The organism is Ruegeria halocynthiae, from assembly GCF_000743705.1.
Lineage (GTDB): Bacteria > Pseudomonadota > Alphaproteobacteria > Rhodobacterales > Rhodobacteraceae > Ruegeria > Ruegeria halocynthiae_B.
Map to the genome: position 1 here is coordinate 115,344 of NZ_JQEZ01000002.1, position 112,931 is coordinate 228,274.

Genomic DNA, 112,931 nt, shown 5'->3' on the forward strand with positions numbered 1-112,931 from the left:
GTAGCAGATCAACGCTTGGTTTCCCATCCGCGCCGGGCATTCCCGCCCCTATTTGCAGCCGACGCTTGACATTTCTTCTCTGAAAGATCATCTGACCCCCAACACAGCGCTGATGCGTGAGCAACAGCGGGCTTTCTTACGGCCCCCACAGCGCCCCATCAATCTCCAGTTCCCATTCACGCAGGGTTCTTGACGCGACGGCCGGATGGCGCAGGATTCGCCTGTGCGTCCCGAGGCCTCGCAAAAACCCTGCCGGTCGCGCGCTTTGCGCGACCAGTCACTATTGTCCGTGGCGTTTAATTCGTCGCGGATTGCAAAGGAATGTTATTTGTTCGACTTCGATATGCTGGGTCTTGCCCCGGCCCTGAATGATGCGCTGAAACGCGCCAACTTCACTCAACCTACCCCTATCCAAAATCAGGCCATTCCCATTGCGCTGCAAGGCCAGGATATCCTTGGTCTCGCGCAGACGGGTACAGGCAAGACGCTGGCCTTTGGCCTGCCGTTGATTGATCACCTGCTGGCGCAATCCGGAAAGCCTGCTCCGAAAACGGCAAAGGCGCTGATCCTTGCCCCCACGCGCGAATTGGTAAATCAGATCGCCGAGAGCTTGCGCAACCTCACCAAGGACACCAAGCTGCGTGTTGCGACCGTTGTTGGCGGCCAGTCCATCAACAGACAAATCTCGTTCTTGTCACGCGGTACGGACATTTTGGTTGCAACGCCGGGGCGGTTGATCGACCTGATGGAACGCCGGGCAGTCGATCTTGGCTCAGTCCGTCACCTTGTTCTGGACGAAGCGGATCAGATGCTGGATATGGGCTTTATTCATGCCCTGCGCCAAATTGCGCCCAAACTGGGCACACCGCGCCAGACCATGCTGTTTTCGGCCACGATGCCCAAGCAAATGGAAGAGCTCAGCCAGTCTTATCTGACCAATCCGCAGCGCGTGCAGGTCTCTCCTCCGGGTAAGGCCGCAGACAAGGTCACACAATCCGTACACTTCGTCAGCCGGGCTGGAAAACCGGCAAAACTGCGTGAAATCCTGTCCAAAGACAGGGATGCGCTGACCCTGGTCTTTTCGCGCACCAAACATGGTGCCGAAAGGCTGATGAAAGACCTTGTTTCGGATGGCTATAACGCCGCCTCCATTCATGGCAACAAAAGCCAGGGTCAACGTGATCGCGCCATCAAGGCGTTTCGTGCAGGCGAGATCAACGTGCTGGTGGCGACTGACGTCGCCGCGCGCGGCATTGATATTCCAGGGGTGGCTTACGTGATCAACTATGACCTGCCCGAGGTTCCCGACAACTATGTCCACCGCATTGGCCGAACAGCCCGTGCCGGACGCGAGGGCGAAGCCATCGCCTTTTGCGCACCCGATGAACTGGATCAGCTGCGGCAGATTCAAAAGCTGATGAAGATCGAAATTCCAGTCGCAAGCGGCACGATGCCCGAAGTGGCCGAACCCAAGAAGCCGCGCAAGCAAGGTGGTAACCGTCGGCGCAGCGTGAAACCTCAGGCAGCGAACGCCGGGGCAAAACCCGCACCGTCCAAGCGCCGCCGTCCCCGCAGGCGCCCTGCGGCATAAACAATAAAAAAAGGGCCGCGCTTTTCAACGCGGCCCTTTTTTTGTTAGTTGCCCGAACTTTTCTGCTCGGCTTCGATCTCGCGCCATTTGGCAACATTGCGGTTATGCTCTTGCAAGGTTTCCGCAAAGGCGTGCCCGCCCGTTCCATCCGCAACGAAAAACACAAAGCTGGTGTCTTCGGGGGCAACTGCGGCTTCAAGGCTTGCCAACCCCGGATTGGCGATCGGCGTCGGTGGCAACCCGTCAATAACATATGTGTTCCACGGGGTTGCCCGGCGCAACTCACTGCGTCGCAACCCACGCCCCAGAACACCTTGCCCCTTGGTGACACCGTAAATTACGGTCGGGTCCGTTTGCAACTTCATCCCCCGCTCCAACCGGTTCACAAAGACGCTGGCAACCTGCCCGCGCTCTTGCGGAACACCGGTTTCCTTTTCGATGATCGACGCCAGGATCAACATCTCTTCCGGACTGCTGATCGGTAGGCCGTCCTGGCGGCCTTCCCATACGGCATTGATGCGCAGCTGCTGCTTGTCCTGCATCTTCTGCAAAATGGCATTTCGATCATCGCCCGGGATCACATCGTAGCTGTCCGGCGCCAGCAGGCCCTCGGCCGGAATTTCTGTCACGTCACCCTTTAACGCATCAATCCCTTTCAAGGCTTCAACCACCTGCCAGGACGTCACACCTTCGGCAACGGACAAGCGATATCGGGTATCTGCATTATTGCGCTTTTCGGTATAAGCGGCGGGAACTTCTTCTGCCGAAGCCTCAAAAGATGCGATCTCATTGAAGTCGAGCGTCGCAGGGTCCAGTTCGCGTACACGGGTCTGGATACGAGTCACACCGACACGATATTCGATTTCCGACCCACAGGTGCTGGCACCGCTGCTGGTGATCTCGTCGATGATATGCTCCATCGACGCTTTTTCCCGCACCAGAAAGCTACCTGCCTTCAGTTTTTGGGCTTTATCTGTGTAATCAGCAGCCATCCGGAAAATTATCGAACTGCTGATGGCACCCTGATCTTCAAGCTGCTGGCTGACTTTTGTCATGTTCGAGCCGCCTTTTACCTGCAGGCAAATGGCAGTTTCCAACGGACCAGCGCTTGTATAGCGGGATTGCCCCCAAAGGATCAGGCCGCCCATCAAGAACAGGCCGACCACCAGAACAGTCAGCGCGTTCGATGCCAGCGCCCGCCACATTTAACTGACCTTCCCGAAGATCACGCTGGCGTTGGTGCCACCAAACCCGAACGAGTTTGAAAGCGCCACGTTGATCTCACGCTCACGCTTGGCATTCGGGGCCAGGTCAATCTTGGTTTCGACGGCCGGATTATCCAGGTTGATCGTCGGCGGGGCAACCTGATCGCGAATGGCAAGGATTGAAAAGATCGCTTCAATCGCGCCAGCCGCGCCCAAAAGGTGTCCGGTTGCGGATTTGGTCGAAGACATCGTCGCGTCGCCTGCATGATCGCCCAGCAAGCGCTCAACTGCGCCCAACTCGATTGTGTCGGCCATTGTCGATGTGCCGTGCGCGTTGATGTAGTCCAGATCCTTCGGCTCCAGCCCAGCGCTGCGCAGCGCGGCTTTCATCGAACGTTCCGCGCCATCGCCATCCTCGCTGGGGGCAGTGATGTGATAGGCGTCACCGGACATACCATAGCCCAGAACCTCGGCGTAGATCTTCGCACCGCGCGCCTTGGCGTGTTCATAATCCTCAAGCACAACGATGCCGGACCCTTCGCCCATGACGAAACCGTCGCGGTCAACATCATAGGGGCGGCTGGCCGCCTTGGGATTGTCGGCGTATTTGGTGGACAGCGCTTTGCACGCGTTGAAGCCCGCGATGCCGATCTCACAGATGCAGCCCTCGCCACCACCCGCAATCATGACATCAGCGTCACCTGCGCGGATAATACGGCTGGCGTCACCAATGGCGTGCGCACCGGTCGAACAGGCCGTTACAACCGAATGGTTCGGCCCTTTGAAGCCGTGGCGGATCGACACCTGACCAGACGCCAGATTGATCAGAGCTCCGGGAATAAAGAACGGGGATACCCGACGCGGGCCCTTGTCGCGGATCAGGTTCGCGGTATCTGCGATGGACCCCAGCCCACCGATGCCGGACCCAATCAGAACACCAGTACGCAGGCGCGCCTCTTCATCCTCGGGCAGCCAATCCGCATCCTTGCAGGCCATCTCGGCGGCCGCGATGGAATACAGGATAAAATCTTCGATCTTGCGCTGCTCTTTCGGCGGCAGCCAGTCGTTGGGGTTGAATGTCCCGTTGGTCCCGTCTCCGCGCGGCACCTCGCAGGCATAGGTCGTGGTGACCCCACTTGCCACGGCATCGAATTGAGTGATCGGGCCCGCGCCCGACTCTCCATCCAGCAGCCGTGACCAGGTTTCTTCGACTCCACTGGCCAAAGGAGTGACCAATCCCAGACCGGTTACAACGACTCTGCGCATGAAATGCCTCTTGCCTGCTTCCTATTTGAGAAACGCTCATACCCCGGCCCGGGGTCCGGGGGCAAGAGCAACAGCACATTCCGCATAGGCACTGATCCGCTGGAAATTGCGCGCCAACGCCCATCGGCGGAAGAAAACGCCACTAACACCAAAAAACTCTGCCCCTTTCTTACACTTGAAAGAGGCAGAGCACTGTCACGCAGCCCGGTGTTACTGAAACTCAGCTACGGGTTCATGTGCAGTCCGGGCAACTTCCAACGCGTCAGACAGGTCAATCGTCTTGCGGAACAAGGCCCGACTGACCAGCGCACCGGCAATGTTGTGAATGTAGGCCAAGCGGGAAATGTCATCCGTTGTACGCACCACACCACTGGCGATGACCGGGGTGCGGGATTTCTCTGCCAAGCCCGAAATCAGCCCCAACTGAGCCTCTATGTCTTCCATGTCGCTGTCGATATCCGTTGCCAAGATCGCGGCGAATGGGGTGCCTTCAAAGGCTTCGATGAATGTGTCCGGCGTAAAGGCACTTTGACTGCGCCAGCCTTCTGTCATGACATGCCCCTGCCAAACGTCCACGGCCAGAACGATCTGATCGGGGTACAGTTTGGCCAGTTCCTTCACCAGGTTCGGATCCCAGGCGGCAAGCGTTCCGATTACGATCCGCCCTGCGCCTTTGTCGATCCAATGCTCAACCTGTTCACGGGTGCGCATACCGCCGGCAAGCTGCACGGGAAGCTCGGCCGTACGAATGATCTCTTCTACAAGTTCGGAATTGGTGTCACGCCCTTCGATTGCATCGAAGTCCGTCAAGTGCATCCACTCGGCACCGTCCGCAGCCCAACTGCGCGCCGTGTCGACGGGATTCACGTGCCAGATCATGGCTTCGTCCAAACGGCCTTTGTCCAGTGTCACACACCGGCCGTTTTGCAGTTCCATCGTGGGGTAAATCCTCATGAGCCTGTTCCTCCGCTCAATCGCTTTGCAAATCCACTATACTATATACCCTCAAGCGCCCCACGTTTTATCAGTTTCGGCAAAGTACGGGCATTTTGCGGCATCAAGGAAAAGAACAGAAATCAGTTACGCGCGGGCGGACCGTTCCGACGCAGCAATTGAACCGGCGTGCCCTGGTATTCACACTCGCGCATCGGAAGGTAACCCAGCTTTTCCGCCAGCTTCTGCGAGGCTTGGTTCCCAGAGTTCACCATGGCAACCAATGGTCCCGGCATGATCCTGTCAAACCAGTCATGCGCCGCCTGAGCGGCCTCAAGCCCCAGCCCCTGCCCCTGCGCTTCGGGCACCAACACCCATCCGGCTTCGGGGAAATTATCGAAATCCTCGCCCAGTGAGCGGTTGCCGTAGAAAAATCCAGCCTGACCGATCAATTGCCGATTCGATTGCTGCAATACGCCCCATTGCCCGAACCCGGTCATCTGCCAGTGCCCCGCGTTGCGCAGGAACGAGTCCCATGCTTCACCACGCGAACGCGGCCTGCCGCCGATATGCCGCACGATGCACGGGTTACGCCAGATATCGGCGAACCGGTTGAAATCCTCGGGCCGCATCCCGCAAAGCGTCAGGCGTGCCGTGTTTATCATTGGGGTGGATCGTATCATGCCCTGCCCGCCTGGAATTGTTTTTGTGCCTCACCCTGAAGGTTGGAAACGAATTCCGCACCTGGCAAGCCTGAATTCCGAACAGACAAAAAAAACGGCGCCTCCGTTGCCCGGAAGCGCCGCTTTTAACTGATGTCGAAGCTCTTAGGATGCTTCGTTGATGAATTTGACGGCGTCGCCAAAAGTTTGGATGGTTTCGGCTGCATCATCGGGGATCTCGATGCCGAACTCTTCTTCGAAGGCCATAACCAGCTCAACAGTGTCCAGGCTGTCTGCGCCAAGATCGTCGATGAAGGACGCGTTTTCGGTCACTTTATCTTCTTCAACACCCAGGTGCTCAACAACGATCTTTTTAACGCGATCTGCGACGTCGCTCATGTCTATTCCTCATTCCATTTCGGGGCTTAGCGCCCGGTTCTGCCCTTGCCCGCTCAGGCTGGCCTTGATTTGCCCAGTCTGGGCGGTTTAGGTCCCGGGTTACCGGGAAATTAGAAGGTCGACCAATTCGGCCGACCCCTGCATTTATGCGCCGCCTATAGCACAGACAACGCGCAAGGCAAACGCTTTCGAACCTGCCTTGATCCGCGCTCACAACATGGCCATACCGCCGTTCACATGCAAGGTGGTTCCGGTAACATATCCGGCTTCCGGGCTGGCAAGGTACAAAACTGCCGCTGCAATTTCCGACGCATCGCCCATACGTCCGGCCGGAACCTGACCCAGAATACCGGCTCTTTGGTCATCTGTCAGCTTGTCGGTCATCGCCGTTGTAATGAAACCCGGCGCAACTGCGTTGGCCGTAATGCCACGGCTTGCGACCTCGTAAGCCAGTGATTTGGTCATGCCGACCATACCCGCCTTGGACGCGGCATAGTTGGCCTGCCCCGGATTGCCGGTAGAGCCGACAACCGACGAGACATTGATGATCCGGCCCCAACGCGCCTTCATCATACCGCGCAACACGCCTTTGCACAGCTTGGCGGTCGAGGTCAGGTTTACGTCGATCACGCTCTGCCATTCTTCGTCCGACATGCGCATGAACAGGTTGTCGCGGGTAATTCCCGCGTTGTTGACCAGAATGTCGACCGATCCCATCGCCTCAGCCGCCTGCTTGGGCAATGCGGCCACGGCCTCGGGATCGCTCAGGTTACAGAGGACAATGTGGGCACGCTCTCCCAGTTCATCCGCCAATGCTTGCAATGGCTCGACCCGCGTACCCGACAAGGCGACTGTTGCCCCGGCTGCGTGCAGCGTGCGCGCGGTTTCACCGCCGATACCGCCTGATGCGCCGGTGATCAGTGCATTCTTACCTGTCAAATCAAACATTGGGATTCCCTCTTGGTGCCTATTTTCAGGCCCACGTTATTTTTACGATTCGGCCTGAACGACATTCTGCACGTCATCCGGTGTCCCGACAGCCTTACCGGCAATCGTACGGTCGATTTTGCGGATCATGCCTGACAAAGCCTTGCCAGCTCCGATCTCCCATGTCTCGGTCACGCCCTGCGCTGCCATGTATTGGACGCTTTCACGCCAGCGGACCGAACCTGTGACCTGCTCGACCAGCAATTGACGGATCAGATCAGGATCGCTCACGGCTTCGGCGCGCACATTGGCCACCAGCGGTACGGCGGGGGCTTTGAATTCAACCGCGGCCAACGCTTCGGCCATCACATCCGCGGCGGGCTGCATCAGGGCACAATGGAACGGCGCGCTGACCGGCAACATTACGGCCCGCTTTGCACCCTTTTCCTTGGCGATTACGGCGGCGCGCTCGACAGCGGCCTTGGTGCCTGAAACCACCACCTGCGTCGAATCATTGTCATTCGCCGCCTGACAAACCTCGCCCTGCGCGGCCTCTTCAGCAACGGCGCGCACGGCGTCAAGATCTAGCCCCAGAATGGCGGCCATGGCGCCCTGACCGACCGGTACGGCGCTTTGCATGGCTTGCCCGCGCGTCCGCAGCAGACGGGCCGTATCCGCGATGGACAGCGTTCCCGCCGCCGCCAACGCCGAGTATTCGCCCAGCGAATGCCCTGCGACAAAGGTCGCATCCGTCACGGAAACGCCCTCGGCCTCCAGCGCGCGCATCGCGGCCATCGAGGTCGCCATCAACGCGGGCTGGGCGTTTTGCGTCAGCGTCAGATCCGCAATCTCGCCTTCCCAGATCAACGTGCTCAGCTTTTCGCCCAAGGCTTCATCGACCTCGTCGAAAACAGCCTGAGAGGCTGGATAAGCCTCGGCCAGAGCTTTGCCCATTCCGATGGTTTGGGCACCCTGCCCCGGGAAAACAAATGCGCGTGTCATTGCAACCTCTTGGATGACGTTAGGTTGCGGCGGGGTGTAAACCGAGTGAGAGCGCGGCACAAGCATTGCCTGAGGTCTGCACTTCGGCACCCCTGTTGTGCGCTCGGCGCTATTGTGTCCTGCCTCTATGGCTTTAGGTTGATCACAACCACCCATCCCGGAGCATTCGATGTCCACGTCCAATACGTTTTCAAGCTACGGCAGCGTGACCAAGGCCTTTCATTGGCTAACAGCGCTGCTGATTTTCACCGCTTTGCCGCTGGGCCTGATCGCTAACGATCTTGCCCATGCGATCTATGACCCGGCCATCGCGACGACCGAGGATGACATTGCGTGGGCTGCACGTCTGTTTTCGATACACAAGACCGTGGGCGTCACCGTCTTTTTCGTCGCCCTGGCGCGCATCCTTTGGGCGCTTACCCAGCCAAAACCCGGCCTGCTGAACGCCGAGAATAAGCCTGAAGCCTTTGCCGCGGAAACAGTGCATTGGCTGTTGTACGGGTCGCTGGTTCTGGTGCCGTTAACGGGTTGGCTTCACCACGCGGCGGCCGAAGGGTTCGCCCCGATCTTGTGGCCCTTTGGCCAGAACCTGCCCTTTGTCCCAAAGTCCGCCCATTTGGCCGAACTCACTGCGGGGTTGCACTGGCTGTTCATCTGGGTGCTGGCCGGATCGCTGGTTCTACACATCGCTGGCGCCCTCAAGCATCACGTCGTGGATAAAGACAGCACATTGCGTCGAATGCTGCCCGGCCACTCAGATGCCCCGGAACCACCCGCACAACGCCATTCGCCGGTTCCCGCCATTGCCGCACTGGCCGTCTGGGGCATGGTTTTGGCTGGCGGCTGGTTCATTGGCGTTTTTGCCGATCATTCCGCAGCCAACACAGACAAGGCCGAACTGGTCGCGGTGCAGTCGGACTGGCAGGTACAGGACGGCACGCTGTCCATTACCATTACCCAATTGGGCAGCCCTGTAACGGGCACTTTCTCCGATTGGACTGCTGCGATTGCGTTTGAAGACCCGTCCGAACCGGGGCTTGCCGGCACCGTGGACGTGACCGTCTCCATCCCTTCGCTGGGGCTGGGAACAGTCACCGATCAGGCCATGGGGGCAGATTTCTTTGACAGCGCCCAATTCCCCACCGCCCAATTCAAAGCTGACCTGTTCAAAACCGACACAGGGTACGAGGCGCGCGGCCCTCTGACGATCCGCGACCGATCTGTCGATGTCGTCCTTCCCTTTGACCTTGAAATACAGGGGGACGACGCATCCATGTCCGGAGAATTGGAATTGAACCGTCTGGACTTTGACGTTGGCAAATCCATGCCAGCCGAGGATTCACTGGCTTTTGCAGTGCTTGTTTCGGTAGAACTGACAGCAAATCGAGGCGAATAAAAAAATACGCCGGGGCAAGTCGCCCCGGCGTATTCATTTCAAATCGTCGAAAATGGCTTATTCAGCTTTCTGCGCTTCGACCGAGATCCGAATTTCAACCTCGTCGCTGACGAAGGGCGCAAACTGGCCCAGATCGAAATCGCTGCGCACCAGCGTGGTGGTTGCGTCGAAACCAGCCCACGGTTTGCCTGCCATCGGGTGCTCGCCCACCTGGTTCAGCTTGGCGTCCAGAACAACCGACTTGGTCACGCCGTTCATGGTCAGATCACCGGTAATGTTCGCCGTGTCGTCGCCGGTGAGTTCGATACCGGTCGACGTAAACGTCACCAGGTCACCTTCGGCCACACCGAAAAAGTCCTCGGTCATAAAGTGGTCTTCGCGCGGCTTCCAACCGGTGATCATCTCAACCACGGGCATCGAAACGCTGACGCTGGATGCAGCGGGGTCTTCCTGATCAAAGGTGATCTCACCTTCAAAGCCCGAGAACATGCCAGTCGTGGTCGAAAATCCCAGGTGGTTATAGGTGAAAACAACCTGACTGTGGCTGGGGTCCAAAACGTATTTCTCGGCGCTGGCAAACGCCGAGGTCGCCGATACGGCCAGTGCAGCAGCAAGAAGGATGGGTTTCATGACAATCTCCGCATTTTTGTGGATGCAATCCCATTGGGTTGCTCAATAACGAAAATGTGCCGCCCAAGGGCGGCACACAAGTCCTATTCTCTCACAACTTCTGTTCTTTTTTGAACAGAACAAATTTCAGGCAAATATTGTTACACTTCCGCTCAGTTGCCCCTTCAGCGCTCGGCCGACATCCGCCGATTGCAGCGGCAGTTTCATCAACAGGCTGCCATCCACGTCGAACAGCTCAACCTGATCGTCTGCGAAACGGGCACCGCCCAATGTGTCATAGCTGCGGCGAAGAACAGTCTGCGGACGTCCGTTTTCGTTCTTTTGCAGCACCCGGACCTCGCGGCGGATAGGGTCGAAATAGGCATCGGGACGCGCATCCAAAACCTGAATTGTCAGCAGGCTGACCCCGACCATCAGGAACAGCATGGACGCCGCCAGTTTGATCGGCCACACCTCGGCCGACATCACCGAACTGGGCATCAGCCACATTGAAAAGGCCATGACGATCAAAAAGGCCCCAAGAACCCTGGCCAGTACCATCCGAACCTTCCAGTTTGGCGCGAATGCGATCAGGACTGGTACAGACTTTTCAAGCTCTGCGGCTTTCGCAGACTGTTCGAATGTATTCGTATTAATCGCGGTCATTTCTCTCACCCTGTGTTCAGGTTACCGTACTGGTCTCTGTCTGTCCGGATGTTCCCCGGTATGAAAACAACCTTGAGCCGAAAAGCGTCAGGAATTGGGCAGTGCAAAGGAAATAGAGCGGCTTCACAAAGGCAACGATGACGGGGCTTGCCCCCCACGCTCAGACGTGTATATGGGGCCATCCTTCGCAAATCACGTGAATCGCGCAGCCTCTCGTGGCAGGGTCGCGAAGGATGGTCTGGCCCCGCCTATGAAATGCGCCTTGATAGAAACAGGAGTGCACATGCCACTGTATGAGCATGTAATGATCGCGCGTCAGGATCTGTCCAACGCGCAGGCAGAAAGCCTCGTCGAACATTTCGGCACCGTTCTGGCTGACAACGGCGGCAACGTCGTCGAAAGCGAGTACTGGGGCGTCAAGACGATGGCCTACAAGATCAACAAGAACCGCAAGGGTCACTATTCCTTCCTGAAGACTGACGCCTCCGCTGGCGCCATTCAGGAAATGGAACGCCTGATGCGCCTGCATGATGACGTCATGCGCGTTCTGACCATCAAGGTCGACGAGCATAACGAGGGCCCCTCGGTCCAGATGCAGAAGCGCGACGAGCGCGAAGGCCGCCGCGAGCGCCGCTGATCAACGCCTGACGAAAGGACACCAAACCATGGCCGCAAAACCATTTTTCCGCCGCCGCAAGGTCTGCCCGTTCTCGGGCGACAACGCGCCGAAGATCGACTACAAAGACACCCGTCTGCTGCAGCGCTACATCTCTGAGCGTGGCAAGATCGTTCCCTCGCGTATCACCGCCGTTTCGGCGAAAAAGCAGCGTGAACTGGCCCGTGCTATCAAGCGCGCCCGCTTCCTCGCCCTGCTGCCCTACGCCGTGAAGTAAGGAGAGACTGACATGCAAGTTATCCTTCTGGAACGTGTTGCGAAACTGGGTCAAATGGGCGACGTCGTTGACGTAAGGCCCGGCTTTGCCCGCAACTTCCTGCTGCCCCAAGGCAAAGCGCTGAGCGCGTCCGAGGCCAACATCGCCTCGTTCGAAGCCCAGAAAGCACAGCTTGAGGCCCGCAACCTGGAAACCAAGCAAGAAGCTGAAGCGCTGGCTGAAAAGCTGGACGGTCAGCAGTTCATCGTGATTCGCTCGGCATCGGATGCCGGCGCTCTGTACGGTTCGGTCACCCCGCGTGACGCCGCAGACGCCGCGACCGAGGCTGGTTTCACCGTCGACAAGAAACAGGTCATCCTGATCGCACCGATCAAGGATCTGGGTCTGCACTCGGTCGCAGTCAAACTGCACCCCGAGGTCGAAGTTCAGATCAAGATGAACGTCGCCCGTTCGGCAGAAGAAGCCGAACTGCAGGCGTCGGGCAAATCGATCCAGGAACTGGCCGCCGAAGAAGAAGCAGCCGCTGAATTCGAAATCGCCGAACTGTTCGACGATATCGGTTCCGCCGCTTCCGACGACGATCTGGGTGCCGAAGAAGCTCCGGCTGAAGAAGACGAAGCCAAAGCCTGATCTGGCAAAACTGAATTGGAAAAGGCCGCACACCACGTGCGGCCTTTTTTCATGCACACGGCAAACGGGCAAAAATCAGCCCGATTTTTCACCTACGCTTGCAGTCGGACGGGTGATCCATATCATCGCCCTGAAATTCGGAGACCACCAATGAAATACTTCCTGCGCCGCAGTGTCCTTGCCCTTTTGATTGCCGCCCCTCTTACCGCGTGCGGCGGACCGCACACCTCGACCAATGTCGCATTCGATCCCCCGCTTTACCCCAACGAAACCCCCGAGCTGCGCGCGTCGATCAACAAATGGGCGGATCACTACGAGCTTCCACGGGAACTGGTGCACAAGCTGGCCATCCGCGAAAGCACGCACCGCCCCTGGGCTGTGAACAGTCCCTACTATGGCCTGCTGCAGATCCTTCCGGCCACGGCCCGATCCATGGGTTACACAGGGAACGCGCAGGGGTTGCTGGACGCGGATACGAACCTTGAATTCGCGGGCAAATACCTTCGCGGCGCATGGCTGCTGTCTGACGGTGACCAAAAGCGCGCAATCTTCCTGTACGCAAAGGGATACTACCCCGAAGCCAAGGCGCGGGGCATGTTGGTTGAGACCGGCCTAAGAAGCGAATAACCTGCAAATTGTCTGAAACTTGACATTCTGATGCATAAATTCGCCATTTTGCAGATGTCATGGTCAGCTCTGTTGCTATTACCACGCAATATGCCTACCTACTTTGCGCAAATAACTTGCGCAAAGCACCCAAGTTGACGCAACGTGAGCAGTGAATGGACAGATTTGGCAGTACTTTGGGGAAAAAGCTGCCACCGCAAAGGTTGGACAGGTGAAACTTATCGACTTGGCCGCGATCGATCATGAGGAGAGATCGGCCGCTGATATTATAAACGCCGTCTGTGAAGAACTTGGCTTTGACTATGCGTCTTACGCCACCTTCAACCCTGTGAAGGGCGATGTCCAAGGATACGCGAACTATCCTGACGAATGGAAAATCCATTATGGCAGTCAGGGTTTTCATCACTTCGACCCCACTTTGTATCAATCTGTTCTCAGCATCGCCCCTGTCGACTGGGGTCGTTTCAACCACGATGAGAAATTCAACACGGTGTTCCGGGATGCGCATGATTTCGGCATTACACCCCGTGGGCTAACGGTTCCGGTGCGCGGCCCCTACGGGGAATGCGGCCTGCTGAATGTGACCCGCGACTGTTCGGATGCGGAATGGGACAAGCTGAAGAAACACGTCATGGGTGATCTTCAGATGGCCGCTGTGCAGGCGCACGACACAGTGATGCAGTCGGGCCTGTTGGCCAAAGCGCTTTACCTTCCTGCCCTGTCGACCCGGGAACAGGAAATTCTGCAATGGGTGGCAGACGGTAAATCCCAGCAAGACATTGGCGATATTTTATCAATTTCGCACCGCACTGTCGAAGTGCACATGCGATCTGGTCGCGAAAAGCTGGGGGCACTAACCACACCTCAGGCCATAGGGCGGGCCATTGGTTTAGGCATAATTGCCCCTGGTTAATCAAAAAAGTACACTTCTACGGGATAACCCCAATAGTCTCAGATTATATCTTGGTTAACTTCATCCTTACGGTAACCAGACTGTAGGGGGATGGAAATGATCATCGTTATTGATGGTATTAACCAGCACAAATTCACAGATGTACTTAATGACATGTTCAAACTGCGCGCACGCGTTTTCGGCGATCGCCTGGGGTGGGACGTGAATATCAAAGACGGGCATGAGCGAGACCATTTTGACGACCTGCATCCTGCACACGTGGTCAGCATCGATGACGATGGGGACGTCGTCGGTTGCATGAGACTGTTGCAGACCACAGGGCCGCATATGTTGGCTGATGTCTTTCACTCGATCCTGGATGGTGAGGCACCGATCCGCAGCACGCAGGTATGGGAAGCGACGCGATTCTGCGTGGACACCAAGAAACTTGGACGCGGACGCGGCGAAAACTCGGTCTCTTACGTGACAAGTGAAGTCATGATCGGTTCATTCGAATACGCCAAGGCAGCCGGGGTTCTAGACTCGATTGCTGTGATTGATCCGGTCATGAACCGGGTTCTGCAACGGTCGGGCAATGCGCCTTACGATTATCTCGGCAGTGCAAAGCCGATGGGCAAAGTGGTCGCCATGGCCGCGCTCATGGATTGCTCGGACGAACGGATTTCTGGAATTCGCGACTATGCGAACATCAACCACGACGTATTTCTGACGGAAGAACAGGCGCTGGATCTGTTTGCTGGCACCAAGGTTGAACCGCAGAACAATGTCGCGAACCTTGACCACCAACCGCTTACACAGTTGGAAAAGTATTTTGTCGAACAGATGAACTCGGCAACGAACAAGGCCGAAGTTGAATCAGTTCTGAAGCTGATCGAAGAACTTTCAGATCGGTTTACCCCAGAGCAAAAGAGCGCTCTGTTAAGTACCCCCCGTGCTTTTGCTTATGAGGCCTGACCCCCTCACCTCATAAAATCAAAAGCCACCCTCACGGAGCCGTCTGCACTCAGACGGCTCCGTTTTTCTTGACCCATGGGGATGGGTGGAAAAGGATTACTCCTCTTCCAGTGCCTCAACGGCTTTTTGCAAGTCGTCCTTGCTGACTTCTTTGTCGGCAACCTGGGCCAGCTCGAACACATAATCGATGACCTTGTCTTCGAAGATCGGCGCGCGCAGCTGCTGCTGCATCTGCGCATTCTGCTGCACGAACTCAAAGAACTGACGTTCCTGACCCGGGTACTGACGCGCCTGGTTCATGATCGCCTGCGTCATCTCGGCATCCGAAACCTCGACCTCGGCCTTTTGGCCCAGTTCAGCCAACAGCAAGCCCAGACGCACACGGCGTTCCGCCAGTTTGTTGTGCTCGTCGGTGGGGTCGATCTCGGCGTGATCGTGGCCTTCGACCTCGGGGTTTTCTTCGTGCCACAGCTGATGTGCAATCTGCTTGGCCTCGGCTTCAACCAGCGACGGCGGCAGGTCGAACGATACCTTCTCGTCCAATGCGTCCAGCAGAGCACGCTTCATCACCGCGCGCGAGGCACCGGCGTATTCGGCTTCAAGACGCTCAGCGATCTGACCTTTCAGGCCCGCCAGGTCTTCGGCACCGAACTTGGTTGCCAGCTCGTCGTTGATTTCAGCTGCGACGGGCTCTTTCACCTCTTTCACGGTGCAGGTGAACACGGCGTCTTTACCGGCCAGATGCTCGGCACCGTATTCCTCGGGGAAAGAGACGTTGACGTCTTTTTCTTCTTCGGCTTTGACACCGACCAGCTGCTCTTCGAAACCGGGGATAAAGCTGTTCGATCCCAGAACCAACGGATAATCCTCGGCCGAGCCGCCTTCGAACTCTTCGCCGTCAACCTTACCGACAAAGTCGATCACAACCTGATCGCCATCTTTCGCCTTGGAACCCTTACGGCGCGCTTTGAAATCCTGGGCGGTTTCGGCCAGGTTGTTCAGCGCTTCTTCGACGGCGGCGTCATCAGCCTTGACAACCAGCTTTTCCAGCTCGACCGATTTCAGGTCAACCTCGGGGATCGCAGGCAGTGCCTCATAGGACATTGCGACCTCGACGTCGTCGCCTTCTTTCCAGTCCTCGTTGGTCATCTTGACCTCGGGCTGCAGCGCAGGGCGCTCGCCGCTGTCTTCAAAGTGCTGGTTCATCGCACCGTCGATGCTTTCCTGCATCGCTTCGCCCATCAGGCGCTGACCAAACTGCTTTTTCAGCAGCGCCATCGGCACTTTGCCTTTGCGGAAACCCTTCATCTCGACTTCGGGCTGCGCTTCGACCAGTTTTTCGTTGACCTTTTCGTCCAGCTCGGCTGCGGATACGACGATATTATAGCCGCGCTTCAGACCTTCGTTCAGCGTCTCGGTAACCTGCATTATGGTAGTCCCCATAGGATTCGGGGCGCGCAAAACGGCGCGCCGGGCAAATTTGACGCCTTCTATTTGCCCAGCCGCCCACACGCAAGAGGCAATGCCCCAATCGGCCTTGTTTTGCCGCCGATTTGACCAAAAAAAACGCCCCGGACCAGACCGGGGCGCCATCCGATTACAAGGGTCGCGGATCAGAACCGCCAGCGCGCGCCCAGAACCCAAGCTTCGTTCTTGTCGAAATCGACCATGTCATCAAAATCGTGGTTGCGGTACTTCAGGTAGGCATCCGTATTGATGCTGTCGATCCGCTGAACAACCGCGATCCCCCAGGACTTGGTGCTGGAGCCGTCGTTCTCGAAATCCGATCCGTCGAAATAATCGACCCCAACGCCGGTCTTGCCCCAGGCGATCCAATCCCCTTCATAGGCGATCTTGGTATACCAATAGTTCGGATCGCTTGCGCCGCTGCTTGTGTCATCACGGTTGCCAAGTGCGGCGGTAAAACTGAACCCGCTGGGCAGCAGCACCGAGGCCGAGCCGATGGTATCTTTCCGCTTGCCCGATCCGTTGTCAAAATCCCGTACGGCGTATGCGACTCCGGCGGCAAATTCCACGCCACCGGCAAACGTATTGTTATACGAGACAGCCAGATCATAGTAATCGTCGTCATCGCTGCTGGACAGGATGTTCTTTCCGTATGCGATCGCGCCCGAGAACCCGTTGAAATCAGGCGTGTCATAGCGGACACGCCCCCGGCGCGAACCATCGAAGTTATCGCTCGAGTCGCCAACCGTGATATCGCTCAGAACGCCGTCGGGGGCCCGATAGAAAAACGCGCCGTTTTCGTCGTTCGTGAACGAGTAGAGCGCCGTTCCCACATACGACAGATCGACTTCGGCAGCCCCGTCCGAGGCCATGCTGCCCTGCCCCGCCGAGAACTTGCCATAGCCGCCTTTAAGCGCGAAATCCACATGGCGAATGTCAGCGCGCGTCCAGCCGTTGGTGTTGGTGCCGTTTTGGTTGGCCGTTCCGGTGCCGGGCAAGCCCAGCCCGCTTTCAAAACGGAACGTGAATTCATTGCTTCCAAAAGGCTGCATCAGGCGCAGACCAACGCGGCTGTTGGACAAGTCATTGTCCAGCAAGCGGGTTTCGGTCTCTTCGCCGTCATCCACCGATACGATGACCGGGTTCAGCTGCCCGTACAACAGCACATAACCGCCAGTCTTGTTTTCATACTTAAGTTCTGCCGCTGCAGGAATTGCCGTTGTTGCGGCCAAAACCGCAGCTATCGAAGACAGTTTAAGTTTCTGGGTCATTTCACTCACCATGGAAAATTCCGGTTTCGGATACTGCTCCTTTGCCCATCAAGCACCCTCGCGCCAGAGGCCGCGGCCCGTTCTTTTCGAATATAGCACCACGGTCACAACCGAATTGGGAAAGAACTGAAAACATTATTATTATCAATTTGTTATATTCGGTTGATCCACAATCAGGGGTACCTCCAAATGAATTCTGCCCCGCGACCATGCGTCTGGCAAACACTCGCTTTGACCGCACACCAAACCGGTCGGCCAATTGCTGCCGAGGGCGCGGCGGATCGGCCAGATCCCGCTCAAACAATCAAATATTCAGGTATCTAAAAACCTTAGGTAATTGATCAGGCAGATCTTCTGCAATCAATCCCGGGCCAAATGCGCGCGCGCATTCCACATGCAGCCACGCCGCGGTTTCGGCGGCCTGCATGGGGTCATACCCGCGCGCCAACAGGCCAGTAATGAACCCGGCCAGAACATCACCTGATCCGGCCGTCGCCAACCATGGGGCCGCACGCTCGTAATGGGCCGCATTGATCGAACACCGCCCGTCCGGCGCGGCGATTACGGTATCGGGGCCCTTGAACAATACCACGCACCCGGCCCGCCTGGCCGCCGCACGCGTTGCATCCACCTTGGAATAGGCCGGGCCTTGTGTCGCAACAGCATTCAGCTTTTCATAGATATCCGGAAACAGCCGTGCAAACTCTCCCCCATGCGGGGTTAGAACACAGGTTTCATGCAGCATTTCGAACAGGGTCGAAGGGTCGTCCGCAAAAGCCGTCAGCGCCTCCGCATCCAGCACGGTTGACCGCCCAGCCGCCAAAGCGGCGGGCACCAGATCACGTGCGCGCTCCACCCCCAATCCGGGGCCAAGGCACAGGGCATTCAACCGCGCGTCCCGCAACACATCGGTCAGGCCATCAGCCCCCTCAACCCGCTGCAACATGATGGCCGTAACCTGATTGGCGACTTCCATCTGTGCAGCCAGAGGTACGCCCAACGTCACCAGCCCCGCCCCAATTCGAAGCGCCCCCCGCGCCGCCAGCCGCGCCGCGCCGGTTCTGCCGCTCCCCCCGGTCAGGACAAAAGCATGCCCATGCGCGTATTTATGGGCCTTTCCACCCTTGCCAAGAACGGTATCCGATGGCCTGCCAACAGCGGCGGCAATCCCGACGCTACCGACCTCATGGCTCAGCCCGATATCCTTGACAACCAGCCGCCCGCACATATCCGGGGCCTCGTCCAGAACATGCCCAAGCTTTCCAGAATGAAACGAAACTGTAAGCGCCGACCGCGCACAACGGCGGCCATGGTCAGGGAAAATGCCGCCCAGCACTTTGCCGGAATCCGAACATAGGCCCGATGGCATATCTATCGCGACAGTCCGAGGTGGAACGATATCCGTTCCCGCACCATGCCTTCGCATCTCCCATGCATCTTCAGCATCATCATGTGCCCACAGCAATTCCCAAACAGCTGGATCTTCAATGGCTCGTGTCAGACCGGTGCCAAAAAGCGCGTCGATGGAAACATCCGGGTGGCGGATATCGGCGTCAGCCGCGTTTCGCGCATCAATTGTCCGACCTTCCCACCGTTCATAATTCACCCGCGCATCCGGCGGCAGCTTATCAACGTCCCCAAACAGAAATACCTCCACCTCCCAGCCCAGCGCCCGCAAAAGCCGTGCCACGACAAACCCGTCACCACCATTGTTCCCTGGCCCGCACAGCACCGCGGCGCGCAAGGCCGCCCCTTCATCTGGCCCCAAATATCCCGGGGAGCGCGAGGGGCTGGCCCCTCGCCTGTCCAACTCAGGCCACTCTTCGAACATCGCCTCGATGACGCCCTGACCCGCCCGTTCCATCAAGTCCAGCCCGGTCACCTGCCCGGTATCAATCGCCGCCTGTTCAATGGCCCGCATTTGTGCCGCCGTCAGCAATTCTGTCATCTCAAACCCTCAAGCGATTCAGTTTTGATTATTTTTTGTGCAACTCGGTCAAAATTTCATCTCGCACCTAAAAACCGCCAGCCGGTCACCCGCAAGTTTCGCAATCACATTGCCCACCGATCTTAGACGTGATCACTCCCATTCTGACAAGCAGATTAGGAGGCCGGGATGAAGAAGATCGAAGCGATCATCAAGCCGTTCAAACTGGACGAAGTGAAAGAAGCGTTGCAGGACGTGGGCGTCCAGGGCCTGAGCGTCATCGAGGTCAAAGGCTTCGGCCGCCAGAAAGGGCACACCGAACTTTATCGCGGTGCGGAATATGTCGTGGACTTTCTGCCCAAGGTTAAGATCGAAGTGGTCTTGGACGACGATCAGGTCGACGCCGCCATCGAGGCCATCGTCGACGCCGCCAAAACCGACAAGATCGGCGACGGCAAGATTTTTGTCTCGCCCGTCGAACAAGCCATCCGTATCCGTACCGGCGAAACCGGTTCGGACGCGCTGTAATTCAACCAATCACCTGACACATCAATCAGAAGGACCAAGGGAATGAGCGTAGACGCAGTTCTCCAGACACTCCGCGAAGAAGACGTCGCTTATGTCGACATCCGTTTCACTGACGTTCGCGGCAAGCTTCAGCACGTGACTGTCGACGTCGATCTGGTCGACGAAGACTTTCTGGAAGAAGGCTTCATGTTTGACGGCTCGTCCATCGCGGGCTGGAAGTCGATCGAAAACTCGGACATGAAACTGATCGCCGACACCACCTCGGCCTATATTGATCCGTTCTATGCTGAAAAGACACTGTGCCTGCACTGCTCTATCGTCGAACCGGACACCGGCGAAGCCTACAGTCGCGACCCGCGCGGCACAGCGCAAAAGGCCGAAGCTTACCTGAAATCCTCGGGCATCGGCGATGTGGCCTATATGGGCCCCGAGGCTGAGTTCTTTCTGTTTGATGATGTTCGTTTCTCGAACACTATCAATAAGGTATCGTTCGAAGTTGATGCAACCGACGCATCCTGGAACAGCGACACCGAATACGAAATGGGCAACATGGGTCATCGTCCGGGCATCAAGGGCGGTTACTTCCCTGTGAACCCGATTGACGAGGCGCAAGACCTGCGTTCGGAAATGCTCTCGACCATGAAACGTCTGGGCATGAAGGTGGACAAGCACCACCACGAGGTCGCCTCGTGCCAGCACGAGCTGGGCCTGATCTTTGACAGCCTGACCAAGCAGGCCGACGAGCTGCAGAAATACAAGTATGTCATCCACAACGTGGCGCACGCCTACGGCAAGTCGGCCACGTTCATGCCCAAGCCGATCTATGGTGACAACGGCACCGGCATGCATGTGAACATGTCGATCTGGAAAGATGGCAAGCCGCTGTTTGCCGGCGACAAATATGCCGATCTGTCGGATGAGGCGCTGTATTTCATTGGCGGCATCCTCAAGCACGCCAAGACGCTGAACGCCTTCACTAACCCCGCGACCAACAGCTACAAGCGCCTGATCCCGGGCTTCGAAGCGCCCGTTCTGCGCGCCTACTCGGCCCGCAACCGCTCGGGTTGTGTTCGTATTCCGTGGACCGAAAGCCCGAAAGCCAAGCGCGTCGAGGCTCGTTTCCCCGATCCGGCTGCAAACCCCTATCTGTGCTTTGCCGCGCTGCTGATGGCCGGTCTGGACGGCATCAAGAACAAGATCGACCCGGGCGAAGCCATGGACAAGAACCTGTACGATCTGCCCGCCGAAGAACTGGCCGATATCCCGACCGTCTGCGGCAGCCTGCGCGAAGCGCTGGAAGCGCTGGCATCGGATCACGACTTCCTGCTGCAGGGCGATGTGTTCACCAAAGACCAGATCGACGGCTACATCGCGCTGAAGATGGAAGAGGTCGAAACCTATGAGCACACACCGCACCCGGTTGAATACGGTATGTACTATAGCTGCTGATCCGGCTGACATTCTCAAACAAAAGGGCGCCTACCGGGCGCCCTTTTGTCGTTCAGCCCCCCCCCATCTGCAATCACCTTGACTGACGCCCGTGAACGTCAGAACCTTTCCTGACAGTGCGATTTTAGGACCGAGGGAGAAAACAATGCGCCTTATGCTGAAATTCACAATTCCCGTTGAAAAAGGCAATCAGGCCGAGCGGGACGGTACACTTGGACAAGCAATCGAAGCTCTGGTGAAAGAGGTCAACGCCGAGGCCTCGTATTTTGCGCTGGAGCACGGCAAGCGCATGGGCATCGTCATTTTCGAAGAAAACGATCAGGCCCGAATGCCCGTCATCAATGAACCTTTGTTTGCCGCATTGGATGCCTCAATCGAAATTCAACCGGTTTTGACAGCAGCTGACCTGCAACGCGGTCTGTAGACCGCCCCGTCAATGCCACGTTGATTTAAAGGAGTATTATTCGTGCGGCGCTTTTCTTTGGTTTTTGCTTTATCTCTTTTATCGGCCTCTGCGGCGCTGTCTGCGCCCTGCGGCAACGCCAGCAGCGGGTTTGAGGTCTGGAAAAAGGACTTTGCCAAACAAGCGCGCAAAGCCGGGGTCAAAAAGAAGGGGCTTCAGGCGTTGGCGCAAACTCAATACGCCACCCGCACCATTGCTGCAGATCGCAATCAAAAAAGCTTCAAGTACTCGCTGGATAAATTCATGCGGGTGCGCGGTGCCGATACCATTGTGGCGCAAGGGCGCAAACGCAAGGCACGAAACCCGCAGTTCTACGCCGCGCTTGAACGTCAATACGGCGTCCCAAGCGGCGTGTTGATTGCGATACACGGAATGGAAACCGGCTTTGGCAATTTCATGGGTGACAGTCAGGTTGTTTCCGCAATCACCACACTGGCGTATGATTGTCGCCGGTCAGAGTTCTTTATCCCCCACGCCATCGGCGCGCTGAAACTGATTGATCAAGGCAGCATTACGACCGCCACCCAAGGGGCCAAACATGGCGAATTGGGGCACACTCAGTTCCTGCCGGGCAACGCGATGGTTTATGGGGTCGATGCAACCGGTGATGGCCGGGTGGATTTCTACAATATGACCGATGCTTTGGCGTCTACCGCTAATTTCTTACGCAAGAAGGGATGGAAACCCGGTCGCGGGTATCAGCCGGGGCAGCCGAATTTTGCGATCATTCAGCAATGGAACGCGGCCTCGGTCTATCAGCAATCCATCGCGATCATGGCCGCACGAATCGATGGCTAGGGTCACCATGGGTCACACACCGACGCACCCCAATTCAGACACATTGTTGCCATAGACTTTAAGTCGCCGTCAAAATGTCTAGGTTTCCAAAGCGTAATCAATAATGGGAAAAATTGATTTTTTTCCATTTTCGCCAAATTTTGCCCAATATCCGTTGTTAGCTTGGTTGCCAAGACAGAACGCGACAAAGGACAGCGCAGTGACCCCGCAACACAACTATCATGGTGGTTTGCAATTCGACGGTGACACCGAAGGCGCAATTGATCGTTTCGGAACGATCGTTGCCGCGACCCTGGAAGATTACGGTCACTTGGTCGAGCGTAAGACTGTGCTGAACACCACCGAGGCCAGCATCGTTTCCAGCCAGTATCTGGTGCGCCTGACGCTGGACACACATCGCGCAGAAATCACTGATCGGCATCAGCGTCTGGACCGGGCCGCCGGTCTGAAGACGGTTCAAAAGCCGCAGGTTTCCCTGCCGAAGAACCGGCTGACCATCACAATCTCACCAGTGTCCGCCCTGCTGGACGACCGAGAGATTTCGGAACTTTTGCTGGTGGTCATCCTGTACCGCATGGTCGACATCTGCGCGATGCAACGCGTCGAATGGTTGTCGCCCAAAACAGTCCTGACGATGGAACAGTTCATGAGTGCATTCAACACTCTGACCCCCTCCAAACCAAGAGGCAGAAAACAGATATTCGAGGCAGTAACAGGCCGGTTCGCAGGCCTGGACATTCCGGAAGAAGAAGGCCTGGATGAGCCACAAGAAAAGGCGCTGAAACCAGCAGCCCGGCCGATCCAGTTGTCCGATGAACAATTGCTTAGCATTGCTTTTCGGACAGAACCAATCGAGCAACCTGTGGATCGGGACGACACGCGCCCCCTCGAACACGAGCAACCTAGCGATATCCTGCGACTGACAAGTTGGGGATTGACGGGTGCCGTGGCCAGTGTGTCGGTTCCGATTGCGGTTTCAATGGCCGCCGTAAACCTGATCAGAGGTGAAGATTTTCGTCTGAATACTCAGGTACTTGCCTACTCCGTCGCAATCTCCGCTCTCAGCACAAGCGGGGCAATCGCCGGGGTCGCCAACGCGTTGGGCATGTAGCACTAAACCAGAAGACCCTCCTTGGAGGCCCCGCCGTCAGGCGGGGTTTTCCATTTTCAGCAGACGCTCTGCCGCCAAAACATAAGTGTGGATCGAAAAGATGACCGCCTTCGTTTCAGGCAGGCGCAAAATCGTTTGCCGTTCGCTGCGCATATAGGACGCGGTTCCTGGGTCTTTGCCTTCACGAGGCTCGCTGGCGCTGCGCGGCTGATGCAGCTCGGCATCTTCGTACCATAGGGCGTTGAACCGCCACAGGGGACGCCCGGGCTGGATGCCATCAAACAACCGCTGCACGCGGCGGGCGATATTCTCGTCGTAGCTGTCCACGGGGATGTGAATATCCACCAAAGGGCGCATGAATTTCTCGGCCAACCGCCAACTGGCCGGAAAACACAAAACGGCCCCCGTCAGCACATGTTCATCGCCACGTTTTTGCAGAATGCAGATATCTTCCTGCACCAGCCGGCAAAGCGTATCCATTGGTCTGGCGCGGTCGATCTGAACCTCGCGCCCATCCGGGCGGGTCACGCTGGCAGAACATCCCGGATAGGCATGGTGCAACACAAGGTCCAACACCTCTTGCGCGGCGGGTTCGGCGCTTGGGTGCAATGCCAGAACATCGGCACGCCGCTCTGTCAGCAAGTCCTCGCGGCGCTGCATTTGGGCCGCAAACGCATCATCGCGATGCAGCCAGACATCCATGCTGGTGGGTTGTATTCCCGGCAACGGGCGAGGGTTTAGCGGATCATAGGGGATCGCGTTCTGAAGAATAGCCGTCATAATTCCGACCTAGCACCTAAGCATCGGATTGTCGGTCAAAAAGCGACGGTCTGACTGTCGCAAACCTTCAAGACGCCGCAAGGGTGATTGTTCACGCTGATAAAACAGCCAGGGAGACCAAGCATGAATCAGCACTATCGGGATGGCCGCAAAATCGACCCGACCAAAGGCGCAACGCTTGGAGACGGAACGCCAAACCAGAATGACCGGATTGAGATCGGCCCCACGCAGCTGGCCTTTGCCGAATGGGAAAAGGCCGGGCTGATCCTGCCCGATCTCGCGCGGATGCGGGAACACAGGTGGAAACAGCTGACACAGGCGATCGTCGACCGGGGTTATGGCGGGCTTTTGATGTTTGATCCGTTGAACATCCGATACGCCACCGACAGCACCAACATGCAGCTTTGGAACACCCATAACCCGTTTCGCGCGGTGCTGCTGTGCCCGGATGGGTACATGGTGATCTGGGACTATAAGAACTCTCCCTTCCTGTCCAAATTCAACCCGCTGGTGCGGGAACAACGCTCGGGCGCGGACCTGTTTTACTTCGACCGGGGCGACAAGGTGGATGTGGCCGCCGATGTGTTCTCGAACGAGGTGCGGGTGCTGATCGACGAGCACGGCGGCGGCAACAACCGGCTGGCCGTCGACAAAATCATGCTGCACGGTCTGCGCGCGCTTGAGGCGCAGGGGTTCGAGATCATGGAAGGCGAAGAGGCCACCGAAAAGACCCGCGCGATCAAAGGCCCGGACGAGATTCTGGCCATGCGCTGCGCCAGCCACGCCTGCGAAACCGCCGTGGCTGAAATGGAGAATTTCGCCCGCGCCAATGTGGGTGATGGTAAGACGTCCGAAGATGACATCTGGGCCGTTCTTCATGCGGAAAACATCCGTCGTGGTGGCGAATGGATCGAAACCCGTCTGTTGGCTTCGGGGCAGCGCACCAATCCGTGGTTTCAGGAATGCGGCCCCCGGATCACGCAGCAGAACGAAATCGTTGCCTTTGACACGGATCTGATCGGGTCCTACGGAATCTGCATCGACATTTCGCGCACCTGGTGGATCGGTGACGAGAAACCCCGCCCGGACATGATCTATGCCATGCAGCACGCGCACGAACATATCATGACCAACATGGAAATGCTGAAGCCCGGCGTGATGATCCCCGAGCTGACAGCCAACGCGCATAAGCTGGACGACAAGTTCATGGCGCAAAAATACGGCTGCCTGATGCACGGCGTGGGCCTGTGCGATGAATGGCCTCTTGTCGCCCATCCGGACAAGGCGGTTGCCGGGGCGCATGATTACCCGCTTGAACCCGGCATGGTCCTGTGCGTCGAGGCCTGCGTCGGCGAAGTCGGTGGCGATTTTTCAATCAAACTCGAAGATCAGGTGCTGATCACCGAGGACGGCTATGAAAACCTCACCACCTATTCGTTCGATCCGCAGTTGATGGGGATGGCCTAAAAGCTCAATTCGCCCAGTGCGACCGTCGGACATTGCCGTGCCAGTCTTCGGACGCGGCTACGCTTGCGTCCGGCGGGGTCACGCCCTGCGATGGCCAGTTCTGTCCTAGTGCAAAGCCGATAACTCCGGTCAGTAGGATTGCGGCCAGAAATTCCGGACGAATAATCGCGATGCGGGGCGCTGAAGTCAGATGTGCCATGAAACCCTCCGAGGTTGAAAGTTACGCTGGCCTATAGATGAGGGCGCTCATTAAATTAGTAAAACGAATATTTATTTGAATACTTATCACAAAAAATGAACCGTCAAAAATTGCGACCCGCACGTTTATTCATTTGGGATGGCTATCCTTTTCTCACCTTCCCGTGACGCTTCTTACATTGGGGTTGAGCAACCTGCCGGATGCACTCAGTATTAGTCTCAATCCCAGATATAAGGAACTGCCATGCCCACGGAACGCATTACCTTTGCCGGTCATGACGGCAACCAATTGGCCGCGCGCCTTGATCTTCCGGATGGGCCAGTGCTGGCGACCGCGTTGTTTGCGCATTGCTTTACCTGTTCCAAGGACATTCCGGCCGCGCGCCGCATCGCGGCGCGGCTGGCGGCGATGGGTATTGCCGTTCTGCGGTTTGATTTCACCGGGTTGGGCCATTCCGGCGGCGAGTTCGCCAATACGACCTTTACCTCGAATGTCGAGGATCTGATCGCCGCATCACATTATCTTGCCGGGCGGAAAATGGCCCCGGCCCTGCTGATCGGGCATTCGCTTGGCGGGGCGGCAGTTCTGCGCGCACGCGCGGGCATTCCCAGCGTCAAGGCCGTCGTTACTCTGGGTGCGCCGTCCGATCCGGGGCATGTCTCGCACCACTTTGAGGACGCCCTGCCCGAGATCGAACAGGAAGGCTCGGCCGAGGTCACACTGGGCGGCCGTCCCTTTCGGATTGGCAAGGCATTTGTGGATGACATTTCGGAATCCGCGCTGGCCCCGGCGATTGCCGATCTAAAGGCCGCGCTGCTGATCCTGCATGCGCCGCTGGATGAAACCGTCAGTATCGACAACGCCAGCACGATCTTTCTGGCTGCCAAACACCCCAAAAGCTTTGTGACGCTGGACGATGCCGATCACCTGATCACACGCGCGCAAGACGCTGAATACGCTGCGGATGTGATCTCGGCCTGGGTTACCAGATACGTCACTCTTTGCCCGCCTGCCCCGCCCCCCGGCGCGCCCGAAGGCGTGGTGCGTGTGACAGAGGCCGATCAGGCTGGCTTTCTTCAGGACATACAGTCAGGCCCCCGGCATCATGCAGTTGCTGATGAACCGGCCTCATACGGGGGCACGGACAGGGGGATGTCGCCTTATGGGTTTGTGTCGTCCGGTCTGGGGGCGTGCACGTCGATGACGATCCGCATGTATGCGCGGCGGAAAAGATGGCCCCTGACCGGCATCACCGTTGATGTGTGCCACAACAAGGTCCACGCACAGGACGCAGGGCTGGTCAGTGACGGCAAAGTCGATCTGTTCCGGCGCAAGATCCGGCTGGAGGGCCCACTGGATCAGGAACAACGCGACCGGCTGCTGGAAATAGCCGACAAGTGCCCCGTGCACCGAACCCTGGAAGGGTCAGCCCAGATCACAACGGAACTGCTGGCCTGACCCTCAAGTCGTTCGAATCCCCTCAACGCCGACGCGGCGCTGGACGGTGGATCGGCGGTCTGGCAGCAGGCGGGCGCGCAACGGGTGGGCGCGGACGTGCCGGTGGCTTGGCCACTGGCGGTCTGGGCCGAGCCGGTGGCTTGGCTATGGGCGGATTGGGCCGGATTGGCCTGTCCACATCAATGTCGACGTCGACATCATGGTAGTAATCGTTCCACAGCATCGAGTCATAGAACGGGTCATACCCGTACCCAACGCCAACGGTCACACCGTCACAAGCGGGCAGGGTCAGCCCAGCCGCGCCAAGCCCCAGCGCCAGAACCGTTCGTTTTGCAAATTTCCGGGTCATCCGCGCCTCCTTACTGTGCGGATCGGAACGACGCGAATACGGCGTTCAGATCGGCCACATAGGCAGGGTCCGCGCCGTTGCGCAGGATCGCAACCGCGACAGCAACACGATTGCGCGGCAAGTCAATCACCGTTGCGGTAAAATTCACGCCGCGCCCGTCCCGATTGCCGGTCCCGCGAATGACACGCGCGGGCAATCCACCAATACGCGTGTCGGTTGTTCCGGTAACCGTCGGGTCCTGGACCAGAAACTTGTCTAGGTCCCGAAGGTAATTCAGCCCGCCTTCGATCGAAGCCACCCCCGCAGGCGATACAAACCCGATCCAGACATTGTCATCGGTCACAGGCCGCACGCCCATGACACGGGCGACCGCGCGGGCGTCGCCCAGTTCCGTATCCTCAATCTCGCGCGGGCCACCCGTGCGCAAGGCCCAGAAGTCGGGCACCGAAAAGCTGAACAGCGCGCGCCCCGCGTCCGTATATGTGACCGGCGTTTCGGCCGAGGCCGAAGCGGCCCCCATCCACAACGCCACACAAAAGGGCAGCGCAGAACCTATTGAAATACGCATATCTTAATAACCTGTTGTTTCTGTGGCTACAGATTGAACCGTGCTGGCGGGATTTGTCCAGTATCTCGCGGTGGCGGCCACAAAAAACCCGCGCCTGGATCTCTCCGGGCGCGGGCGGGTAATTTCGGAATTTCTGGAAATCAGGTGCGGGCGTCGCCCACCAGTTTCCACAGCGCGGGGATCAGCAAAGCAGCCAGAGCCAGCTTGATCGCATCACCAACCAGAAACGGTGTCAAACCCCATTCCAGGATCGGCTTGTCCCAGCCGAACAACTGGCCCAGCCACAGCAGGCCCGGCACATAGATCAGGACGTTCGCCAGAACCAATGCCAGCGCCATCTTACCGACCGAGCGGTCCCAGCCGCGCGCAGCCAACGTCCCCAGCGTGATTGTGGCCAGAACATAGCCAACCAGATAGCCACCGGTGCCACCCATCATATATGTCAGGCCGAATTTTTCGGCTGAAGAACCGGCAAACACGTCAAAGCCCAACGCCCCAACCAGCAGATAGCCCAGCATCGTGACCAGACCCAGACGCGCACCATATGCGGTGCCGATGGTCAGAACGGCAAAGGTGCCCATGGTGATCGGAACCGGCCACATCGGCACTTTGATTTTTGCGGCAATTGCCAGCGCGACGATACCCAGCGCCACCAGAACCACCTGCTTGACGCGCAGCGCTGTTCCCTCACGCGGGCCAAAGGCATTGGCCAAAACACTTGCATTCATTTTAACTTCTCCCAAATCGGATCGAGACTTTGCATCAGCAATGCCCTGTCCCGTCTAACGCTGCAAGATGATTACGCTATCGAAGGGCGTATTCCGTGTCCATTTCGTACGATTTTCGGGGTCCTGCCACGGTCCAGCGGACACTCCAGCGCGGCCAGCCCGAAAAATCGTAGGCCGCGTCATAGCTGTCAGGCGGGCAATCGTGATGATCGGATGCCTGCGGCAAACCCAGTTTCAACGCATGAAAATATTTGCCGTCCTCAAAGTGAACCGCCACGAAATCCCCGCCATCGCGCCAAATATACCTGCGCGTCCCTTTCATCGCTGGCTGGTCAGGAATGCGCAGCGTGACCTGTTCATCATAGATCAGACCGTCCTTGGCCCGGTGCAACTGCGCCTCGCCATCGGCCTGAACGACCCGCCCGGCGTGTGCATCCCGGATGGTGCGGCGCAGGCTCCAGCGGCCTTCAAAATCGGCAAGGCAGTGGGGGAGGTTCATTCGGCGTAGGTTCCCTCGGTGATCCCGCCGTTGTCATCGACAAACCGGATCACCCTGCCCTCTTGCATCACGTCGTAACACGCCCACAGATCGGACGGCGGCCAAAGCGAGCAATACCGGTCCTCGCGCACGCTCCAGCGGCCTGAACTGGGGCGCCCTGAAAAATACTGCGTCAGCATGGTATCGTCGAAGGTCTGCCAGACGCCCTTGCCATAGTCGAGCTTTTGACCTGACAAAGCAGTCAGAATCTGATCGCCGGTCAGTTGGCGGAACTCTTCTGCCGCCAGAAATCCGGGCCAGAGGGTTAAAATCAGGGCAAACCGTCTCATTCCTGCACTCGTGCCTTGTTCCCTTGTGCGGGTGGGTTTAAACCCCGCGCCAACGCCTCATCCCAACCATAAAAAGGTGCCGCTGCCAATGATTCCACGTTACTCCCGCCCCGACATGGTCGCCATCTGGTCGCCCGAGACCAAGTTCCGCATCTGGTACGAGATCGAGGCCCATGCCTGTGACGCCATGGCCGATCTGGGCGTGATCCCGCGTGAAAACGCCGATGCCGTTTGGAAAGCCAAGGATGTCGAGTTTGACGTGGCCCGCATTGACGAGATCGAAGCCGTCACCAAGCACGACGTCATCGCCTTTCTGACCCATCTGGCGGAACACATCGGCAGCGACGAGGCCCGGTTCGTGCATCAGGGCATGACCAGCTCGGACGTTCTGGACACTTGCTTTAACGTGCAGCTGACGCGTGCCGCCGACATCCTGATTGCCGACCTCGAAGGTCTGCTGGCCGCCCTCAAGCGCCGCGCCATCGAACATAAGGACACCGTCCGCATCGGCCGCAGCCACGGCATCCATGCCGAGCCCACAACCATGGGGCTGACATTCGCGCGCTTCTATGCCGAGATGGACCGCAATCTGTCCCGGATGCGCGACGCCCGGGCCGAGATTGCAACTGGCGCGATCAGCGGCGCAGTCGGCACCTTTGCAAATATCGACCCGCAGATCGAAGAACATGTCTGCGACAAGCTGGGTCTGGTCCCCGAACCGATCAGCACGCAGGTCATCCCTCGTGACCGCCACGCGGCGTTTTTCGCAACGTTGGGCGTTATTTCCAGCAGCATCGAAAACATCGCCATCGAAATCCGCCACATGCAGCGGACCGAGGTTCTGGAGGCCGAAGAGTTCTTTTCAAAAGGTCAAAAAGGCTCGTCGGCAATGCCGCACAAACGCAACCCGGTTCTGACCGAAAACCTGACCGGTCTGGCCCGTCTGGTGCGTATGGCCGTTGTACCCGCGCTAGAGAACGTGGCCCTGTGGCACGAGCGTGACATCTCGCATTCATCCGTTGAACGCAACATCGGCCCCGACGCCACCATAACGCTGGACTTTGCCCTGTCTCGCCTGACCAGCGTGATCGACAAGCTGGTCGTCTACCCCGACAACATGCTGGCCAACATGAACAAGTTCCGCGGTCTGGTCATGAGCCAGCGCGTGCTGCTAGCCCTGACGCAGGCCGGTGTCAGCCGCGAAGACGCGTACCGTCTGGTACAGCGCAACGCGATGAAAGTTTGGGAAGAAGGCAAGGACTTTAAGACCGAACTGCTGGGCGATGCCGATGTGACTGCCGCGCTGAGCGCGGAAGAGATCGAAGAGAAATTCGACCTCGGCTATCACACCAAACATGTCGACACCATTTTTGCACGCGTGTTTGGCGAGTAATCTGCCCATCCGCAAATGATTGCCGATGCCCGGGCTGCCACGTGCAGTCCGGGCATTGTTCTTTTGCCACAACGACTGAAACGGGCTATGCTGCCGGGGCATTTTCCGCAAAGGAGAGACGCAATGATCCGGACAATTCTATGCACAGCAGCACTTGTCTGCGCGGCTACAGCAGGCTTGGCATGTAATGGACATTCCAAGCAAACCCAATCCTGCGCCGAAGGCACGGTTTGGGACGCCGAGGCCCAAAGCTGTATGAAAATCACCAACAGCTAACGATTTTCTTTCCTACTTGTGAATAAAAGCGACGGCACGGTTGTTAGCTTTTTTGAAGATCACGCTTAGCTTTCCCAAAGCAGTCCAGAAAACGGAGTAGGAAAATGCGCCTCGTACTAGCTTCAGCTATCGCCATTCAGGCAATTGCATTCGCACCGGCCGTGCACGCCGCAGGTGGCGGCAGCAGCAGCCCGCCAAAGACGACGAACACGACCAAGAAATGCCTGTTTGGCCGCGTCTATGACAAAGAGGCCAAGCGGTGCGTCAAGCCGAACAAATCCAACTTCACCGAAGACGAACTGTATGATGCGGTGCGCGAACTGGCCTATGACGGGCAGCTTGAAAACGCGCAGGATATTCTGCGCGTCATGGATCAGAACGATGACCGCGTGCAGACATACTGGGGATTCACCTATCGCAAAATGGGTGAGCTTGAGCTGGCGAATGTCTTTTACAACAACGCCATCGCAAACAACCCCGACAACATTCTGGCCCGCAGCTATATGGGACAAGGCTTTGTTTCCGCGGGTCGTACCGATCTGGCTATCGAGCAGTGGCGCGAGATCAAGGCGCGCGGCGGCGAAGGCACCTGGGCCGAGGCATCCCTGCGCGAAGCCATCCGTACGGGTCTGACCTATAGCTATTAAGCTTCAGTCTTTCTTTACCCGACTCTCCTTAAACTGCCTGTGGTAGACAACTTTTGACACCGCAGGCAGATGCAGGATACAAACACTTTGGTACAGGTGGCACCGGGGGCAACAGCCCCAGTTGCCGATGGAATGGATGACGCCCCGCGTGTCGTCCCACGATCGCTCAGCAACCGGCAGAAGGCCGCCGTTGTCGTGCGCTTGTTGCTGAATGAGGGCGCAGATATCCCGCTTGAGGAGCTTCCCGATGAGCTGCAGGAAAAGCTGACTCATCAACTGGGGTGCATGGGTCTCGTCGACCGCGTAACGCTGGAGGCTGTCGCGCAGGAGTTTGCCGAGGCGCTGGACAGCGTCGGCCTGTCCTTCCCGCACGGATTGGCGGGCGCACTGGATGCGGTGAACGGTAAGATCGCCCCGGCGACGGCAGCACGGTTGCGCAAGGTGGCCGGGGTTCGCCAGATCGGCGACCCATGGCAGCGGCTGCGCGAAATCCCGACCGAAGATCTGGCCGCCATGGCACAGGCCGAAAGCACCGAAATTGCTGCGGTGATGCTGTCCAAACTGGAAACGGCGAAAGCCGCGCAGTTATTGGGGCACCTGCCCGGCCCGATTGCACGCCAGATCACCTATGCGGTCTCAAAAACCAGCAGCGTCACCCCCGAGGCGGTCGAACGCATCGGATGGTCCCTGGCCGCGCAGCTGGATCAGCGGCCATCACAGGCTTTTGCCGAAGGCCCCGATGCCAGAGTGGGCGCGATCCTGAACCAATCGGCCGCTTCGACGCGCGATGGGCTTTTGTCCGCACTAGACGAAGAGGATTCGGATTTCGCCAGCCTCGTGCGCAAATCAATCTTTACCTTCGCGCATATCCCGGCCCGCGTTATCCCCCGCGATGTGCCCGTCATTCTGCGCGGTGTCGAGCAGCCGGTTCTTGTTTCGGCCATGGCGGGGGCTACCTCTGACGATGACAAGGCTTCGGTCGAGTTTCTGTTGTCGAACATGTCATCACGGATGGCTGAAAACCTGCGCGAAGAAATAGGCGAACGTGGCAAGGTCAAACAATCCGACGCCGAAGAGGCCATGACACAAGTCGTTGGCGCCATTCGCGCTCTGGTCGACGATGGCGCAATTACTCTCGCAGAAGAAGAGAACGAAGAATGATCTGTCAGCCAACTGGCCAGTACCGCGTATTGGAGCGCTTGTGATCACGGGTTGCGCCTTGTATGTCTGACCCGACAGATCGTAACAGCCGGTGAGACCCACTTATGCCCGTCGAAAAGTCGGAACTAAGCCGTTTAGAGCTTGGTAAATATTATGTCACTGGCCTGTTCCTGAAGGGTGTGATCGGCGCTATGCGCCTGTTGCCTTATGAACGGCGCATTGCAACGATGGGTGCCATTGTGCGTGGTCTGGCCCCGGTGGTCGGGTTTACCAAGCGGGTGCGCAACAACCTGAAACTCACCTGCCCCGATCTGCCCAAAGCCGAGGTTCAGCGCATCTGCCGCGCAGTTCCTGACAATGCCGGGCGCGCGATCATGGAGCACTTCTCGCCCGAGGGGTTCACGGAACGCCAGCGCACCGCCAAGATTACCGGCCCGGGCGTGGCCGCATTTGACGCAGCCGTTGCCGAAGGGCGACCTGTCATGATGATCACGGCGCATTTCGGGCACTACCTTGCCGCACGCATTGCTTTGCAAACACGCAGTGAAAAGCCCATCGGATGCCTGTACCGCCGCATGGCCAATCCGTATTTCAACGAAATGTATGTCGACGCGTTTCACAAAACCGGCAAGCCCATGTTCGAACAGGGTCGCCGCGGAATGGTCGAAATGGTGCGCTCGCTCAAGCAAGGCGGCATTATCGCAATCGTCTCGGACCTGCACGCGCACGGCGGTGAAGAACTGATGTTCTTCGGCAAACCAGCCGTCACCTCGGTGCTGAACGCGGAACTGGCGATGAAGTACAAGGCCGTCCTGATCCCGTGTTATGCCGTGCGCCAGCCCAACGGCATCGACTTTGAAATCGTGCTGCATGATCCGGTACCGCATACCGACCCCAAAACCATGACCCAATACACCAACGATAATCTAGAGGCTGTGGTCCAACAGCATATGGGTCAGTGGTTCTGGATTCACCGCCGTTGGAAAACCTGGAACGGGCTGGGTGTTCAGCCCGAGGATATGCCCTGATTACTTGACCTTCGTTGCCGCCACGATCGGGCCGTGACCAGTTCGTTGAACCAAAACAACAGCGGGCAAATCCGAGGTCAAGGAAACCGAATATTGTTGCGGCGCGACGCCGTCCCATTGCCCGGCCATCTGCCAGCTTTCAACAACGTTTGCGTAATCCAATTCGTGACCCGCCAATTCACCCCGCCGGATCGACGCGTGGCGCATCGGTGAATATTGCACCACCCGCACGTCATATGATTCTCCGTCCGGCAACTCGACCGGCTCGACCGTTACGGTTACATCGTTACCCGACCGCGTTGCCTGTACCGATGCCTCGGCGGCGGCCGTTAGATGGGCGTCGATCAAGCGATCCAGCTCGCGTGATTGCGCGCCAACCACATCATGTTGGCCGTTGATGACCATCTGCGGCGTGTAGATCATCGACCGCCCGCCCTCACGCGCATATGCGCGCTGACGCAATGTGTGATTGGGATCGGCGTATTCGTCTTTCCAGCCGATGTAGTCCCAGTAATCAACATGCAATGCCAGGCCGATAACATCCGTACGTTTGGCCAGATCTTGCATGATTTGATCCGCAGGCGGGCACGAAGAGCACCCTTGAGAGGTGAAAAGCTCGACCACAACCGGGTCATTATCGGCCACGGCAGCGGTGGTCAGAAACAAGGAAACAAGCGTGGTCGCGGAAATAGATCTGAACATAATAGGTCTCGGGTCATGTGGGGTGTCCATCCGGTTTAGACGGATTGGCGTTCAACCACCAATCAAGGTTTCTTGAAACACGTGACACAGCCAGCGCGACAAGTGTGTGCAATGGTATACAAAAATGCCTCACTTGGCGTCTTGAACCTTGAACCAAGCGCTTGTGTGATGCAGATAACCTTTAGCGAATCCCATTTTCCAAGCCATTTGAGAGGGAGGCCAAGAGATGCCCATCAAAGTCGGACAGGATACCGCCAAGACACGCCGCAGCCTGAGCGTGAATGGCAAATCCATTTCCTATTATTCGATTCCCGCCGCGCAGGAGGCCGGTCTGGGCGATTTCTCGCGCCTGCCTGCCGCGCTCAAAGTGGTGCTGGAAAATATGCTGCGGTTCGAGGATGACGGGTTCTCGGTCTCGGTCGATGATATCAAGGCCTTTGCCGAATGGGGTGCCAATGGCGGCCAGAACCCGCGTGAGATCGCCTATCGCCCTGCCCGCGTGCTGATGCAGGATTTCACCGGCGTTCCGGCGGTGGTTGATCTGGCCGCGATGCGTGATGGCATCAAGGCACTGGGTGGCGGCGCGCAAAAGATCAACCCGCTGAATCCGGTTGATCTGGTCATCGACCATTCGGTCATGATTGACGAATTTGGCAACCCGCGCGCCTTCCAGATGAACGTGGACCGCGAATATGAACGCAACATGGAGCGGTATCAATTCCTGAAATGGGGTCAGGGCGCATTCAACAATTTCCGCGTTGTGCCCCCCGGCACCGGCATCTGCCACCAGGTGAACCTGGAGTATCTGGCCCAGACCGTCTGGACCGACACGGACCAGAACGGGGATGAGGTCGCCTATCCCGACACGCTGGTCGGCACCGACAGCCACACCACCATGGTTAACGGTATGGCCGTTCTGGGTTGGGGCGTCGGCGGGATCGAGGCCGAGGCCGCGATGCTGGGTCAGCCGATTTCCATGCTGATCCCCGAGGTTGTTGGCTTTGAACTGACCGGCGCAATGGTCGAGGGCACCACCGGCACCGATCTGGTTCTGAAAGTGGTTGAGATGCTGCGCGCAAAAGGCGTGGTGGGCAAATTCGTCGAATTCTTCGGAAGCGGTCTGGACCGCCTGCCGCTGGCCGACAGGGCAACAATTGCCAACATGGCCCCCGAATACGGCGCGACCTGCGGCTTCTTCCCCATCGACGGCGAAACGCTGCGCTATATGCGCAATACCGGCCGGGATGAGGACCGTCTGGCACTGGTCGAAGCCTATGCCAAGGAAAACGGTTTCTGGCGGGATGAGAACTATGCCCCCATCTACACTGACACTCTGTCGCTGGACATGGGCACGATCGTCCCCGCGATCTCAGGCCCCAAACGCCCGCAGGACTATGTGGCGCTGACCGGTGCCAAGGCAGCCTTCACCAAAGAGATGGCCGAGACGTTCAAGCGCCCGATGGGCAAAGAGGTTACCGTCAAAGGCGAAGACTACACGATGGAGTCGGGCAAGGTTGTGATCGCCTCGATCACATCCTGCACCAACACCTCGAACCCTTATGTGATGATCGGGGCCGGTCTGGTGGCGCGTAAGGCCGCCGCGCTGGGACTGGACCGCCAGCCGTGGGTAAAAACCTCGCTGGCGCCGGGCTCGCAGGTTGTATCAGCTTATCTTGAGGCCGCAGGGCTTCAGGAGGATCTGGACAAGATCGGCTTTAACCTTGTGGGCTATGGCTGCACCACCTGTATCGGCAACTCGGGTCCGATCCAGAACGAACTGTCCGAGGCGATTGCCGAAGGCGATCTGGTCGCCACCTCGGTCCTGTCAGGTAACCGGAATTTCGAAGGCCGCATCAGCCCGGATGTGCGCGCCAACTATCTGGCCTCGCCGCCGCTGGTCGTGGTTTATGCGCTGGCCGGAACCATGGATATCGACCTGACGTCCGAGCCGATCGGTCAGGACAAGGACGGCAACGATGTCTACATGAAAGACATCTGGCCCACCCAGAAGGAAATTTCCGATCTGGTCGAGGCCACCGTGACCCGCGAGGCGTTCCTGTCGAAATATGCCGACGTCTTCAAGGGCGACGAGAAATGGCAGGCGGTGGAAACCACCGATGCTGAAACCTATGACTGGCCGCCGGCCTCGACCTATATCCAGAACCCGCCTTATTTTCAGGGCATGGGTCCGCAGCCCGGCACAATTTCGAACATCGAAGGGGCCAAGGTTCTGGCCGTTCTGGGCGACATGGTCACCACTGACCATATCTCACCCGCCGGTTCGTTCGCGACAACCACGCCCGCGGGCAAGTATCTGATCGAACGTCAGGTACAACCGCGCGAGTTCAACTCGTACGGGTCGCGCCGAGGCAACCACGAGGTCATGATGCGCGGCACCTTCGCCAATATCCGCATCAAGAACGAAATGCTGGATGCGGTCGAAGGCGGCTATACCAAGGGCCCCGACGGTCAGCAGACCTCGATCTACGATGCGTCGATGGCCTATCAGGCACAGGGCACCCCGTTGGTGGTGTTCGGGGGCGAGCAATACGGTGCGGGTTCTTCGCGCGACTGGGCGGCCAAGGGTACGGCCCTGCTGGGCGTCAAGGCCGTGATCGCTGAAAGCTTTGAGCGTATTCACCGCTCGAACCTGGTTGGCATGGGGGTGATCCCGTTCGAATTCACCGGCGGCGACACGCGCAAATCGCTGGGTCTGACCGGGGATGAGACCGTCTCGATCAGCGGTCTGGACACGATTGAACCGCTGCAAGAGGTGCCCTGCACAATCACCTTCGCGGACGGATCGGAAAAGACCATCACCCTGAAGTGCCGCATCGATACCGCGCCCGAGATCGAATACATCGAAAACGGCGGCGTGCTGCAATACGTACTGCGCAACCTTGCCAAAGCGAGCTAAAGCCGCGCAACAAAACACAAAGGGCGTCCAATCGGGCGCCCTTTTTCATTTACATGTACATCACGTTTCGGACCAAAGACGCCCGGAAAATCTATGTTCGGCAAACAGATCTAGTTGCCAGCCGCTTTTTCCAATGCCGGACGGATCGTGCTTTTGATCACGCGTTGGGTGATCGGGCCCGCAAAGCGCAAGATGATCGTTCCTTCACCGTCAATCACATAGGTCTCAGGTACGCCATAGACACCCCAGTCCAACCCCATACGCCCCTGCTCGTCCCGTCCGATCCCAGCATAGGGATCGCCCAGTTCCGACAGGAAAGCCTCGGCGTTATCCAGCTTGTCCTTGTAATTGATGCCATAGACGGGAATGCCTTCGTCTGCCAGCGCTTGCAGATTGGGGTGTTCCACCCGGCAAGGCGCGCACCAGCTGGCCCAATAGTTGACCAGCTTGACCTCTCCGTCGCGCAGGGTGGCGTCGTCAAAGTTCGGTTTGCCTGCGAACTCGGTCAACACAACCGGCGGCGCGGGCTGCCCCTCGCGCGCCGAAGGCAACGCGTTGGGATCGTCACGGAACATGCCGATGCCCGCCAGAACGGCGAAGGCGCCGAAAATCAAAGGCGGGGCAATCATCAGCGGCGAAATTTTAGCCATTGCGCGACATCCTTTGTTCGATCTTTTCCATCTCGGCCCGTGTTTTGCGCCCTCGCATCACGCTGAACACGATCAGCGCGGCCAGCAATCCGATTGAGGCCGCGTAGGACCACAGAACTGTATCAGTGTATTTTCCAAGATCAGGGATCATCCGCTTACCCTTTCCCGCGCCAGCAACGCCTTGATCCGCCGCGCCCGAATCTCTGTTCCGGTGCGGTACAGGACCAGCGCGATAAACAGAAAAACAAATCCGATGATGCACACAAGCAAAGGGAAGAAATAGACATTGCTAACCTTCTCTTCGGTGTCGGCCCCGGTCACGGCGGCGGCGCGCATCACCGATGCACCCTGATGCAGCCCCTGATTCCAGAAGTTCACCGCATAACGGCTGAGGAGCGCAAAGACCGACCCCACCAGACACAGGACCGATGTCAGGTCGGCCGCTGTGTCAGAATCCTCGATCGCCTCCCACAGGGCGATATAGCCCAGGTAGAACAGGAACAGGATCAGGAAAGACGTCAGGCGCGGATCCCATTCCCACCAGGTGCCCCACATCGGCTGACCCCAGATCGCGCCGGTGATCAGCGCGATCAGCGTCATGACGACCCCCACAGGGGCCGCGGCGCGGGCGGCCAACGCGCTGACATGGTGACGCCGCACCAGCCAGACCAGCGAGGTCGCCAGCATCATCAGCCAGCAATTGATCGCCATCAGGGCCGCAGGCACGTGCAGATAGATGATCTTGACGGTCGATCCCTGCCGGAAATCATCCGGCGTAAAGAAAAACCCCCACACCAGCCCCACAACGATGCAGGTGATGGAGGTGACCCAGAAGAACGGCATGACCCGCTCACTGGTGGCAAGAAACTTGCGCGGGTTGGCGTATTCCCAGAGGGCGTTGGCTTTGGCTGCGATTGACATGGGTCTTATCTAGTCCGAGTCGGCAGGGTTCTCAATTGACCTTGGTCAATGTTCGATCCCGTCACCGAAGATTGATACGCAGAACCGCGGCGCTGGCAAACGGCAAAAGCGCGACGGTGGCCGCTGTGATACCCGCCAGCATCAGCAGCGGTGTCTGAGTCTCCATCCCCGTGGCCCCGCGCCGTGCGACCTCGGCCCCGAAAATCAGGGTGGGCACGTAAAGCGGCAGCACCAGCAACGAAAGCAACAGCCCGCCGCGCTTTAGGCCGACGGTCAGGGCCGCGCCGAATGTGCCGATGACGCTCATGGCTGGGGTGCCAAGCAGCAACGAAACGACCAGCCAAAGAAACCCCGGCACCGGCAGGTTCAGCAGCACACCCAGAAACGGCGCGGCCAGAACCAGCGGCAGGCCCGTGGTCAGCCAATGCGCCAGCGCCTTGACCGTCACCACCGTTTCAAGGGGCAGCGGCGCGGTGGCCAGCAGATCCAGCGAGCCGTCCTCCCAATCCAGCGCCAGCAGGCGGTCCAGCGACAGCAGGCAGGCCAGCAGCGCCCCCAACCACAGCACCCCCGGCGCGATGGTCGACAACAAGGATGATTGCGGGCCGACGGAAAACGGCACCAGAACGGTTACGATCAAAAAGAACGCCAACCCAAGGCCAAAGCCGCCGCCCGCGCGTAAGGCCAGTTTCAGGTCGCGCAACAACAGTGCGATCACAGGAAGCCTCCGTCGAAATCGTCGATGGGTTTGGGTTTGGCCTTGTTGGGGCCGACGTCCAGAACCTCTCCGTTCAGTCCAAGGTCGATATGGGTGGCGATCAGGGCGGAACCGCCCTGCCCCAGATGGGCCCGCACAGCGTCGGCAAACATCTGCACGGCGTTTTTATCCAACGACACCGTCGGTTCGTCCAGCATCCAGATTGGCCGTTCGGTGACCAGCATTCGCGCCAACCCAAGCCGCCGTTTCTGGCCCGCCGACAGGTTGCCCGCGTGCCGGTCCGACAGTTCATTCAGCGCAAAAGCGTCCAGCGCCGGCTGGATATCCCGCGTGCCAAACACTGACGCCCAAAAGGACAGGTTTTCAATAACCGTCAATGTCGGCTTCAACCCGTCGGAGTGCGAGGCATAGGCGATCTGATCCTCGGCCCCTTCGATGCGTCCGGCCAAAGGCCGTTGCAACCCGGCCAGCGTCCGCAGCAGCGTCGTCTTGCCGATGCCGTTCGGGCCACGCAGGATCAGCGCCTTGCCGGGCTGCAAAGCAAAGCTTAGCCCTTCAAGCACGGGAACACCGCCACGGGCGATGGCCAAATCGGTCACTGTCAGTGTCATGAAACCCGCTTATCTTATTGCCGTCAGTGGCAAAAGGTCGGATTTGCCGCAGGGTCTGTCGCGACGTCAGACCGGCAGCAAAGCCAGAGCGATCCGGCGACCTTCGGACAAAAGCACGTTATAGGTACGGCAGGCGGCGGGCGAATTCATGCTCTCGACCCCGATACCGGCCTGTTCCAACACATAACGCAGGCCAGTAGGCAAATGGGCAATATCCGGCCCGGTGCCAACAAAAAGCACATCAATCTGATCGGCCAATGCCAACAACGGCGCGGTATCTTCATACCCGCCCCAGCCCTGTGTTCCGCCCGGACCTGTCAGCACTGCGCCCTTATAAGGCTGCCCACCGATGCGAAAGAATCCCGGGCCGTACCCGTCAATTGGTTGGGCATCGCTATAGTCGATTTCATTGAGACGCATGATTTCCCACCTTAATCCAGCAACGGCAAACCCGATATCACCGCCAGAAACACAACCCCGTATGCAACCCGACGATACAGGATATCATAGGCCGGGTCGAACAGCGCCTGTCCGATCAGCGCAGTCGCCAGATAAGGCACGGACAGGATCGGCGTCAGCCAGAGCGCACGTTCGACAATCTGCCCACTTATGGCAAGGCTGGAAATAATGACGATATCACTGGCCGCCAAAAACAGAATGGTGTTCGCCCGCACGGCCTGCGCGCTGCGGGCATTGGCGAGGTAAAAGATAATGACCACCGGACCGGTCAAACCGGTGGTGCCACCGATGACCCCCGACGCGCCGCCAATGGCCAGGCGGCCAACCCAGCCCAATCGCCCATGCCAGCGCCAGCCAGTCACCACTGCGACAAGGGTCAACAAGACAACGCCGGTGACGATCCAGCGCAGCGTCAGCACCTCTGTCACTGACATCAGCCACAGCCCAAAAGGGGCCGTGACCGCAACGGCCGCCACCAGAACGCCGACCTCGGGCTTATCGGCCACACGCCATGCAGTTGGCATCAGCGCTGTGGCCGTGACCGTTCCGGTCAGCATGATGATCAGGATCACCTCGACCATCGGCAAGTACTGCGCGGCAACAGGCACAAAGATCAGCGCCGTGCCAAAGCCCGTGAACCCCCGGACAATTCCAGCGCAAAAGATGGTGAAGGCCATCCAACCCAACCCCGGCGTTGCCAGGGCCAGAGTCAGGCCCTCAGGCATCAATATTGGCAAACTGGTTGCCAGAGGTGTTCGACGGCTTGGACCAGTCGCGTTTGACCCCCAGCCACAGCAGGATGGTCGAGGCCACGAAGACCGAGGAATAAGTCCCCACAATTACGCCCCAGATCATCGCAAAAACAAAACCCCGGATCACATCCCCGCCCAGTACATAAAGCGAGATCAGCGCCAACAAGGTGGTGACCGAGGTCATAACCGTCCGGCTAAGCGTTTCATTGATCGAGATGTTCAGAACCTCTTTCAGGTCCTTCTTCTTGTATTTCCGCAGGTTCTCGCGCACCCGGTCGAACACGACCACAGTGTCGTTCAGCGAATAGCCAACGATGGTCAGCAGTGCGGCAATGATCGCCAGATCAAAGCGGATCTGCAGTTCCGAGAAGATGCCGATGGTCAGGATCACGTCATGCACCAAGGCTGCGACAGCCCCGAGCGCAAACTGCCATTCGAACCGCAGCCAGATATAGACCAGCACCGCGCCAATCGCCAACACCACCGCAATCACGGCGGTCTGGATCAACTCACCCGAGACTTTGGGACCAACGGATTCGACGCTTTCGAACGGCAGGTTCAGCCCGGGGTCGGCGACTGCAAGCACTTCGCCCACCCGGTCAATTACCTCCGAGGTGACAGCCTCGGCGTCTTCCTGGGCCTGAATGCGGATCATCGCGACGTTTTCATCCGGTCCAAAACTGGGATCGAAAATCTCGGTTATGGTCACGTCGCCCAATTCAAGCGGGGCAAGGGCATCGCGATAGACACCCACGTCAATCTCTTGCGTGGACTGTGTTCGGATTGTTGTGCCGCCCCGAAAGTCGATGCCGAAATTCAGCCCCTGCAACATGAAGGACGTAAACGCCACGACCATCATCAGGGCCGAGATACCCAGCCAGATTTTCCAGCGGCTGAAGAAATCGAACGAGGTGTTCTGGGGAACCAGTTTCAGTCTCATGTCAAACCTCGATCATTTTCGGGCGGCGGCGTTCGAACCAAAGGACGATCATCAGGCGCGTCACGAAGATCGCGGTGAAGACCGAGGTCAGAATGCCCAGACCCAGAGTGATGGCAAAGCCGCGCACCGGGCCGCTGCCCATGGCAAACAGGATGACGGCGGTGATGAATGTGGTGACGTTGGCGTCCAGAATGGCCGACAGCGCCTTTTCATAACCCAGCTCAATCGCGCGCGCCGGGCCTTTGGCGGATTTCAGTTCTTCGCGGATACGTTCAAAGATCAGCACGTTGGCGTCCACCGCCATACCGACCGTCAGCACGATCCCCGCGATACCCGGCAAGGTCAGCGTCGCCCCGATCAGCGACAGCAGGCCAAAGATCAGGCCCACGTTGATGATTAGCGCAACATTGGCGAATATCCCGAACAGGCCATAGCTGAGCGCCATGAAAATCAGCACAGCGGCAAAGGCGATGATGGTCGCCACCTTACCGGCGTCGATACTGTCCTGCCCCAACTCGGGGCCGATGGTGCGCTCCTCAAGGAATTCCAGCCCCGCAGGCAGTGCCCCCGCGCGCAGCAGGACGGCCAGATTGGTGCTTTCCTCGACCGTGAAGTCGCCGGTGATGATGCCGGACCCACCGGGAATATGGCTTTGGATCACGGGGGCCGATATCACCTCGTCATCCAGAACGATGGCAAAGGGCGCGCCGATGTTTTCCAGAGTGTAATCGCCGAACTTGCGCGCACCGGACGTGTTGAACCGGAAACTGACCGCAGGGCGGCCGTTCTGGTCGAATGATGGCTGCGCGTCGACCAGTTCTTCGCCAGTGACCACCGGGGCCGCGTCAATGACATACAGCCTCCCCCCCTCATCCAGTGAGGGCACCACTTTCTGTCCGGGGCGAACTACGTCTTCAAGACTATTTGCAGGTCCGTTCACCGGATTGAACGTCAGCTGCGCCGTAGTGCCAATGATCTCTTTCAACTCACCCGCGCTGCCGATCCCCGGAACCTGAATCAGAATGCGATCCGCGCCCTGACGCTGAATGGTGGGTTCGCGCGTGCCGACCTCGTCGATCCGGCGGCGGATGATTTCCAGCGCTTGACGCACTGTTCGATCATCCGAGGCCAGCTTTTCAGCCTCGGACAGCTGCACGATGATTGTGTCACCTTCGGCGCGGGCTTCGATATCGGTTGCGCCAACGCCGGTCAGGGTTTGCACCTGACGCGCCAGACCGCGCACAACCTCCAGCGCGCGGGTCATCCCCTCGGGCTGGCTGATGAGGACGCGAATCTCATCCGGGCTGGATTGTTGCTTGCGGATCGTGCCCACAGTCGCACGTTCATCTCGCAGGGCCTCGCGGATTTCCGGCCACATCGCCTCCATCCGGGATTCGTAGACATCTTCGACTTTAACCTCGGCCAGCAGATGTGCGCCGCCGCGCAGATCAAGGCCCAGATTGACCAGCAATGATGGCAGCCAGCTTGGCCATTGCCCGGCCTTGGCCTGTATTTCGGGTGTGTCGATGCCAAGTTCGATCTCGGTCTTGGCATCGTTCGATTGCTCGACGCGTGTGTAAAACGCATTCGGCAGGGCCATCAGCAAGCCGATCACGCAGACCGACCAGATCAGAACCCGCTTCCAGGTATTAATTTGCAGCATTACCCTGCCTTTTCAAGGAATTATCGCGCGAACTTACTTCGCTGGCTCGGTCTTGTTCAAAACCTGCGCAATGGTCGATTTAACCACACGGACCTTGACGCCCTCGGCAATCTCGACCTCAACTTCGTTGTCGCCTTCCTTGACCTTGGACACTTTGCCGATCAGACCACCCTGGGTGACAACCTGATCGCCCCGGCGCACGGCCTCGACCATGGCCTGATGCTCCTTCATCTTTTTCTGCTGCGGACGGATCAACAGGAAATACATGATCGCAAAGATCAGGACGAGCGGGAGAAACTGGGCGATTGCGCCACCTTCCATAGGATATTCCTTTTTATTGGTATCGCGGAAAGGCTCCGCAAATTTGGCGAGAACCTATTCTCAGAAATGCCTGTTTGCAAGGAAAGGCGGCACAGGTTTTTTCGCAGGTTGCCCCATAATGATCAAAGAATCGGTCAGACGTTGCAGTTATGCCCTAGGAACATGGGCTTGCTTGGATATAGTTGTGCATCAGGAGGCCCAATGACGAAACTATATCAGACCCTTGGCACGATTATGCGCGTGTTGGTTGCAGCGATTTGGGTCACCCTGATTTCGCCCCCCCTGCTGGCGCAAGAGACACCTGCGAACACCAGCGAAACCGAAGAACAGTCGGAGACCTTCAAGGCACCGGTGATCGTGGATGGCGACACCCTGTTCTTTCTGCGCGGCTCAAGCGCCCTGCCCGCGCCCGAACGCGCCGAGCGGGTTCAAAACAGTATTGTCGAAGTCGCGGAAGCATCCGAAGACGCGGACGTACGGGTCACCTTTGAGGAAACCGATCTGGGCATCCGCATTCTGGCTGATGGGGTCGTGGTTTCAATCGTGACCGTCGCAGATGCCGAACTGGACCAGATGGAGCTTGACGTCCTCAGCTTCCTGCATGGTGAGGCTATTGAGCAGGCCATCCTCTCTTACCGCGCCAACCGCACCGAACAGGCGCGCGTGTCCGGCGCGATCGAAGCCGCTGCATGGACCGTCGGGTTTGTCGTATTTATCGTCGTGATTTTTTGGCTGCACCGACGGATACGGCGGCGCACCCTGATAATCGTGCAGCGCTATTTGAAGGATGTGGAAACGGCCACAGCCAAAAGCGTTCAGGCCGAAGCCATCGCCGGGCTGGTCAGATATGGCCTGAATTTCATCCTGCTGATCCTCTTCTTTCTGGGGTTCTACTATTACCTGTCGTTCGTCCTGCTTGCCTTTGCCGAAACGCGGTACTTTGCACAGTTACTGCTGACCTACCTGACACAGCCGGTCCTGCTGATCTTCAAGGGCATCATCAGCTATATCCCCAATCTGATCATGCTGGGCCTGATTGCCTGGCTGGCGACTTACATCATCAAAGGTATGCGCGTGTTCTTCGACGCCGTCGAGGCAGGCACATTCGACATGGGCGACTTCGAAAAACACTGGGTCAACCCGACCTTCAACATCGCCCGTGTGGTCGTGATCCTGATCTCGCTGGTCTTTGCGGTGCCCTATATCCCCGGATCAGATTCGGCAGCCTTCCAAGGGCTGACCATTCTGGTCGGAGCCATGCTGTCGCTGGGCGCGAATTCGGTGGTCAGCAACATGCTGGCCGGGCTGTTTGTGATCTATCGCCGCTCAACCTCGATTGGCGACCGCATCCAGATCGGGGAACATATCGGCGATGTGGTTCAGATCAAGCTGATGGAAACGCATCTGAAATCCATCAAGAATGAGCTGATCTCGATCCCGAATGCGCAGCTGATGAATTCGGATGTGGTGAATTTCTCAAAGAAAACAGACGGCAGCGGGCTGTTGCTGCACACCACCGTCGGCATCGGCTATGAGGAGCCCTCGGAGAAGATCGAGGCGATGCTGATCGAGGCCGCGAACCGCACCAAGGGGATCAAGGCCAAACCCGAGCCGTTCGTGCTGTGGACCGCGCTGGCCGATTACGCGATCAACTATCAGATCAACGGGTATACGACCCGTGGCAGCATCATCCCGAAAATCCGCTCGGACCTGCATCGCAACATCGTGGCTGTGTTCAATGAAAACAATGTGCAGATCATGACCCCGTCCTACATCGCCGATACACCGGAACCGAAAATCCCGACCGAGGAATGGGATGGCCATCTGGCACATGAAGGTGCAGAAGATGCGGACAAGTAGGCGCATTTTCTACGGCGGTGCTACACCCTGCCATTCAGATGGTGCATAAGCGGCTTTAGTGATTCACCCATTTAGGACCTGACCCATGCACGACATCCGCGCCATTCGCGAAAACCCTGCCGCCTTTGACGCCGCCCTTGCGCGCCGTGGGGATGCGCCGGTGTCGTCAGATCTGCTGCGGCTAGACGAAAGCCGCCGGTCCAAGATTCTGGCCGCGGAAACGGCGCAGGCCGAACAGAACAAAGCCAGCAAAGAAGTGGGTGCCGCCAAAGCGCGTGGCGACGAGGATGAATTCCAGCGCCTGCGCGCCCTGGTCGCCGAGAAAAAGGCCGAGATCGCCCGAATGCAGACCGAGGCGAAAGATCTGGACGCGCTGCTGACCGATCAGTTGGCACGCATCGCTAACTTGCCCGCCGATGATGTGCCTGATGGTGCCGATGAAGACGACAATGTTGAGGTCAACCGGTGGGGGGCGCCGCGCAACCTCGAATTTGATCCCAAGGAGCACTACGAGATCCCCGCCGTCGCCGCTGCAATGGACTTTGAGACCGCTGCCAAAACCAGCGGCAGCCGGTTTGTGAACCTGTCGAAAGGCGTCGCCCGCATTCATCGCGCCCTGGCTCAGTTCATGTTGGACACGCATAGCGACAAAAACGGCCTGACCGAGATGCAGACTCCGGTTTTGGTGCGCGATGAGGCCATGTATGGCACGGACAAGCTGCCGAAATTCGGCGAGGACAGCTATCAGACGACCAATGGCTGGTGGTTGATTCCAACGTCCGAGGTCACGCTGACCTATTCGGTGTCCGGTGACATTCTTGACGAAAGCGCCTTGCCCATCCGCATGACCGCCCACACGACTTGTTTTCGGTCCGAGGCTGGCAGTGCTGGCAAAGATACCTCTGGGATGCTTCGACAGCACCAGTTTGAAAAGGTCGAGATGGTCTCGATCACGCACCCGGACAAGTCGGATGATGAGCAAAAACGGATGCTGCGCTGTGCCGAGGACCTGCTGGAGCAGCTGGGTGTCCCCTACCGTACCGTCGCCCTGTGCACGGGCGACATGGGGTTCGGCGCGCGCCGGACATATGACATCGAAGCTTGGTTGCCCGGGCAGGATGCCTATCGTGAGATCAGCTCGGTCTCGACCACAGGTGCGTTTCAGGCCCGCCGCATGAACGCCCGCTTCCGCCCCGAGGGCGGGGGCAAGCCAGAGTACGTTCACACCCTGAACGGTTCGGGCCTGGCTGTCGGACGCTGCCTGATCGCGGTGCTGGAAAACGGCCAGAACGCCGATGGCACCGTAACCCTGCCCGAGGTCCTGAGCCCTTATCTGCGTGGCAAGCTGACCCTGCAAGCGGACGGCACGCTGGCCTGACGAAAAAACCGGCAGCCGTTCAACACGGCGCCGGCCTATGACATTGGAAGGCGGAGAAGGCTTACTTCTTCGCCTTTTTCTTGTCCTTCTTCTTATCTTTTTTCTTGTCGTCTTTCTTTTTGTCGTCCTTCTTGGGCTTTTTGCTCTTCTTGGCCTTGGCCTTCACTTTGTCCTTGGCCTTAGAAAACGCAGCCTCCATTTCTTTGCGCTTTTTGGCGGCCTTTTCGGCCTTTGCTTTGGCCTTGGCCTTTTTCTTGGCCTTGGCCGCAGCCAGATCTGCGGCGGCTTTTTCCTCGGCCGCCTTGCGTGCCGCCTCTGCCGCGCGCTTTTCGGCGGCAGCAGCCGCGACTGTCTTCCGGGCCGCGGGTTTGCGGGCCGGGGTGCTGCGTTTCGAAACAGACTGCTTTCCCGACACGGCATCTTGCGCAGCCGCGATCAACAAGGGCGCGCGGGCCGCGCCGATGCGAGGGACCTTGACCAGATCGGCGGGGGTGGCCTTGGCCAGCGCTTCGGCAGTCTTGAAGCCGTTGGCAATCAGGGATTGGCCAAGTACCTCACCTACGCCTTTGATTTTGGTCACTGCAGTCATCTTCGATCCTTTCATTATCCCCCCGCTCATACCGTATATACACAAGATATACACGTCCGCAAGTCTGTGTACGGGCGGGGAAATTCTTTAACATCAACGGTTATGGGCAAAATACCCTGGGTTGTCCTTTTTGGGAAATGGCACAAGACGTTTGGCATCTTCATCCCAGAGTTTCAGATTAAGCGCCGCCACCGCCTCGGGGAACTTGATCCGGCGCGGCGTATATTCAGGCGGCAGGTTATAGTGGCAGGCCCGCAGCCTGTAAGACGGAATGCGGGCATTGAAGTGATGGATGTCATGCAAGGTAATGCAGGCCACCGCATTATCAAACCACCACCCGAAATCCAGCGCCGACGACCCGTGCAACGCGGCCAGTTTCGGATCAAGATCGGGGCGGCGATCCCAATAGGTGTCTTCAAAGTTATGCTGCAGATAGACCAGAAACACACCAAGCATTCCGCCCAGCAATGAAAACACCAGCCAGACCAGAATACCCGTGCTTCCGGCGATCAGAAAAAGAAGGCCCAGGAAAATCACGATCGACAGGTTGTGCAGCAACACGCCGACCACCCCAAAGCGCACCGTGTTCTTGGGCCAGCGATAGCGGATGAAATAGGTGAACAACGCGCCGACAGGAACCAGAATGAACGGATTGCGATAAAGGCGATAGAACAAACGGGATTTCCAGTCTGCCACGCTCCACTCACGCAGAGTCATAGTGTGTATCTCGCCGGTTTCGCGATGTTCAAGATTGCCGATCCCGTTGTGATGCAGGTTGTGGTTCTGCTTCATGACTTCGAACGGTGCGAAGGTGAAAGGCGACAGCCCGTGCCCGGCCCATTCGTTCTGTTGACGCGTTTTAAACAGCGAATGGTGCCCGCAATCATGTTGAAGCACGTACAGACGCACCGCCGCAAAGGCGAAAACGATCCCTGCGGGGATCATGACGTACCACCGATCGACATAGATAACAGCCAAAGACAGCGATGCGAAATACACCGCAAATGTTCCAAAATAGCTGAGCGCGGCCAATCTGTTGTCCTGAACCGCGTATTGTCTTGTATATTCCCTCAGATCCATCCCGTCCGCCCCCTAACGATGGCCCGGTCAAACCGTCTCAAAAATCAAAATGCGGTCAATCTGCCCACACGCAGCGCGCGAAACAAATGCACGCTAGCGAATGCTAGCGCGGGGAATGGGGGCTGTCACGCCCCTCAGCCAAAAATGCTGAAAATTGGCGCAGTTACGCCTTGCCCTTGAGATGTTTTGCCAGCGCGCCGGCGTTTTTCTTGCGCCGCCCCTTGTAGGGGTTCTTGTCACCCTGCCCGCGCAATGTCAGGCGGATCGGCGTTCCGGGCATGTCAAAATCTTCGCGCAGGCCGTTGACAAGATAGCGCTTGTAACTTTCGGGCATCTTATCGGGATGCGAGCACATGACAACAAACCCCGGCGGGCGGGTTTTGGCCTGTGTCATATAGCGCAACTTGATCCGGCGTCCCTGCGGGGCTGGCGGTGGGTGCTGTTCCAGCATAATAGCCAGCCAGCGGTTCAACGCCGCCGTGGGAATGCGGCGGTTCCAGACATCATGGGCGCGCATAATGGCGTCGCGAAGACGTTCAAGGCCCCTGCCCGTCTTGGCCGAAACCGTAATCAGCGGCGCGCCGCGCAATTGCGGTAGCAAACGCTCAAAGGATTCTTTCAGGTCGCGCAGCTTTTCCTGCTTTTCCTCTTCGATGTCCCACTTGTTGACGGCAACAACCACGGCGCGGCCTTCGCGCTCGGCCAGATCGGCAATGCGCAGATCTTGCTGTTCAAACGGGATGGCAGCGTCCAGAAGGACCACCACGACCTCGGCAAATTTGACAGCGCGCAACCCGTCGGACACGGACAGCTTTTCCAGCTTTTCCTGCACCTTGGCCTTTTTGCGCATCCCCGCTGTGTCGAAAATCCGCATCGGGGTGCTTTCGCCATCGGGGTCTGCCCAATCAATCCGCAAGCTGATCGCATCACGGGTGATCCCGGCCTCAGGGCCGGTCAGCAGGCGATCTTCGCCCACGATCTGGTTGATCAGCGTGGATTTCCCGGCATTCGGGCGGCCGACAACTGCCACCTGCAAAGGTCTGGCGGCGGTGATAAGACGGGCTTCGCCTTCGCCATCCTCGTTCAGCTCGATATTCGTTACAGGAGTATCATCAATTGCCTGTTCTTCTGCCGCATCGGCCAATGGCATGAGGTGTGAATAAAGGTCGGTCATCCCCTCGCCATGCTCGCCTGACAGGCGCACCGGTTCGCCCAGACCCAGGTTATATGCCTCAAGCACCCCAGCATCTGCCGCGTTACCTTCGGCCTTGTTGGCGGCCAGAATCACATGTTTTGATCGTTTGCGCAGGATCTCGGCGAACATCTCGTCGGTGGGCGTCAGCCCCACACGCGCGTCGATCATGAACAGGCAGACGTCGGCCATATCGACCGCACGTTCGGTCAGGCGGCGCATACGCCCCTGAAGGCTGTCGTCGGTGGCGTCTTCAAGCCCTGCTGTGTCGATCACGGTAAAGCGCAGATCACCCAGACGCCCTTCGCCTTCGCGCAGATCACGCGTTACGCCGGGCTGGTCGTCGACCAATGCCAGACGTTTGCCCACAAGGCGGTTGAACAGGGTGGATTTGCCCACATTCGGGCGCCCCACAATGGCGAGGGTCAGCGACATGATACTCAACTTTCAAGACTCAGACGCGCCCTTTAGCGCATCTTGCGGTCAACGGAAAGCGTGCAGTTCACCTTTTGTCGACACAACGTACAACGTTTGCCCTGCCACAACCGGTGCCGTGGTGGCGCCACCGGGCACCTCGACACGGTGAACCAGCGCACCATCGACCGGGTTGAAGAACCGCAAGTATCCGTCATTCGAGGCAATAACGATGCGTCCACCCGCGAGGATCGGACCGTAGTGGGCGAAGATAGGGCCGCGCCGTTTGGGCTTGTCCTTGACAAAGCCCGGCAGGTCCTGCGCCCAGACAACCGACCCGTCAGCGGCGTTCAGCCGAACCAGCTGACTGCGGTCGCTGATCAGGAAAACACTGTTGCCCGCAGGCCAAACAGTATCAACCGCGCCTTCGTCTGCCGTCCATTTCCGTTCACCCGACCCGGAATCGAACGCCACCGTCCGGCCCGAGTGGTTGCCAATGTAAATCGTATCGCCCGCGACCATCGGTCCACCGGTTACGTCCACGATCTGAGCGGCAGCGCGTCCCCTGCGGCCACCCGCGACCGAGGCGTTCCAACGGCGGATACCGCCACGGCGGAAGGTCGCCGCGATATCACCCGATCCAAAGGCAAAGACCGACAGGTCCGACGCAATAACCGGGGCCGGAGCGCCCAAAACATTGCCGACACTGGGTGTGCCCTGAATTTGCCAGGCGACGCGCCCATCTTTTGTATTCACGGTCCAGCCGGTTTCGTCACCCGCGACCAGATACAACAGGCCGCCGTTGACCAAAGGTGCGCCGCTGCCGGTTGCATTCAGCCGCTTTTGCCATTTGAGTGCGCCTGTCTTCGCGTTCAGCGCCGTCAGCCGACCATAGCCAGAGGAGACGTAGAGTACCCCGTTGTCATAGGCCATCCCGCCGCCCGTGGCGTCCGAGTCGCCGTCATTGGGGGGAACCAGGCTCATGCTCCAGGCCACCTGCCCCTGTGCCGTGACCGCAGATACGGTGGCACCGGAATCCAGGGTATAGATCAACCCGCCCGCCACAACCGGCTCGGCCGTGATGCGTTGCTTGCGTGAATCACCATCACCGATGGAGGTCGACCAGATTTGTTGCGGCGTGCTGCGCAGCGCGGCATTTGTCGTCCGGTAAGCAGGGGTGCCCGCGCTTTGGGGCCAGCTGGCGTTTTTGCTTTGCCCCGGAAGGCTGATCGGTTTGGCACCGCGTTTTTCAACGGTTTCCGTGTCCGAGGCCGGTCGGATATCTTCACGCGTACCGGGAAGAATGACTTCGGCTTCCTCACACGCGGCCAGCACAGTCAACGATACTGCGACAACCGACAACCCAATGCGGGAGAATAGACTTGTCACCATGATACTCCGAACTCGCCTGTCATAATTTCTGCGCCCACTCAGCCTTGCCGGGCCGCCAGCGGCTCTGGCTCGCCGCCCAAGGCAACGATCAACTGAGCTGCACGTTGTTGAAGGTCAACACCGATCTCTGCATCCTGGCGCATGGCTTGGAGTCTTTCGATCGCCGCATCGACATTCCCTTCCGAGATGTCGATCAGGGCCAGTTGCTCTTGGGCCAGCAACCGCAGCGGGGCACCCGGTGCGGCCAAAACCTCGAACTGCTGACGACGATCGGCAACGGGCATCGTTTCACTTTGCAGCAACAGCGCCTTGAAACCTGCTATTGCGCGATAGATCTCTGGCAGGTCGCCCTGAACGGCAATAGCGTTCAGGCTGTCCACGGCGTCCTGCCGCGAACCGGCTTCGACCTGCGACGCGGAAAGAAGCATTTTCAGAACGGCGTCGCCACCGGGGGCCTCTGACGCGATACCCTCCAGGCTGCTTGCCCGTTCCGCCGAGTCGTTCTGTGCAAGCGCCTGTAGAATCGCATCGCCCAAATCCTCGGCCTGACCGGTGGTGCGCGCCTTGCGGAATTCATTGAACGCTGCGCCGCCGACGATCAGGATCACGGTCAGAACGCCAACCCAGCCCCACCGACGCAGCAGCAGGAACATGCGGTCGCGGCGTACCTCTTCGGTCACCTCTTCAATAAAACTGTCGACGTCGCTCATCCCTGCTCCCCGGGCTGTGTCTTGCTGTATAGCGCCATGTCATACTCCGGTGCCTTTGCCAAGCCAAGGGTCCGATTTCGCACATTTTCGCGGGTAGATACTGTCCTTGCGAAAAAAAATAAACCGAACTATTCAGTTCAGTGTAGAAAAGATGCATACTTGACCCCATTTTCAAGCATGCGCGCCGAAGGACAATCGGCGAAGAATTCTGGGAGAAGTTCTGTATGCGTTTGATTTCATTCGTGAACGCGTTTTTGGTGATTGTCGCCTTGTTCTTTTTGGTATTCGAGCGGGACGCATTATTTGCCTTTGCCGGGCGGGGCGAAGCGGACGACAGCACCGCGCCCGAGGCAGAATCAATCGATGATGCGGCCTCGGATCAGGCTGAAATTGGCGTGGTCGCTTTCCGCTCTGTGGCGCAGGAAGTCGATAGCGCCGTGTTGTTGCGGGGCCAGACCAAGGCCAATCGGCAGGTCGAAGTGTTGGCGGAAACCACCTCGCCCGTAATCTCGGAACCCAAGCGCAAGGGCACTTTTGTCGAGGCGGGCGATTTGCTGTGCGAACTCGACCCTGGCACCCGCCCGGCCAGCCTGGCCGAGGCAATGGCCAACAAGCTGGAGGCCGAAAGCCGCGTGCCCGAGGCCGAAGCCCGCCTCGAAGAAGCTCATGCGCTTGTTGCTGAAGCGGACAACAACCTGACGGCGGCACGAAAGCTGTCGGAAACCGGTTTTGGGTCAGAGACCCGCAGAATTTCAAGCGAAGCCGCGATGAGCACCGCCGAAGCCGGTGTGAAATCCGCCGAGGCTGGGCTTGAAGCCACCCGCGCCGGGATCGAAGCCGCGTCCGCTGCAGTCGAAGCGGCGCAGCGCGAAATCGAACGCCAGACCATAGAAGCCCCCTTCAAGGGCTTGCTGGAAAGCGATACCGCCGAACTGGGCAGCCTGATGCAGCCCGGGTCGCTATGCGCAACCGTTATTCAGCTTAATCCAATAAAGCTGGTCGGCTTTGTACCCGAGGCCGAGGTAAATCGGATCACCGTCGGTTCGGAAGCGTCTGCACAACTGGTTACCGGCCTTCAGGTCGCGGGCCGCGTGACTTTCCTGAGCCGGTCGGCGGATGAGATCACCCGCACCTTCGAGGTCGAGATCACCGTTCCCAACCCTGAACTTTCCATTCGCGACGGCCAGACCGCCGATATCCGCATTTCAGCCGAAGGTGCCAAGGCGCATCTGTTGCCGCAATCGGCGCTGACGCTGAACAAAGAAGGCCAAGTTGGTATCCGCACCGTCAGCCTGGGCAATGCCGTCGATTTCATGCCCATCCGCCTGTTGCGCGACACCGCGCAGGGCGTCTGGGTCGGAGGGTTGCCTGAAACCGTGGACGTCATTGTCGTCGGACAAGAGTTCGTAACCAAGGGCGTTGTGGTCAAACCCACATATCGGGAAGCAACAGAATGACCGGGATCGTCAGTTGGGCCGCAGGCCGGGCCAGAATGGTCATGGCCTTTATCGCAATCTCGCTGCTGGTCGGCGGGTATGCGTATGTTGGGCTGCCGAAAGAGGGTGAGCCCGATATCGAAATTCCGGCTCTGTTCGTCTCTGTCCAATTCCCCGGCATTTCTGCGGAAGATTCGGAAAACCTGCTGATCAAGCCAATGGAAACCGAACTGGCGGATCTGGATAATCTCAAGGAAATGACCTCGACCGCCGCCGAAGGTTATGCCGGTGTTGTGCTTGAATTCGATTTCGGCTGGGACAAGACCGCGATCATGGCCGATGTGCGCGATGCCATGAACAGCGCGCAGGCTGACTTCCCCGAAGGGGCCGAGCAGTATTCCCTGAATGAAATCAACTTCTCGGAATTCCCCATCGTCATCGTCAATCTGACGGGCGCGGTTCCGGAACGCACAATGGCGCGTGTTGCCAAGGATTTGCAGGACGAACTGGAAGCGATGGATTCGGTGCTGGAAGCAGGCATCGCGGGCAACCGGGATGAGCTGCTTGAGGTTGTCATCGACCCCCTGCGGCTGGAAGCTTACAACGTCACAGCAGCCGAGCTGATCAATGTTGTGCGGAACAACAACCAACTGATTGCCGCCGGTGAAGTCGAAACCGAACAGGGCACCTTCTCGGTCAAGATCCCCTCGTCCTTCAAAACGGCGCAGGACGTGTACGCCTTGCCGGTCAAGGTCAATGGCGACCGGGTTGTCACTTTGGGTGAGTTGGCCCAGATCAACTATACCTTCGAAGACCGCGAGGGCACCGCGCGCTTCAACGGAGAGGCCACGGTCGCCCTGCAAGTGGTCAAGCGCAAAGGATACAACCTGATCGACACGGTCGAAGATGTCAAAAAGACCATCGCCGCCGCTCAGGAAAAATGGCCTTCGGACTTGCAGGCTGCCGTTGAACTGGGGACATCGAATGACCAAAGCCGCATCGTCGGTTCCATGGTCAGCCAACTGGAAGGCTCTGTTCTGACGGCCATCGCGCTGGTGATGATCGTCGTTCTGGCCTCACTTGGGACGCGCGCAGCGCTGTTGGTGGGCTTTGCCATCCCGACCTCATTCCTGTTGTGCTTTGCCTTCCTTGCGGTGATGGGGGTCAGCATCTCGAATATCGTGATGTTTGGCTTGATCCTTGCGGTCGGGATGCTGGTCGACGGGGCCATTGTGGTCGTCGAATACGCGGACAAGCGCATCAGCGAGGGCGTTGGCCCGATGCACGCCTATGTCGAGGCGGCACAGCGGATGTTCTGGCCCATCGTGTCGTCCACGGCGACGACGCTATGCGCCTTTCTGCCCATGCTGTTCTGGCCCGGCGTTCCCGGCGAATTCATGGGAATGCTGCCCGTCACGCTGATCTTTGTGCTGTCGGCCTCGCTGATCGTGGCGCTGATCTACCTGCCGGTTATGGGCGGTGTTTCTGGCCGCATGAGCCGCTTTTTCGACCGCACAGCAGATTGGCTGCGGGGCCGCACGTCGTGGTGGGTTCGGGCTGCGATGGTTCCCCCGTCGCTGGTCCTGATTTTCCTGGGCGCGATGCAGGTCCTGAACCCCGCCTATCTGTTGCCAGCGGATACTTGGGGGGCTTTGCCTTTCGGGGCCGTTGTATTCCTGCTGGGTGCCTTTGCCGGGTCCGTGACCCTTAGCGCGGTCAAGATAGAACGCGCCCCTGATCCGCATGTTCACACAGTGCGTGAGCACACGCCATTCGGCCATGTCATCAAGTTTCTGGTTGGCAATCCGATCATGCCGATCGTTTCCATCGTTGTCGTCGGCCTGTTGGTGGCGACGGTGATAACGACCTTCGCAAGCAACAATCGCGGCGTGGAATTCTTTGTCGAAAGCGAGCCGGAACAGGCCACCGCCTATGTCCGTGCCCGCGGTAACATTTCGCTGGCCGAGAAAGACGCGATGGTTCTGGCCGCCGAGGACATCATCCGCGCGCATCCCGCTGTCATCAACGTATTCTCCTTTGCCGGAGAAGGCGGCCTGAACCAGAACAACGGTGGCGCAGAAGCGCCCAAAGATACGATCGGTCGGGTTCAGTTCGAAATCATCCCCTGGGAAGACCGCCCGAACGTGTCAGAGCCCATCCTGGGCGGCCTGATCGACCGGCATACAGTGGCGCCGGAATATGACGGCGACTTTGTTCTGGAGGAGCTGACCGAAGAGCTGGCGCAAATTCCCGGCATCAAGGTCGAAATCCTGGCGCTTGCAGGTGGTCCGGCCTCGGCGAAACCTGTTCATCTGCGTATCAAGGGCGACGCTTGGGAAGACCTGACCGCGGCCACCCTGTCCGCGCGTGAGGTCTTCAACACGACCCCCGGCCTGATCAAGGTCGAAGACACCCTGCCCCTGCCCGGCATCGACTGGCAGATCGACGTGGATGTGGCCAAAGCGGGCCGGTTTGGCGCGGATGTCGCCACCGTTGGCGCAATGGTGCAATTGGTTACGCGCGGCCTTCTGCTGGGTGAAATGCGCCCGGACGGCGTGGATGATGAGATCGAAATCCGCGTCCGCCTGCCGAATGAGGACCGGGTCCTGTCCACCCTCGATACGCTCAAGGTGCGCACGGCGGACGGATTGGTGCCGCTGTCAAACTTTGTCACGCGCAAGCCGGTGGCCAAGCTGGCCGAGATCAACCGGATTGATCAGCAGCGTTATTATGATGTCAAAGCGGATGTTGAACCCGGGCTGATCCAAGTCGCAGCCGTCGTCCCTGGCGCTGGGGCGGAACAGGGTGCGGACAAGCAACGTCTGGCCATCGTTCGACCAATGCAGGAAGGCGTTACGCCAGCAGGTCAGACAATAGAAAAAGGCGACGGTACGACCTATGAACTGGTTGCACTGATGGGGGCTGAAAATGTCGGTGCGCTGCGCTCTAAAATCGCATCTGGTGATGTCATTTTCTCACCGATCAACCCCAACGAGAGAATTGCGTTCCTGACTGAATGGCTGGAGACCGCCCCCTTCGGCAGCGCCATCAGCTGGGAATGGACGGGCGATCAGGAAGATCAGGCTGAATCCGGGGCCTTCTTGTTGAATGCGTTTGCAGGTGCCCTTGGGCTGATGTTCGTGATCCTGCTGGCGCAGTTCAACTCGTTCTACAACTCGGTTCTGGTCCTGCTGGCCGTAGTTTTGTCGACCGTCGGTGTTTTGATCGGGATGATGGTGATGCAACAGCCGTTCTCGATCATCATGACGGGCACGGGCATCGTGGCGCTGGCTGGGATCGTGGTGAACAACAACATCGTTCTGATCGACACCTATCAGGAATACAGCCGTTACATGCCCCGGATCGAGGCCATCATCCGCACGGCCGAGGCGCGTATCCGTCCGGTTCTGTTGACCACGCTGACCACGATGGCGGGCCTGACCCCGATGATGTTCGGACTGTCGCTGGACTTTATCAATGGCGGCTATTCCATCAACAGCCCAACCGCGCTGTGGTGGACCCAACTGGCCACTGCCGTGGTGTTCGGGCTGGGCATCGCCACGGTTCTGACCCTTATCGTGACCCCATCGCTTTTGGCGCTGCGGGTATGGGTCATGACCTTCGTGGTATGGCTGTTCAAGGTTATCACCCGTGCGGCGGCAGGCCATTCCAGTCAGGTGGCGCAGGACATGGCCATAGGCAAAGAAGCGCTTCAGGCGCAGGCGACTGAGGTTGTCTGGGGCGACAGCACGTCCCCTTCAGAACCCGAACTGACAAACGAACAGGAACCGGATCACCCATCCGGTCCGCCGCTGAAGGCCGCTGAGTAAACCCCAATCGGGGCTGGTTCTTCCAGCCCCGCTTTGCGTTACAGGCGTGTCCAGGACTGGTGCGCGCAGATGTGATGCTCGCACCCTTTGACCTTGAGGGTGTCGCCCTGAAGGGTCATCTGGGGAACCGCGTCCACGTTGATAAGCGGCACCCAGAACTCTCCCCCGCCGTATTTGCCGGCCCCCTGACTTGCGACATCCCAGAACAGTTTCTTGCCAATGTTGGGGGTCTGCACTTCTTTGCCGGACTTGTCATAAGCGGACAGTATCTTGCCGCAGAATTTATCACCGCAGGCCGTGATCTGAATATGAGAAGTCAGTTCTTTGCGATCCGGCTCGGTTTTCCAGACGCCCTCGATGGGGTCACCCGCAGCCAGGCCCGGGGAGAGAAATACACCAGCGCAAAGCGTGGATATTACAGTTTTTCGGATGAGATTTCGCATAACAACACCTCTGACTTGGGGCCAAGATTGTATCATAGTTTTCCGCCGAGCGGCCGTGCCCTAGGCGGCTTGCGTGTCCGATTGCTGACGGTTCCAAAGTTGCGCATAGCGGCCTTCGTGTCGCAGCAACGCGTCATGCGTGCCCTGTTCCAGAATTTCGCCACGTTCCAGCACAACAATTTGGTCCGCTTCAGCAATGGTGCTTAGACGGTGGGCGATGGTCAGAACCGTCCGCCCCTCGCCCGCACGTGCCAGGGCGTCCTTTATGTCCCGCTCGGTATCCGTATCCAACGCCGATGTCGCCTCATCCAACAACAGGATCGGAGGGTTCTTCAGCAGGGTCCGCGCAATACCAACACGTTGCTTTTCGCCGCCCGACAGCTTCAGGCCACGTTCACCAACCTTGGTGTCATAACCTTCGGGCAAGGTGACGATGAAATCGTGAATCTGTGCCGCCCTTGCGGCGGCTTCGACGTCTTCCTGCGTTGCACCGTTGCGGCCATAAGCAATGTTGTACCGGATGGTGTCATTGAACAACACCGTGTCCTGCGGCACCACACCGATAGCGGCGTGCAGGCTGGACTGCGTTACATCGCGCACATCCTGCCCGTCGATCTTCAAGGCGCCGCCGGTCACGTCATAGAACCGGAACAGCAGCCGCCCGATGGTCGACTTGCCCGACCCCGTGGCACCGACAATGGCCACCGTCTGCCCTGCAGGAACCGTCAGCGAAATACCCCTGAGGATTTCACGGTCGGCGTCATAGCCAAAGCGCACATTGTCCAACGTGACCTCGCCCCCCGAAACGACAAGATCGCGCGCGCCGGGTTTGTCGGTGACTTCGGCGGGTTGCCCTAGCAGGTCGAACATCTGCCCCATATCCACCAGCGACTGACGGATTTCGCGATAGACCGTGCCCAGAAAGTTCAACGGTACGGTAATCTGGATCATATACGCATTGACCATGACGAAATCGCCCACCGTCAGCCCGCCATTCTGCACGCCGATCGCCGCCAGAACCATCACGCCGATCAGGCCACAGGTGATCAGGAAGGATTGCCCAAAATTCAGAAATGCCAGCGAATACGCAGTCTTGAGCGCGGCCCCCGCATACGCCTTCATCGAGACGTCATACCGTTCAGCTTCGCGGGTTTCCGCGTTGAAATACTTGACCGTTTCAAAGTTCAGCAGGCTGTCGATTGCGCGTTGGTTGGCCTCGGTGTCCTGATCGTTCATCTCGCGCCGCAGCTTCACCCGCCATTCGGTCACCGCGAAGGTGAACCAGATGTACAGCGCGATGGTCACAGCGACCACGACCAGATACCACACGTCGAACAGCCACATCAGGATGATCGCAACCAGAAGCAGCTCCAGGATCAGCGGCCCGATAGAGAACAGCAAGAACCGCAGCAGGAATTCCACACCCTTCACGCCGCGCTCGATAATGCGGCTCAGACCTCCGGTGCGGCGGGTTACGTGATAGCGCATGGAAAGCTGGTGAATATGCTGGAACGTCTCAAGCGCAAGGGCCCGCAGCGCCCGCTGCCCCACAGGCGCAAAGGCCGCGTCGCGCAACTGTTGAAAGCCGACGGTCATCATTCGTGCGACACCGTAAGCCACGGTCAACCCCACAGCGCCCAGCGCCAGCGGCGGAACGCCTTCATTCGCCAGCCCATCGACCGCGCCTTTGTACAGGATCGGGGTATAGACCGCGATCAGCTTGGCGATCACCAACATGCCCATGGCCAGCGCAACGCGGCGTTTTACCCACGGCTCGTCTTCGGGCCACAAGTAGGGCGTGACTTTCCGGATCGTGCGCCAGCCAGAACGGCGCTCGTCGGTTTCTGGCATGTCGTCAGAGTTCATTGGGGCTGTCCGTCTCATCACGTACCTGAACTTCGGTCAGAGATAGCCCCTGCCCCAGCATGGGCCAGGAGCAGGGGTTTATTCGGGTATCGTAAAGACCTGCCCCGGGTAGATCAGGTCAGGGTCCCGGATCGCGCCCCGGTTGGCTTCGAACAGCTTCACATACAGAACGCCGTCTCCGAATCTTTCACGCGACAATGCCCAAAGGGTATCGCCCTCTTGGACGGTCACGGAACGGATGGCGGGTGTTCCCGCTTCGGTCGCGGGCGTGTCAGAGACGTCGGCGGCGCGCAGCACGTCCAACGGCTCGCGTTTGAAGGGGGTTTCCAATCGGCTGACCACGGTGCCGTCGGCCGCAACCTCATCCAGACGCAGGGTATAGACACCTGGGTCGATGCCCTCCAGCTCACTACGCCATTTTCCGTCTTCGGCAGGTGCCAGATCGGCCACCAACCGGTTGTCCAGATACAAACGTATCGCAGAGCCGTCCGGCACCCGGCCCGTCAGTTCGACGCCACCCGCGTTCGAATAACCGATGGTGTCCAATGCAACCTGATCCGGCGCGCCGGGTTGCGGCGTCAGTGGCTGCACAAGCTCGACACCGTCTTCGCCCGACCGCAGAATGGCAATCTGCTGGCCCGGCGCATCGTCCGCGGTTTCCTCGGCTGGGGCCTGTGCCGTCTGGTCAGGCTGATCTTCGACGGGTTGGGCCGGTGCCTCGGCCACCTCCGCCTCGCCGTCTGTCGGCGCGGATGCCTCTGCGGCGGGTGCTTCGGCGTCGGGCACGTCGGGCACAAGGTTCTCGGCTGTTTCCACACCTGTCACAGCTTTGTCTTCGGGTTCGGGCGCGGGCAAGGCCGCAATGACGTAATCATCCGACCGCACGGGCTGATCGCCGCCTGCCACCTCAAGCGTCAGACCCCGGGCATCATTGGAAAAGGGGATCGACACGAATTCCGCAAACTGGCCGCTGGGATCAACGGTAAAACTGTGAACCTGCTCACCATCCAGCAAGACGCGAACATCCGCACCCGGTTCGGCGTTGCCGGACAACACGGCGTTGCCGTCGCGTTCCACAAAGATCTGATCCAGCGTTGGCGCAACCTCGGCCGCCTCTTCCGGCGCAGCGGTATCGGGCACAGACGTGCTGTCTTCGCTAACATCCGCAGATGTGGCGTCATCGCTCTGGGCGACTTCATCGGTGGGCTGGACCGCAACATCCGTTTGCGGCGCGGTTCCTTCCGGGTCGCCACCACTGATGCCGGACAGGAATAACCCGCCAGCCCCTGCCACCACTACAATACCGGCGATCACCCCCCAGATGAAAGTACCGGAGCGTCCGCTTCCTGACTCGGCGTTCATTCTTTTCCTTTCACTCCGCAGGGCAAGTGCTTTGACTATAACACATTCTGCCGAACGGTTGAGCCAATCTATCAATCCCGCTATCACGGGTCAAAACCTCAGGCACAACCCCGGAGAAGCCATCTGATGTCTCAGAAATCCATCTGTGTGTATTGCGGGTCACGCAATGGCGCGAATTCGGCCTATTCTCAGGCCGCGCGGTCCTTTGGAAGCTTGCTGGCGCGGGAAGGTTGGCGGCTGGTTTATGGCGCGGGTGATGTCGGTTTGATGGGCGAGGTCGCGCGTGCGGCCCAGACCGCAGGGGGCGAGACATTCGGCGTCATCCCCGTGCATCTGGTCAACCGCGAAGTCGGTAAAACCGACCTGACCCATTTCGTGATCACCGAAACGATGCACGAGCGCAAGAAGGTCATGATCATGAACGCCGATGCCGTTGTGGTTCTGCCGGGTGGTCCGGGGTCACTGGACGAGCTGTTTGAGGCACTCACGTGGCGGCAGTTGGGCCTGCATGAAAAACCCATTCTGGTGATGAATGTGGATGGCTATTGGGATGCTCTGCAGTCGCTGCTGGATCATGTGATCGGCCAGGGCTTTGCCGATAGCACGCTTGCCGACTTCGTCACCTGGGTCGACGACGCCGAAACAGCGATGACAGCCCTGCGCGAGAAACTGACCTGAGGCCACCCGGGCTAACGGGCGGCCTGAGCCGCCCGTTGAAGGGATCACGCAAAGCGGGGTGCGGGTTTCAGACGCTGGGTCAGGACTTGTTCGACCTTGTGCAGCGGGTGATTTGTCAGGGTCCTGTCCACTTCGGCCACGACCTTGGCCAGAACCTTTCCATGCAGGCGACGGCGCAAAAGGCCCAGAACATGCGGACTGGCAACAAGCACCAGCCGCTCAAACGACCCCTTTAGCCCCTTGCGGTTCAGCAAATTGGCCAGATCCTGAACAAACAGAGACTTGGCGTGGGTTTTCCATTTCGGTTCCTCAACGGCGAACTTTTGATTTGGCCCGCGATCATATCGACGCCCGGCCCGGTCCGATGGTTTGGGGCTCGGTGCGTCCTGTTCCTCGACCGAGACAACAACCAGATTTGGATCTTCGGCGTCGGTGATATTCTCCATGAACAACGCCTTTTCCCCGTCAGCTATGACAACCCATGTTCCCTGTTCAAGTGCGACCATTGTGATCTCCTGTTATGGCGTGTGTGGCCATCCCTCTTTCGTCAGGCACAGTTAAACCCTGACGCGCCAGTGGAATTTCGGCGCGTTGCCTGATGATTATGTCTTTGGTTGGCGGCTCTCTCCCTCCGCCTAACCTAAGGTAAGCAATGATGGGCGGCGTACAATCCATCTCAGGATGAAACTTTATTCATCAGCAGGTTTCCTCCTGCCGGACCGACAGCCAGCCCGACGGAAAACCCGCACACGACAACAAAAAAGACCTGCCAGCGTCACCGCCAGCAGGCCCTTGATAAACCCTTGTCGGGTTAATGGTTACATCCGCGACGCAACGTTTTCCCAGTTCACCAGATTATCGAGGAAGTTCGACAGGTAAACCGGGCGCTTGTTGCGGAAGTCGATGTAGTAGGAATGCTCCCACACGTCGCAACCCAGCAGCGCGGTCTGACCAAAGCACAGCGGGTTCACGCCGTTTTCAGTTTTGGTCACGGCCAGCGAGCCGTCAGCGTTCTTGACCAGCCATGCCCAGCCCGAACCGAACTGACCGGCACCAGCGGCGCTGAACTGCGATTTGAATTCATCAACCGAGCCAAAGTTTTCGGTCAGAGCTTTTTCCAGCTCACCGGGCATGGCATTGCCGTCGGGGCCCATCATTTCCCAGAACTGGTTGTGGTTCCACAGCTGGCTGATGTTGTTGAAGATGCCATTCTGCGCGACGGCGGATTTGTCGTAGGTGCCAACGATTGTCTCTTCCAGCGACTTGCCGTCCCACTCAGTCCCTGCGATCAGCTTGTTGCCGTTGTCGACATAGGCCTTGTGGTGCAGATCATGGTGATATTCCAATGTTTCCGCGGACATACCCTTGGCTGCCAGCGCGTCATGTGCATAAGGAAGATCAGGAAGTTCAAAAGCCATGTCGGCCCCCTGTTAAAATGATTGTTGCGGTTCCAAAGGTTAAATGCTTTGGCAACCGCCGCAGGTCAAGGGCCGAGGCAATAAAACCCGGAGGTCCGCGATGCTTACCCAGGCGCGCAAGATGTTCTACCGCGCCCGCGGATATTATGCTGGCAACCTGAATGGTCAGCCATTCCGCCTGGACCCCTATCACTCGAAATTCTGGCGCAAGGCGTCGGCGGGCAACTGGGAGCCCGAGACTTTTACCGTTCTGGACGAATACCTGTCGCCCGACCGGGACTATCTGGATATCGGCGCGTGGATCGGCCCGACGGTTCTGTACGGGGCCAGCAAGGCGCGGCGTGTCTGGTGTTTCGAACCCGACCCTACGGCCTTTCGTTATCTGGCGTGGAACCTGGACCTGAACGGGATCACCAACGTGTCGGCCTTTGGCGTGGCGCTGTCGGATCAGTTCGGCGTGGCCCGCATGGCATCCGTCCGTGGAGAACCCGGCGATTCCACCAGTTCGCTGCTGCATGACGGCGCGCATGGCAGCGATGCGCTGACCATCGCCTGGGACCAGTTTGAAGCGGTCAATGACCTGTCAGCGGTATCGCTGGTGAAAATGGATATCGAAGGGGCAGAATTCTTTGTCCTGCCAACGGTGTTGCCATGGCTGAAACAACATCGCCCAACCTTGCTGTTGTCACTTCATGCGCCCCTGTTGGCCGAAAAGGACAGGCGCGACAAAGTCAAAAAACTGCTGGAGCAGCTAAACTTCTACAGTCGTTTGTCCGACGAAAAGCACAAATCAATTTCCGCAGAGGATTTGCTGTCTCATACCGCTTTGTCCCAGTACCAGACAGTATTGTTGCAAAAGTAGAGCAGTCGATCTGATTTTACCTTTTTACGGGACTTATAAGTTGCGCTTCCCCTTTGAATCCGGCGACCTGAATTCATCTAATTTAGCGAGAGACGACTGATGAAAAAAATAATTCTGGCCTGCGTTGCAGCACTGTCCGTGCAAACAGCATGGGCTGACACCGTTGAATACAAATGCAATATTACAAAGCCGGACAGCCATGGCTGGATTGCACCCGAATACCACTTTCAGATAGATGCCGACACTGGTCAGGCCAAAGTCGTCAGTGGGCATCACGACTGGACCAAAGCAAAGCTGAAAGTGAAAAAAGGGAACGAGTATCGAGTCCTTTGGAACGTCACTCTGCGATCAAGCGAAGGCCAGAACCTGCGTATGAAGTATCAGGCCAACTTTGATGCGGCGAAAACTACGGTCCGGGTACGCGCCAGTTTTTCACATATAAATGCTTCCAACAAACCTTATGGCTCTGGGGTCTGCAGTGTTGTCACTGGTTAAAGAAAAGCCCCGGTTTGAACGGGGCTTTTTTCTTTTCCGATGTCAGTACACCCCAACCTCACTGCCGGGTTGTGCCGCAACCTTGAGAAGTTTGAACACGTAATCCGCCGCCGACCGAAAACAGACGACGCGGAAGGTTTCGTCGTCGTCCATCCAGAACGCGCCCGCCACCTGTGCCAGACGCGAACGGCGGATTTGACCGGGCTGAAAGGCCTCGGCCGACAGATCGACCGGGGCCAGTTTGCCCATCACTTCACGCGCGTTGGCGCCAGCGATACGGAACACCGCGCGGGCGTCCGAGACGTTGACTGCCAGCGCATGAACTCCGCTAAGTGCGTTGCTCATCACGGCCAGTTTGGTTTCAACCTCGGCATAAGGGACCAGCACCAGAAGTTCGTCGGTGGACATCCAGCAGACACCGGTGTCGCCCTTGATCAGCGCCTCGCGCTGGCCGGGCACTTTCTGCCCGGTGGCGTCTTTGACGGCCTTGATCAGCACCTTGTCGGACAGGTCGCCCCGCAGGGTGATCATACCTTGCAGGCCGCATTCTTCGACCTTGGCGATGCCGGTATAGCTGGCGTGGTTCAGTGCGCTGATGGGTTCAGACATTCTGCTTCTCCCCGTCCTTGTCGAAAAAGATCGGGTCCACGATCTTGGCTTTGTAGGATTTACCGTCGGTGCCCGGGAACTCGACAATCTCACCCATGCGATCGGGGCCGTGCTTGATCAGGCCCATGGCGATGCCCTTGCCCAGATTGGCCGAGTAATAGGTCGAGGTCACGCGCCCGATCATGTTGCGCTGACCATTGGCGTTGACGCCCTCGCCCACCGCATAGGCACCATCGGGGATGACAGACCCATCCACAGTCTCAAGCCCGACCAGTTTCCAGCGTTCGGGATCGGCCATATGGGTGCGCGAATGGGCGCGCTTACCCAGATAGTCCTCTTTCTTTTTCGACAATGCCCAGTGCAGCCCCAAATCCTGTGGGATCACGGTGCCGTCGGTCTCGTCGCCGATCATGATAAAGCCCTTTTCGGCCCGCAGGATGTGCAGACATTCAGTGCCATATGGCATCACGCCGAACTCTTTTCCTGCCTCTGTCAGGGCATCCCAGAACGCCTGGCCCTGCGATGCGGGCACGGCAAGTTCATACGACAGCTCACCCGAGAACGAGATGCGATAGGCGCGGCAATCAAAGTCACCGATCTTGCCATCCCGCCATTCCATGAAGGGCAGCGCCTCTTTCGACAGATCCATGCCGCCCAGTTTCTCAAGCACCTTGCGGGCGTTGGGGCCAACAACGGCGACCTGCGCATATTGCTCGGTCACGTTGGCGACATAGACTTTCCAGTCCCACCATTCGGTCTGCAGCCATTCTTCCATGTGACCATGGATACGTTCCGCCCCGCCGGTGGTGGTGTGGCACAACCACGTATCCTCGTCGATGCGGGCGACAACGCCGTCGTCGATCAGAAAGCCGTTTTCCGAACACATCAGGCCATAGCGGCATTTGCCGACCTTCAGCGTGGACATCATGTTGGTGTACATCATGTCCAGGAATTTGCCCGCATCGGGGCCTTTGACGATCAGCTTGCCCAGCGTGGATGCATCCAGCAGCCCGAGGTTTTCGCGGGTATTCTTCACCTCGCGGTTCACGGCGTCATGCACGGATTCACCGGGACGGACATAGGCATAGGTCCGGCGCCAATGGCCGACCGGCTCCCAATCCGCGCCATTCTTGTCGTGCCAATTATGCATCGGCGTTTGACGGATCGGCTGGAACACGTCACCGCGTGCCTCGCCGCCGATAGACGCCATCGAAATAGGTGTGTAGGGCGGGCGAAAGGTGGTGGTGCCGACCTTTGGAATCTCCGAATCCAACGCATCAGCAAGGATCGCCAGTCCGTTGATGTTGCTCAACTTACCCTGATCCGTCGCCATACCCAAAGTGGTGTAACGCTTGGTATGCTCGACACTCTCGTACCCTTCGCGGGCGGCCAGTTGGACGTCGGATACTTTGACGTCGTTCTGGAAATCAAGCCACGATTTCATTCGCAGCTGAATGTCGGCATTGGCAGGCATCAGCCACACCGGCTCCATCGGGGCCTCTGCCACATCCGCGCCTTTGGGGGCATCCGCTGTAACCGGCGTGAACCCTGCGGCGTTAGAGGCCGCCTCGCCGGCGGTTTGCGCATCGAACAGGACATCCTGCAACGGCATCGCTCCGTTTGCGGCACCGGCCGCGACGACAAAGCCCTCGCCGTTTGCGCCCAGCGGCGGGCGTTCGGGGTCCGGGTGGAAATGGGCGTTCGCCTCATCCCAAAGCAACTTGCCCCCGCAATGGGACCACATATGCACGACCGGAGACCAACCACCCGACATGGCGACCGCGTCGCATTCGATTTCCTCGCGTGCGCCACCGATGCCGTCCTGATTGCACAGCGCCACTTTCTTGACGCGTTTGCCGCCTTTGACCTTGGCGATGGCCTTACCCGGATCAACGCGGATACCAAGCTGACGCGCTTCTTCGGCCAGCGGTCCGGCTGTTGCCCTAGCGTCAACAACACGCAAGATATCCACACCCGCCTGTTTCAGGATAATCGCAGTGCGGTACGCGTCGTCATTGTTGGTGGCGACAATGACCCGGTCACCTGGGGTCACACCCCAGTTCACCACGTAATCGCGCATGGCCGAGGCCAGCATGACACCCGGCACATCGTTGCCCGCAAAGGATAATGGCCGCTCAATTGCACCCGTAGCGGTTACAATCTGCTTTGCGCGGATACGCCACAAACGGTGACGCGGGCCTTGTGCGCCCGGTTTATGGTCTGTCAGACGCTCATAACCCAGCACATAACCATGATCATAAACGCCGGCACCCATGCACCGGGACCGCATCGTGACGTTGTCCATTGTTTCGAGTTCGGAAACCAATTGTTCCACGAACTTATCCACAGGCTGGCCGTCAACGGTTCCGCCATCGACCGGCGCACGCCCGCCCCAATGGGCGGTTTGTTCGATCAGCATCACCTTGGCACCGGACTGCGCCGCCGCTTTGGCGGCCTGAAGCCCCGCAATACCGCCACCGATTACCAGAATATCAGTGAAGGCATAGAAGTGTTCATAGGTGTCCGCATCCCGGCTGTCTTTGTCGGGCGCCTTGCCCAGACCCGCCGACTGGCGAATGAAGGGTTCGTAGACATGTTTCCAGAACGGTTTGGGGTGGATGAACATCTTGTAATAGAAGCCCGCCGGCAGAAAACGCGACAGATGTTTGTTCACGGCCCCGATGTCGAACTCCAGGTTCGGCCAGTGGTTCTGCGAGGCCGAAGTCAGGCCATTGAACAGCTCGGTCGTGGTGGCACGTTGGTTCGGCTCAAACCGATTGCCCTGCCCCAGACCGACCAGCGCGTTGGGTTCTTCGGCACCACTGGCGACAACGCCGCGCGGACGGTGGTATTTAAACGACCGGCCCATCATCATCTGATCGTTGGCCAGCAGGGCCGAGGCAAGCGTGTCGCCCTCATACCCCTGCATCGAGGTGCCGTTAAAGGTAAAGGTGACCTGTTTCGACCGGTCGATCAAACGGCCTTGTTTTGCGAGACGGGTGCTCATGGTGCGGACCTTTCGCGGATGGAAGCGTCAAAGCCTCCGGCGGGAGTATTTTGGATAAGATGAAGCATCAGGAGAACTCTCTCCACGTCCATCCCGGGCGCTTGGCAGTGATGGCATCCTTGATCTTTTGCGGTGGCTCAAACACCTGCGCAGAATAAGTTCCGAACACTTCGAGCGTCTGGGTGCAACGGGCCGCGTGGAACCACTTGCCGCAGCCATTGGCGTGCCGCCAGCGTTCGAAATGAACACCCTTGGGGTTTTCGCGCATGAACAGATAGTCGTGAAAGTCGCCATCCGACGAGCCCGGGCCATAGCGCTTCAGATGCGCCTCGCCACCAGCGGCCAGTTCGGTTTCTTCGGCGTCCACGCCGCAATAGGGGCAATTCAGGATCAGCATGTGTTCATCCTTTCGGCGACAGGCGAGACGTAAGTGCCTGTGAAATCTGTGACAGGGGCGCAAAAGATTTTTCGACGAAAAATCTCCATCAGTGCGCTACCCCGGCGGCGACGCTTTCGTCGATGAAGCGGCCTTCCTTGAAGCGGTCCAGCGAGAAGGCCTCGGTCAGTGGTGAATGGCCAGTGGCCATCAGTTGTGCCATGCCCCAGCCCGAGCCCGGGATGGCCTTGAAACCACCAGTGCCCCAGCCGCCGTTGATGAAACAGCCCTGAAGCGGCGTTTTCGACAGAATGGGGGAACGGTCGCCGGTCATATCCACGATCCCGCCCCATTGACGCAACATTTTCAGGCGCGAGATCATCGGGAAGGTCTCGACCAGCGCCCGCACCGTTTCCTCGATGTGGTGGAAAGAGCCGCGCTGGGTATAGTTGTTGAACCCGTCGGTGCCGCCGCCGATCACCATTTCGCCCTTGTCGGATTGCGACATATAGCCGTGCACGGTGTTGGCCATCACAACCACATCCATGCAGGGCTTGATCGGCTCGGACACCAGCGCCTGCAAGGCAATGGCCTCAAGCGGCAATCGGAATCCCGCCATCTCGGCCAGTTGGCCCGAGTGGCCCGCAACAACGATCCCAAGCTTTTCGCAATCAATCGCGCCTTTGGTGGTATCAACGCCCACAACGCGGCCATTTTCCTGCCGCACGCCGGTGACTTCGCACTGCTGGATGATATCCATCCCCATCGCAGAACAGGCGCGGGCATAGCCCCAGGCCACCGCATCGTGCCGTGCGGTGCCGCCGCGTTCCTGCCACAGCGCGCCCAGAACCGGATAGCGCGGGCCGTCGATGTTGATGATCGGCACCAGTTCCTTGACACGTTCTGGCGTTATCCACTCGGTCTGCACACCCTGCAACGCATTGGCGTGAGCGGTGCGCTGATAACCACGGATTTCGTGCTGGGTCTGGGCCAGCATCATAACACCGCGCGGGCTGAACATGATGTTATAGTTCAGGTCCTGGCTGAGATCCTCGTACAACCCCCGCGCCTTTTCGTAGATCGCGGCCGACGGGTCCTGAAGATAGTTCGATCGGATGATCGTTGTGTTCCGGCCAGTATTGCCACCGCCCAGCCAACCCTTTTCGATCACGGCAACATTCTGGATGCCATAGTTCTTGCCCAGATAATACGCCGTCGCCAAACCATGCCCGCCCGCACCGACAATGATCACGTCATAGCGTTTCTTGGGCTGGGGCGACCGCCAGGCGCGTTCCCATCCGGTGTGATAGCGAAGCGCCTCGCGCGCCACGGCAAAAGCTGAATAGTGTTTCATGGGCGAATCCATCCGGTTCGGTGATTGAGCGCAGATATGCCGCGTAACGACAGAATACCCCTGCCATGCAACGCCGTAATATCGCACTATTGCGACATAGCCCCCATTATTGCGACATGTAGTCGTCTCGCGGCCATTTGTCCCTTTTTTCTGCCGGTCCACAGGTCTAAGTCAGGACAGCCAATTCGGAGAAACCATGTCGTTCTGGGCCGTGACCGTTCTAACCGCGCTGCTGATTGCTGCGTTTCTGGGGTATTCAATGCTGCGTGGTCGCAAATCGCGCGAACCGGCAGCAGCCTTTGACCTGCGCGTATACCGACAGCAGTTGGTGAGCGTGGATCGGGATCTGGCCCGTGGCGTCATCGCCGATGCTGACGCTGAAAGGGTGCGGACCGAAATCTCGCGCCGTATTCTGGCAGCGGATGCGCAAACGCAGACCCGCACCGAGCGATCCGGGCCACCGGCTTGGGCAACGATTTCGGCACTTGCAGCCGTCGCTCTGCTATTGGTTGGTGGGGCGACTGCGCTGTACCGCCAGTTGGGCGCCGCTGGTTTGCCTGACCAACCTTTGTCATTTCGTGTTGAGATGGCCGAGAATTTGCGCGCGGAACGCCCCAGTCAGGCCGAAGCCGAAGCCGCCGCGCCACCCGCGCCCCTGCCGACACTGGATGAGAATTACGCCAACCTTTTGAAGCAGCTGCGCGAAACCGTCGCTGAGCGCCCCGACGATTTGCAAGGTCAAATTCTGCTGGCGCAACACGAAGCAAACGCGGGCAATTTTCCGGCAGCTTACACGGCACAGCAACGAGTCATCGAATTGTCTGGCGAAACAGCACCGGCAGATGCCTATTCGCACCTGGCTGAAATGATGGTCTTGTCCGCCAACGGATATGTTTCACCCGAAGCCGAAGACGCCCTGCGTCAGGCGCTGAAACGTGATCCGCGCCACGGGCCGTCGCAATATTACCTGGGCCAGATGATGGTTCAGGTCGGACGCCCCGACATTGGATATCGGATCTGGGTCGATGCCCTGCGCGACGCGCCAGCGGGTGCGCCGTGGGCCGAGGCCATTCGTGCGCAGTTGGATGAGCTGGCCTTTCGTGCCGGCGTATTCAATGCGCCAAACATTCCCGCCCCGGCATCGCCCGGCCCCAGCCAGGATGACGTCGAAGCCGCCGCCGCTTTGACACCGGAAGAGCGGCAGGAAATGATCATGGGCATGATCAACCAACTGTCGGATCGTTTGGCCACCGAGGGCGGTGCGCCGGAAGAATGGGCCAGGTTGATCGCAGCACTGGGCGTTGTGGGCGACACCGAACGGGCCGCCGGGATTTATGAGGAATCCCAGGCGGTTTTTGCCGGTAACTCTGATGCGCTGGACATGCTGACCGCAGCAGCCCGGCAAGCGGGGGTGACGCAATGATCTATGACGTATTCGAGGATTTCGCAGCCTCACTTGCACCCATGACCGCATTGATGGGTCTGGATCTGGGCGAGAAGACAATTGGTGTTGCCGTAACCGATCGGATGCGCACGGTCGCCAGCCCGCTTGAAACAGTGCGCCGCAAGAAATTCACACTCGATTCCGCCCGTCTGCTGGAAATCATCGCCGATCGCGAAATGGGTGGCATACTGCTGGGTCTGCCCAGAAATATGGACGGTACCGAAGGCCCCCGCTGCCAATCCACCCGCGCCTTTGCGCGCAACCTGTCGCGGCTGACCGAGATGTCAATTGGGTTTTGGGACGAACGGCTCAGCACCGTTGCGGCGGAAAAGGCACTGCTTGAGGCGGATACGACACGAAAACGTCGCGGACAGGTTATCGACCACGTCGCCGCAGGCTATATTCTGCAAGGGGCGCTGGACCGGATGCGCTTTCTTTAGTGGAACGGGATCGACCAATGACAAACATGGTTTGGAAAAGGAACGAGGTCGAAAGCCCGTGCGTCCAGATTTGTGTCGTTCACCCGACCGAACGCATCTGCACCGGCTGCTATCGCACGCTGGATGAGATTTCGCGTTGGTCCAAGATGGACAGCGTGGAACGTGCGGAAATCATGGAAGACCTGCCCTCACGCAAGCCCCGCCTGGCCAAGCGCCGTGGCGGCCGGGCCGGACGCCTAAAGAACTCCTGACAGGTTTTGGGTAAAGCCCTATTCGCTGATGCTTCGCCGCTGCAGGGTCGTCCGAACTCCGAGGGGGTCAAGTTCAAAGACAACTTTTGAGTGAGTGGTCCCTACAGCGGCGCGCTTCGGTATTTATGTTCATCCAGCGTGGTATGACCGGCGAACAGTGCTTGTTCTATTTCTTTTTTGACCAATCAATCAAGAAAAACTGAAGGCCTCTTTTGCCTGACCTTACGTCAGCGTATTTCTACGCTGACGATAGTGTTCAAATACGTCAGGGATTGCTTATCCGGCAGCCAACCAGGACTTGGCATTTTCAAACTCTTCCGACGGAAAGAATTCGGTTCTTGTGCCCAACACATGGCTGGCGACCCGCTGCGCCATATGCTGCCAGGCCTTGTCCCCGACGATTGCCGCACGGTCCAGCATCCCGACATGCCCGCGCGCCAGCCGGAAATGCGCGGTCAATGCCGTCAGGCCCTGCCAGCCATCGAACTCTCGCAGGTCAATCAACAGCCGGAACCCCTGTTTCTTGTGCAGCAGGGTATCCAGATCGACCTCGGCTTGCTTGTATTCGTCGGGGTCCAGCTTGCCCATCAGACTGATCTGAACGCATGGGCCGCCCAGATCGGTCACATGAATGGCCCCCAGCGATTCGCGCATCCAGCGACGGGCGGCTTCCAGTTCGGACAATTCGAACACCTGAACCGGGCACGGCAAGATCGGTGCCGCCAGACGGATGCTGGTCTGGACCCAGCTCTGATCTGCTGCAACCGCGATGCGATCAAAGCCACGCCAGTGGCTGAGGCCCAGCTTTGTGTCAGACCACGCCGCGCTCAGATCGTACCCTTTGAATTCCGGCTGGATCACCGCCAGCAGCCGAACCGTTTCATGTTCTGTCAGCGCGGCTTCGATTGCGGGGACCAGGGCTTGGGTGTAATCGGCGCTGGTCACCTCGCCAGACAGCTCGATTTCGATCAACGCACCATCAGAATTCGTATGGACCGTTATCATCGGTCAAAACCTCCAAACATTAATAATGGCAAGAGGTTACGGGGATTCGATCCATTCGGCTACACCCCCTGCGCATTCAGGTCGGAAATAAGCGATCATCCGTCCTTCCGGCCCGGCAACACCCCCCGCCCCCCAAGGCGCGACGCCATGCAGACAGTGGCGGTGCAGCAGATACGCCTCACCCGGTTTTGCGGGCAATTCGATGCGCTGGCAGGTTTCGAACACCTTGCGGCGGGCGGTCTGGTAGATGTCGGTGACGTCCACTTGATCCAAGGCATCTTTGGGTACCCCGGCCAAGGCGTCTTGGAATGCGGCGCGCATGATCCTGTGGCTTTGGTCCCACAGCACCATCGGCGCGGCATCTGCGCTGGCATCTGTCAGGGGAATTCCCAGAATCCAGGCATGGGGTTCATCCACACGACGGCGGCGATCCGGCCCGTTTGGCCGCAGCCCGTCCACATGGGCCGCGTCCCGGTTCAAACGATACCGCGCAGCATTCGCCCCCTCCCCGCGCCGCGGGCGGGGATAGCCGGGATAAATCACCGAGACCTGCCCTTTGTGCAGAGGCAAAGACCCGTAATGCTCGGCGATGAAGGCCATGGCCTGCCCGGCCAAAACGTCAGAGCGCCCCACCCTGCCCTTTGGGTCGTTGTCCAACGCATCGACGCCAATAAACCACGTCCCGTCACAATCCAGCCACGCGGCATGCGCCGGATCATCGACCGACGCACGCGCCAAGGGCAAAGCGTGGTTCACCCACTCGGCGATGTCCGGGTCGAACGGAAACTTGACCCACCCATTCGCCCAGAAATCAGTCAATAGCCCAGCGCCTTGCGCAGCATGTTCAGCGCGACCAAGGTCAGGAACACCGCAAACACGCGTTTCAGGGGCTTGGGGTCCATGGCATGGGCCAGCTTGACCCCCCATGGTGCGGTGATCATCGTCATGGCAACCACGATCCCGAATGCGACCAGATTGACCGCCCCGATTGTAAACGGCGGGCGATGCTCTGGCGCGATGTCCAGAAACAGAAAGCCCAGAACCGAAGGCACCGCGATGATCACGCCAAACCCGGCGGCCGTGGCGACGGCCCGGTGGATAGGAGTGTTAAACAGGCTCATCAGCGGTACGCCGAAACTGCCCCCGCCGATGCCCATCAGGACGGACAGAAAGCCCACAGATGGCGACAGGGTCGCGCGGCGGATACCTTTGGGCATGGCATCACCCAGACGCCACTCTGACCGGCCCAGACCCAGATAGGCGCCGATGACCATGCCAAGGACGCCGAACAGGGCCTGCAACGCTTCGGTCCGCAGAGCCGAGGCAACCAGAACCCCCAGGACCGCTCCGATGGCGATACCCGGCCCCCAGCCACGCAGGATATCCCAGTCCACCGCACCCTTCTTGTTATGCGCCAGCACCGACCTGATTGACGTCACGATAATGGTCGCCAAAGACGTCGCCAGACACAGTTGCATCAACTGCGGGCCGCCATATCCAAGCGTTTGAAACGCATAGAAAAACGCGGGCACAAGGACAATACCGCCTCCGACGCCAAGCAATCCGGCCAACACACCGGCCAGCGCCCCGATCACAAGCAAAAGGCCCAGCATCTGGGCCAGCAACATCGTCTCGGGCATCTTCCCCCCAAACCGGCCCCGGGCCGTATCTCATTCCATTCAAACTTCGGCCAGTGGTGCCACATTCTCCAGCGCCTGCAGCATCACCTCGGGTCCGGCACCATCGTGCACCGCGCCTTCGGACAAGGCCCGCCGCCAGGCCCGCGCACCGGGACGACCGGCAAACAGACCCAGCATATGCCGTGTGATCTGGTGCAAACGCCCCCCTTCGGCAAGGTGCCGATCAACATAAGGCACCATTTTGTGGACGACATCAATCGGATCAGCGGTCTGTCCTGTTCCAAAAATTAGCGGGTCGGCGGCCGCCAGAATATCGGTCGGCTGATGATAGGCCGCGCGCCCGATCATGACGCCATCCAACCCGGCCTCAAGGTGCTCGCGCGCCTGATCCAACGACGAGATACCACCGTTTACCGAGATATGAAGGTCCGCAAACGCCGCCTTCATCCGGTGAACCAGATCATAATCCAGCGGTGGAATATCCCGGTTTTCCTTGGGGCTAAGCCCCTGAAGCCACGCCTTGCGCGCATGGATTGTCACCCGCCGACACCCGGCTGCGCGGATCTGTTCCAGAAAGGTGGGCAGAACTATGTTGGGGTCCTGTTCGTCCACACCGATGCGACATTTCACGGTGACCTCGACATCAACCACCTCACGCATGGCGGCGACGCATTCGGCGACCCGCCCGGGTTCCTTCATCAAAACGGCACCAAATGTCCCGGATTGAACACGGTCCGAGGGGCAGCCACAGTTCAGGTTGATCTCATCATACCCAGCATCGGCCCCAAGCCGCGCAGCTTTTGCCAACTCAAGCGGGTCCGAGCCGCCCAATTGCAGCGCAACGGGATGTTCCTGCGGGTTATAATCCAACAAATGCAACGCCCCACCACGCACCAACGCCGGAGCCGTCACCATTTCAGTATACAACAACGCCTGCCCGCTGAGCAGCCGATGCAGATAGCGGCAGTGCCTGTCGGTCCAGTCCATCATGGGAGCGACAGACAGGCGTGCGGCTCGGTCGACCCTGTCGAAACCTGTTTTGCTGGAATGCTGCAAAGCTGACATCGTTTCCGTTTTCCCGCCTTGGTCTGATCGTTATGCAATGCTGATGGGATTGAAAGTCAAGAACGCCGTTTAGCACTGTTTCAGGATCAAAGACCACACAGAAACGCCAACTCGGCGGGATGTCCTGAGATGGGATTGGCGGGTCAGTGGCCTTTGGTTCCGTAGCGGCTGAGAATCATTTCGACGCTGCTTTCGATTGTGGCCGTCATTTCGGCCTCGCTCAGAACATCACCGGTGAAGACCATCGGCCAAAAGGCTTTTGCCTTGATCAACCCGATGAACTCCTGCCCGGCCTGATCCGGGTTGTCGATCTGCAACTGCCCGTCATCTGCGGCGTCTTTCAGCATGGCGACAAAGATCGCGGTCTTGTCCAGCTTGCCCTGCGCCGCCGCCGCCAGAACCGGATTGCGCAGGGTTTCGCTGATCACCATGCGCGACATTGCGATCACCTCGGGCAGCATCAAAATGCGCCCTTCGGCCCAGGCCAGATCCGTCAGCTGTTCGCGGATATCGCGGCCTTTTTGGTATCGGATATCCAACACCCCGGCAAAGCGGCTGGACAATTCGATCACAATGGATCGGAACAGATTTTCTTTGCTTTCAAAGTACTTGTATAACGTGCGCTTGGAAACCTCGGCCCGGGCCGAGATACGGTCCATACTGGCGGCAGCGAATCCCTTTTCCTGGAATTCGGCCACGGCCGCCTCGATGATCTGGGCGTGTTTGGGCGTATTCGGCGCGCTGCAATCACTCATATTTCAATGCTATAGACCTATTGACTTATCCAGGTCAAACACCACGTAAACTCTCTAGTTTACACATGCGAAATCATCACCTAATGTAAACGCGCCAGTTTACCGACTCAGGTAACCAGCCCAACACGGAGAGTCCCCCCAATGGCTTTAACTTTGAAATTGAATGGCGAAACCCACACGGTTGACGCCGAACCCGGCACGCCCCTGCTGTGGGTAATCCGGGATGAGCTTAAGCTGACCGGAACCAAATTCGGCTGCGGCGTTGCCTCGTGTGGCGCGTGTACCGTACATCTGAATGGTGAGCCCGTGCGCTCTTGCCAGACCTATATCGAAGATGTCGAAGACGCCGAGATCACCACAATCGAGGCGGTTGGCGATGACAAGATCGGCGCTGCCGTTCAGCAGGCCTGGGTCGAACTTGACGTGGTCCAATGCGGCTATTGCCAATCCGGTCAGGTGATGTCGGCGGTTGGGTTGCTGTCTGAAAACCCCAAACCCTCGGCCCAAGAGATCGACGACTACATGCACGGCAATGCCTGCCGCTGTGCCACCTATCAACGCATCCGCGCCGGTATTCAGCGCGCATCCGATATTCTGGAGGGCTGATCCATGACCATCAACACTTCTCGCCGTGGATTTCTGAAAACAGCCGCCGCCGCTGGTGCCGTCCTGCTGGTCGGTGCCCGCACCGATGGCGCGCTGGCTGCGGCCTCGACCGAAACCGCTCAGTTCAACCCCTTCGTCAAGATCGACGCGGACGGCACCGTGACCGCCATCGTCAAGCATTTTGAAAAGGGTCAAGGCCCGGCAACCGGTCTGCCCACGCTGATCGCCGAGGAAATCGGCCTGCGCATGGATCAGATCGAATACGAATTCGCGCCGTCCAATCCGCAGGTCTATAACAATCTTCTGTTTGGTCCGTTCCAGGGCACCGGCGGGTCGACCGCGATGGCGAATTCGTGGTTGCAATACCGCCAGGCAGGCGCAGCCGCTCGCGAGATGCTGATCAACGCCGCCGCCCAAAGCTGGGGCGTAGACGCATCCGGCATCGTGATCGAGGAAGGCATCGTCAAGGCGGGCGATAAATCCGCCCCGATTGCCGAGTTTGTCGCTGCGGCCTCTCAGATGGAGCCCCCGGCCGAGCCGCGCCTAAAAGAACCATCAGAATTCCGCCTGATCGGCAATGACGCCGTGCGACGCAAGGATTCGCCGATCAAAGGCAATGGGCAGGCAAAATATGCGATGGACGTGCATTTGCCGAACCAGATGGTCGCCATGATCAAGCGCCCTGAATCACGCGGCGGCATCGCCACCGGCTTTGACGACGGCGCCTCCAAAGCGATCAAGGGATACATCAACGCCGCCGTTCTGCCCAACAAGGCTGGTGTGGCCGTTTACGCCGAAAACACCTGGGCCGCGATTCAGGCGCGCGACGCGCTTGAGGTCGAATGGGACATGTCGGGCGCGGAAACGCGTGATTCCGATCAGATCAAGGCCGAGATCATGGCCGCGCTGGACGCAGAACCCGCATATAACGTGAACAAGGCAGACGCGGCGGCGGTTTCGGCGACGATTGATGGCGCAGACAAGGTGGTCGAAAAGACCTTTTACTTCCCGCTGCTGGCCCATGCCCCGATGGAGCCCCTGAACTGTACCATCGAGCAGACCTCTGACGGGTCCATCGTCCTGCATGACGGTGCGCAAATGCCGACCGGACCGCATATGGCCTATCAGCAGATATTCCAACTGCCGCCCGAGAAGATCCAGATCAAAACGATGCTGGCGGGTGGCTCTTTCGGGCGTCGCGCGACCCCCGATGCGGATTATCAGGTCGAGGCGGCGCTGGCCTTTGTGGTCACAGATCGTTCGCGGCCTGTGAAGCTGGTCTGGACGCGCGAAGACGACATTCGCAGCGGATACTACCGCCCCGCTTTCGGCCACAAAGTGCGCGTTGGTCTGAATGCGGATGGCACCATTGCCGGATGGCAGCATCAGGTGGCCGGGCAGTCGATCATGAAGGGCACCCCGTTCGAGGCGTTCTCGGTTCATGACGGGATTGACCACAGCTCGGTCGAAGGGATTGGCGACAGCCCCTATACGATCCCGGACATGGCGGTTGGGTTGACCGACACGCCCAAGGCGACCTCGGTTCTGTGGTGGCGCTCTGTGGGCCATACGCATACGGCCTATGCGATGGAGACCATGATGGATCTGGTCGCCGAGGCCGCAGGCCGTGATCCGATCGAATTCCGTCTGGCGCATCTGGCCGACAGCAGTGATCCGGATCAGGCGCGCAAGGCGGCTGTCCTGAAACTGGCGGCTGAAAAGGCGGGGTGGGGCAATGCCCCGGCTGGCCGGTCACAGGGAATCGCGGTACATAAGTCCTTTGGCTCTTATGCGGCCGAAGTTGTCGAAATCTCGGGCGATCCTGAAATCGGCATCAAGATCGAAAAGATCACCTGTGCTGTGGATTGCGGTATCGCCGTAAACCCGGACGTGGTGCGCGCGCAGATGGAAGGCGGTATCGGTTACGGCATCGGCCACGCCATGCGCGACCAGATCACCCTGACCGGCGGGGCGGTGGATCAATCCAACTTCCCCGACTATGAACCGCTGCGGATCGGCGACATCGCCGCGATTGACGTGCATATCGTGCCCTCGGCCGAGGCCCCGACCGGCGTTGGTGAACCTGGCACGCCCCCGTCCGCACCGGCTTTGGCCAATGCGATCAACGCCCTATCCGGCGTTCACGTGGCCGAACACCCGATGGTTGAGAACGGCGTCAGCTTCGTCTGACACACCTGCCCCGCGCCGCAAAAATGCGGCGCGGGGTTAATTTGATCAAATTTCGTGACAAGTGGCGCAGTCTCGACTACATCTCGGGAAACCAGAGTGATGGAGACCCCGATGGACCTGAGCGCCCTGCACAGTTTTCGCGTAGCTGCCTGCGACCTGAACGGTCAGTTGCGTGGCAAGCGAGTGCCGCCCGCTTATGCCGACAAATTGGACAAAGGTGCGGTGCGAATGCCCCGGTCGGCATTGAATGTGGACCTGTGGGGCGCGGATATCGACGGCAGCCCCCTTGTGTTTGAATCTGGCGATGCCGATGGCATCCTGCTACCGACAGAGCGCGGACCGGTCCCGGTCCCCTGGCTGACAACGGATACCGCCCTTGTGCCGATGGCGATGTATGATGAATCCGGCACGGCGTTTCCCGGCGACCCACGGCACGCGCTGGCTGCGGTGCTGGATCGCTACGCCCAGCGTGGCTGGTCGGTCGTTGCCGCCACCGAGTTGGAATTCACTCTGCTGGACGCGTCAGGCAAGCAACCGCAGCCGCCTGTAAACCCAGTCACCGGGCGGCGGCTGGCAGCCGAGGCGGTTCTGTCCATCGCCGAGATTGACGCCTTCGATGCCTTTTTCACCGATCTTTATGACGGCTGCGCGGCGATGGGTCTTCCGGCCCAAACCGCCATTTCCGAAAGCGGCATTGGCCAGTTCGAGATCAACCTGAACCATCAGGACGCGATGCGCTGTGCCGATGATACATGGCTTTTCAAGGCATTGACGCGTGGCCTGGCCCAAAAGCACGGGTTCACGGCGACGTTCATGGCCAAACCCTATGTGGATGATCCGGGCAATGGGATGCATGTTCATTTCTCGGTCAAGGATCAACAGGGCCGGAATGTGTTCGATGATGGTGGCCCCGAAGGCACCGATCTTTTGCGTCAGGCCGTGGCGGGATGTCTGGCTGCCATGCCCGGCTGTACGCTGATTTTCGCGCCGCACGGGAATTCCTATACACGTCTGGTTCCGGGCGCGCACGCCCCGACCCGCGCAAGCTGGGCCTATGAAAACCGCACCGCCGCGCTGCGTATTCCCGGTGGCGCCGCGGCGGCCCGGCGCATCGAACATCGCGTTGCGGGCGGGGATATCAACCCCTATCTCATGCTGGCCGCAGTGCTGGGGGCCGCGCTGAACGGAATCGAAGATCAGGCAAACCCGCCTGCCCCGATCATCGGGAATGCGTATGAGATTGCCGGGTTGCCGCAACTGGCCAGTGGCTGGTCCGCGGCCATCACAGCGTTCGAGACCGACCCGCATGTGGCGCGCATCTTCCCGCCTGAACTGATCCGCTATTTTGCCCTGACCAAGCGGCAGGAAATCCGGCGCTTTGCGGATCGAGCGCCCGAGGAACACTGGCTGAGCTACGTCGAGGCGGTTTAAGCCCCCTTGCCCGCTTAGATTCGGTGCGTTAGAATAAATTTGATCAAATTTGGTGACCTATGAAAATCGGTATCTTGCTGACCGGCCACCCGCCGGAAGAACTAAACGACCAGTTCGACGAATACGACGTGATGTTTCGCACCCTGCTGGATGGCAACGGGTTTGAATACGAGACATTTGCCGTCGTCGACAATGACTTCCCCGACAACGAAGATCAGGCCGACGGCTGGATCATCACCGGCTCGCGTCACGGTGCGTATGAAGATCACGCCTGGATCCCACCTCTCGAAGATCTGATCCACGCGATTCAGGAAAGCGGCAAGCCGTTGATCGGCGTGTGTTTCGGCCATCAGATCATCGCGCAGGCGCTGGGTGGAAAGGTCGAAAAGTTCCAAGGCGGCTGGGCCGTTGGGCGCACCGACTATGATCTTGACGGGCAGACCGTAACACTGAACGCCTGGCATCAGGATCAGGTGGTGGCGCTGCCCGAGGGCGCGCAGGTGACGGGAACAAATGCGTTTTGCCGCAATGCCATGGTAGCTTATGGCGATAACATCTGGACGGTGCAGGCCCACCCTGAATATGGCGATAGCTTCATTCAGGGCCTGATGGACACGCGCGGCAAAGGCGTGGTGCCCGACACGCTGTTGGACGCCGCCGCCAATCGTCTGCCCTGCCCCGATGACAATCCGAAGATCGGGCGACATATGGCTGAGTTTCTGAAGAGAGAGAGGACCTGATGGCCGACTGGAAGGATCAGCTGCCACAGGCAGCACGCGACTATTTCGACGGCCAGCGGCTGGATGAGGTCGAATGCATCATCTCGGATTTGCCCGGCATCGCCCGAGGCAAGGCGGTGCCCGCGTCCAAATTCGCGCGGCAAGACTATTTCCACCTGCCCGACAGCATCTTTTACCAGACCATCACGGGTGATTGGGGCGAGGCTGCGGGCGAAGACGGGTTCATCGAACGGGACATGATCCTGAAACCCGACTTCTCGACCGCTTCGGCCGCGCCGTGGACCGGCGATTGGACGTTACAGGTGATCCACGACGCCTATGACCGGGACGGGGAACCAATCCCCTTCAGCCCGCGCAACGTGCTGAAACGCGTGGTGCAGATGTATCACGACAAAGGCTGGAACCCGGTTGTCGCGCCTGAGATGGAGTTCTTTCTGGTCGCCCGCAATGTCGATCCGGCACAGGCGATCAAGCCGATGATGGGCCGTTCGGGCCGTCCGGCGGCGGCGCGTCAGGCCTATTCGATGACGGCAGTGGACGAGTTTGGCCCGGTGATCGACGACATCTATGATTTCGCCGAACACCAGGGATTCGAGATTGACGGCATCACGCAGGAAGGTGGCGCTGGCCAGCTTGAGATCAACCTGCGCCACGGCGATCCGGTCAAGCTGGCGGATGAGGTGTTCTATTTCAAACGCCTGATCCGCGAGGCCGCATTGCGCCACGATTGTTTCGCCACCTTCATGGCCAAACCGATCGAGGACGAGCCCGGTTCAGCCATGCATATCCACCACTCGATCACAGAAATGGAAACGGGTCAGAACATCTTCTCTGGTCCGCAGGGTGGTGAGACGGACGCGTTTTACAACTTTATCGCCGGGCTGCAGAACCACCTGCCCGCCGGTCTGGCCGTCATGGCACCTTATGTGAATTCTTATCGCCGCTATGTGAAAGACCATGCCGCGCCGATCAATCTGGAATGGGCGCGCGACAACCGCACCACCGGCATCCGCGTGCCGCTGTCCGGACCTGAGGCGCGCCGGGTCGAAAACCGCATCGCTGGTATGGACTGCAACCCCTATTTGGGCATCGCGCTGTCGCTGGCCTGTGGTTATCTGGGCCTGACCCGGCAGGAACGCCCCCGCCGCCAGTTCTATGGCGACGCTTATGAGGGCGAAGGCGATATCCCGCAGGTCATGGGAAACGCGCTTGACCTGTTTGATGAGGCCACCGCCCTGCACGAGGTGCTGGGCCCCGAATTTGCCCGCGTCTATGGCATTGTGAAACGGGCGGAATACGAGGAATTCTTGCAAGTAATCTCTCCGTGGGAGCGTGAGCATCTGTTGATGAACGTCTGAGGCGTGTGATGAACCTGCTCTATTCCAATGATCGCAAGGCCGAGTATCCGGCCAGCTGGTATGCCGCCACGGCCCACCCGGCCACGCCGTCCCCGGCGCTAAGCGGTGACACCAAGGCGGATGTCTGCATCGTGGGCGGCGGTTACACCGGCCTGTCCGCCGCGCTGCATCTGGCAGAGGCCGGGTTCGACGTGGTGCTGCTTGAGGCGCATCGCGTGGGCTTTGGTGCCTCGGGTCGCAATGGCGGCCAGTTGGGCAGCGCGCAGCGGATGGATCAGGAAGACCTTGAGCGGCTGGTCGGTGACGATGACGCCGCCAAGCTGTGGGATCTGGCCGAGGACGCAAAGGATCTGGTCAAATCCCTGATCGCGAAACATCAGATTGAGTGTGATCTGAAACCCGGCGTGGCCGTTCTGGGCCTGAGTGCGGGCGAGCAATCCGAACTGCATGACCACGCCGCCCATTTGTCCGGGCGCTATGGCTATGACCAGATCGAACCGCTGGATGAGGCGGCTGGTCAAACGCTTTGCCCCTCACCCGCTTACAAAGGCGGCTACCTTGATATGGGCGCGGCGCATCTTCACCCGCTGAACTATGCGTTGGGCCTGGCGCGGGCAGCGGTCAAAGCCGGGGTACGCATCCACGAAAGCACCGAGGTTCAGAGCGTCGACCAGACTACGCCTGCCAGGGTGCGAACCGCCAACGGAACGGTCAGTGCAGATCATGTCATTCTGGCCTGCAACGGATACCTTGGCGATCTGAACCGCAAGGTCGCAGCGCGGGTCATGCCCATCAACAACTTCATCGCAGCAACCGAGCCGCTGGGCACCGATGTCGCCCGGGTTTTGACACAAGACGTCGCAGTAGCCGATACCAAATTCGTGGTGAACTATTTCCGCCTCAGCGCCGACGGGCGGCTGCTGTTTGGCGGCGGCGAAAGCTATGGCTATCGGTTCCCCTCGGATATTGCCGCCAAAGTTCGCAAGCCAATGATAGAGATTTTCCCGCATCTGCAGGATGCAAAGATCGACTATGCCTGGGGAGGTACGCTGGGCATTACCATGCGCCGGATGCCGTATCTAACGCGGGTCGCGCCCAACATCCTGTCGGCCTCGGGCTATTCCGGCCACGGGGTCGGCACGGCCACCCATGCCGGGCAATTGATGGCGCTGGCCATTCAGGGACAGGCCGAAGGGTTTGACACCATGGCCCGCGTGCCCGCTTTGCCCTTCCCTGGTGGCCCCTCTTTGCGCAGCCCGCTGCTGGTGCTGGCAATGACATGGTTTGCACTGCGGGATCGGCTGGGGATCTGACCCTTTAGATTTTACGACAGGTTGGTGAAATTTTGCCGCATGGCTGATTGAGGGCTTGGATTGCGCCGTTTTTAGCTTTAACTTTCCCAAAGGTAGAATTTGGGAAAATCAAATATGACGCTTCCTCCTAACGTACACAACGCCGAACCCATCCCCGCAGCCGCAAGAGAAGCCATTGACGCCCTGATGCAATCGGGAGACCTGTTCCGCTATACCGCGCCGCAGGATGCGCCGGTCGCTCTGCTCGAATCCGAATTCGCGGCTCTGTTGGGTTCGAAATTTGCGCTGGCCGTGTCGTCCTGCTCGGCCGCATTGTTCCTGTCGCTCAAGGCGCTGGGCCTGCCACGGGATGCGCGGGTTTTGATCCCCGGATTTACCTTTGCTGCTGTGCCTTCGTCCGTCGTACACGCGGATTGCATTCCGGTGCTGTGCGAAGTGGCAGATAACTATCGCATCGACATGGACGACTTTACCGCCAAGCTGGACAGCGTTCAGGCGGTGATCATCAGCCATATGCGCGGGCATACATCGGACATGGACGCGATCATGGCGCTGTGCGACGCACGCGGTATTCCGGTGGTCGAAGATGCAGCCCATTCGCTGGGCACCACCTGGCATGGGCGCAATATCGGCACCATCGGCAAGGTGGGCTGTTTCTCGTTCCAGTCCTACAAGATGATCAACGCGGGCGAAGGCGGTATCCTGATCACCGATGACGCCGATCTGGTGGCCCGCGCCGTCATCATGTCCGGCGCTTATGAACATAACTGGAAAAAGCACAAAACCCCGCATGGCGACAACTCGCCCGAGTTGGAGCAAGCCTTTGCCCGTTGGCAGAACCAGTTGCCGCTGTATAACCTGCGGATGAGCAACCTCAGCGCCGCCGTGATCCGGCCGCAAATCCCCGAACTGGCGCGGCGCGTGCGCGACGGGTTGGAAAACCACGACTATGTGGCCGAACGGCTGAACAATTCGCCCTATATCAACGTTCCCGCCCCATTGGCCCCTGAACGCCGCGCGCCGGATTCGATTCAGTTCAACCTCGTCGACCTTGACGAGGACGATATCCGCGCCTTTGCAGCGGCGGCTGACGCACGGGGCGTCAAGGTTCAGGTCTTTGGCCTGAGCGAGGACAACGCCCGCGCCTTCTGGAACTGGCAATTCCTGCCCGAACAGGTTGACCTGCCCCAGACCCGCGCGATGCTGATGAATGCCTGCGATGTGCGGCTGCCGGTACGGTTGACACGCGAAGAGTTGGATGTAATCGCCGATATCCTGCTGGCTTCGGTCGGAGAAGTGATCAGCCCGGTCCCCGCTTACGGCACCTGAGGTTCAGTTTCCTTCGATCTCAAACACATCGACGGAAAGGAACATGGCCGCAATCCCCTGTGGGGTTGCGGCGACGCGGGACAGGATACCGGCAACCCGCAAACCCGATGGCGTCTGAACCAGCAGCGGCGCGCCGGAATCCCCCATCATGACCGGGCAGATCGCAATCATTAACCCGTCGGCGGATCGACGCGACGGGCAATCTTTGGTTCGGCTCAGGATGTGCGGCCGCAGACCCGGGTACCCGGCAACTGTCGCGGCTTGGACTTCTGCATCGGTTTGCGAAGTTGAAATGAAGCCCACGGTTTCACCGATGGGTTCGATCAATTCAAGCACCGCCCAATCCAACGCCGTGCGATTGTCAAACCCGGCGGCGGTATTCTGTTCGCTATGCACCCGATAGTGTTTGACAACCGAATGCGCGACCGCCTCGCCGCGCTGATACCCGGCGACGAACCGAATGCTGGACGCCGGTATCCAGCGTTTGCGCGCCGCGTTGTACAGGCAATGTGCGGCGGTCAGAACCAGCCTTTCCGACACCAGAACACCGGTGCAATGCGACCGCTGTCCCCGGCTGGCGAAATTGACCCGCCCAATCGCGCGCCACGGGGTTTCCGTGGCGTCCAGAATCTCGCGCTTTCGGATATCCTCGCACCCGGCCTCCAACTTGCCACCCAACGTGCAGATCGGAGACCAGACTTCGGAAAAGTTGCCTTGCGCCAACACGGGTTGCGCCCAAAGCAACGCCACACTCAGAAACAGCCAGCGCATCGACCCGGATATCAGTTCAATTTGGACAGCTTTTGCTGCAATTCGGCGAGCTGCTTTTTGATATCGTCCAGATCTTCTTTGGATTCAGACTTGGGACCGTCTTCTGCGTCAGACCATCCACCGGACAGGCCGCCTGTCATCGCCTTCAGGAATGCCTGTTGCTGCGCCTGAAGTGCGTCAAAACCCGGCACTTGCGACATCGGGTTTATCGCGTTCATGTTTTCCATGATTTTGCTTTGGTTTTCGCGCAGCATATCGAACGAGCTTTGCAGGAACTGCGGCATCACGCCCCCACCCGGCAGCATATAGCTGCGCACCAGATCATTCAGCACGTTCACCGGCAGAACATTTTCACCCCGGCTTTCGTGCTCGGCAATGATTTGCAACAGATACTGCCGCGTCAGGTCATCACCTGTCTTCAGGTCGATAATCTGCACCTCGCGCCCCTCGCGGATAAATGCCGCGATATCCTCGAGCGTGACGTAGTCGCTGGTTTCAGTGTTATACAGCCGACGGCTGGCGTAGCGTTTGATTAACAGCGGTTTTTCTTGCTTTGACACCTGTAACCCTCCCCAAGGATGATGCGTTGCAGCAGAGATTATGCGAGCGCAGCACAAAAAGAAAGGGCAGGTCAAAAGACCTGCCCTGCGCGATTGCACCAAATGGGAGGAAAGGGTGCGCGTCGCGGCGTTCCCTTACTTGGCAGCTGTTGCTTTCTTGGCAGCAGCAGTCACGTCGTTGGTGGCTTTTTTGACAGCAGTGGTTGCGTCTTCTGCAGCGTCTTTGCCAGCGGCCATCAGCAGCTCAACGGTTTCGGACTGCAGTTTTTTCGCGATTTCAGCGAAAGCAGCCAGGTTTTCAGCAGCAACTTCAGCCGAAGCGCTTGCATAGTCGGTTGCCGCTTTGGCGTAATCAGCCGGGTCTGTCTTGGCTTTCGAAACTTCGGACAGTTTGGCCAGGGTGTCCTTGGTCCATTTGTTCGAGATCTCTGCCGATTTCTCAGCTGCTTCCAGCGCCGCGCCCGACAGTTTTTCGTTCAGGGTTGCTGTCGACTTGAAAACGCCTTCCAGCGCCGAAGTGTCGACAGGGTATGCGCCCATGATGTCTTTCAGAGTCGCGGTGAAGTCCTGAGTCTTTGCCATTGTTCAAATCCTTATTGCCGAACCGGGCCCACCCCGGTTTTCATCAGCTTGACGACAATATGGTTGCTGCACTGCAGCATTGCAAGATTTTTCTTGCTGCAGCGCAGAAATTTCGCAAGAATGGATAAAAATCAATCGGTTGATTTGGCCTTAACATAGGTTCCGGGTGCCGGGCACAGTCGGGGATGATCCGAATCGCCGGTATCACGCGCCGGAACCTGCTTGCCTGAACGCGGTTTGAGCCACGCCTCCCACAGGGGCCACCACGATCCCTGGTGAAACTCAGCTTCTTTCAACCAGGTCTCGGCATCTGCTTTCATGCCAGGGTTCGTATAATGCCCATACTTCTTTTTGCTGGGCGGATTCACGATCCCCGCGATGTGACCGGATTGCGAGACGACAAAGGACTTGGATCGCGAGCCCATCTGCTGCACCCCGCGATAACAATCCTTCCAGGCCGCGATGTGATCAGTTTCGCAGGTGATCGCCATCAGGGGGACGTCCACCTCGCGGATGTGAACCTTTTGCCCCAACAATTCGAAGCCATCTGTGACGAAATCATTGCTTTGACATAATCCACGCAAATATTGGACCGCCATACGGCCGGGCAGATTTGCCCCGTCTCCGTTCCAATACAGCAGATCAAAAGCCGGAGGGGTTTCGCCCAGCATATAGCTGCGGATCGCAGGTCCATATATCAGGTCGTTTGACCGCAGGAACGACATTGTGCGCCCAATGACCCAAGCCCTGAGGATACCGTCCTTCGAAATCTGATCTTCGATGCCGTCTACAAAATCGTTCTGCAGGAAAGGTGTAAATTCGCCCTGCTCGGAAAAATCCGTAAGCGTCGTGAAAAAAGTCGCGGATTTAACGGATTTGTCCCCGCGTTGTTTTAACAACGACAAGGTCAGGCTCAGCGTGGTGCCGGCGATGCAATAGCCCACCGCGTTGACCTGTTTGACCTTGCATATCGCCTTGACCTGTTCAATGGCGGTCAGAAAGCCCTCTTGTACATAATCGTCCAACCCGACATCCGCATGGGACGCGTCCGCATTTACCCAGCTGACGACAAACAGGGTATAGCCCTGCTCGGTCACCCATTTGATCAGGCTGTTCTGTGCCTTGAGATCCAGAATGTAGAATTTGTTGATCCAGGGCGGAAACAAAACGATCGGTGTTTCATGAACCGTCTCGGTCGCCGGTTTATACTGGATCAGCTCTATCAACCGATTTCTGTACACCACATCACCCGGCGTTGTCGCCAGATTGCCCCCGATCTGAAAGGCACTGTCGTCGGCCAGCTTGACGACCATCTCGCCGTCGTTGGCCTCAAGATCGGCCACCAGGTTTTCCAATCCCTTGATCAGGGACTGCCCTTCTGTCTCAACCGCTTTTTCCAACGCATCCGGGTTGGTCGCCAGGAAATTCGTCGGCGACATCATGTCGATAATTTGCTGCGAAAAGAACTTGAGACGCCGTTTGTCTGTCGCGTCTATGTCTTCGACAGACGCAACGGCCTGCGCAATCGCCTCGGCGTTGGTCTGATATTGCTGACGTATAAAGCGGAAGTAGGGGTTCGTTTCCCACAGGGGATTGGAAAAGCGTTTATCACCGGATCCGGTGTTGCTGTCCTGGGCATCGCCTGCAGCAAAGGTCTTTTGCGCTTCGGCGAAATTCAGGACCGATTTTCCCCAAAATTCGATTTGTTGCTCAAACAACTTAGCGGGGTTTTGCCACGCTTCGGCCATATACGCGGTTGCTGCTTTTGCGAAAAGCTCTTGATTCGGACCATCTAACGCTGGGGAATGCGCCTTTTTTCCGGCCATTACTTCGATCAGCCGTTTCGACAGTTCTTCGACCCTGGCCATATTTTCTTTAAGTTGTTCAAGGTGTTCCTCGGACAGCTCTGGTGTCTGGTCTTCACTTGTTGTCATTTTAACAATTCCCCCCTAACCTCGCTGCTATGCAGAATAACGTCGTGAACGCCGTGGGGCAAAGCGACGAATGGTCCGAACACTCAGGAGTCCCATTTTATGCGCTATATGATCACATACGATCTTATGGAAACCATGCGCAACACCAACCAATGGATGGGTGCGACTGCCAGTGCGATGGCCTCTTATCCCCTGTTCTCGATGGTGCCCAACCCCGCGCTCAGCATGATGGCCGCGTGGGGAGAAGTGACTGAGCGTACGTTTCAACGCATGGTCGTCAAACCGGACTGGGGCATTCGGACCTTTACCTGTGAGGATGGCAAAGACCACCTTGTAGACATCGTTCCCGTCATGGAGCGCCCCTTTGGCGACCTGATCCATATTCGCGTCAACGGCCGCGAAGAACAGCCCCGTAAGGTTCTGCTGGTGGCACCGATGTCCGGTCACTATGCGACATTGCTGCGTTCCACGGTCAAAAGCCTGCTGGTCAATTGCGAAGTTTACGTCACCGATTGGCATAATGCGCGCGATATTCCCGTGTCCGAAGGCAAATTCGATGTCGAAGACTATACCCTGTATCTTGTCGATTTCATGAAAGAACTTGGCCCGGACACACATGTTGTTGCTGTCTGCCAACCTGCCCCCCTGACGCTGGCCGCCACCGCCTATCTGGCTGAGGTCGAGCCGCAGGCGCAGCCCTCAACCCTGACGCTGATCGGTGGACCGGTCGACCCGGATGCCACGCCAACCGATGTCACCGATTTCGGCCGCCGCGTGACGATGGGCCAGTTGGAAGAAACCATGATCCAGCGGGTCGGTTTCAAGTACAAAGGTGTCGGACGGATGGTCTATCCCGGCCTTTTACAACTGGCGTCGTTCATGTCGATGAACGGCGATCGCCATTCGCAGGCGTTCACGGATCAGATTCAGCGGGTGATGCGGGGCGAGGCCTCGGATCAAGACGCGCACAACCGATTCTACGACGAATATCTGGCTGTCATGGACATGACCGCCGAATTCTATCTGTCCACGGTCGAGCGCGTCTTTAAAAACCGCGAGATCGCGCGCAACGAATTTGTTGTTGCGGGACACAAGGTCGATATCGGGAAAATCACCGACGTTGCCGTTAAAACGGTGGAAGGTGCCAATGACGACATCTCGGCCCCCGGTCAGTGTATCGCAGCCCTTGATCTGTGTACCGGCCTGCCGGATTCCAAAAAGGCCAGTCATGTTGAACCCGCCGCAGGCCACTATGGCATTTTCGCCGGGCGCAGCTGGCGCGACAATATCCGGCCTTTGGTCATCGACTTCATGAACGCCAACACACGCAAACCCCGCCGCAGCGCAGCCAACAAAAACAAGGTGGCCTGACACGGAAGAGGGAACGCGGGGCAAAAGACACCGCCTTCTCCTGCGATTGTGGAACCTTACACGGCCGCATAACTGCGGTCGGGGTGCAATCCGGCACGCACGTGGTATGTTTTGTCACGATTGTCGTGCGGCCCAGCTGTATTTCGGACAACCCGACCCGGCACCCGGCCCGGTTGACGTTCTGCAAACAAACCCGGAAGAGATCAAATTCGACAGTGGGGCAGAGCATCTTGCGCTTATGCGGCTTAGTCCCAAGGGGGCGCTGCGTTGGTATGCCAGCTGCTGCAACACGCCACTTGCAACCACGTCCCGCACACCAAAGTTTCCCTTTGCCGGGTTCATCGTCAATCGGATACCCGACCCCAGTGGCCTTGGCCCGATCACCACGCGCGGATTTGTTCCGCGGCCGAATGGCAAGCAATCGCATGAAAAGCTTGGACCGGCGATCATTGGATTGCTGACGCGGGTCGCCAAGTCGCGGTTGTCCGGCAGTTGGAAAGATACACCGTTCTTCAACCCCGATACCGGAAAGCCTGTGGCAGAACCGATCATCCCCAGCAAAGCTGAGCGGGCGGCGCTTTATCCGTAAGCCACCCGCGCCGGGGTATTCAGCCACGCCTCAAGCGCGTCATTCACGACCTGCGGTGTTTCAAGTGTTGGCAGATGCCCAGCCTCGTCAATGACTTGCAGGTCGGCGCCTGGTATCAAATCAGCCATAAAGGAATGTTTCCGTGCTGGCGTCAGTGTGTCATGTGCGCCACACAGAACCAACGTCGGCACGTTTATCCTCCGCAGTTCCGCTTGCTGTTCCGGGCGACGCTGCAAAGCCCGGATCTGGCGTTCGAAAACGTCAGGCCCAAGGTCCATCGCCATCTTGATCACCTCGTTCAAAATCGGAATACGCCTCGGCCCCGGGGCCAATGAGTCCGAGCCGATGATCCTGCGCATAACATCTTCCAGCCGCCCTGCCTTTGCGCCAACCAAATACTCTTCGCGGGTGGCTGCGATCTGAGGGGTATCGGCATGTGCATCCGTCGACAGCAACGCCAGCCGCGTCACACGACCGGGCGCGCGGCGGATGATTTCAAGCGCAACCACACCGCCCATGCTGTGCCCCGCCAAAGCAAATCGGTGCGGCAGCTGATCCAACATCCCCGAGGCGATTTCTTCGACCCGTTCAGCCGTTGAAACCGGTGCCACCGTCACCGCGCGTTGACGCGACAGGCGGACGATCTGCGGTTCAAAAAGCCGTGCATCACACATCAGTCCGGGTAGTAGAACCAGCGGCTCGATCACGCGGGGCCTCCTGTTATTCACCTTCTGCGGCGGTCTTGCTTACACTCAGGATGAGAGGTTTTTCGACACCGGGCAAGGGAAAGTTCAAGGATAGTTGATACCGCGAAAGGCGGGAAAATCCGCGTATCTTTCACGCCGCGTTTGCAGGTCTTCTTCCGGTTCGCCCCCCGGGCGTATAAGACAACCGCGTGGGGCGATATAGCTATCGATCCGACGCTGAGGATCAGGCCGCCACACAAGGTTGAAGGCACAGAGTTTGGGAAAGAACCAAACTTCAGAATACGGCAGGTGATCGTGTATCCACCAGGCCAGATCGCGCCAATCCCGGCCTGCCTCGTAACGATCCGCAAACCATGGGATGACAATTGACGCCCCGGAAACCCGGTTGCCCCCCTTACCCCAATCCCAGATATGGCATTCCAGCGGATTGTCATTGCGGGCGCAATTCAGGCGGTTCTCATTCCCGAACTTATTGAGCGAGGCTGAGCGATACCCCGACCGCACCGCAACACGGCCGAAGGTCTCTTCCAACGGGTCCAGCAATGTCTGGCAAAAGGCGCGTCCGGTTTCGATGGCAAGGTCAGGATCGTCGGGAATATTCTGCTTTTCGTGAAAATTCCCAATCTCGGAATACAGGAAATCACGCATGAAAAAATGTCGCGACAGGCGCACGCGGCCCAGCGTCTCAAGGCTCCACATGCTGCCGGGCTTGCGCATTTTCAGTATCCGTTCCAGCGAAACGACCCATCCGGTCCAAGGGGCGAAAACGGGTTGAACGCGATTTCCCAAATGGTGCCATCCGGGGCCTGAAAATAACCGTGGTGCCCGCCCCAGAACACATCCGACGCGGGTTTCAGAATTGTCGCACCGGCGGCTTTGGCCCTGTGCAGAATGTCGGCGACGTCATCCTTGGATCGGCAGTTGTGGCTCAGCGTCATGGCACCCCGACCCAGCGTCGCAATATCCATCCCGATTTCACCCGCCAGAGCCGCCAGCGGATACAGGCCCAGTGTCTGGCCAATCAGATCAAAGGCGATGACCCCGTCTGGGCTGTTGACACGCTGCCAACCCATAGCCTCATAGAAAGTCGCAGCTGCCTCAAGGTCGTCCACCCCAAGGGTTATCAGGCTAACACGTTGCTCCATCACTGAATCCCCAAGTCCTTCAACCAGCTCAAAATATCAGATACCGCCGCCTCGGTCTGCCCGGGCGACATCAGTCGGCCAGCAACAACATGCGCGGCGGGATCGTCACCCGGACCCATTGTCACCAATTCAACCCGCGCCGGGCCACCCCAGACATTCGCAACCTTATGGGTGCGATCCGGGCGCACCACCTGATCGTCGCCCGAGAACCAGAACAAGGCAGGGATCTGCGCCGCAGAGAAATCAAGCGCATAGACGGCGTCGACCAACGCCGACATCGGCACGACAGCTTCCCATGGGTAGATCACGGACCAATATTTGTTCTTTTCCGGGTCCGGGTCGGACACATCGCGGTTTTCACCCATCAAGATCGGCAGCCAAATTCTCGCCCAGGGAAGGCTGGGTATCCACGCGCCGGACGTGTTCACGCCGAAATTGGGTGAGATGAAAACCATGCCCGCTACGTTTCGGCTTAACTCGTCGTCCAATGCCGCAGCCGCTGCCAGCGTTGCCCCCGTCGACGTCGCGATCACCACGACCTGATCCCCAACCGCGCGCGCAGCTGCCAACCCTTCGGCCGCATCCTGCATCCAGCCAGAGGCGGTGCCTTCGGCCATTGCCTGCCCGGTCCGGCCATGGCCCTGCAAGCGAGCATAAACCAAATTCGCCCCAAGCGCATCGGCCACCAAATCCGGCACCGGGCGGATCTCCTCGGACGTGGCGGAAAACCCATGCAGATACAGAACAGAAACCGGCGTCCGCTGTTCCTTGAACCCGTCTTGCCAGATCACGCGCTTTTCAACACCGGGGGTGATATCGTCAAAGGCGGATTCGACGCTTTCAAAATACACCTGAATCCCTTCGCCGAATTTACGCGGTTCGAAACGGGGATGCAGGTCCACCTGTTCCCGTGGCCCAAGCCAATAGATCAATCCACCGACCAGCCACAGCACCAGAAAAAAGCGCCCCAAAAACCATCCAAACCGCCGGATCATTGTGCGCCCGATACGTCAACAACGGCCGTTTCGATCACCCCAAGGCAAGGCCCATCGGAAAAGCGATGATCGGCATCCTTGACCAACAGCAGGCGCACGTCTGGCCCTGTTGCGTGCCCAAGCAGAACAACCGCCGTTTCGGTCGACACTGCGGTATCCTCGGTCCCTTGCAGGAACCGAACCGGAAATGGCAGGTGTAAGGCATCCCGCAGCACAAGGTGCTGGCGGCCGTCTTCGATCATGCGTTTGGTGATGACGTAAGGCTCCATGTAATCCGAAGGCAGTTCGACATGCCCGACTGTGTCCAGCGCTTGTTTCTGCGCTTCCGTGAACGACGCCCAATATCCATCTTCAGTAAAATCCGGCGCAGCCGCGATGGTGACCATCCCGGCGATCCGTTCGGGCATTGCCTTGGCCAGCAACAGCGCCTGCCATCCCCCCATGGACGAACCTACAATGATCAACGACCCTTCGGTCAACGCGGAAACTGCGGCCACCGTGTCCTGATGCCAATCGCCGATGCACCCCTCCTCGAACGTGCCCGAACTTTCGCCATGCCCGGAATAGTCGAACCGCAAAAACGCCTGCCCCCGGGCCTGCGCCCAGGCTTCAAGATGCACCGCCTTGGTGCCCTCCATATCCGATTTCAGCCCGCCCAGAAAAACGATGATCGGACCCGTACCCTCGCTCTTGTGAAAAGCCAATCGCCGCCCTTGCGCGGTCTCCAGAAATTCTGTCGCTGCCATGAAACCCTCTCTGCTTCCAGGGCATCATGCACGCCCCACCCCCAAGTGCAATTCCCCGGTCCGCCTTCATCTGGCTAAAAATATCCCGGGGAGCGCGAGGGGCTGGCCCCTCGCCCGCGCAACACTTGACACAGGTGCCCCGGCCTGCCAAATGGCCTGAACACAAATAACCCGCAACCGGGCGTTCAGTGGGCGCCAAACCGACGAGGAGAGCCGATATGGCCCTGGATACAAAATCCGTCTCTCTCACCCTTCCCGATGGCAATGCACGTTCCTATGACGCAGGCGTCACGCCCGCGCAGGTGGCGGCTGATATCTCGACCTCGCTGGCGAAAAAAGCCATCTCGGCCACAGTGAACGGTCAGCATTGGGACCTGCAATGGCCCATCGAAGCCGACGCCGATATCGCCATCCACACCATGAAGGATGAGGTTCAGGCCAATGAGCTGATCCGCCACGATCTGGCCCACATCATGGCCCGCGCCGTGCAGGAAATCTGGCCCGACACCAAAGTCACCATCGGCCCCGTCATCGAAAACGGCTGGTATTACGACTTTGACCGGGCGGAACCGTTCACGCCCGAAGACCTTGGCCTGATCGAAAAAAAGATGAAGGAAATCATCAACAAACGTGATGCGGTCACCACCGAGGTCTGGGACCGTCAGCGCGCGATTGATTTCTACACTCAGAACGACGAGCCTTATAAGGTCGAACTGATCGACGCCATCCCCGGCGACGAGCCGCTGCGCATGTATTGGCACGGCGACTGGCAGGACCTGTGCCGTGGGCCGCACCTGCAACACACCGGTCAAGTGCCGGGCGACGCTTTCAAACTGATGTCCATCGCAGGCGCATATTGGCGCGGTGACAGCGACCGGGCGATGCTGCAGCGTATCTACGGCGTGGCCTTCACCGGCAAGGAAAAGCTCAAAGCGCACCTGCACATGCTGGAAGAGGCCGCCAAACGCGACCACCGCAAACTGGGCCGCGAGATGAACCTGTTCCACATGCAGGAAGAAGCCCCCGGTCAGATTTTCTGGCATCCGAATGGCTGGAAAATCTACACCACTTTGCAGGACTACATGCGCCGGATGCAAGAGCGGGACGGCTATGTCGAGGTGAACACTCCCCAAGTGGTCGACCGCAAACTGTGGGAGGCCTCGGGCCATTGGGACAAGTACCAGGAAAACATGTTCATCGTTGAAGTCGACGAGGAACATGCCCGGGAAAAAGCGATCAACGCGCTGAAGCCAATGAACTGCCCCTGCCATGTACAGGTGTTCAATCAGGGTCTGAAATCCTATCGCGATCTACCGCTGCGGATGGCTGAATTCGGATCCTGCGCGCGCTATGAACCCTCGGGCGCACTGCATGGTATCATGCGTGTGCGCGGCTTTACGCAGGATGATGGCCACATCTTCTGTTCCGAAGATCAGATTGAATCCGAGACCGCCAAGTTCATCGCCTTCCTGTCCAAGGTTTATGCCGATCTGGGCTTCCATGATTGGACGATCAAACTGTCCACCCGCCCGGAAAAGCGGATCGGGTCTGATGAAAGCTGGGATTTGGTCGAAAAGGCGCTGGGCGATGCCTGCAAGGCCGCCGGGTACGACTATGAACTTCTCGAAGGTGAAGGCGCGTTTTACGGACCCAAGCTCGAATTCACCCTGACCGACGCGATTGGCCGGACATGGCAATGCGGCACCTTGCAGGTTGACCCCAACTTGCCCGAACGCTTGGATGCCAGCTTTGTCGGCGCCGACGGGGCCAAGCACCGCCCGTTCATGCTGCACCGGGCGACGCTGGGCTCGTTCGAACGCTTCATCGGCATCCTGATCGAAGAACATGCAGGAAAACTGCCGTTCTGGCTGGCGCCGCGGCAGGTTGTTGTCGCTTCAATCACCTCCGAGGCGGACGAATACGTTATGGAAGTGGTCGAAACGCTCAAGGCCGCCGGTGTCCGGGTCGAGGCTGATATTCGCAACGAAAAGATCAACTACAAGGTCCGCGAGCATTCGGTCGGCAAAGTGCCGGTCATCCTTGCTGTCGGCCACCGCGAGGTCGAGGAACGCACCGTAAGTGTCCGGCGTCTGGGCGAAAAACAAACGCAGGTTCAATCGCTTGAGGCTGTAACAAACGAGCTGTCCCAGGCGGCCACCCCGCCCGACCTGCTGTAACATTTGGCGATAAATCGCCCGAAATCCGGCCTCAAACACGAGGCCGGATTGAAACACTTTCCATTTTTCAATTCAAAAACAATTTGTTAACCTGCAAGGGTGCATGACGGTCTTTGACGGGGTTGTGAGACACGGGCTCGTGAATTCAACTGTGCCGTCATAGCCATTAGGTTATTCACTGTCACAAACAGACATACGCAGTCATCAAAAGGATTACCGAGATGTCGAAAACAGCAAAATCCCTTGTTATCGCAAGCGCCGTCGCGGCCGCCGTTTCGGGCGCAGCTACCACTGCCACCGCCCAAGCCAAAGAGAAATGCTATGGCGTTTCGCTTGCCGGTCAGAACGACTGTGCTGCAGGCCCAGGCACCACCTGCGCGGGCACCTCGACCGTGGACTATCAAGGCAACGCATGGACCCTGGTAGATGCCGGCACCTGCGCCGATATCGAATTGCCCAAATCGGCCGACGGTGCGGCCCGCAGTGGTTCGCTGGAACCGCAGGACCGCGACCTGCCCGCATAAGGCAAAGTCAACGAAAGCATGAGGGGCGGGCAACAACGCCCGCCTCTTTGTTGTGACCGGAGGACTTGTACATGTTGGATAATGCACACAAATCGAACAGATTGCCCGCCGCGCCGGGCGTTGGTTACAAGCCTCAACATTTCGACCAGATTCTGAAACATGCCCATCCCGTGGCATGGCTTGAGATCCACGCAGAAAACTACATGGGTGATGGCGGTCGGCCGCTGGCCCAACTGCGACACCTGTCTGAACAATTCCCCATTTCGGTACACGGCGTCGGCCTGTCGATTGGTGCCGAAGGACCATTGGACCCGGATCATCTGGCGCGTCTGAAACATCTTGTCGGCTGGCTGAACCCGGCCAGCTTTTCCGAACATCTGGCGTGGTCAACCCATGACGGCCACTTTCTGAACGACTTGCTGCCCCTGCCCTACACCGATGCGACCCTGACGCGTATCTGCGATCACATTGATCAGGTGCAAGAAACCGTTGGCCGCCAGATGCTGTTGGAAAACCCCTCCAGCTATCTGGCATTTGAAGAAAGCACCTGGTCCGAGCCTGACTTTCTGCGGGAAGCTTCTCGTCGTACGGGCTGCGGTCTGTTGCTGGACGTGAACAACGTCTTTGTGTCGGCAACCAATCTGGACTTCTCACCGCAAGGCTATATCGACGCTTACCCGCTGGAAAAAGTCGGGGAAATTCACCTTGGCGGACATGATGAGGATGAGGACGACCACGGTCGCCCCCTGCTGATTGACAGCCATGGGCGCGAAGTGGTCGATCCGGTCTGGGCTTTGCTGGACTATGTGCTGGAACGCTCAGGCCCCAAACCCGTTCTGGTCGAATGGGACACGGATGTTCCTGACTGGCCCGTTCTTCGGGCCGAGGCGGACCGCGCACAAGCGGCGCTGGACCGCGTTCCGGCATGAGTGTTTCCCAAACCACGTTTCACGAGGCCTTGCTGGACCCATCAGCGGCGATTCCCGACGGGCTGCTTGACGCCAAGGCCCAGCCCGCCGGGCGGCGGTTCAGCGTGTACCGCAACAACGTTGCCGTTTCGCTGACCGAAGCGATGCATCAGGCCTTCCCCGTCATCACGAAACTGCTTGGCACCAAGAATATGGATGGCCTTGCGGGGATTTTCCTGCGCAAACACCCGCCCTTGTCACCTTTGATGATGTTCTACGGCGAAGAATTCCCCGAATTTTTGGCCGGGATGGAGCAGCTTTCCCATCTGGGGTATCTGCCGGACATCGCCCGGCTGGAACTGGCACTACGCCGGTCCTATCACGCAGCTGACAGTCAGCCGGTTTCCGAAAACGCACTGGCCGTTTCCCCGGAAGATGTCATGCGCGCGCAACTAGGGTTTGCGCCTGCAATGCAGGTCTTACGTTCGGACTGGCCAATTTACTCTATCTGGCGCTTCAACACCGAAGAAGATGCCCCCAAACCGGAACCCGACGGTCAGGACGTGCTGATCACTCGACCGGATTACGACCCCCATCCACACTTGCTGCCTTTGGGTGGCGCAGATTGGATCGCCCGACTTCAGTCGGGGCAAACCATCGGCGACGCGTATGAAAATACCGCCGCCGACTTCCCCGAGTTCGACCTTGGGGCCACTCTTGCGCTGCTTCTGCAGGGCGGCGCAATATCTTCTGTGACTATCGAAAGGCTGGCACCATGACTGCCCTGATCTCTTTGCACAACAACACTTTGGGGAGGCTGGATCTGGCCTCTGGCTGGTTGACCCCGACACTGGCGCGGGTCGTGTTCATCGCGGTTTTGCTGTTCTATTTCTGGAATTCGGCGATGACGAAAATCGACGGCTCGATTTTCTCGCCCTCGGCTGGCGCCTTTGGTCAGATCTTTCCGAAAGCCGCCGAAGCTGCCCTGTATGACGTCACGCAGATGACCTTTTTCCAGCGTATCGTGATTTTCTTTGGCACCGTCGGTGAATTTGTCCTGCCCGCGCTGCTGCTGGTTGGTCTGTTCACGCGTCTGGCCGCATTGGGCATGATTGGGTTTATCTGGGTTCAGACCGCCACCGATGTTTCCGGGCACGGCGTGAAACTTGGCAGCCTGTTCGACAACGCGATCTCGTTGATGGATCAACGCGTGATGTGGACCTTCCTGTTTCTTGTCATCATCATCAATGGCGCTGGTCCGATCTCGGCGGATCGTTTGCTGCGCTTAAAGTGATTTAGAAATGCGCCTTGGGCTCGTCCGGTTTCCCAGCGGCCAGCCCAAGGATACCCGCCACGGCGGCAAAGGCGACCGGGAACATCGTGAACGCATTAAACCCAAACGCATAATACATTCCCGCCGCAGACATCAGCAACAACACCCCGCCGATCAAAGCGCGCGCATGGGCCATCGCACCACCTGCGATGGCCAACAAAGGCGCAACAAGTGACGCCACCTGTATGACCTGAGCATTGTCGAACTGTTCGGCCACACCTTCGACCTCGCCAAAACGTTCGACCAACTCAATATAGCCGTATCCGAAAAAGCCCACGATCATGCCGATCAAACCGGCGATGACACCCAAAATCATTGCTGCGTTACGCATTTACCAACCTCTTGCCTGCGCAATCCAGATAAGGGCCCGTTCATGCAACGCCAAGCCCCTTTCGCGATTCCGGGGTCCAGGCCAGAAACAGCTCTCCGTCCTTTTCGATCAGCGGGCGTTTCATCAAAGTCGGATGATCCCTGAGCAATTCCAGCCGGGGCCGCGCGCGTTCTTCTTCCGCCAACCCGCGCCAGGTTGTTGAGCGGGTATTGAGCAAAGCCTCGCCGAACCTCTCATGCGCCTGCGCCAAAACGGAATCGGGCACGCCTTGTGTCCGAACGTCGATGAATTCGGCATTTGGAAGCGATTTCAGTGCCTTGCGGCAGGTATCACAGGTTTTTAGTCCAAAAAGGCGCATTTATCGGCCGCTCCTGCATTTGACGGATTTTCTGGCATTTTTGCCTGCTTGTTCCGGTAATTCTTGATTTTTTACTTCACCATGCAATGTTGAAAAAGACGAAACCCGCAATGTGGACCGTTTGGCGCAAGCGAAACTGGGATGTGTTGCGGTGTCGTCATCCGCTACCCCACCAATTTTGTGGGACAACGTGCAAGTAGAAGGAGACACGGGAAATGCCAACTGGCACCGTGAAATGGTTTAATACCACCAAAGGCTACGGGTTTATTGCCCCTGATGAAGGCGGCAAGGACGTATTTGTTCATATCTCAGCTGTCGAACGATCTGGTCTGACTGGACTCGCTGATAATCAGAAGGTCTCGTACGAATTAGAAGACGGACGCGACGGACGCCAAATGGCGTCTGATTTGAAGCCTCTGTAAATCGCCCCGCTTTCGGCGGGAATATCAAAAAAGGTCTGCGGCCAATTTCCGGCCGCGACCATTTCCAAAGGTTCTAAACCTTACCCTCATGTGGGCGCGGCCCTGACATGAGCGTTTCAGTTTTGGCCCATCACCGCGATACAGGATGTCCCGGTGGCGTATGTGATCGCCATCGTCCAGCCACCTTTATCGCTGGTTCAGCTCCTCCCGATATGCTGCAAGTGGGCTTAACTGTCGCGAATGACGGCTTCGAACTCGCGCCACTCACGTGCGGTCATTCCCGAATTCTCTTGCGTCACGGTTTCACCGGCAATCATTCTGCGCAGGCTATCAACCATTTGCGCCGACAGGTTGACCGCACCCAGACGGTAATCTTCGAACGCCTTATAGGCAAAGGGCACCCAGTCGGCGACGATCTTGCACATCATGTCGGCATATACGCGAATCTCATACTGTGCATGTGGATCGGCCCGTAACCGCAGGAAGTGGAACAGGTTGTGCAGATCGACCTTCCAGTACCATTGCGTATAGATGTTCGCGGGCAGGTTCATCCGCGCCAGTTCACGGGCCAGCCCCTGCTGGCCGTCCTGATTGATCATCGCCTCGTAATTGTCATAACACCGCGCGCTGTCGGCCTTGAGCATTTCCAGAACGCGGGCGGCCTCTTCCCCTTGCAAAGCATCGCCCCGGCCCTGGTTGTTCACTTCGGACTGGGCGGCGACGTGATCGGGTGCGGGAATATAGAACTCCCGGTCCAGTATCGAATATCGCGCTGAGTATTCATTCACATTTGCCGTGCGGTGCCGAATCCACTGCCGGGCCACAAAAACGGGCAGTTTGACGTGCAGCTTGATCTCGCACATTTCGAACGGGGTCGAATGCCAGTGGCGCATCAAATAGCGGATCAGGCCTTCGTCGTTCTGAACCGACTTGGTGCCCTTACCGTAAGACACCCGCGCAGCCTGACAGATCGCGGCATCATCACCCATATAATCGATCACACGAACAAAGCCGTGGTCCAGAACCTGATGGGCCGTATAAAGATGGTCTTCCATTCCCGCAGCCACAACGCGGCGTGTTGGATGCGATTGCGCCCGTTGCGCTTCGATCTCGGCCAGTTGGTCAGAGGACAGCGGCATGAAACTTCCTTTCCAGCAATGAGTCGCCGACCACTATATCTCGGCTAATCCTGGACAGGAACCGCGATATCTGTACCTAATACTCCATTTCTCAAATTGTGTCTGCGCTGCCCCTCGACACGCAAGGCGCGCGCGCTAAGCTGCTGCCTATCACCTGATCAGAAAGGACGCCGCAATGGGGCTGACATATCTTCACACCATGGTTCGTGTTAAGGATCTGGAGAAATCCATAGCCTTCTACGAACTGCTCGGCCTGAAGGAAACCGATCGTTACGACAGTGAGGCGGGACGATTTTCGCTGATCTTCATGGCGCCTCCGGGGCAAGAGGATCGGCCTATCGAACTGACCCACAATTGGGACGGAGATGACGAGCTGCCCACCGACAGCCGGCATTTCGGGCATCTCGCCTATGGCGTCGATAACATCTATGAGGCCTGCCAGCACCTGCAGGACAATGGCGTTGTGATCAACCGCCCACCGCGCGATGGGCGCATGGCGTTTGTGCGTTCACCCGACAATATCTCGGTTGAGCTGTTGCAAAACGGTGCCGCGCTGGAACCCGCTGAACCATGGGCCAGCATGGAAAGCACCGGTCACTGGTGATCCGTTGGTTGATACCCTTTGGTCTGGCCGTTCTGGCCAGCCCCCTTCGGGCTGAGACCTGCCGTCTTGCTTTGGCATTGGCGATGGATATTTCAACCTCGGTTGACGCAACCGAAGACGCCCTGCAACGGCAAGGTCTGGCCGCCGCGTTGACCGCGCCCGAGGTGACCGAGGCGTTCTTTTCCTCGCCAATGCCCGTTGCCCTGGCGGTCTATGAATGGAGCGGCCGCACCACACAGCGCGTCATTCTGAACTGGACAATGATCGACTCTGAATCTGACCTGCTGTTGGCGGCCACCACCATTCAGCAGTCAGTTCGATCCGACAGCGGATCGGCGACGGCGATGGGTTACGCGCTGGCGTTCGGCGCAACCTTGATGCAACAAGCCCCCCGGTGCCTGTTTCAAACCATCGACCTGTCGGGGGATGGGTCAAACAATGACGGGTACGGGCCGGATTCGGCTTACCGGCACTTCCCCTTTGAGAACACGGTCGTCAACGGGCTGGTCATCAATGCCGCCGATTTCGAAGGCGAGCTTTTTCTGATCCCCTTCTTTGAAAACAACGTGCTGCATGGCTCCGGTGCTTTTCTGGAAATCGCGCAGGGGTTCGAAGATTTCGAACGTGCCATGCGCCGCAAGCTAGAGCGTGAGTTGAAGGGGCTGCAAATCGGCAGCCTGCGCGACACATACACAAAATGATGCGGATTCTGGCAACTTTCCTGTGCTTGCTGGCCAGTTCTGCTGCGTCTGAATGTCGTCAGGCACTGGCCTTGGGTCTGGATGTGTCCGGGTCGGTCGACAGTCAGGAATACCGCCTGCAACTTGGTGGTTTGGCGGCGGCTTTGCAGCGCCCCGAAGTAAAGCAGCTGCTGCTGTCAGATAGTGCCGCCCCCGTCCGCCTTGCGGTCTTTGAATGGAGCGAACCCGGCCATCAGCGGATGCTGCTGAACTGGACGGAAATACGTTCCTCCCAGGATGTGACGCGTATTGCGGCCTTGTTGAACCGGGTTGAACGCAGCAGCGCGCCGCAGGGCACTGCGGTCGGGGCCGCGATGGACTTTGGCGCTGAGTTACTGGCGCAGCAGGCGGGATGCTGGAAACGCACGTTGGATCTGTCGGGGGACGGCAAGCACAACATCGGCCAGCACCCGCGCGCGGTGAAACAGATCCTGCAATCCACCGGCATCACCATCAACGGCTTGGTCATCGGCGCGGATGACCCCAATCACGCGGACAAGCGCCACGTTCAGGTTGGCGAACTGTCCGCCTATTATCAGGCTTGGGTCATTCTTGGCCCCGGCGCTTTTGTCGAAGTGGCCCTTGGGTTTGAGGCCTATGAAGAGGCCATGACCCGAAAGCTGCTTCAGGAACTGGAAGGGCTGGTTCTGTCGGATGCCGGTCCCGCCGCCCCGCGTGATCAATAGATATAGCGGATTTGATCTGTCCAATACCTCTCGACCCGGCGAAGCGAGGTGGTGATATCCTCGATCCCTTCCAATCCCAGCACACCGCGCGACTGCAGGCCTTCGGCATGGCGCGCAAACAACTTGGTCACAACGTTCCGAATTTCCCGCCCTTGCGGCGTAAGCCGAACCCGAACCGAACGTCTGTCAATCTCGCACCTCTGGTGGTGCATATAGCCCATTTCGACCAGCTTCTTGAGGTTATAGCTGACATTGCTGCCCTGATAATAACCCCGGCTTTTCAGCTCGCCCGCCGTCACCTCATGATCGCCGATATTGAACAGTAGCAGGGCCTGAACCGCGTTGATCTCTAATACGCCGACGCGCTCAAACTCATCCTTGATAACGTCCAGCAGCAGGCGGTGCAGCCTCTCGACCAGGGCAAGCGCCTCAAGATAGCTGGTCATGAAACCCTTGGTTTCCGGCGCGGAGACCTGCATTTCCATACTCATCCGATCCTCCGATTCAGTCGCGTTGTTTCAGACACGATGAACGGAAATTCCCAAAAATCGGTTAAGTTGGATTTTCTTTTATTTTTGAAATGTTTGCGCGATATCCGCTACAAGAACGGAAAAGGGCTCTGGTGGCTGAACCTGCCCGGTCACCCACTGATAGAGGTCCTGATCGTTTTCGTGCAGCAGCGCGTCGTAGCGATCCAGACCTTCTGTGTCCATCTCCGCCAGATTACGCTTGGCATAAGCGGACAGGATCAAATCCATCTCTTTGATGCCACGGCGCATCGACCGCATCTGCATGCGCTTGATCCTGACGTCCCGTGTTTCGGTCACTTGCCCTGCTCCAGCATCAGCCGCAGTTTCTTTTCAAGCCGTGCAGCCCGTTCGGCGCTTGCGCGCATCTCGCCACGGATCGCACGCAGTTCGGCCACCGCGTCCACGAGTTCAAGATTTGCCTCGCCGTCTTCGACCGGGGCTTCCATGCCCTCGCCCTCGCCGGTCAGCAACCACATGATCGAGACGTTGATCATCCCGGCCATCATCGACAGACGGTTGGCGCGGGGCTCGGACAGATCATTTTCCCAGGCTGCGATTGTGGCCTTTTTGACCCCCAGACGTCGCGCCAGCTGCGCTTGCGTCATCGCCGCCGCCTCGCGTGCGCCAGCCAGCCTGTCCCCGAATGTCGCGGACTCTGGTCCGTACCAGTTGTTTTCGTCGTTCATCCGGGTCTCCAATTCTCTGTTTCATACGGCTTGATCGTCAATCGGGCGCACCCTATGACAGACAGGTTGAACATACAAACCGAGGCCGCCCATGAGTTTCCTGTCTGCGACACTGTCACGCGTAAAACCATCACCGACAATCGCGATGACCGCCAAAGCGGCTGAGCTGAAAGCCGCCGGGCGCGATGTCATCGGGCTAAGCGCGGGTGAGCCGGATTTCGACACGCCACAGAACATCAAGGACGCAGCCGTCGCGGCCATCGCAGCGGGCAAAACCAAATACACCGCGCCTGATGGCATCCCCGAGCTGAAACAGGCCGCCTGCGCCAAGATGAAACGCGATCACGGGCTGGACTACACGCCCGCCCAGATCTCGGTCGGGACCGGCGGCAAGCAGACGCTGTATAACGCGCTGATGGCCACCATGAACGAGGGCGACGAGGTTGTGATCCCCGCGCCCTATTGGGTCAGCTATCCGGATATGGTTCTGCTGGCCGGTGGCACGCCGGTGATCGCCGAAACATCTTTGCAAACAAATTTCAAACTGACCGCCGATCAGCTTGAGGCCGCAATCACGCCCAAGACCAAATGGTTCATCTTCAATTCACCGTCGAACCCCACCGGCGCGGGCTACAGCCGCGAGGAGTTGGAGGAACTGACCGACGTGCTGATGCGCCACCCGCATGTCTGGATCATGTCGGACGACATGTACGAACATCTGGCTTATGACGGTTTCGAATTCTGCACCCCGGCCGAGGTCGAGCCGCGCCTGTATGACCGCACGTTGACCTGCAACGGTGTCTCCAAGGCCTATGCTATGACCGGCTGGCGCATCGGCTATGCTGCCGGTCCGGTTGAGATCATCGCAGCAATGCGCAAAGTTCAGTCGCAGTCGACCTCGAACCCCTGCTCAGTCAGCCAATGGGCAGCAGTTGAGGCGCTGAATGGCACGCAGTCCTTTCTGGCCCCGAACAATGACACCTTCAAACGCCGCCGCGATCTGGTGGTTCGTATGCTGAACGCCATCGACGGCATCGCCTGCCCAACGCCCGAAGGCGCGTTCTACGTGTACCCCTCTATCGCGGGGCTGATCGGTAAAACGACGCCCGCAGGCACGCTGATTGACACGGACGAGGCCTTCGCCACAGCCCTGCTGGAAGAGGCAGACGTGGCCGTGGTGTTCGGCGCGGCCTTTGGCCTGTCGCCGAATTTCCGGGTCAGCTATGCGACCTCGGACGAGGCCCTGACCGAGGCCTGCACCCGCATCCAACGTTTTTGCGCATCCCTGACCTGACCGGAGGAACCCATGACCGCAGAGTTGCCCGAGTATTACTTCCGTGTGCGCGAGAACGGGGCGGCGGTTTTCAAGATTGACACCGAAAACCGCCTGCGTCGGATCGAGATGGATCAGATCGCGGTCATAAACATCCGCAACGGCGAGGTAAAACCACAAGGTCAGCGGGTGTTATCCGAGGCGGATCAGGCGGAAATCGCGCACTGGATGGAACAACGCAAGTCCCTGTTGGCGCAGCGGGATATCGACGACATTCATCGCGCGGTGGACTACTTGAACCTGACCACGCAATGGGCACAATCCAAGGCAACGGACGACCAGCTTGAGGATGTAACCGACCGGTTGTTGATGGCGATGCATGATTTGCGCACCGTATTGGTGCGCAAAAAAGCTGGCCGCATGAGCAAGGACTGACCTCGCGCAGCTATTCCGCCGGGACACCGACCGCACGAACCGAACGCGTCCAGAATCGCACCATCAGCAGGGCCGCTGCACAGGCAAGCCCAACCACAAGACCCAGCCACACACCAACGCCGCCCATACCCTGAACAAACCCAAAGTAATACGACGTGCTGATGCCCACCAACCAATAGCTGATCACCGCTATGACCATCGGCACCTTTGCGTCCTGCAACCCACGCAGCAGGCCCAGCGCGATGATCTGCGCCCCGTCCACCAGCTGAAACAGCGCCGCCATCGCCAGCAACCCGGTGCCAATTGCCAGAATCTGCGGGCGCAGAGGGTCGTTGTTTTCGATGAACAGTGAAATCAGCGGCTCGGCGTAGATCAGGAACAGGGCAATCGCCAGCGCCGACATGATCAGAGACATACCGGTCACGGCAATCGCGCCGCGTTCAAGATGCCCCCGGTCCCGGCGGCCCAATGCATTACCCGCGCGAATGGTAGCCACATTCGAAAGCCCCAGATGCACCATGAAAGTGGCGGATGCCAGGTTCAGCGCGATCCCATGCGCCGCCAGCGGCACCTTGCCCAGCCATCCCATCATGATGGCCGACATTGCAAACAAAGAAGCCTCGGCCAGGGTGGTGAAACCAATCGGAACCCCCAGCCGCAGAACACGCTGAAACATATCCCAATCCGGGCGCCAGAAACGTTGGAACAGGCTGTGTTCCGGCATGATGCGCACCGTGTAGGCAATAACACACAGCAACGACACGATCTGCGTCACGACCGAGGCGATGGCCGCACCGGTCACGCCCAGCTCGGGCGCGCCCCAGTTTCCGAAGATCAGCGCATAGTTGGTCACTCCGTTCACCAAGGCGGCGGCGACTGCGATCCACAGAACAATCTGCGTCCGCTCAAGCGCCGCCAGATAGGATTTAAGGACCATCATCAGCAAGGCGGGGAACAAGCCCCACCCGGCGATGCGCAGATATTCCGAAGCCATTGCAGCGACTTCCGGCTCTTGCTTTAGGGCGATCAGGATCGGGTGAGACCACCAAAGCAGCGGCATCATCAACGCGCCGTAAATCAGCGACAACCACAATCCCATTCGGGTCGAACGGCGAATGTTGGTTTCATCCTCTTCGGCGGCGGCCATTGCCACCATCGGCATGACGGCCAGCCCGAACCCACTGCCGAACAGAAACAGCACAAAGAAATAGCTGCTGGCCAGCGTCACTGCGGCCAGCGCCTCGACCCCATACCACCCCAACATGACGGTATCGGTCAGACCAATAGCGAATTGCGCCAGATGCCCGCCGATCAACGGCAGACCCAGCACAGTAATGGCCCGGAAGTGGGCGCGATATGTCATCACTTTCTTCATCGTATCAGCCTTATGCCCAGCCGAAGGCCACGACAAGAGCAGAACGATGGAGTTTCAAAGTGAGGCTAACTTTAGGTAACCCGAAGGCTGCCCCAATTACCGCGCGTCGGGATGCAGCGTTTTGCCCAAAATATGTTCAGACTGCTGAATGACATGATCCGCCTGCCCGACGATCAAAGGATCAGGCTGGCCGACAACGTCGTGATTTTTATCCGGATAATCCAGTGTTGACAGGAAATGGCGCATACAGTTCAGGCGCGCGCGTTTCTTGTCGTTCGATTTGACGATGGTCCACGGCGCATCGGCAGTGTCGGTGTAGAAGAACATCGCCTCTTTCGCCTCGGTGTAGTCATCCCATTTATCAAGGCTTGCCTTGTCGATGGGCGACAGCTTCCATTGCTTCAGGGGATCGGTTTCCCGGCTTTTGAAACGGCACTGCTGTTCAGGTTGCGTGACCGAGAACCAGTATTTGTACAGTTTGATACCCGAGCGAACCAACATCCGTTCCAGCTCGGGCGTTTGTCGCATGAATTCCAGATATTCGTTCGGGGAACAGAACCCCATCACCCGCTCAACCCCGGCGCGGTTGTACCACGATCGGTCATAGAACACCATTTCACCCAGTGTCGGCAGCTCCTGAATGTAGCGCTGGTAATACCACTGCCCTTTTTCCTCAAGCGTCGGTTTGTTCAGGGCCACGACGCGCGCTTGCCGGGGGTTCAGATGCTCCATGAACCGCTTGATCGTGCCGCCCTTGCCTGCGGCATCGCGGCCTTCGAACAGCAGGACAAACCGCTGCCCTGTTTCCTGCGCCCAAAGCTGAACCTTCAGCAGCTCGGCCTGCAACTGCGCCTTTTGCGCCTCATAAGTGCCGCGCGCCATTTTACGGCCATAGGGGTATTTGCCGCTTTCAAAGGCTTGGCGGATCTTCTCGGGGCTGGGTTGAGACTGCCCGGGATCTGGCGTTGGGACAATTTTTACAGGCGGTTGTTTTTGCTCGATTTGGGCCACAGAGTCCATTCGGATTCTCCTCGTTTCACTATCCAAAGGAACGACTAGCAGAAGGTCTGATTTTGCGCTTTGATTGGGGTCAATATGACACCGCCTTAAACGTCGCACCCACCATCGCTGACAGACCTGAAACACGGGCCAGATATGGACACAGAATTCGTCGACCTGAACGGTCAATCCTTTTTCTTGCGCAGTTGGGGGCACCCGGATTTGCCACCCCTGCTTATGCTGCACGGGTTTCCCGAATATGGCGGCGCATGGGGTGATCTTGCCCCGTATCTGGCCGATCATTTCCACTGTATCGCACCCGACCAGCGCGGGTATGGGCAAAGCTGGACCCCCGACGGGGTCGGCAGCTATGCGCTGTCAAAACTGGTGTCTGACATGGCTGCGCTGATTGAACGGTTTGATGCGCCAATCTGTGTTCTGGGTCACGATTGGGGGGCTTCGGTCGCTTATGGGCTGGCCATGTTCCGCCCCGATCTGGTCAGCCGGTTGATCATCGCAAACGGTGTCCACCCGGTACCGTTTCAACGCGCCATGGCAGCCGGAGGGGCGCAATCCGAAGCGTCGCAATACATCAACGCCCTGCGCGCATCGGATGCGACCGCGCATTTTTCGGCCAGTAATTTCGCCAAACTGGAACATTTTTTCCGCTTCGGCATGGGCACGGACTGGCTGTCCGACGCCACCATTCAGGATTATCGCACCGAATGGTCCCGGCCCGGACGACTGGACGCGATGTTGAACTGGTATCGCGCCTCGCCCCTGGTTGTGGCAAGGCCGGGCGAACCCCGCACCGACCTGCCCGAATTTCCGCCCGATCGCCTGATGGTCAACTGCCCGCATCTGTTGCTTTGGGGGTCTGAGGACAAGGCGCTGCTGCCGGAATCGACCGACGGGTTAGAGGCATTCGCGCCCGATCTGACGCGCGTCGAAATTCCCAGCACCGATCACTGGCTGCATCACCAGCGGCCAAAGACCGTTGCGCAGGAAATCCTGAACTGGATGGCAACCTGATCCTTTAACGGTGGCCCCAATCTGCGGGGTCGTCAGAGTTGTTCGGGGACAGGCCCAGAATGTCTCCGTCTGTCGAACATCCCAACCCAAGAACCGTCCGGTTGGCATAGGAAAAATACGCGCAGACCTGATTGATCTCAAGAATCTCGCCGTCATCCCACCCGGCCTCACGCAGGGTTTCGATATCTTTCTGGATCATATCTGCCGGAGTTTCCGTCAACTTGCGCGCATAGCCCATCGCCACGATCTGTGCGGCGTCCAACGGGGCCGTTTCGGGCCTGCCCGCCTCAATCGCCGCGCGGATAGCAATGGCCCGATCTGGATCCGCCAAAAGCCGTTGCAGCCCGCCAAAGTGATGTTCGACGCAATATCCGCATCGATTCAGCGAGCTGACCCAAACCCCCAGCACCTCAAGAAACCACTTTGGAACCGTATTGGCGGAATGATGCAGGACGTTCTTATACAATACCATATGGCCTTCCATCGAATGTGGCCGCAGGGAATGCGCCATCATGATGTTGTCCACGTTATTGCCGGGGCCGGTGACCCGTTCGTAAAGCTTCTTCAGCTTCCCGGTGGCTTGTTCGAACGGCACGGTTTTGATCCAGCTCATCTTTTCCCCGTCGATTGATTAGTATGAGTCGCCCCACCCTAGTTTCGATCCCCCCAACCTACGAGGTGAAACTGGCCCCTCCGGCACCAAAAACCCACCCAGATCAGTGTCAGAAAAAACATTCAGGTCTTTGCGACCCTGCCCCATCTGGGTAAGCTCGGGCAATTCAAGGGAGGTACTCAACTTATGGATAAAGCGGAAAAAATTGTCGCGGAATGGTATTCC

At 58.5% G+C, this 112,931-nt stretch carries 119 protein-coding genes (1 of these 119 only partly in view); 52 read left to right on the forward strand and 67 right to left on the reverse strand.

What is annotated here, in order from left to right; all coding sequences use genetic code 11:
• Positions 1–328: 328 nt before the first annotated feature.
• Positions 329–1,591: a DEAD/DEAH box helicase gene (locus tag JT51_RS06865; RefSeq protein ID WP_037311836.1), complete on the forward strand. Its 1,263-nt coding sequence runs from the start codon at positions 329–331 to the stop codon at positions 1,589–1,591.
• Between the two features lie 44 nt (positions 1,592–1,635).
• Here the strand turns inward: JT51_RS06865 and mltG are convergent, their stop codons facing one another.
• The 7 genes from mltG to fabD all read right to left on the reverse strand — a co-directional run bounded on the left by mltG (position 1,636) and on the right by fabD (position 7,985).
• The gene (gene mltG, locus JT51_RS06870; protein WP_037309912.1) at positions 1,636–2,796 is read right to left on the reverse strand and encodes an endolytic transglycosylase MltG; all 1,161 of its coding nucleotides are present in this window, start codon (positions 2,794–2,796) and stop codon (positions 1,636–1,638) included.
• Positions 2,797–4,062 carry a beta-ketoacyl-ACP synthase II gene (gene fabF, locus JT51_RS06875; RefSeq protein ID WP_037309913.1) on the reverse strand — a complete coding sequence of 422 codons (1,266 nt, stop codon included), beginning with the start codon at positions 4,060–4,062 and terminating at the stop codon, positions 2,797–2,799. It lies immediately after the preceding gene.
• Positions 4,063–4,272: 210 nt separating this feature from the next.
• Complete coding sequence (locus JT51_RS06880; protein WP_037309916.1) at positions 4,273–5,016, reverse strand: HisA/HisF-related TIM barrel protein; 744 nt, start codon at positions 5,014–5,016, stop codon at positions 4,273–4,275.
• Between the two features lie 122 nt (positions 5,017–5,138).
• Positions 5,139–5,678, reverse strand: a complete 540-nt coding sequence (locus tag JT51_RS06885) for a GNAT family N-acetyltransferase (protein ID WP_037309919.1) — start codon at positions 5,676–5,678, stop codon at positions 5,139–5,141.
• 144 nt (positions 5,679–5,822) lie between these two features.
• On the reverse strand, positions 5,823–6,056 hold the full coding sequence (locus tag JT51_RS06890; protein WP_037309926.1) for an acyl carrier protein: 234 nt from the start codon (positions 6,054–6,056) through the stop codon (positions 5,823–5,825).
• Positions 6,057–6,266: 210 nt separating this feature from the next.
• Entirely contained in the window at positions 6,267–7,004 is a 738-nt protein-coding gene (gene fabG, locus JT51_RS06895; protein ID WP_037309928.1) for a 3-oxoacyl-[acyl-carrier-protein] reductase, read from the reverse strand.
• A gap of 42 nt (positions 7,005–7,046) precedes the next feature.
• Entirely contained in the window at positions 7,047–7,985 is a 939-nt protein-coding gene (fabD, locus tag JT51_RS06900; protein ID WP_037309931.1) for an ACP S-malonyltransferase, read from the reverse strand.
• Between the two features lie 169 nt (positions 7,986–8,154).
• Between fabD and JT51_RS06905 the strand changes: the two genes are divergently transcribed.
• The gene (locus JT51_RS06905; RefSeq protein ID WP_037309935.1) at positions 8,155–9,381 is read left to right on the forward strand and encodes a cytochrome b/b6 domain-containing protein; all 1,227 of its coding nucleotides are present in this window, start codon (positions 8,155–8,157) and stop codon (positions 9,379–9,381) included.
• A gap of 57 nt (positions 9,382–9,438) precedes the next feature.
• On the opposite strand, the gene JT51_RS06910 is transcribed toward JT51_RS06905, so the two are convergent.
• The gene (locus tag JT51_RS06910) at positions 9,439–10,011 is read right to left on the reverse strand and encodes a YceI family protein (protein ID WP_037309938.1); all 573 of its coding nucleotides are present in this window, start codon (positions 10,009–10,011) and stop codon (positions 9,439–9,441) included.
• Positions 10,012–10,137: 126 nt separating this feature from the next.
• A complete protein-coding gene (locus tag JT51_RS06915; protein ID WP_037309940.1) occupies positions 10,138–10,656 on the reverse strand; it encodes a hypothetical protein in 519 nt (172 codons plus the stop codon).
• Positions 10,657–10,939: 283 nt separating this feature from the next.
• Here JT51_RS06915 and rpsF point away from each other — a divergent pair, with 283 nt between their 5' ends.
• The 6 genes from rpsF (at position 10,940) to JT51_RS06945 (ending at position 14,673) form a co-directional block, all read left to right on the forward strand.
• Complete coding sequence (gene rpsF / locus JT51_RS06920; RefSeq protein WP_081894632.1) at positions 10,940–11,293, forward strand: 30S ribosomal protein S6; 354 nt, start codon at positions 10,940–10,942, stop codon at positions 11,291–11,293.
• Between the two features lie 28 nt (positions 11,294–11,321).
• Positions 11,322–11,549, forward strand: coding sequence for a 30S ribosomal protein S18 (gene rpsR / locus JT51_RS06925; protein ID WP_005982441.1), 228 nt, complete (start codon positions 11,322–11,324; stop codon positions 11,547–11,549).
• A gap of 12 nt (positions 11,550–11,561) precedes the next feature.
• Entirely contained in the window at positions 11,562–12,179 is a 618-nt protein-coding gene (gene rplI, locus JT51_RS06930) for a 50S ribosomal protein L9 (RefSeq protein WP_037309943.1), read from the forward strand.
• A gap of 150 nt (positions 12,180–12,329) precedes the next feature.
• Positions 12,330–12,806 (forward strand): lytic transglycosylase domain-containing protein, encoded by a 477-nt coding sequence (locus JT51_RS06935; RefSeq protein ID WP_037309944.1) that lies wholly within the window; start codon positions 12,330–12,332, stop codon positions 12,804–12,806.
• A 211-nt stretch (positions 12,807–13,017) separates the two neighbouring features.
• On the forward strand, positions 13,018–13,719 hold the full coding sequence (locus JT51_RS06940) for a LuxR family transcriptional regulator (protein WP_037311841.1): 702 nt from the start codon (positions 13,018–13,020) through the stop codon (positions 13,717–13,719).
• A 96-nt stretch (positions 13,720–13,815) separates the two neighbouring features.
• On the forward strand, positions 13,816–14,673 hold the full coding sequence (locus tag JT51_RS06945) for an acyl-homoserine-lactone synthase (protein WP_037311843.1): 858 nt from the start codon (positions 13,816–13,818) through the stop codon (positions 14,671–14,673).
• 96 nt (positions 14,674–14,769) lie between these two features.
• Here the strand turns inward: JT51_RS06945 and tig are convergent, their stop codons facing one another.
• From tig to JT51_RS06960, 3 genes are all read right to left on the reverse strand, one after another.
• A complete protein-coding gene (gene tig / locus JT51_RS06950) occupies positions 14,770–16,101 on the reverse strand; it encodes a trigger factor (RefSeq protein ID WP_037311852.1) in 1,332 nt (443 codons plus the stop codon).
• Between the two features lie 185 nt (positions 16,102–16,286).
• Positions 16,287–17,411 carry a porin gene (locus JT51_RS06955; protein WP_037309946.1) on the reverse strand — a complete coding sequence of 375 codons (1,125 nt, stop codon included), beginning with the start codon at positions 17,409–17,411 and terminating at the stop codon, positions 16,287–16,289.
• A gap of 304 nt (positions 17,412–17,715) precedes the next feature.
• Positions 17,716–19,359 (reverse strand): NAD(P)H-hydrate dehydratase, encoded by a 1,644-nt coding sequence (locus tag JT51_RS06960; protein WP_037309949.1) that lies wholly within the window; start codon positions 19,357–19,359, stop codon positions 17,716–17,718.
• Positions 19,360–19,527: 168 nt separating this feature from the next.
• On the opposite strand from JT51_RS06960, the gene JT51_RS06965 reads away from it, so the two are divergent.
• From JT51_RS06965 to JT51_RS06985, 5 genes are all read left to right on the forward strand, one after another.
• Positions 19,528–19,866: a P-II family nitrogen regulator gene (locus JT51_RS06965; RefSeq protein ID WP_037309951.1), complete on the forward strand. Its 339-nt coding sequence runs from the start codon at positions 19,528–19,530 to the stop codon at positions 19,864–19,866.
• A 42-nt stretch (positions 19,867–19,908) separates the two neighbouring features.
• Entirely contained in the window at positions 19,909–21,315 is a 1,407-nt protein-coding gene (glnA, locus tag JT51_RS06970) for a type I glutamate--ammonia ligase (RefSeq protein ID WP_037309956.1), read from the forward strand.
• Positions 21,316–21,460: 145 nt separating this feature from the next.
• Positions 21,461–21,739, forward strand: coding sequence for a hypothetical protein (locus JT51_RS06975; RefSeq protein WP_037309959.1), 279 nt, complete (start codon positions 21,461–21,463; stop codon positions 21,737–21,739).
• 42 nt (positions 21,740–21,781) lie between these two features.
• On the forward strand, positions 21,782–22,576 hold the full coding sequence (locus tag JT51_RS06980; protein WP_037309961.1) for a lytic murein transglycosylase: 795 nt from the start codon (positions 21,782–21,784) through the stop codon (positions 22,574–22,576).
• Between the two features lie 199 nt (positions 22,577–22,775).
• Positions 22,776–23,687: a hypothetical protein gene (locus JT51_RS06985; protein ID WP_235216133.1), complete on the forward strand. Its 912-nt coding sequence runs from the start codon at positions 22,776–22,778 to the stop codon at positions 23,685–23,687.
• A gap of 36 nt (positions 23,688–23,723) precedes the next feature.
• Here the strand turns inward: JT51_RS06985 and JT51_RS06990 are convergent, their stop codons facing one another.
• Entirely contained in the window at positions 23,724–24,467 is a 744-nt protein-coding gene (locus JT51_RS06990; protein ID WP_037309964.1) for a heme-dependent oxidative N-demethylase family protein, read from the reverse strand.
• 123 nt (positions 24,468–24,590) lie between these two features.
• Here JT51_RS06990 and dddP point away from each other — a divergent pair, with 123 nt between their 5' ends.
• Complete coding sequence (gene dddP, locus JT51_RS06995) at positions 24,591–25,934, forward strand: dimethylsulfonioproprionate lyase DddP (protein ID WP_037309967.1); 1,344 nt, start codon at positions 24,591–24,593, stop codon at positions 25,932–25,934.
• 4 nt (positions 25,935–25,938) lie between these two features.
• Here dddP and JT51_RS21450 read toward each other — a convergent pair whose 3' ends face one another.
• On the reverse strand, positions 25,939–26,133 hold the full coding sequence (locus JT51_RS21450) for a hypothetical protein (RefSeq protein WP_081894633.1): 195 nt from the start codon (positions 26,131–26,133) through the stop codon (positions 25,939–25,941).
• Between the two features lie 243 nt (positions 26,134–26,376).
• Here JT51_RS21450 and JT51_RS07000 point away from each other — a divergent pair, with 243 nt between their 5' ends.
• Positions 26,377–27,591 (forward strand): bifunctional alpha/beta hydrolase/OsmC family protein, encoded by a 1,215-nt coding sequence (locus tag JT51_RS07000; RefSeq protein ID WP_037309970.1) that lies wholly within the window; start codon positions 26,377–26,379, stop codon positions 27,589–27,591.
• Positions 27,592–27,613: 22 nt separating this feature from the next.
• On the opposite strand, the gene JT51_RS07005 is transcribed toward JT51_RS07000, so the two are convergent.
• From JT51_RS07005 to JT51_RS07025, 5 genes are all read right to left on the reverse strand, one after another.
• Positions 27,614–27,940, reverse strand: a complete 327-nt coding sequence (locus JT51_RS07005; protein ID WP_037309973.1) for a hypothetical protein — start codon at positions 27,938–27,940, stop codon at positions 27,614–27,616.
• A 10-nt stretch (positions 27,941–27,950) separates the two neighbouring features.
• Complete coding sequence (locus tag JT51_RS07010) at positions 27,951–28,508, reverse strand: hypothetical protein (protein WP_051927448.1); 558 nt, start codon at positions 28,506–28,508, stop codon at positions 27,951–27,953.
• Between the two features lie 140 nt (positions 28,509–28,648).
• Positions 28,649–29,236 (reverse strand): biotin transporter BioY, encoded by a 588-nt coding sequence (locus JT51_RS07015; protein ID WP_037309978.1) that lies wholly within the window; start codon positions 29,234–29,236, stop codon positions 28,649–28,651.
• Between the two features lie 76 nt (positions 29,237–29,312).
• Positions 29,313–29,735, reverse strand: a complete 423-nt coding sequence (locus tag JT51_RS07020) for a DUF6314 family protein (protein WP_037309981.1) — start codon at positions 29,733–29,735, stop codon at positions 29,313–29,315.
• Positions 29,732–30,064: a hypothetical protein gene (locus tag JT51_RS07025; protein ID WP_037309984.1), complete on the reverse strand. Its 333-nt coding sequence runs from the start codon at positions 30,062–30,064 to the stop codon at positions 29,732–29,734. Before JT51_RS07025 ends, JT51_RS07020 begins: the two co-directional genes overlap by 4 nt.
• An 88-nt stretch (positions 30,065–30,152) precedes the next feature.
• Between JT51_RS07025 and purB the strand changes: the two genes are divergently transcribed.
• The 4 genes from purB (at position 30,153) to JT51_RS07045 (ending at position 34,569) form a co-directional block, all read left to right on the forward strand.
• Positions 30,153–31,457: an adenylosuccinate lyase gene (gene purB / locus JT51_RS07030; RefSeq protein WP_037309987.1), complete on the forward strand. Its 1,305-nt coding sequence runs from the start codon at positions 30,153–30,155 to the stop codon at positions 31,455–31,457.
• A gap of 380 nt (positions 31,458–31,837) precedes the next feature.
• Positions 31,838–32,380, forward strand: coding sequence for a tetratricopeptide repeat protein (locus JT51_RS07035; protein WP_037309989.1), 543 nt, complete (start codon positions 31,838–31,840; stop codon positions 32,378–32,380).
• A gap of 132 nt (positions 32,381–32,512) precedes the next feature.
• Entirely contained in the window at positions 32,513–33,541 is a 1,029-nt protein-coding gene (locus JT51_RS07040) for a flagellar motor switch protein FliG (protein ID WP_235216156.1), read from the forward strand.
• A gap of 104 nt (positions 33,542–33,645) precedes the next feature.
• Positions 33,646–34,569: a lysophospholipid acyltransferase family protein gene (locus JT51_RS07045; RefSeq protein WP_037309992.1), complete on the forward strand. Its 924-nt coding sequence runs from the start codon at positions 33,646–33,648 to the stop codon at positions 34,567–34,569.
• Here JT51_RS07045 and JT51_RS07050 read toward each other — a convergent pair whose 3' ends face one another.
• Complete coding sequence (locus JT51_RS07050) at positions 34,570–35,271, reverse strand: DUF1223 domain-containing protein (protein WP_037309996.1); 702 nt, start codon at positions 35,269–35,271, stop codon at positions 34,570–34,572.
• 226 nt (positions 35,272–35,497) lie between these two features.
• Here JT51_RS07050 and acnA point away from each other — a divergent pair, with 226 nt between their 5' ends.
• Positions 35,498–38,188: an aconitate hydratase AcnA gene (gene acnA / locus JT51_RS07055; protein WP_037309999.1), complete on the forward strand. Its 2,691-nt coding sequence runs from the start codon at positions 35,498–35,500 to the stop codon at positions 38,186–38,188.
• A gap of 110 nt (positions 38,189–38,298) precedes the next feature.
• Here the strand turns inward: acnA and JT51_RS07060 are convergent, their stop codons facing one another.
• The 10 genes from JT51_RS07060 to yajC form a co-directional block, all read right to left on the reverse strand.
• A complete protein-coding gene (locus JT51_RS07060) occupies positions 38,299–38,838 on the reverse strand; it encodes a DsbE family thiol:disulfide interchange protein (protein ID WP_037310005.1) in 540 nt (179 codons plus the stop codon).
• A complete protein-coding gene (gene ccmD / locus JT51_RS07065; protein ID WP_200876074.1) occupies positions 38,831–38,989 on the reverse strand; it encodes a heme exporter protein CcmD in 159 nt (52 codons plus the stop codon). Before ccmD ends, JT51_RS07060 begins: the two co-directional genes overlap by 8 nt.
• Complete coding sequence (locus JT51_RS07070) at positions 38,986–39,759, reverse strand: heme ABC transporter permease (RefSeq protein ID WP_037310008.1); 774 nt, start codon at positions 39,757–39,759, stop codon at positions 38,986–38,988. The genes ccmD and JT51_RS07070 overlap by 4 nt, the downstream gene beginning before the upstream one ends.
• A 61-nt stretch (positions 39,760–39,820) precedes the next feature.
• Positions 39,821–40,477 (reverse strand): heme exporter protein CcmB, encoded by a 657-nt coding sequence (gene ccmB, locus JT51_RS07075; RefSeq protein ID WP_037310012.1) that lies wholly within the window; start codon positions 40,475–40,477, stop codon positions 39,821–39,823.
• Entirely contained in the window at positions 40,474–41,088 is a 615-nt protein-coding gene (gene ccmA / locus JT51_RS07080) for a heme ABC exporter ATP-binding protein CcmA (protein WP_037310015.1), read from the reverse strand. Before ccmA ends, ccmB begins: the two co-directional genes overlap by 4 nt.
• 66 nt (positions 41,089–41,154) lie before the next feature.
• The gene (locus JT51_RS07085; RefSeq protein WP_037310018.1) at positions 41,155–41,508 is read right to left on the reverse strand and encodes an Mth938-like domain-containing protein; all 354 of its coding nucleotides are present in this window, start codon (positions 41,506–41,508) and stop codon (positions 41,155–41,157) included.
• A gap of 11 nt (positions 41,509–41,519) precedes the next feature.
• On the reverse strand, positions 41,520–42,272 hold the full coding sequence (locus JT51_RS07090) for a sulfite exporter TauE/SafE family protein (RefSeq protein ID WP_037310021.1): 753 nt from the start codon (positions 42,270–42,272) through the stop codon (positions 41,520–41,522).
• Complete coding sequence (gene secF, locus JT51_RS07095) at positions 42,265–43,239, reverse strand: protein translocase subunit SecF (protein WP_037310024.1); 975 nt, start codon at positions 43,237–43,239, stop codon at positions 42,265–42,267. Before secF ends, JT51_RS07090 begins: the two co-directional genes overlap by 8 nt.
• 1 nt (position 43,240) lies before the next feature.
• Complete coding sequence (gene secD, locus JT51_RS07100) at positions 43,241–44,902, reverse strand: protein translocase subunit SecD (RefSeq protein WP_037310027.1); 1,662 nt, start codon at positions 44,900–44,902, stop codon at positions 43,241–43,243.
• A gap of 33 nt (positions 44,903–44,935) precedes the next feature.
• Positions 44,936–45,223 (reverse strand): preprotein translocase subunit YajC, encoded by a 288-nt coding sequence (yajC, locus tag JT51_RS07105; protein WP_037310029.1) that lies wholly within the window; start codon positions 45,221–45,223, stop codon positions 44,936–44,938.
• 201 nt (positions 45,224–45,424) lie between these two features.
• Here yajC and JT51_RS07110 point away from each other — a divergent pair, with 201 nt between their 5' ends.
• Together JT51_RS07110 and serS are read left to right on the forward strand one after the other, a co-directional pair.
• A complete protein-coding gene (locus tag JT51_RS07110) occupies positions 45,425–47,083 on the forward strand; it encodes a mechanosensitive ion channel family protein (protein WP_037310032.1) in 1,659 nt (552 codons plus the stop codon).
• A gap of 85 nt (positions 47,084–47,168) precedes the next feature.
• Entirely contained in the window at positions 47,169–48,461 is a 1,293-nt protein-coding gene (gene serS / locus JT51_RS07115) for a serine--tRNA ligase (RefSeq protein ID WP_037310035.1), read from the forward strand.
• Between the two features lie 61 nt (positions 48,462–48,522).
• On the opposite strand, the gene JT51_RS07120 is transcribed toward serS, so the two are convergent.
• The 5 genes from JT51_RS07120 to JT51_RS07140 form a co-directional block, all read right to left on the reverse strand.
• Positions 48,523–49,050 (reverse strand): helix-hairpin-helix domain-containing protein, encoded by a 528-nt coding sequence (locus JT51_RS07120; RefSeq protein ID WP_037311864.1) that lies wholly within the window; start codon positions 49,048–49,050, stop codon positions 48,523–48,525.
• Positions 49,051–49,143: 93 nt separating this feature from the next.
• A complete protein-coding gene (locus tag JT51_RS07125; protein ID WP_037310038.1) occupies positions 49,144–50,130 on the reverse strand; it encodes a fatty acid desaturase in 987 nt (328 codons plus the stop codon).
• A 163-nt stretch (positions 50,131–50,293) separates the two neighbouring features.
• Positions 50,294–51,757, reverse strand: a complete 1,464-nt coding sequence (der, locus tag JT51_RS07130; RefSeq protein ID WP_037310041.1) for a ribosome biogenesis GTPase Der — start codon at positions 51,755–51,757, stop codon at positions 50,294–50,296.
• A 48-nt stretch (positions 51,758–51,805) separates the two neighbouring features.
• The gene (locus JT51_RS07135; RefSeq protein ID WP_037310045.1) at positions 51,806–53,128 is read right to left on the reverse strand and encodes a PQQ-like beta-propeller repeat protein; all 1,323 of its coding nucleotides are present in this window, start codon (positions 53,126–53,128) and stop codon (positions 51,806–51,808) included.
• Positions 53,129–53,166: 38 nt separating this feature from the next.
• Positions 53,167–53,838 carry a hypothetical protein gene (locus JT51_RS07140; RefSeq protein ID WP_037310048.1) on the reverse strand — a complete coding sequence of 224 codons (672 nt, stop codon included), beginning with the start codon at positions 53,836–53,838 and terminating at the stop codon, positions 53,167–53,169.
• 224 nt (positions 53,839–54,062) lie between these two features.
• Between JT51_RS07140 and JT51_RS07145 the strand changes: the two genes are divergently transcribed.
• The gene (locus tag JT51_RS07145) at positions 54,063–55,295 is read left to right on the forward strand and encodes an efflux RND transporter periplasmic adaptor subunit (RefSeq protein ID WP_037310051.1); all 1,233 of its coding nucleotides are present in this window, start codon (positions 54,063–54,065) and stop codon (positions 55,293–55,295) included.
• Entirely contained in the window at positions 55,292–59,104 is a 3,813-nt protein-coding gene (locus JT51_RS07150) for an efflux RND transporter permease subunit (RefSeq protein ID WP_037310055.1), read from the forward strand. Before JT51_RS07145 ends, JT51_RS07150 begins: the two co-directional genes overlap by 4 nt.
• A gap of 38 nt (positions 59,105–59,142) precedes the next feature.
• Here JT51_RS07150 and JT51_RS07155 read toward each other — a convergent pair whose 3' ends face one another.
• From JT51_RS07155 to JT51_RS07165, 3 genes are all read right to left on the reverse strand, one after another.
• Positions 59,143–59,547: a DUF2147 domain-containing protein gene (locus JT51_RS07155; protein ID WP_051927450.1), complete on the reverse strand. Its 405-nt coding sequence runs from the start codon at positions 59,545–59,547 to the stop codon at positions 59,143–59,145.
• Between the two features lie 60 nt (positions 59,548–59,607).
• On the reverse strand, positions 59,608–61,413 hold the full coding sequence (locus JT51_RS07160; RefSeq protein WP_200876075.1) for an ABCB family ABC transporter ATP-binding protein/permease: 1,806 nt from the start codon (positions 61,411–61,413) through the stop codon (positions 59,608–59,610).
• Positions 61,414–61,491: 78 nt separating this feature from the next.
• Positions 61,492–62,775, reverse strand: coding sequence for a LysM peptidoglycan-binding domain-containing protein (locus JT51_RS07165; protein WP_037310065.1), 1,284 nt, complete (start codon positions 62,773–62,775; stop codon positions 61,492–61,494).
• 126 nt (positions 62,776–62,901) lie between these two features.
• Between JT51_RS07165 and JT51_RS07170 the strand changes: the two genes are divergently transcribed.
• Positions 62,902–63,453 (forward strand): TIGR00730 family Rossman fold protein, encoded by a 552-nt coding sequence (locus JT51_RS07170; RefSeq protein WP_037310068.1) that lies wholly within the window; start codon positions 62,902–62,904, stop codon positions 63,451–63,453.
• 44 nt (positions 63,454–63,497) lie between these two features.
• Here the strand turns inward: JT51_RS07170 and JT51_RS07175 are convergent, their stop codons facing one another.
• Together JT51_RS07175 and JT51_RS07180 are read right to left on the reverse strand one after the other, a co-directional pair.
• On the reverse strand, positions 63,498–63,959 hold the full coding sequence (locus JT51_RS07175; protein WP_037310071.1) for a host attachment family protein: 462 nt from the start codon (positions 63,957–63,959) through the stop codon (positions 63,498–63,500).
• A 312-nt stretch (positions 63,960–64,271) separates the two neighbouring features.
• Complete coding sequence (locus JT51_RS07180) at positions 64,272–64,871, reverse strand: superoxide dismutase (RefSeq protein WP_037310073.1); 600 nt, start codon at positions 64,869–64,871, stop codon at positions 64,272–64,274.
• 100 nt (positions 64,872–64,971) lie between these two features.
• Here JT51_RS07180 and JT51_RS07185 point away from each other — a divergent pair, with 100 nt between their 5' ends.
• Positions 64,972–65,733 carry an FkbM family methyltransferase gene (locus tag JT51_RS07185; protein WP_037311871.1) on the forward strand — a complete coding sequence of 254 codons (762 nt, stop codon included), beginning with the start codon at positions 64,972–64,974 and terminating at the stop codon, positions 65,731–65,733.
• Between the two features lie 99 nt (positions 65,734–65,832).
• Complete coding sequence (locus tag JT51_RS07190) at positions 65,833–66,228, forward strand: hypothetical protein (protein ID WP_037310076.1); 396 nt, start codon at positions 65,833–65,835, stop codon at positions 66,226–66,228.
• 42 nt (positions 66,229–66,270) lie between these two features.
• Here the strand turns inward: JT51_RS07190 and JT51_RS07195 are convergent, their stop codons facing one another.
• From JT51_RS07195 to JT51_RS07210, 4 genes are all read right to left on the reverse strand, one after another.
• Positions 66,271–66,837, reverse strand: coding sequence for a sarcosine oxidase subunit gamma (locus JT51_RS07195; protein ID WP_037310079.1), 567 nt, complete (start codon positions 66,835–66,837; stop codon positions 66,271–66,273).
• Positions 66,830–69,844 carry a sarcosine oxidase subunit alpha family protein gene (locus JT51_RS07200; protein WP_037310082.1) on the reverse strand — a complete coding sequence of 1,005 codons (3,015 nt, stop codon included), beginning with the start codon at positions 69,842–69,844 and terminating at the stop codon, positions 66,830–66,832. Before JT51_RS07200 ends, JT51_RS07195 begins: the two co-directional genes overlap by 8 nt.
• Positions 69,845–69,911: 67 nt before the next feature.
• Positions 69,912–70,241 (reverse strand): sarcosine oxidase subunit delta, encoded by a 330-nt coding sequence (locus JT51_RS07205; RefSeq protein WP_037310085.1) that lies wholly within the window; start codon positions 70,239–70,241, stop codon positions 69,912–69,914.
• A gap of 88 nt (positions 70,242–70,329) precedes the next feature.
• Complete coding sequence (locus JT51_RS07210) at positions 70,330–71,574, reverse strand: sarcosine oxidase subunit beta family protein (protein WP_037311872.1); 1,245 nt, start codon at positions 71,572–71,574, stop codon at positions 70,330–70,332.
• Between the two features lie 196 nt (positions 71,575–71,770).
• On the opposite strand from JT51_RS07210, the gene ccmI reads away from it, so the two are divergent.
• The 3 genes from ccmI to JT51_RS07225 are packed head-to-tail and all read left to right on the forward strand — an operon-like array spanning position 71,771 to position 73,709.
• Positions 71,771–72,997 carry a c-type cytochrome biogenesis protein CcmI gene (gene ccmI, locus JT51_RS07215; RefSeq protein ID WP_037310086.1) on the forward strand — a complete coding sequence of 409 codons (1,227 nt, stop codon included), beginning with the start codon at positions 71,771–71,773 and terminating at the stop codon, positions 72,995–72,997.
• Positions 72,994–73,458, forward strand: a complete 465-nt coding sequence (gene ruvX, locus JT51_RS07220; RefSeq protein ID WP_037310090.1) for a Holliday junction resolvase RuvX — start codon at positions 72,994–72,996, stop codon at positions 73,456–73,458. The genes ccmI and ruvX overlap by 4 nt, the downstream gene beginning before the upstream one ends.
• Positions 73,459–73,475: 17 nt before the next feature.
• Positions 73,476–73,709 carry a DUF1289 domain-containing protein gene (locus JT51_RS07225; protein ID WP_037310094.1) on the forward strand — a complete coding sequence of 78 codons (234 nt, stop codon included), beginning with the start codon at positions 73,476–73,478 and terminating at the stop codon, positions 73,707–73,709.
• Between the two features lie 276 nt (positions 73,710–73,985).
• On the opposite strand, the gene JT51_RS07230 is transcribed toward JT51_RS07225, so the two are convergent.
• From JT51_RS07230 to JT51_RS07250, 5 genes are all read right to left on the reverse strand, one after another.
• The gene (locus JT51_RS07230; RefSeq protein ID WP_037310095.1) at positions 73,986–74,714 is read right to left on the reverse strand and encodes an STAS/SEC14 domain-containing protein; all 729 of its coding nucleotides are present in this window, start codon (positions 74,712–74,714) and stop codon (positions 73,986–73,988) included.
• Between the two features lie 36 nt (positions 74,715–74,750).
• Positions 74,751–75,533 (reverse strand): hypothetical protein, encoded by a 783-nt coding sequence (locus tag JT51_RS07235; RefSeq protein ID WP_037310099.1) that lies wholly within the window; start codon positions 75,531–75,533, stop codon positions 74,751–74,753.
• Positions 75,530–76,354, reverse strand: coding sequence for a sulfite exporter TauE/SafE family protein (locus JT51_RS07240; RefSeq protein ID WP_037310103.1), 825 nt, complete (start codon positions 76,352–76,354; stop codon positions 75,530–75,532). Before JT51_RS07240 ends, JT51_RS07235 begins: the two co-directional genes overlap by 4 nt.
• A gap of 39 nt (positions 76,355–76,393) precedes the next feature.
• On the reverse strand, positions 76,394–77,419 hold the full coding sequence (gene dusA, locus JT51_RS07245; RefSeq protein WP_051927451.1) for a tRNA dihydrouridine(20/20a) synthase DusA: 1,026 nt from the start codon (positions 77,417–77,419) through the stop codon (positions 76,394–76,396).
• 143 nt (positions 77,420–77,562) lie between these two features.
• Positions 77,563–78,174, reverse strand: a complete 612-nt coding sequence (locus JT51_RS07250) for a TetR/AcrR family transcriptional regulator (protein WP_037310106.1) — start codon at positions 78,172–78,174, stop codon at positions 77,563–77,565.
• Between the two features lie 141 nt (positions 78,175–78,315).
• Between JT51_RS07250 and JT51_RS07255 the strand changes: the two genes are divergently transcribed.
• From JT51_RS07255 to JT51_RS07285, 7 genes are all read left to right on the forward strand, one after another.
• A complete protein-coding gene (locus JT51_RS07255; protein ID WP_037310109.1) occupies positions 78,316–78,780 on the forward strand; it encodes a (2Fe-2S)-binding protein in 465 nt (154 codons plus the stop codon).
• A 3-nt stretch (positions 78,781–78,783) separates the two neighbouring features.
• A complete protein-coding gene (locus tag JT51_RS07260; RefSeq protein ID WP_037310113.1) occupies positions 78,784–80,970 on the forward strand; it encodes a xanthine dehydrogenase family protein molybdopterin-binding subunit in 2,187 nt (728 codons plus the stop codon).
• A 111-nt stretch (positions 80,971–81,081) separates the two neighbouring features.
• On the forward strand, positions 81,082–82,401 hold the full coding sequence (locus JT51_RS07265) for a glutamine synthetase family protein (RefSeq protein WP_037311880.1): 1,320 nt from the start codon (positions 81,082–81,084) through the stop codon (positions 82,399–82,401).
• Positions 82,402–82,460: 59 nt separating this feature from the next.
• Positions 82,461–83,141 carry a type 1 glutamine amidotransferase gene (locus tag JT51_RS07270; protein WP_037310115.1) on the forward strand — a complete coding sequence of 227 codons (681 nt, stop codon included), beginning with the start codon at positions 82,461–82,463 and terminating at the stop codon, positions 83,139–83,141.
• Positions 83,141–84,499 carry a glutamine synthetase family protein gene (locus JT51_RS07275; RefSeq protein ID WP_037310120.1) on the forward strand — a complete coding sequence of 453 codons (1,359 nt, stop codon included), beginning with the start codon at positions 83,141–83,143 and terminating at the stop codon, positions 84,497–84,499. The genes JT51_RS07270 and JT51_RS07275 overlap by 1 nt, the downstream gene beginning before the upstream one ends.
• Positions 84,500–84,507: 8 nt before the next feature.
• A complete protein-coding gene (locus JT51_RS07280; RefSeq protein ID WP_037310123.1) occupies positions 84,508–85,812 on the forward strand; it encodes an NAD(P)/FAD-dependent oxidoreductase in 1,305 nt (434 codons plus the stop codon).
• Between the two features lie 114 nt (positions 85,813–85,926).
• Positions 85,927–87,141 carry a DegT/DnrJ/EryC1/StrS family aminotransferase gene (locus JT51_RS07285; RefSeq protein WP_037310126.1) on the forward strand — a complete coding sequence of 405 codons (1,215 nt, stop codon included), beginning with the start codon at positions 85,927–85,929 and terminating at the stop codon, positions 87,139–87,141.
• Between the two features lie 3 nt (positions 87,142–87,144).
• Here JT51_RS07285 and JT51_RS07290 read toward each other — a convergent pair whose 3' ends face one another.
• From JT51_RS07290 to JT51_RS07305, 4 genes are all read right to left on the reverse strand, one after another.
• Positions 87,145–87,912 (reverse strand): trypsin-like serine peptidase, encoded by a 768-nt coding sequence (locus JT51_RS07290; protein ID WP_037310130.1) that lies wholly within the window; start codon positions 87,910–87,912, stop codon positions 87,145–87,147.
• Between the two features lie 11 nt (positions 87,913–87,923).
• A complete protein-coding gene (gene phaR, locus JT51_RS07295; RefSeq protein WP_037310133.1) occupies positions 87,924–88,472 on the reverse strand; it encodes a polyhydroxyalkanoate synthesis repressor PhaR in 549 nt (182 codons plus the stop codon).
• A gap of 135 nt (positions 88,473–88,607) precedes the next feature.
• The gene (locus tag JT51_RS07300; RefSeq protein ID WP_037310136.1) at positions 88,608–89,054 is read right to left on the reverse strand and encodes a phasin family protein; all 447 of its coding nucleotides are present in this window, start codon (positions 89,052–89,054) and stop codon (positions 88,608–88,610) included.
• A gap of 131 nt (positions 89,055–89,185) precedes the next feature.
• Positions 89,186–90,988 (reverse strand): PHA/PHB synthase family protein, encoded by a 1,803-nt coding sequence (locus JT51_RS07305; protein ID WP_037310138.1) that lies wholly within the window; start codon positions 90,986–90,988, stop codon positions 89,186–89,188.
• Between the two features lie 99 nt (positions 90,989–91,087).
• On the opposite strand from JT51_RS07305, the gene phaZ reads away from it, so the two are divergent.
• Together phaZ and JT51_RS07315 are read left to right on the forward strand one after the other, a co-directional pair.
• Positions 91,088–92,359 (forward strand): polyhydroxyalkanoate depolymerase, encoded by a 1,272-nt coding sequence (gene phaZ, locus JT51_RS07310; protein ID WP_037310141.1) that lies wholly within the window; start codon positions 91,088–91,090, stop codon positions 92,357–92,359.
• A 106-nt stretch (positions 92,360–92,465) separates the two neighbouring features.
• Positions 92,466–92,948, forward strand: a complete 483-nt coding sequence (locus JT51_RS07315) for a DUF6151 family protein (protein WP_235216134.1) — start codon at positions 92,466–92,468, stop codon at positions 92,946–92,948.
• Here JT51_RS07315 and JT51_RS07320 read toward each other — a convergent pair.
• From JT51_RS07320 to JT51_RS07340, 5 genes are all read right to left on the reverse strand, one after another.
• Positions 92,939–93,655, reverse strand: a complete 717-nt coding sequence (locus JT51_RS07320; RefSeq protein ID WP_037310144.1) for an alpha/beta fold hydrolase — start codon at positions 93,653–93,655, stop codon at positions 92,939–92,941. The two genes, JT51_RS07315 and JT51_RS07320, sit on opposite strands and share 10 nt — an antisense overlap.
• A gap of 84 nt (positions 93,656–93,739) precedes the next feature.
• Positions 93,740–94,354 carry a hypothetical protein gene (locus JT51_RS07325; protein ID WP_037311883.1) on the reverse strand — a complete coding sequence of 205 codons (615 nt, stop codon included), beginning with the start codon at positions 94,352–94,354 and terminating at the stop codon, positions 93,740–93,742.
• 20 nt (positions 94,355–94,374) lie between these two features.
• Positions 94,375–94,800, reverse strand: a complete 426-nt coding sequence (locus tag JT51_RS07330; protein WP_037310147.1) for a VOC family protein — start codon at positions 94,798–94,800, stop codon at positions 94,375–94,377.
• Entirely contained in the window at positions 94,800–95,795 is a 996-nt protein-coding gene (locus tag JT51_RS07335) for an alpha/beta hydrolase (protein WP_235216135.1), read from the reverse strand. The genes JT51_RS07330 and JT51_RS07335 overlap by 1 nt, the downstream gene beginning before the upstream one ends.
• The gene (locus JT51_RS07340) at positions 95,792–96,541 is read right to left on the reverse strand and encodes an alpha/beta hydrolase (RefSeq protein ID WP_037310153.1); all 750 of its coding nucleotides are present in this window, start codon (positions 96,539–96,541) and stop codon (positions 95,792–95,794) included. Before JT51_RS07340 ends, JT51_RS07335 begins: the two co-directional genes overlap by 4 nt.
• 218 nt (positions 96,542–96,759) lie before the next feature.
• Between JT51_RS07340 and thrS the strand changes: the two genes are divergently transcribed.
• The 5 genes from thrS (at position 96,760) to JT51_RS07365 (ending at position 101,444) form a co-directional block, all read left to right on the forward strand.
• Complete coding sequence (gene thrS, locus JT51_RS07345) at positions 96,760–98,718, forward strand: threonine--tRNA ligase (RefSeq protein WP_037310156.1); 1,959 nt, start codon at positions 96,760–96,762, stop codon at positions 98,716–98,718.
• Between the two features lie 221 nt (positions 98,719–98,939).
• Complete coding sequence (locus JT51_RS07350; RefSeq protein WP_037310161.1) at positions 98,940–99,242, forward strand: DUF2282 domain-containing protein; 303 nt, start codon at positions 98,940–98,942, stop codon at positions 99,240–99,242.
• Positions 99,243–99,313: 71 nt separating this feature from the next.
• Positions 99,314–100,171 (forward strand): DUF692 domain-containing protein, encoded by an 858-nt coding sequence (locus JT51_RS07355; RefSeq protein ID WP_037310166.1) that lies wholly within the window; start codon positions 99,314–99,316, stop codon positions 100,169–100,171.
• Positions 100,168–100,929: a DNA-binding domain-containing protein gene (locus tag JT51_RS07360; RefSeq protein ID WP_037310171.1), complete on the forward strand. Its 762-nt coding sequence runs from the start codon at positions 100,168–100,170 to the stop codon at positions 100,927–100,929. The genes JT51_RS07355 and JT51_RS07360 overlap by 4 nt, the downstream gene beginning before the upstream one ends.
• Complete coding sequence (locus tag JT51_RS07365) at positions 100,926–101,444, forward strand: DoxX family protein (protein WP_037310176.1); 519 nt, start codon at positions 100,926–100,928, stop codon at positions 101,442–101,444. Before JT51_RS07360 ends, JT51_RS07365 begins: the two co-directional genes overlap by 4 nt.
• A 1-nt stretch (position 101,445) precedes the next feature.
• Here the strand turns inward: JT51_RS07365 and JT51_RS07370 are convergent, their stop codons facing one another.
• Both JT51_RS07370 and JT51_RS07375 read right to left on the reverse strand, forming a co-directional pair.
• Positions 101,446–101,814 (reverse strand): hypothetical protein, encoded by a 369-nt coding sequence (locus JT51_RS07370; protein WP_037310181.1) that lies wholly within the window; start codon positions 101,812–101,814, stop codon positions 101,446–101,448.
• Positions 101,815–101,854: 40 nt separating this feature from the next.
• Complete coding sequence (locus JT51_RS07375) at positions 101,855–102,172, reverse strand: ArsC/Spx/MgsR family protein (protein ID WP_037310186.1); 318 nt, start codon at positions 102,170–102,172, stop codon at positions 101,855–101,857.
• A 215-nt stretch (positions 102,173–102,387) separates the two neighbouring features.
• Here JT51_RS07375 and JT51_RS07380 point away from each other — a divergent pair, with 215 nt between their 5' ends.
• Positions 102,388–102,594 carry a cold-shock protein gene (locus tag JT51_RS07380; protein ID WP_010439113.1) on the forward strand — a complete coding sequence of 69 codons (207 nt, stop codon included), beginning with the start codon at positions 102,388–102,390 and terminating at the stop codon, positions 102,592–102,594.
• Between the two features lie 227 nt (positions 102,595–102,821).
• On the opposite strand, the gene thyX is transcribed toward JT51_RS07380, so the two are convergent.
• The gene (thyX, locus tag JT51_RS07385; protein ID WP_037310193.1) at positions 102,822–103,733 is read right to left on the reverse strand and encodes an FAD-dependent thymidylate synthase; all 912 of its coding nucleotides are present in this window, start codon (positions 103,731–103,733) and stop codon (positions 102,822–102,824) included.
• Between the two features lie 175 nt (positions 103,734–103,908).
• On the opposite strand from thyX, the gene JT51_RS07390 reads away from it, so the two are divergent.
• Genes JT51_RS07390 through JT51_RS07400 form a run of 3 tightly spaced genes read left to right on the forward strand, consistent with a single transcriptional unit; the run spans position 103,909 to position 105,763 of the window.
• Positions 103,909–104,337 carry a VOC family protein gene (locus JT51_RS07390; protein ID WP_037310196.1) on the forward strand — a complete coding sequence of 143 codons (429 nt, stop codon included), beginning with the start codon at positions 103,909–103,911 and terminating at the stop codon, positions 104,335–104,337.
• The gene (locus tag JT51_RS07395) at positions 104,304–105,038 is read left to right on the forward strand and encodes a DUF1194 domain-containing protein (RefSeq protein ID WP_051927452.1); all 735 of its coding nucleotides are present in this window, start codon (positions 104,304–104,306) and stop codon (positions 105,036–105,038) included. Before JT51_RS07390 ends, JT51_RS07395 begins: the two co-directional genes overlap by 34 nt.
• Complete coding sequence (locus JT51_RS07400; RefSeq protein WP_037310198.1) at positions 105,035–105,763, forward strand: DUF1194 domain-containing protein; 729 nt, start codon at positions 105,035–105,037, stop codon at positions 105,761–105,763. The genes JT51_RS07395 and JT51_RS07400 overlap by 4 nt, the downstream gene beginning before the upstream one ends.
• Here the strand turns inward: JT51_RS07400 and JT51_RS07405 are convergent.
• The 3 genes from JT51_RS07405 to JT51_RS07415 all read right to left on the reverse strand — a co-directional run bounded on the left by JT51_RS07405 (position 105,757) and on the right by JT51_RS07415 (position 106,979).
• Complete coding sequence (locus tag JT51_RS07405) at positions 105,757–106,254, reverse strand: helix-turn-helix domain-containing protein (RefSeq protein ID WP_037310201.1); 498 nt, start codon at positions 106,252–106,254, stop codon at positions 105,757–105,759. The two genes, JT51_RS07400 and JT51_RS07405, sit on opposite strands and share 7 nt — an antisense overlap.
• Positions 106,255–106,332: 78 nt before the next feature.
• Positions 106,333–106,590, reverse strand: coding sequence for a succinate dehydrogenase assembly factor 2 (locus tag JT51_RS07410; protein WP_037310204.1), 258 nt, complete (start codon positions 106,588–106,590; stop codon positions 106,333–106,335).
• Positions 106,587–106,979 (reverse strand): helix-turn-helix domain-containing protein, encoded by a 393-nt coding sequence (locus tag JT51_RS07415; protein ID WP_037310207.1) that lies wholly within the window; start codon positions 106,977–106,979, stop codon positions 106,587–106,589. The genes JT51_RS07410 and JT51_RS07415 overlap by 4 nt, the downstream gene beginning before the upstream one ends.
• A gap of 91 nt (positions 106,980–107,070) precedes the next feature.
• Between JT51_RS07415 and JT51_RS07420 the strand changes: the two genes are divergently transcribed.
• Positions 107,071–108,273, forward strand: a complete 1,203-nt coding sequence (locus tag JT51_RS07420; RefSeq protein WP_037310210.1) for a pyridoxal phosphate-dependent aminotransferase — start codon at positions 107,071–107,073, stop codon at positions 108,271–108,273.
• A gap of 12 nt (positions 108,274–108,285) precedes the next feature.
• Positions 108,286–108,687, forward strand: a complete 402-nt coding sequence (locus tag JT51_RS07425) for a hypothetical protein (protein ID WP_037310212.1) — start codon at positions 108,286–108,288, stop codon at positions 108,685–108,687.
• 10 nt (positions 108,688–108,697) lie between these two features.
• Here JT51_RS07425 and JT51_RS07430 read toward each other — a convergent pair whose 3' ends face one another.
• A complete protein-coding gene (locus JT51_RS07430; protein ID WP_235216136.1) occupies positions 108,698–110,050 on the reverse strand; it encodes an MATE family efflux transporter in 1,353 nt (450 codons plus the stop codon).
• A 108-nt stretch (positions 110,051–110,158) separates the two neighbouring features.
• Positions 110,159–111,082, reverse strand: coding sequence for a polyphosphate kinase 2 (ppk2, locus tag JT51_RS07435; RefSeq protein WP_037310218.1), 924 nt, complete (start codon positions 111,080–111,082; stop codon positions 110,159–110,161).
• A 135-nt stretch (positions 111,083–111,217) separates the two neighbouring features.
• Here ppk2 and JT51_RS07440 point away from each other — a divergent pair, with 135 nt between their 5' ends.
• Positions 111,218–112,093: an alpha/beta fold hydrolase gene (locus tag JT51_RS07440; protein ID WP_037310221.1), complete on the forward strand. Its 876-nt coding sequence runs from the start codon at positions 111,218–111,220 to the stop codon at positions 112,091–112,093.
• A 4-nt stretch (positions 112,094–112,097) separates the two neighbouring features.
• Here the strand turns inward: JT51_RS07440 and JT51_RS07445 are convergent, their stop codons facing one another.
• Positions 112,098–112,706 carry a carboxymuconolactone decarboxylase family protein gene (locus JT51_RS07445; protein WP_037310223.1) on the reverse strand — a complete coding sequence of 203 codons (609 nt, stop codon included), beginning with the start codon at positions 112,704–112,706 and terminating at the stop codon, positions 112,098–112,100.
• Positions 112,707–112,892: 186 nt separating this feature from the next.
• Here JT51_RS07445 and JT51_RS07450 point away from each other — a divergent pair, with 186 nt between their 5' ends.
• Positions 112,893–112,931 carry the 5' portion of a class I SAM-dependent methyltransferase gene (locus JT51_RS07450; protein ID WP_037310226.1) on the forward strand. 801 nt of this gene lie beyond the right edge of the window, so only the first 39 of its 840 coding nucleotides appear in the window; it begins with the start codon at positions 112,893–112,895; the stop codon falls past the right edge of the window.

Bases quoted from the DNA above. Each gene is read 5' to 3' on its own strand.
- mltG (WP_037309912.1), bottom strand. From the start codon at position 2,796: ATGTGGCGGGCGCTGGCATCGAACGCGCTGACTGTTCTGGTGGTCGGC.
- fabF (WP_037309913.1), bottom strand. From the start codon at position 4,062: ATGCGCAGAGTCGTTGTAACCGGTCTGGGATTGGTCACTCCTTTGGCC.
- JT51_RS06880 (WP_037309916.1), bottom strand. From the start codon at position 5,016: ATGAGGATTTACCCCACGATGGAACTGCAAAACGGCCGGTGTGTGACA.
- JT51_RS06885 (WP_037309919.1), bottom strand. From the start codon at position 5,678: ATGATACGATCCACCCCAATGATAAACACGGCACGCCTGACGCTTTGC.
- JT51_RS06890 (WP_037309926.1), bottom strand. From the start codon at position 6,056: ATGAGCGACGTCGCAGATCGCGTTAAAAAGATCGTTGTTGAGCACCTG.
- fabG (WP_037309928.1), bottom strand. From the start codon at position 7,004: ATGTTTGATTTGACAGGTAAGAATGCACTGATCACCGGCGCATCAGGC.
- fabD (WP_037309931.1), bottom strand. From the start codon at position 7,985: ATGACACGCGCATTTGTTTTCCCGGGGCAGGGTGCCCAAACCATCGGA.
- JT51_RS06905 (WP_037309935.1), top strand. From the start codon at position 8,155: ATGTCCACGTCCAATACGTTTTCAAGCTACGGCAGCGTGACCAAGGCC.
- JT51_RS06910 (WP_037309938.1), bottom strand. From the start codon at position 10,011: ATGAAACCCATCCTTCTTGCTGCTGCACTGGCCGTATCGGCGACCTCG.
- JT51_RS06915 (WP_037309940.1), bottom strand. From the start codon at position 10,656: ATGACCGCGATTAATACGAATACATTCGAACAGTCTGCGAAAGCCGCA.
- rpsF (WP_081894632.1), top strand. From the start codon at position 10,940: ATGCCACTGTATGAGCATGTAATGATCGCGCGTCAGGATCTGTCCAAC.
- rpsR (WP_005982441.1), top strand. From the start codon at position 11,322: ATGGCCGCAAAACCATTTTTCCGCCGCCGCAAGGTCTGCCCGTTCTCG.
- rplI (WP_037309943.1), top strand. From the start codon at position 11,562: ATGCAAGTTATCCTTCTGGAACGTGTTGCGAAACTGGGTCAAATGGGC.
- JT51_RS06935 (WP_037309944.1), top strand. From the start codon at position 12,330: ATGAAATACTTCCTGCGCCGCAGTGTCCTTGCCCTTTTGATTGCCGCC.
- JT51_RS06945 (WP_037311843.1), top strand. From the start codon at position 13,816: ATGATCATCGTTATTGATGGTATTAACCAGCACAAATTCACAGATGTA.
- tig (WP_037311852.1), bottom strand. From the start codon at position 16,101: ATGCAGGTTACCGAGACGCTGAACGAAGGTCTGAAGCGCGGCTATAAT.
- JT51_RS06955 (WP_037309946.1), bottom strand. From the start codon at position 17,411: ATGACCCAGAAACTTAAACTGTCTTCGATAGCTGCGGTTTTGGCCGCA.
- JT51_RS06960 (WP_037309949.1), bottom strand. From the start codon at position 19,359: ATGACAGAATTGCTGACGGCGGCACAAATGCGGGCCATTGAACAGGCG.
- JT51_RS06965 (WP_037309951.1), top strand. From the start codon at position 19,528: ATGAAGAAGATCGAAGCGATCATCAAGCCGTTCAAACTGGACGAAGTG.
- glnA (WP_037309956.1), top strand. From the start codon at position 19,909: ATGAGCGTAGACGCAGTTCTCCAGACACTCCGCGAAGAAGACGTCGCT.
- JT51_RS06975 (WP_037309959.1), top strand. From the start codon at position 21,461: ATGCGCCTTATGCTGAAATTCACAATTCCCGTTGAAAAAGGCAATCAG.
- JT51_RS06990 (WP_037309964.1), bottom strand. From the start codon at position 24,467: ATGACGGCTATTCTTCAGAACGCGATCCCCTATGATCCGCTAAACCCT.
- dddP (WP_037309967.1), top strand. From the start codon at position 24,591: ATGAATCAGCACTATCGGGATGGCCGCAAAATCGACCCGACCAAAGGC.
- JT51_RS21450 (WP_081894633.1), bottom strand. From the start codon at position 26,133: ATGGCACATCTGACTTCAGCGCCCCGCATCGCGATTATTCGTCCGGAA.
- JT51_RS07000 (WP_037309970.1), top strand. From the start codon at position 26,377: ATGCCCACGGAACGCATTACCTTTGCCGGTCATGACGGCAACCAATTG.
- JT51_RS07005 (WP_037309973.1), bottom strand. From the start codon at position 27,940: ATGACCCGGAAATTTGCAAAACGAACGGTTCTGGCGCTGGGGCTTGGC.
- JT51_RS07010 (WP_051927448.1), bottom strand. From the start codon at position 28,508: ATGCGTATTTCAATAGGTTCTGCGCTGCCCTTTTGTGTGGCGTTGTGG.
- JT51_RS07015 (WP_037309978.1), bottom strand. From the start codon at position 29,236: ATGAATGCAAGTGTTTTGGCCAATGCCTTTGGCCCGCGTGAGGGAACA.
- JT51_RS07020 (WP_037309981.1), bottom strand. From the start codon at position 29,735: ATGAACCTCCCCCACTGCCTTGCCGATTTTGAAGGCCGCTGGAGCCTG.
- JT51_RS07025 (WP_037309984.1), bottom strand. From the start codon at position 30,064: ATGAGACGGTTTGCCCTGATTTTAACCCTCTGGCCCGGATTTCTGGCG.
- purB (WP_037309987.1), top strand. From the start codon at position 30,153: ATGATTCCACGTTACTCCCGCCCCGACATGGTCGCCATCTGGTCGCCC.
- JT51_RS07035 (WP_037309989.1), top strand. From the start codon at position 31,838: ATGCGCCTCGTACTAGCTTCAGCTATCGCCATTCAGGCAATTGCATTC.
- JT51_RS07040 (WP_235216156.1), top strand. From the start codon at position 32,513: ATGGATGACGCCCCGCGTGTCGTCCCACGATCGCTCAGCAACCGGCAG.
- JT51_RS07045 (WP_037309992.1), top strand. From the start codon at position 33,646: ATGCCCGTCGAAAAGTCGGAACTAAGCCGTTTAGAGCTTGGTAAATAT.
- JT51_RS07050 (WP_037309996.1), bottom strand. From the start codon at position 35,271: ATGTTCAGATCTATTTCCGCGACCACGCTTGTTTCCTTGTTTCTGACC.
- acnA (WP_037309999.1), top strand. From the start codon at position 35,498: ATGCCCATCAAAGTCGGACAGGATACCGCCAAGACACGCCGCAGCCTG.
- JT51_RS07060 (WP_037310005.1), bottom strand. From the start codon at position 38,838: ATGGCTAAAATTTCGCCGCTGATGATTGCCCCGCCTTTGATTTTCGGC.
- ccmD (WP_200876074.1), bottom strand. From the start codon at position 38,989: ATGATCCCTGATCTTGGAAAATACACTGATACAGTTCTGTGGTCCTAC.
- JT51_RS07070 (WP_037310008.1), bottom strand. From the start codon at position 39,759: ATGTCAATCGCAGCCAAAGCCAACGCCCTCTGGGAATACGCCAACCCG.
- ccmA (WP_037310015.1), bottom strand. From the start codon at position 41,088: ATGACACTGACAGTGACCGATTTGGCCATCGCCCGTGGCGGTGTTCCC.
- JT51_RS07085 (WP_037310018.1), bottom strand. From the start codon at position 41,508: ATGCGTCTCAATGAAATCGACTATAGCGATGCCCAACCAATTGACGGG.
- JT51_RS07090 (WP_037310021.1), bottom strand. From the start codon at position 42,272: ATGCCTGAGGGCCTGACTCTGGCCCTGGCAACGCCGGGGTTGGGTTGG.
- secF (WP_037310024.1), bottom strand. From the start codon at position 43,239: ATGAGACTGAAACTGGTTCCCCAGAACACCTCGTTCGATTTCTTCAGC.
- secD (WP_037310027.1), bottom strand. From the start codon at position 44,902: ATGCTGCAAATTAATACCTGGAAGCGGGTTCTGATCTGGTCGGTCTGC.
- yajC (WP_037310029.1), bottom strand. From the start codon at position 45,223: ATGGAAGGTGGCGCAATCGCCCAGTTTCTCCCGCTCGTCCTGATCTTT.
- JT51_RS07110 (WP_037310032.1), top strand. From the start codon at position 45,425: ATGACGAAACTATATCAGACCCTTGGCACGATTATGCGCGTGTTGGTT.
- serS (WP_037310035.1), top strand. From the start codon at position 47,169: ATGCACGACATCCGCGCCATTCGCGAAAACCCTGCCGCCTTTGACGCC.
- JT51_RS07120 (WP_037311864.1), bottom strand. From the start codon at position 49,050: ATGACTGCAGTGACCAAAATCAAAGGCGTAGGTGAGGTACTTGGCCAA.
- JT51_RS07125 (WP_037310038.1), bottom strand. From the start codon at position 50,130: ATGGATCTGAGGGAATATACAAGACAATACGCGGTTCAGGACAACAGA.
- der (WP_037310041.1), bottom strand. From the start codon at position 51,757: ATGTCGCTGACCCTCGCCATTGTGGGGCGCCCGAATGTGGGCAAATCC.
- JT51_RS07135 (WP_037310045.1), bottom strand. From the start codon at position 53,128: ATGGTGACAAGTCTATTCTCCCGCATTGGGTTGTCGGTTGTCGCAGTA.
- JT51_RS07140 (WP_037310048.1), bottom strand. From the start codon at position 53,838: ATGAGCGACGTCGACAGTTTTATTGAAGAGGTGACCGAAGAGGTACGC.
- JT51_RS07145 (WP_037310051.1), top strand. From the start codon at position 54,063: ATGCGTTTGATTTCATTCGTGAACGCGTTTTTGGTGATTGTCGCCTTG.
- JT51_RS07150 (WP_037310055.1), top strand. From the start codon at position 55,292: ATGACCGGGATCGTCAGTTGGGCCGCAGGCCGGGCCAGAATGGTCATG.
- JT51_RS07155 (WP_051927450.1), bottom strand. From the start codon at position 59,547: ATGCGAAATCTCATCCGAAAAACTGTAATATCCACGCTTTGCGCTGGT.
- JT51_RS07160 (WP_200876075.1), bottom strand. From the start codon at position 61,413: ATGAACTCTGACGACATGCCAGAAACCGACGAGCGCCGTTCTGGCTGG.
- JT51_RS07165 (WP_037310065.1), bottom strand. From the start codon at position 62,775: ATGAACGCCGAGTCAGGAAGCGGACGCTCCGGTACTTTCATCTGGGGG.
- JT51_RS07170 (WP_037310068.1), top strand. From the start codon at position 62,902: ATGTCTCAGAAATCCATCTGTGTGTATTGCGGGTCACGCAATGGCGCG.
- JT51_RS07175 (WP_037310071.1), bottom strand. From the start codon at position 63,959: ATGGTCGCACTTGAACAGGGAACATGGGTTGTCATAGCTGACGGGGAA.
- JT51_RS07180 (WP_037310073.1), bottom strand. From the start codon at position 64,871: ATGGCTTTTGAACTTCCTGATCTTCCTTATGCACATGACGCGCTGGCA.
- JT51_RS07185 (WP_037311871.1), top strand. From the start codon at position 64,972: ATGCTTACCCAGGCGCGCAAGATGTTCTACCGCGCCCGCGGATATTAT.
- JT51_RS07190 (WP_037310076.1), top strand. From the start codon at position 65,833: ATGAAAAAAATAATTCTGGCCTGCGTTGCAGCACTGTCCGTGCAAACA.
- JT51_RS07195 (WP_037310079.1), bottom strand. From the start codon at position 66,837: ATGTCTGAACCCATCAGCGCACTGAACCACGCCAGCTATACCGGCATC.
- JT51_RS07200 (WP_037310082.1), bottom strand. From the start codon at position 69,844: ATGAGCACCCGTCTCGCAAAACAAGGCCGTTTGATCGACCGGTCGAAA.
- JT51_RS07205 (WP_037310085.1), bottom strand. From the start codon at position 70,241: ATGCTGATCCTGAATTGCCCCTATTGCGGCGTGGACGCCGAAGAAACC.
- JT51_RS07210 (WP_037311872.1), bottom strand. From the start codon at position 71,574: ATGAAACACTATTCAGCTTTTGCCGTGGCGCGCGAGGCGCTTCGCTAT.
- ccmI (WP_037310086.1), top strand. From the start codon at position 71,771: ATGTCGTTCTGGGCCGTGACCGTTCTAACCGCGCTGCTGATTGCTGCG.
- ruvX (WP_037310090.1), top strand. From the start codon at position 72,994: ATGATCTATGACGTATTCGAGGATTTCGCAGCCTCACTTGCACCCATG.
- JT51_RS07225 (WP_037310094.1), top strand. From the start codon at position 73,476: ATGACAAACATGGTTTGGAAAAGGAACGAGGTCGAAAGCCCGTGCGTC.
- JT51_RS07230 (WP_037310095.1), bottom strand. From the start codon at position 74,714: ATGATAACGGTCCATACGAATTCTGATGGTGCGTTGATCGAAATCGAG.
- JT51_RS07240 (WP_037310103.1), bottom strand. From the start codon at position 76,354: ATGCCCGAGACGATGTTGCTGGCCCAGATGCTGGGCCTTTTGCTTGTG.
- dusA (WP_051927451.1), bottom strand. From the start codon at position 77,419: ATGTCAGCTTTGCAGCATTCCAGCAAAACAGGTTTCGACAGGGTCGAC.
- JT51_RS07250 (WP_037310106.1), bottom strand. From the start codon at position 78,174: ATGAGTGATTGCAGCGCGCCGAATACGCCCAAACACGCCCAGATCATC.
- JT51_RS07255 (WP_037310109.1), top strand. From the start codon at position 78,316: ATGGCTTTAACTTTGAAATTGAATGGCGAAACCCACACGGTTGACGCC.
- JT51_RS07260 (WP_037310113.1), top strand. From the start codon at position 78,784: ATGACCATCAACACTTCTCGCCGTGGATTTCTGAAAACAGCCGCCGCC.
- JT51_RS07265 (WP_037311880.1), top strand. From the start codon at position 81,082: ATGGACCTGAGCGCCCTGCACAGTTTTCGCGTAGCTGCCTGCGACCTG.
- JT51_RS07270 (WP_037310115.1), top strand. From the start codon at position 82,461: ATGAAAATCGGTATCTTGCTGACCGGCCACCCGCCGGAAGAACTAAAC.
- JT51_RS07275 (WP_037310120.1), top strand. From the start codon at position 83,141: ATGGCCGACTGGAAGGATCAGCTGCCACAGGCAGCACGCGACTATTTC.
- JT51_RS07280 (WP_037310123.1), top strand. From the start codon at position 84,508: ATGAACCTGCTCTATTCCAATGATCGCAAGGCCGAGTATCCGGCCAGC.
- JT51_RS07285 (WP_037310126.1), top strand. From the start codon at position 85,927: ATGACGCTTCCTCCTAACGTACACAACGCCGAACCCATCCCCGCAGCC.
- JT51_RS07290 (WP_037310130.1), bottom strand. From the start codon at position 87,912: ATGCGCTGGCTGTTTCTGAGTGTGGCGTTGCTTTGGGCGCAACCCGTG.
- JT51_RS07300 (WP_037310136.1), bottom strand. From the start codon at position 89,054: ATGGCAAAGACTCAGGACTTCACCGCGACTCTGAAAGACATCATGGGC.
- JT51_RS07305 (WP_037310138.1), bottom strand. From the start codon at position 90,988: ATGACAACAAGTGAAGACCAGACACCAGAGCTGTCCGAGGAACACCTT.
- phaZ (WP_037310141.1), top strand. From the start codon at position 91,088: ATGCGCTATATGATCACATACGATCTTATGGAAACCATGCGCAACACC.
- JT51_RS07315 (WP_235216134.1), top strand. From the start codon at position 92,466: ATGTTTTGTCACGATTGTCGTGCGGCCCAGCTGTATTTCGGACAACCC.
- JT51_RS07325 (WP_037311883.1), bottom strand. From the start codon at position 94,354: ATGTGGAGCCTTGAGACGCTGGGCCGCGTGCGCCTGTCGCGACATTTT.
- JT51_RS07330 (WP_037310147.1), bottom strand. From the start codon at position 94,800: ATGGAGCAACGTGTTAGCCTGATAACCCTTGGGGTGGACGACCTTGAG.
- JT51_RS07335 (WP_235216135.1), bottom strand. From the start codon at position 95,795: ATGATCCGGCGGTTTGGATGGTTTTTGGGGCGCTTTTTTCTGGTGCTG.
- JT51_RS07340 (WP_037310153.1), bottom strand. From the start codon at position 96,541: ATGGCAGCGACAGAATTTCTGGAGACCGCGCAAGGGCGGCGATTGGCT.
- thrS (WP_037310156.1), top strand. From the start codon at position 96,760: ATGGCCCTGGATACAAAATCCGTCTCTCTCACCCTTCCCGATGGCAAT.
- JT51_RS07350 (WP_037310161.1), top strand. From the start codon at position 98,940: ATGTCGAAAACAGCAAAATCCCTTGTTATCGCAAGCGCCGTCGCGGCC.
- JT51_RS07355 (WP_037310166.1), top strand. From the start codon at position 99,314: ATGTTGGATAATGCACACAAATCGAACAGATTGCCCGCCGCGCCGGGC.
- JT51_RS07360 (WP_037310171.1), top strand. From the start codon at position 100,168: ATGAGTGTTTCCCAAACCACGTTTCACGAGGCCTTGCTGGACCCATCA.
- JT51_RS07365 (WP_037310176.1), top strand. From the start codon at position 100,926: ATGACTGCCCTGATCTCTTTGCACAACAACACTTTGGGGAGGCTGGAT.
- JT51_RS07370 (WP_037310181.1), bottom strand. From the start codon at position 101,814: ATGCGTAACGCAGCAATGATTTTGGGTGTCATCGCCGGTTTGATCGGC.
- JT51_RS07375 (WP_037310186.1), bottom strand. From the start codon at position 102,172: ATGCGCCTTTTTGGACTAAAAACCTGTGATACCTGCCGCAAGGCACTG.
- JT51_RS07380 (WP_010439113.1), top strand. From the start codon at position 102,388: ATGCCAACTGGCACCGTGAAATGGTTTAATACCACCAAAGGCTACGGG.
- thyX (WP_037310193.1), bottom strand. From the start codon at position 103,733: ATGCCGCTGTCCTCTGACCAACTGGCCGAGATCGAAGCGCAACGGGCG.
- JT51_RS07390 (WP_037310196.1), top strand. From the start codon at position 103,909: ATGGGGCTGACATATCTTCACACCATGGTTCGTGTTAAGGATCTGGAG.
- JT51_RS07395 (WP_051927452.1), top strand. From the start codon at position 104,304: ATGGGCCAGCATGGAAAGCACCGGTCACTGGTGATCCGTTGGTTGATA.
- JT51_RS07400 (WP_037310198.1), top strand. From the start codon at position 105,035: ATGATGCGGATTCTGGCAACTTTCCTGTGCTTGCTGGCCAGTTCTGCT.
- JT51_RS07405 (WP_037310201.1), bottom strand. From the start codon at position 106,254: ATGAGTATGGAAATGCAGGTCTCCGCGCCGGAAACCAAGGGTTTCATG.
- JT51_RS07415 (WP_037310207.1), bottom strand. From the start codon at position 106,979: ATGAACGACGAAAACAACTGGTACGGACCAGAGTCCGCGACATTCGGG.
- JT51_RS07420 (WP_037310210.1), top strand. From the start codon at position 107,071: ATGAGTTTCCTGTCTGCGACACTGTCACGCGTAAAACCATCACCGACA.
- JT51_RS07425 (WP_037310212.1), top strand. From the start codon at position 108,286: ATGACCGCAGAGTTGCCCGAGTATTACTTCCGTGTGCGCGAGAACGGG.
- JT51_RS07430 (WP_235216136.1), bottom strand. From the start codon at position 110,050: ATGACATATCGCGCCCACTTCCGGGCCATTACTGTGCTGGGTCTGCCG.
- ppk2 (WP_037310218.1), bottom strand. From the start codon at position 111,082: ATGGACTCTGTGGCCCAAATCGAGCAAAAACAACCGCCTGTAAAAATT.
- JT51_RS07440 (WP_037310221.1), top strand. From the start codon at position 111,218: ATGGACACAGAATTCGTCGACCTGAACGGTCAATCCTTTTTCTTGCGC.
- JT51_RS07445 (WP_037310223.1), bottom strand. From the start codon at position 112,706: ATGAGCTGGATCAAAACCGTGCCGTTCGAACAAGCCACCGGGAAGCTG.